Source organism: Nocardia sp. NPDC051321 (genome assembly GCF_044455225.1).
In the GTDB taxonomy this organism is placed as follows: domain Bacteria; phylum Actinomycetota; class Actinomycetes; order Mycobacteriales; family Mycobacteriaceae; genus Nocardia.
The window spans coordinates 1-115,343 of record NZ_JBITEM010000023.1 but is presented as its reverse complement, the minus strand read 5'-3'; the positions used below and the strand labels follow the sequence as shown (position 1 = coordinate 115,343).

General features: G+C 66.8%; 102 protein-coding genes. 52 read left to right on the top strand and 50 right to left on the bottom strand.

Annotated elements, in window-relative coordinates:
- Positions 1-24: 24 nt before the first annotated feature.
- The gene (locus ACIA8C_RS40115; RefSeq protein WP_397144206.1) at positions 25-1,518 is read right to left on the bottom strand and encodes a putative glycoside hydrolase; all 1,494 of its coding nucleotides are present in this window, start codon (positions 1,516-1,518) and stop codon (positions 25-27) included.
- A 218-nt stretch (positions 1,519-1,736) separates the two neighbouring features.
- Here ACIA8C_RS40115 and ACIA8C_RS40110 point away from each other — a divergent pair, with 218 nt between their 5' ends.
- On the top strand, positions 1,737-2,741 hold the full coding sequence (locus tag ACIA8C_RS40110; RefSeq protein WP_397144204.1) for a polysaccharide deacetylase family protein: 1,005 nt from the start codon (positions 1,737-1,739) through the stop codon (positions 2,739-2,741).
- 36 nt (positions 2,742-2,777) lie between these two features.
- Here the strand turns inward: ACIA8C_RS40110 and ACIA8C_RS40105 are convergent, their stop codons facing one another.
- The 3 genes from ACIA8C_RS40105 to ACIA8C_RS40095 all read right to left on the bottom strand — a co-directional run bounded on the left by ACIA8C_RS40105 (position 2,778) and on the right by ACIA8C_RS40095 (position 6,500).
- A complete protein-coding gene (locus ACIA8C_RS40105; protein WP_397144202.1) occupies positions 2,778-4,742 on the bottom strand; it encodes a family 2A encapsulin nanocompartment cargo protein cysteine desulfurase in 1,965 nt (654 codons plus the stop codon).
- Positions 4,714-5,646: a family 2A encapsulin nanocompartment shell protein gene (locus ACIA8C_RS40100; protein WP_397144200.1), complete on the bottom strand. Its 933-nt coding sequence runs from the start codon at positions 5,644-5,646 to the stop codon at positions 4,714-4,716. The genes ACIA8C_RS40105 and ACIA8C_RS40100 overlap by 29 nt, the downstream gene beginning before the upstream one ends.
- Before the next feature lie 134 nt (positions 5,647-5,780).
- Positions 5,781-6,500 (bottom strand): SDR family NAD(P)-dependent oxidoreductase, encoded by a 720-nt coding sequence (locus tag ACIA8C_RS40095; RefSeq protein ID WP_397144198.1) that lies wholly within the window; start codon positions 6,498-6,500, stop codon positions 5,781-5,783.
- Between the two features lie 75 nt (positions 6,501-6,575).
- Between ACIA8C_RS40095 and ACIA8C_RS40090 the strand changes: the two genes are divergently transcribed.
- Positions 6,576-7,115: a MarR family winged helix-turn-helix transcriptional regulator gene (locus ACIA8C_RS40090; RefSeq protein ID WP_397144196.1), complete on the top strand. Its 540-nt coding sequence runs from the start codon at positions 6,576-6,578 to the stop codon at positions 7,113-7,115.
- Positions 7,116-7,134: 19 nt separating this feature from the next.
- Here the strand turns inward: ACIA8C_RS40090 and ACIA8C_RS40085 are convergent, their stop codons facing one another.
- The gene (locus ACIA8C_RS40085; protein ID WP_397144194.1) at positions 7,135-7,641 is read right to left on the bottom strand and encodes a hypothetical protein; all 507 of its coding nucleotides are present in this window, start codon (positions 7,639-7,641) and stop codon (positions 7,135-7,137) included.
- Positions 7,642-7,651: 10 nt separating this feature from the next.
- Here ACIA8C_RS40085 and ACIA8C_RS40080 point away from each other — a divergent pair, with 10 nt between their 5' ends.
- On the top strand, positions 7,652-8,119 hold the full coding sequence (locus ACIA8C_RS40080) for a hypothetical protein (protein WP_397144192.1): 468 nt from the start codon (positions 7,652-7,654) through the stop codon (positions 8,117-8,119).
- Positions 8,120-8,583: 464 nt separating this feature from the next.
- On the opposite strand, the gene ACIA8C_RS40075 is transcribed toward ACIA8C_RS40080, so the two are convergent.
- Positions 8,584-10,089 carry a PucR family transcriptional regulator gene (locus ACIA8C_RS40075; RefSeq protein ID WP_397144190.1) on the bottom strand — a complete coding sequence of 502 codons (1,506 nt, stop codon included), beginning with the start codon at positions 10,087-10,089 and terminating at the stop codon, positions 8,584-8,586.
- 162 nt (positions 10,090-10,251) lie between these two features.
- Between ACIA8C_RS40075 and uraD the strand changes: the two genes are divergently transcribed.
- From uraD to alc, 16 genes are all read left to right on the top strand, one after another.
- Positions 10,252-10,764: a 2-oxo-4-hydroxy-4-carboxy-5-ureidoimidazoline decarboxylase gene (uraD, locus tag ACIA8C_RS40070; protein WP_397144188.1), complete on the top strand. Its 513-nt coding sequence runs from the start codon at positions 10,252-10,254 to the stop codon at positions 10,762-10,764.
- On the top strand, positions 10,761-11,060 hold the full coding sequence (uraH, locus tag ACIA8C_RS40065) for a hydroxyisourate hydrolase (protein ID WP_397144186.1): 300 nt from the start codon (positions 10,761-10,763) through the stop codon (positions 11,058-11,060). The genes uraD and uraH overlap by 4 nt, the downstream gene beginning before the upstream one ends.
- Before the next feature lie 3 nt (positions 11,061-11,063).
- Positions 11,064-11,939: a factor-independent urate hydroxylase gene (gene pucL / locus ACIA8C_RS40060; protein ID WP_397144184.1), complete on the top strand. Its 876-nt coding sequence runs from the start codon at positions 11,064-11,066 to the stop codon at positions 11,937-11,939.
- 2 nt (positions 11,940-11,941) lie between these two features.
- Positions 11,942-12,811 (top strand): FAD binding domain-containing protein, encoded by an 870-nt coding sequence (locus tag ACIA8C_RS40055; protein WP_397144182.1) that lies wholly within the window; start codon positions 11,942-11,944, stop codon positions 12,809-12,811.
- Positions 12,811-13,284, top strand: coding sequence for a (2Fe-2S)-binding protein (locus ACIA8C_RS40050; RefSeq protein WP_396997314.1), 474 nt, complete (start codon positions 12,811-12,813; stop codon positions 13,282-13,284). The genes ACIA8C_RS40055 and ACIA8C_RS40050 overlap by 1 nt, the downstream gene beginning before the upstream one ends.
- Positions 13,281-14,627: an 8-oxoguanine deaminase gene (locus ACIA8C_RS40045; RefSeq protein ID WP_397144180.1), complete on the top strand. Its 1,347-nt coding sequence runs from the start codon at positions 13,281-13,283 to the stop codon at positions 14,625-14,627. The genes ACIA8C_RS40050 and ACIA8C_RS40045 overlap by 4 nt, the downstream gene beginning before the upstream one ends.
- A gap of 46 nt (positions 14,628-14,673) precedes the next feature.
- Positions 14,674-17,007, top strand: a complete 2,334-nt coding sequence (locus ACIA8C_RS40040) for a xanthine dehydrogenase family protein molybdopterin-binding subunit (protein WP_397144178.1) — start codon at positions 14,674-14,676, stop codon at positions 17,005-17,007.
- A gap of 134 nt (positions 17,008-17,141) precedes the next feature.
- A complete protein-coding gene (locus ACIA8C_RS40035) occupies positions 17,142-18,584 on the top strand; it encodes an NCS2 family permease (protein WP_397144176.1) in 1,443 nt (480 codons plus the stop codon).
- Between the two features lie 17 nt (positions 18,585-18,601).
- Positions 18,602-19,669, top strand: coding sequence for an XdhC family protein (locus ACIA8C_RS40030; RefSeq protein ID WP_397144174.1), 1,068 nt, complete (start codon positions 18,602-18,604; stop codon positions 19,667-19,669).
- Positions 19,670-19,797: 128 nt separating this feature from the next.
- Positions 19,798-20,178 (top strand): gamma-glutamylcyclotransferase, encoded by a 381-nt coding sequence (locus ACIA8C_RS40025; RefSeq protein WP_397144172.1) that lies wholly within the window; start codon positions 19,798-19,800, stop codon positions 20,176-20,178.
- Positions 20,175-20,978, top strand: a complete 804-nt coding sequence (locus ACIA8C_RS40020; protein ID WP_397144170.1) for a hydroxypyruvate isomerase family protein — start codon at positions 20,175-20,177, stop codon at positions 20,976-20,978. Before ACIA8C_RS40025 ends, ACIA8C_RS40020 begins: the two co-directional genes overlap by 4 nt.
- Complete coding sequence (locus tag ACIA8C_RS40015; protein ID WP_397144169.1) at positions 20,975-21,850, top strand: NAD(P)-dependent oxidoreductase; 876 nt, start codon at positions 20,975-20,977, stop codon at positions 21,848-21,850. Before ACIA8C_RS40020 ends, ACIA8C_RS40015 begins: the two co-directional genes overlap by 4 nt.
- Before the next feature lie 151 nt (positions 21,851-22,001).
- A complete protein-coding gene (gene gcl / locus ACIA8C_RS40010) occupies positions 22,002-23,807 on the top strand; it encodes a glyoxylate carboligase (RefSeq protein WP_397144167.1) in 1,806 nt (601 codons plus the stop codon).
- A complete protein-coding gene (locus ACIA8C_RS40005; RefSeq protein WP_397144165.1) occupies positions 23,804-24,985 on the top strand; it encodes a glycerate kinase in 1,182 nt (393 codons plus the stop codon). The genes gcl and ACIA8C_RS40005 overlap by 4 nt, the downstream gene beginning before the upstream one ends.
- Positions 24,978-26,303 (top strand): allantoinase AllB, encoded by a 1,326-nt coding sequence (gene allB, locus ACIA8C_RS40000; RefSeq protein WP_397144163.1) that lies wholly within the window; start codon positions 24,978-24,980, stop codon positions 26,301-26,303. The genes ACIA8C_RS40005 and allB overlap by 8 nt, the downstream gene beginning before the upstream one ends.
- Positions 26,296-27,324 carry an allantoicase gene (gene alc / locus ACIA8C_RS39995; protein WP_397144161.1) on the top strand — a complete coding sequence of 343 codons (1,029 nt, stop codon included), beginning with the start codon at positions 26,296-26,298 and terminating at the stop codon, positions 27,322-27,324. The genes allB and alc overlap by 8 nt, the downstream gene beginning before the upstream one ends.
- Here the strand turns inward: alc and ACIA8C_RS39990 are convergent.
- Entirely contained in the window at positions 27,272-28,804 is a 1,533-nt protein-coding gene (locus ACIA8C_RS39990) for a DUF222 domain-containing protein (RefSeq protein ID WP_397144159.1), read from the bottom strand. The genes alc and ACIA8C_RS39990 overlap by 53 nt on opposite strands.
- 219 nt (positions 28,805-29,023) lie before the next feature.
- Here ACIA8C_RS39990 and ACIA8C_RS39985 point away from each other — a divergent pair, with 219 nt between their 5' ends.
- Positions 29,024-29,770 (top strand): class I SAM-dependent methyltransferase, encoded by a 747-nt coding sequence (locus ACIA8C_RS39985; RefSeq protein WP_397144157.1) that lies wholly within the window; start codon positions 29,024-29,026, stop codon positions 29,768-29,770.
- Here the strand turns inward: ACIA8C_RS39985 and ACIA8C_RS39980 are convergent.
- From ACIA8C_RS39980 to ACIA8C_RS39970, 3 genes are read right to left on the bottom strand one after another with little or no spacing between them, the layout of a single operon-like run.
- The gene (locus tag ACIA8C_RS39980; protein WP_397144155.1) at positions 29,716-30,873 is read right to left on the bottom strand and encodes a glycerate kinase; all 1,158 of its coding nucleotides are present in this window, start codon (positions 30,871-30,873) and stop codon (positions 29,716-29,718) included. The genes ACIA8C_RS39985 and ACIA8C_RS39980 overlap by 55 nt on opposite strands.
- Positions 30,870-32,171 carry a 2-hydroxycarboxylate transporter family protein gene (locus ACIA8C_RS39975; protein ID WP_397144153.1) on the bottom strand — a complete coding sequence of 434 codons (1,302 nt, stop codon included), beginning with the start codon at positions 32,169-32,171 and terminating at the stop codon, positions 30,870-30,872. The genes ACIA8C_RS39980 and ACIA8C_RS39975 overlap by 4 nt, the downstream gene beginning before the upstream one ends.
- Positions 32,168-33,265 (bottom strand): tartrate dehydrogenase, encoded by a 1,098-nt coding sequence (locus ACIA8C_RS39970; protein ID WP_397144151.1) that lies wholly within the window; start codon positions 33,263-33,265, stop codon positions 32,168-32,170. The genes ACIA8C_RS39975 and ACIA8C_RS39970 overlap by 4 nt, the downstream gene beginning before the upstream one ends.
- 144 nt (positions 33,266-33,409) lie before the next feature.
- Between ACIA8C_RS39970 and ACIA8C_RS39965 the strand changes: the two genes are divergently transcribed.
- Positions 33,410-34,324, top strand: a complete 915-nt coding sequence (locus tag ACIA8C_RS39965) for a LysR family transcriptional regulator (protein ID WP_397144149.1) — start codon at positions 33,410-33,412, stop codon at positions 34,322-34,324.
- Between the two features lie 20 nt (positions 34,325-34,344).
- Here the strand turns inward: ACIA8C_RS39965 and ACIA8C_RS39960 are convergent, their stop codons facing one another.
- A complete protein-coding gene (locus ACIA8C_RS39960) occupies positions 34,345-34,776 on the bottom strand; it encodes an SRPBCC family protein (protein WP_397144147.1) in 432 nt (143 codons plus the stop codon).
- 646 nt (positions 34,777-35,422) lie between these two features.
- Between ACIA8C_RS39960 and ACIA8C_RS39955 the strand changes: the two genes are divergently transcribed.
- The 6 genes from ACIA8C_RS39955 to ACIA8C_RS39930 are packed head-to-tail and all read left to right on the top strand — an operon-like array spanning position 35,423 to position 40,668.
- Positions 35,423-36,835 (top strand): sensor histidine kinase, encoded by a 1,413-nt coding sequence (locus ACIA8C_RS39955; RefSeq protein WP_397144145.1) that lies wholly within the window; start codon positions 35,423-35,425, stop codon positions 36,833-36,835.
- Complete coding sequence (locus tag ACIA8C_RS39950; RefSeq protein WP_396997278.1) at positions 36,835-37,260, top strand: roadblock/LC7 domain-containing protein; 426 nt, start codon at positions 36,835-36,837, stop codon at positions 37,258-37,260. Before ACIA8C_RS39955 ends, ACIA8C_RS39950 begins: the two co-directional genes overlap by 1 nt.
- Positions 37,257-37,610, top strand: a complete 354-nt coding sequence (locus ACIA8C_RS39945; protein ID WP_396997276.1) for a DUF742 domain-containing protein — start codon at positions 37,257-37,259, stop codon at positions 37,608-37,610. Before ACIA8C_RS39950 ends, ACIA8C_RS39945 begins: the two co-directional genes overlap by 4 nt.
- Complete coding sequence (locus ACIA8C_RS39940; RefSeq protein WP_396997274.1) at positions 37,585-38,190, top strand: GTP-binding protein; 606 nt, start codon at positions 37,585-37,587, stop codon at positions 38,188-38,190. The genes ACIA8C_RS39945 and ACIA8C_RS39940 overlap by 26 nt, the downstream gene beginning before the upstream one ends.
- Complete coding sequence (locus ACIA8C_RS39935) at positions 38,187-39,428, top strand: cytochrome P450 (RefSeq protein WP_397144143.1); 1,242 nt, start codon at positions 38,187-38,189, stop codon at positions 39,426-39,428. The genes ACIA8C_RS39940 and ACIA8C_RS39935 overlap by 4 nt, the downstream gene beginning before the upstream one ends.
- 10 nt (positions 39,429-39,438) lie before the next feature.
- Positions 39,439-40,668, top strand: a complete 1,230-nt coding sequence (locus ACIA8C_RS39930) for a cytochrome P450 (protein WP_397144141.1) — start codon at positions 39,439-39,441, stop codon at positions 40,666-40,668.
- A 53-nt stretch (positions 40,669-40,721) separates the two neighbouring features.
- On the opposite strand, the gene ACIA8C_RS39925 is transcribed toward ACIA8C_RS39930, so the two are convergent.
- The gene (locus ACIA8C_RS39925) at positions 40,722-41,534 is read right to left on the bottom strand and encodes an SAM-dependent methyltransferase (RefSeq protein ID WP_397144139.1); all 813 of its coding nucleotides are present in this window, start codon (positions 41,532-41,534) and stop codon (positions 40,722-40,724) included.
- A gap of 142 nt (positions 41,535-41,676) precedes the next feature.
- Between ACIA8C_RS39925 and ACIA8C_RS39920 the strand changes: the two genes are divergently transcribed.
- Complete coding sequence (locus ACIA8C_RS39920) at positions 41,677-42,042, top strand: VOC family protein (RefSeq protein ID WP_397144137.1); 366 nt, start codon at positions 41,677-41,679, stop codon at positions 42,040-42,042.
- Here ACIA8C_RS39920 and ACIA8C_RS39915 read toward each other — a convergent pair.
- Both ACIA8C_RS39915 and ACIA8C_RS39910 read right to left on the bottom strand, forming a co-directional pair.
- The gene (locus tag ACIA8C_RS39915; RefSeq protein WP_397144135.1) at positions 42,029-43,147 is read right to left on the bottom strand and encodes a glutamate--cysteine ligase; all 1,119 of its coding nucleotides are present in this window, start codon (positions 43,145-43,147) and stop codon (positions 42,029-42,031) included. The two genes, ACIA8C_RS39920 and ACIA8C_RS39915, sit on opposite strands and share 14 nt — an antisense overlap.
- Before the next feature lie 293 nt (positions 43,148-43,440).
- Positions 43,441-44,343, bottom strand: coding sequence for a cupin domain-containing protein (locus tag ACIA8C_RS39910; protein WP_397144133.1), 903 nt, complete (start codon positions 44,341-44,343; stop codon positions 43,441-43,443).
- Positions 44,344-44,473: 130 nt separating this feature from the next.
- On the opposite strand from ACIA8C_RS39910, the gene ACIA8C_RS39905 reads away from it, so the two are divergent.
- A complete protein-coding gene (locus tag ACIA8C_RS39905; protein WP_397144131.1) occupies positions 44,474-45,340 on the top strand; it encodes an alpha/beta fold hydrolase in 867 nt (288 codons plus the stop codon).
- Between the two features lie 87 nt (positions 45,341-45,427).
- Positions 45,428-47,002 carry a Na+/H+ antiporter gene (locus ACIA8C_RS39900; protein WP_397144129.1) on the top strand — a complete coding sequence of 525 codons (1,575 nt, stop codon included), beginning with the start codon at positions 45,428-45,430 and terminating at the stop codon, positions 47,000-47,002.
- Here the strand turns inward: ACIA8C_RS39900 and ACIA8C_RS39895 are convergent.
- A complete protein-coding gene (locus ACIA8C_RS39895) occupies positions 46,999-47,562 on the bottom strand; it encodes a dihydrofolate reductase family protein (RefSeq protein ID WP_397144127.1) in 564 nt (187 codons plus the stop codon). The two genes, ACIA8C_RS39900 and ACIA8C_RS39895, sit on opposite strands and share 4 nt — an antisense overlap.
- Before the next feature lie 177 nt (positions 47,563-47,739).
- On the opposite strand from ACIA8C_RS39895, the gene ACIA8C_RS39890 reads away from it, so the two are divergent.
- The 3 genes from ACIA8C_RS39890 (at position 47,740) to ACIA8C_RS39880 (ending at position 51,003) form a co-directional block, all read left to right on the top strand.
- A complete protein-coding gene (locus ACIA8C_RS39890; RefSeq protein WP_397144125.1) occupies positions 47,740-49,071 on the top strand; it encodes an ABC transporter permease in 1,332 nt (443 codons plus the stop codon).
- 117 nt (positions 49,072-49,188) lie between these two features.
- Positions 49,189-50,316, top strand: coding sequence for an acyl-CoA dehydrogenase family protein (locus ACIA8C_RS39885; protein WP_397144123.1), 1,128 nt, complete (start codon positions 49,189-49,191; stop codon positions 50,314-50,316).
- A gap of 219 nt (positions 50,317-50,535) precedes the next feature.
- The gene (locus ACIA8C_RS39880) at positions 50,536-51,003 is read left to right on the top strand and encodes a hypothetical protein (protein ID WP_397144120.1); all 468 of its coding nucleotides are present in this window, start codon (positions 50,536-50,538) and stop codon (positions 51,001-51,003) included.
- A gap of 27 nt (positions 51,004-51,030) precedes the next feature.
- On the opposite strand, the gene ACIA8C_RS39875 is transcribed toward ACIA8C_RS39880, so the two are convergent.
- Positions 51,031-52,968 carry a glycoside hydrolase gene (locus tag ACIA8C_RS39875; protein ID WP_397144118.1) on the bottom strand — a complete coding sequence of 646 codons (1,938 nt, stop codon included), beginning with the start codon at positions 52,966-52,968 and terminating at the stop codon, positions 51,031-51,033.
- Between the two features lie 89 nt (positions 52,969-53,057).
- On the opposite strand from ACIA8C_RS39875, the gene ACIA8C_RS39870 reads away from it, so the two are divergent.
- From ACIA8C_RS39870 to ACIA8C_RS39855, 4 genes are all read left to right on the top strand, one after another.
- Positions 53,058-53,729, top strand: a complete 672-nt coding sequence (locus ACIA8C_RS39870; RefSeq protein ID WP_397144116.1) for a response regulator transcription factor — start codon at positions 53,058-53,060, stop codon at positions 53,727-53,729.
- The gene (locus tag ACIA8C_RS39865) at positions 53,726-55,114 is read left to right on the top strand and encodes an ATP-binding protein (RefSeq protein ID WP_397144114.1); all 1,389 of its coding nucleotides are present in this window, start codon (positions 53,726-53,728) and stop codon (positions 55,112-55,114) included. The genes ACIA8C_RS39870 and ACIA8C_RS39865 overlap by 4 nt, the downstream gene beginning before the upstream one ends.
- Positions 55,115-55,163: 49 nt before the next feature.
- Positions 55,164-55,661, top strand: coding sequence for a GNAT family N-acetyltransferase (locus ACIA8C_RS39860; protein ID WP_397144112.1), 498 nt, complete (start codon positions 55,164-55,166; stop codon positions 55,659-55,661).
- Between the two features lie 163 nt (positions 55,662-55,824).
- Positions 55,825-56,673, top strand: coding sequence for a hypothetical protein (locus tag ACIA8C_RS39855; RefSeq protein ID WP_397144109.1), 849 nt, complete (start codon positions 55,825-55,827; stop codon positions 56,671-56,673).
- 7 nt (positions 56,674-56,680) lie between these two features.
- Here ACIA8C_RS39855 and ACIA8C_RS39850 read toward each other — a convergent pair whose 3' ends face one another.
- From ACIA8C_RS39850 to ACIA8C_RS39835, 4 genes are all read right to left on the bottom strand, one after another.
- On the bottom strand, positions 56,681-57,091 hold the full coding sequence (locus tag ACIA8C_RS39850; protein WP_397144107.1) for an RNHCP domain-containing protein: 411 nt from the start codon (positions 57,089-57,091) through the stop codon (positions 56,681-56,683).
- Positions 57,092-57,101: 10 nt separating this feature from the next.
- On the bottom strand, positions 57,102-57,476 hold the full coding sequence (locus ACIA8C_RS39845) for an RNHCP domain-containing protein (RefSeq protein ID WP_397144105.1): 375 nt from the start codon (positions 57,474-57,476) through the stop codon (positions 57,102-57,104).
- Positions 57,477-57,727: 251 nt separating this feature from the next.
- Positions 57,728-58,951: an MFS transporter gene (locus tag ACIA8C_RS39840; RefSeq protein ID WP_397144103.1), complete on the bottom strand. Its 1,224-nt coding sequence runs from the start codon at positions 58,949-58,951 to the stop codon at positions 57,728-57,730.
- Complete coding sequence (locus tag ACIA8C_RS39835; protein WP_397144101.1) at positions 58,951-59,592, bottom strand: GntR family transcriptional regulator; 642 nt, start codon at positions 59,590-59,592, stop codon at positions 58,951-58,953. The genes ACIA8C_RS39840 and ACIA8C_RS39835 overlap by 1 nt, the downstream gene beginning before the upstream one ends.
- Before the next feature lie 260 nt (positions 59,593-59,852).
- On the opposite strand from ACIA8C_RS39835, the gene ald reads away from it, so the two are divergent.
- Positions 59,853-60,959: an alanine dehydrogenase gene (ald, locus tag ACIA8C_RS39830; protein WP_397144099.1), complete on the top strand. Its 1,107-nt coding sequence runs from the start codon at positions 59,853-59,855 to the stop codon at positions 60,957-60,959.
- 45 nt (positions 60,960-61,004) lie between these two features.
- Here the strand turns inward: ald and ACIA8C_RS39825 are convergent, their stop codons facing one another.
- The 14 genes from ACIA8C_RS39825 to pruA all read right to left on the bottom strand — a co-directional run bounded on the left by ACIA8C_RS39825 (position 61,005) and on the right by pruA (position 77,285).
- On the bottom strand, positions 61,005-61,529 hold the full coding sequence (locus ACIA8C_RS39825) for an Lrp/AsnC family transcriptional regulator (RefSeq protein ID WP_396997230.1): 525 nt from the start codon (positions 61,527-61,529) through the stop codon (positions 61,005-61,007).
- 78 nt (positions 61,530-61,607) lie between these two features.
- Positions 61,608-62,090 carry a pyridoxamine 5'-phosphate oxidase family protein gene (locus ACIA8C_RS39820; protein WP_397144097.1) on the bottom strand — a complete coding sequence of 161 codons (483 nt, stop codon included), beginning with the start codon at positions 62,088-62,090 and terminating at the stop codon, positions 61,608-61,610.
- A 28-nt stretch (positions 62,091-62,118) separates the two neighbouring features.
- On the bottom strand, positions 62,119-63,513 hold the full coding sequence (locus ACIA8C_RS39815) for an amidase (protein WP_397144095.1): 1,395 nt from the start codon (positions 63,511-63,513) through the stop codon (positions 62,119-62,121).
- Between the two features lie 124 nt (positions 63,514-63,637).
- Positions 63,638-64,918, bottom strand: a complete 1,281-nt coding sequence (locus ACIA8C_RS39810) for a glucarate dehydratase family protein (protein ID WP_397144214.1) — start codon at positions 64,916-64,918, stop codon at positions 63,638-63,640.
- Positions 64,915-66,366 (bottom strand): aldehyde dehydrogenase (NADP(+)), encoded by a 1,452-nt coding sequence (locus ACIA8C_RS39805; protein WP_397144093.1) that lies wholly within the window; start codon positions 66,364-66,366, stop codon positions 64,915-64,917. Before ACIA8C_RS39805 ends, ACIA8C_RS39810 begins: the two co-directional genes overlap by 4 nt.
- Before the next feature lie 15 nt (positions 66,367-66,381).
- Positions 66,382-67,518 carry a mandelate racemase/muconate lactonizing enzyme family protein gene (locus ACIA8C_RS39800; RefSeq protein WP_397144091.1) on the bottom strand — a complete coding sequence of 379 codons (1,137 nt, stop codon included), beginning with the start codon at positions 67,516-67,518 and terminating at the stop codon, positions 66,382-66,384.
- The gene (gene kdgD, locus ACIA8C_RS39795; protein WP_397144089.1) at positions 67,515-68,444 is read right to left on the bottom strand and encodes a 5-dehydro-4-deoxyglucarate dehydratase; all 930 of its coding nucleotides are present in this window, start codon (positions 68,442-68,444) and stop codon (positions 67,515-67,517) included. The genes ACIA8C_RS39800 and kdgD overlap by 4 nt, the downstream gene beginning before the upstream one ends.
- Positions 68,445-68,454: 10 nt before the next feature.
- A complete protein-coding gene (locus ACIA8C_RS39790) occupies positions 68,455-69,420 on the bottom strand; it encodes a LysR substrate-binding domain-containing protein (protein ID WP_397144087.1) in 966 nt (321 codons plus the stop codon).
- Positions 69,417-70,448 carry a lactonase family protein gene (locus ACIA8C_RS39785; protein WP_397144085.1) on the bottom strand — a complete coding sequence of 344 codons (1,032 nt, stop codon included), beginning with the start codon at positions 70,446-70,448 and terminating at the stop codon, positions 69,417-69,419. The genes ACIA8C_RS39790 and ACIA8C_RS39785 overlap by 4 nt, the downstream gene beginning before the upstream one ends.
- On the bottom strand, positions 70,448-71,848 hold the full coding sequence (locus ACIA8C_RS39780; protein ID WP_397144083.1) for a sugar porter family MFS transporter: 1,401 nt from the start codon (positions 71,846-71,848) through the stop codon (positions 70,448-70,450). The genes ACIA8C_RS39785 and ACIA8C_RS39780 overlap by 1 nt, the downstream gene beginning before the upstream one ends.
- A 130-nt stretch (positions 71,849-71,978) precedes the next feature.
- Positions 71,979-72,782, bottom strand: coding sequence for an NAD-dependent epimerase/dehydratase family protein (locus ACIA8C_RS39775; RefSeq protein ID WP_397144080.1), 804 nt, complete (start codon positions 72,780-72,782; stop codon positions 71,979-71,981).
- A 282-nt stretch (positions 72,783-73,064) separates the two neighbouring features.
- Positions 73,065-74,501 (bottom strand): amino acid permease, encoded by a 1,437-nt coding sequence (locus tag ACIA8C_RS39770; RefSeq protein WP_397144078.1) that lies wholly within the window; start codon positions 74,499-74,501, stop codon positions 73,065-73,067.
- Between the two features lie 178 nt (positions 74,502-74,679).
- Entirely contained in the window at positions 74,680-75,648 is a 969-nt protein-coding gene (locus ACIA8C_RS39765) for a proline dehydrogenase family protein (RefSeq protein WP_397144076.1), read from the bottom strand.
- On the bottom strand, positions 75,648-77,285 hold the full coding sequence (pruA, locus tag ACIA8C_RS39760; protein WP_397144074.1) for an L-glutamate gamma-semialdehyde dehydrogenase: 1,638 nt from the start codon (positions 77,283-77,285) through the stop codon (positions 75,648-75,650). Before pruA ends, ACIA8C_RS39765 begins: the two co-directional genes overlap by 1 nt.
- 135 nt (positions 77,286-77,420) lie before the next feature.
- On the opposite strand from pruA, the gene ACIA8C_RS39755 reads away from it, so the two are divergent.
- On the top strand, positions 77,421-78,680 hold the full coding sequence (locus ACIA8C_RS39755; RefSeq protein WP_397144072.1) for a PucR family transcriptional regulator: 1,260 nt from the start codon (positions 77,421-77,423) through the stop codon (positions 78,678-78,680).
- A gap of 78 nt (positions 78,681-78,758) precedes the next feature.
- Here the strand turns inward: ACIA8C_RS39755 and ACIA8C_RS39750 are convergent, their stop codons facing one another.
- Together ACIA8C_RS39750 and ACIA8C_RS39745 are read right to left on the bottom strand one after the other, a co-directional pair.
- Positions 78,759-79,058, bottom strand: coding sequence for a hypothetical protein (locus tag ACIA8C_RS39750; protein ID WP_397144070.1), 300 nt, complete (start codon positions 79,056-79,058; stop codon positions 78,759-78,761).
- Positions 79,059-79,087: 29 nt separating this feature from the next.
- Entirely contained in the window at positions 79,088-79,699 is a 612-nt protein-coding gene (locus tag ACIA8C_RS39745; protein ID WP_397144068.1) for a TetR/AcrR family transcriptional regulator, read from the bottom strand.
- A gap of 315 nt (positions 79,700-80,014) precedes the next feature.
- Here ACIA8C_RS39745 and ACIA8C_RS39740 point away from each other — a divergent pair, with 315 nt between their 5' ends.
- The gene (locus ACIA8C_RS39740; protein WP_397144212.1) at positions 80,015-81,856 is read left to right on the top strand and encodes an alkyl/aryl-sulfatase; all 1,842 of its coding nucleotides are present in this window, start codon (positions 80,015-80,017) and stop codon (positions 81,854-81,856) included.
- Between the two features lie 185 nt (positions 81,857-82,041).
- Here ACIA8C_RS39740 and ACIA8C_RS39735 read toward each other — a convergent pair whose 3' ends face one another.
- Entirely contained in the window at positions 82,042-82,464 is a 423-nt protein-coding gene (locus ACIA8C_RS39735; protein WP_397144066.1) for a hypothetical protein, read from the bottom strand.
- A 39-nt stretch (positions 82,465-82,503) separates the two neighbouring features.
- On the opposite strand from ACIA8C_RS39735, the gene ACIA8C_RS39730 reads away from it, so the two are divergent.
- The gene (locus ACIA8C_RS39730) at positions 82,504-83,121 is read left to right on the top strand and encodes a hypothetical protein (RefSeq protein WP_397144064.1); all 618 of its coding nucleotides are present in this window, start codon (positions 82,504-82,506) and stop codon (positions 83,119-83,121) included.
- Here ACIA8C_RS39730 and ACIA8C_RS39725 read toward each other — a convergent pair.
- Positions 83,079-84,209, bottom strand: coding sequence for a BTAD domain-containing putative transcriptional regulator (locus tag ACIA8C_RS39725; protein WP_397144062.1), 1,131 nt, complete (start codon positions 84,207-84,209; stop codon positions 83,079-83,081). The genes ACIA8C_RS39730 and ACIA8C_RS39725 overlap by 43 nt on opposite strands.
- Positions 84,210-84,551: 342 nt before the next feature.
- Between ACIA8C_RS39725 and ACIA8C_RS39720 the strand changes: the two genes are divergently transcribed.
- From ACIA8C_RS39720 to ACIA8C_RS39685, 8 genes are all read left to right on the top strand, one after another.
- The gene (locus tag ACIA8C_RS39720; RefSeq protein WP_397144060.1) at positions 84,552-85,484 is read left to right on the top strand and encodes a LysR family transcriptional regulator; all 933 of its coding nucleotides are present in this window, start codon (positions 84,552-84,554) and stop codon (positions 85,482-85,484) included.
- 145 nt (positions 85,485-85,629) lie between these two features.
- The gene (locus ACIA8C_RS39715; RefSeq protein ID WP_397144058.1) at positions 85,630-87,297 is read left to right on the top strand and encodes an AMP-dependent synthetase/ligase; all 1,668 of its coding nucleotides are present in this window, start codon (positions 85,630-85,632) and stop codon (positions 87,295-87,297) included.
- A gap of 150 nt (positions 87,298-87,447) precedes the next feature.
- A complete protein-coding gene (locus tag ACIA8C_RS39710; protein ID WP_397144056.1) occupies positions 87,448-88,698 on the top strand; it encodes an NAD(P)/FAD-dependent oxidoreductase in 1,251 nt (416 codons plus the stop codon).
- On the top strand, positions 88,695-89,300 hold the full coding sequence (locus ACIA8C_RS39705; RefSeq protein ID WP_397144054.1) for a GDSL-type esterase/lipase family protein: 606 nt from the start codon (positions 88,695-88,697) through the stop codon (positions 89,298-89,300). The genes ACIA8C_RS39710 and ACIA8C_RS39705 overlap by 4 nt, the downstream gene beginning before the upstream one ends.
- Positions 89,301-89,331: 31 nt before the next feature.
- A complete protein-coding gene (locus ACIA8C_RS39700) occupies positions 89,332-95,676 on the top strand; it encodes an SDR family NAD(P)-dependent oxidoreductase (RefSeq protein ID WP_397144052.1) in 6,345 nt (2,114 codons plus the stop codon).
- Positions 95,673-97,634 carry a beta-hydroxydecanoyl-ACP dehydratase gene (locus ACIA8C_RS39695; protein ID WP_397144050.1) on the top strand — a complete coding sequence of 654 codons (1,962 nt, stop codon included), beginning with the start codon at positions 95,673-95,675 and terminating at the stop codon, positions 97,632-97,634. The genes ACIA8C_RS39700 and ACIA8C_RS39695 overlap by 4 nt, the downstream gene beginning before the upstream one ends.
- The gene (locus ACIA8C_RS39690; RefSeq protein ID WP_397144048.1) at positions 97,631-99,235 is read left to right on the top strand and encodes a PfaD family polyunsaturated fatty acid/polyketide biosynthesis protein; all 1,605 of its coding nucleotides are present in this window, start codon (positions 97,631-97,633) and stop codon (positions 99,233-99,235) included. The genes ACIA8C_RS39695 and ACIA8C_RS39690 overlap by 4 nt, the downstream gene beginning before the upstream one ends.
- A 100-nt stretch (positions 99,236-99,335) precedes the next feature.
- Complete coding sequence (locus ACIA8C_RS39685) at positions 99,336-100,340, top strand: acyl-ACP desaturase (protein ID WP_397144046.1); 1,005 nt, start codon at positions 99,336-99,338, stop codon at positions 100,338-100,340.
- Positions 100,341-100,357: 17 nt separating this feature from the next.
- Here the strand turns inward: ACIA8C_RS39685 and ACIA8C_RS39680 are convergent, their stop codons facing one another.
- The 10 genes from ACIA8C_RS39680 to ACIA8C_RS39635 form a co-directional block, all read right to left on the bottom strand.
- Positions 100,358-101,050: a DUF998 domain-containing protein gene (locus tag ACIA8C_RS39680; RefSeq protein ID WP_397144045.1), complete on the bottom strand. Its 693-nt coding sequence runs from the start codon at positions 101,048-101,050 to the stop codon at positions 100,358-100,360.
- Positions 101,047-102,219 carry a lipase family protein gene (locus ACIA8C_RS39675; RefSeq protein WP_397144043.1) on the bottom strand — a complete coding sequence of 391 codons (1,173 nt, stop codon included), beginning with the start codon at positions 102,217-102,219 and terminating at the stop codon, positions 101,047-101,049. Before ACIA8C_RS39675 ends, ACIA8C_RS39680 begins: the two co-directional genes overlap by 4 nt.
- 216 nt (positions 102,220-102,435) lie before the next feature.
- Positions 102,436-103,248 (bottom strand): carbohydrate ABC transporter permease, encoded by an 813-nt coding sequence (locus tag ACIA8C_RS39670; RefSeq protein WP_397144041.1) that lies wholly within the window; start codon positions 103,246-103,248, stop codon positions 102,436-102,438.
- Positions 103,238-104,200 (bottom strand): carbohydrate ABC transporter permease, encoded by a 963-nt coding sequence (locus ACIA8C_RS39665; protein WP_397144039.1) that lies wholly within the window; start codon positions 104,198-104,200, stop codon positions 103,238-103,240. The genes ACIA8C_RS39670 and ACIA8C_RS39665 overlap by 11 nt, the downstream gene beginning before the upstream one ends.
- Positions 104,201-104,204: 4 nt before the next feature.
- On the bottom strand, positions 104,205-105,065 hold the full coding sequence (locus ACIA8C_RS39660; protein ID WP_397144037.1) for a metallophosphoesterase family protein: 861 nt from the start codon (positions 105,063-105,065) through the stop codon (positions 104,205-104,207).
- Entirely contained in the window at positions 105,062-106,435 is a 1,374-nt protein-coding gene (locus ACIA8C_RS39655) for an ABC transporter substrate-binding protein (protein WP_397144035.1), read from the bottom strand. The genes ACIA8C_RS39660 and ACIA8C_RS39655 overlap by 4 nt, the downstream gene beginning before the upstream one ends.
- Before the next feature lie 47 nt (positions 106,436-106,482).
- Positions 106,483-107,616, bottom strand: coding sequence for an ABC transporter ATP-binding protein (locus ACIA8C_RS39650; protein ID WP_397144033.1), 1,134 nt, complete (start codon positions 107,614-107,616; stop codon positions 106,483-106,485).
- Positions 107,617-107,625: 9 nt separating this feature from the next.
- A complete protein-coding gene (locus tag ACIA8C_RS39645) occupies positions 107,626-108,519 on the bottom strand; it encodes an alpha/beta fold hydrolase (protein WP_397144031.1) in 894 nt (297 codons plus the stop codon).
- The gene (locus tag ACIA8C_RS39640) at positions 108,516-109,040 is read right to left on the bottom strand and encodes a YiiD C-terminal domain-containing protein (RefSeq protein ID WP_397144029.1); all 525 of its coding nucleotides are present in this window, start codon (positions 109,038-109,040) and stop codon (positions 108,516-108,518) included. The genes ACIA8C_RS39645 and ACIA8C_RS39640 overlap by 4 nt, the downstream gene beginning before the upstream one ends.
- A 44-nt stretch (positions 109,041-109,084) precedes the next feature.
- Positions 109,085-110,242: an acyl-CoA dehydrogenase family protein gene (locus ACIA8C_RS39635; protein ID WP_397144027.1), complete on the bottom strand. Its 1,158-nt coding sequence runs from the start codon at positions 110,240-110,242 to the stop codon at positions 109,085-109,087.
- Positions 110,243-110,389: 147 nt separating this feature from the next.
- On the opposite strand from ACIA8C_RS39635, the gene ACIA8C_RS39630 reads away from it, so the two are divergent.
- From ACIA8C_RS39630 to ACIA8C_RS39620, 3 genes are all read left to right on the top strand, one after another.
- On the top strand, positions 110,390-111,322 hold the full coding sequence (locus tag ACIA8C_RS39630) for a PDR/VanB family oxidoreductase (RefSeq protein ID WP_397144025.1): 933 nt from the start codon (positions 110,390-110,392) through the stop codon (positions 111,320-111,322).
- Between the two features lie 110 nt (positions 111,323-111,432).
- A complete protein-coding gene (locus ACIA8C_RS39625) occupies positions 111,433-112,140 on the top strand; it encodes a hypothetical protein (protein ID WP_397144023.1) in 708 nt (235 codons plus the stop codon).
- A 124-nt stretch (positions 112,141-112,264) separates the two neighbouring features.
- Positions 112,265-113,818, top strand: coding sequence for a phytoene desaturase family protein (locus tag ACIA8C_RS39620; protein WP_397144021.1), 1,554 nt, complete (start codon positions 112,265-112,267; stop codon positions 113,816-113,818).
- Positions 113,819-113,822: 4 nt separating this feature from the next.
- Here ACIA8C_RS39620 and ACIA8C_RS39615 read toward each other — a convergent pair whose 3' ends face one another.
- On the bottom strand, positions 113,823-114,806 hold the full coding sequence (locus ACIA8C_RS39615) for a zinc-binding dehydrogenase (protein WP_397144019.1): 984 nt from the start codon (positions 114,804-114,806) through the stop codon (positions 113,823-113,825).
- A 15-nt stretch (positions 114,807-114,821) separates the two neighbouring features.
- Positions 114,822-115,244 carry an organic hydroperoxide resistance protein gene (locus ACIA8C_RS39610; protein WP_397144017.1) on the bottom strand — a complete coding sequence of 141 codons (423 nt, stop codon included), beginning with the start codon at positions 115,242-115,244 and terminating at the stop codon, positions 114,822-114,824.
- Positions 115,245-115,343: the final 99 nt, after the last annotated feature.

Here is a 115,343-nt window from a genome sequence, read left to right as displayed (position 1 = left end):
GATCGCGCGGTGCCGCCGCTCGGATCAGTCAGCGGGCCCAGCGAGGTGGTAACGCACCGTGGGGCTCCACAGGAAGAATCCGTTCACGCCGGCATCGTTCGCGGCGTCGATCTGGGCCCTGACCTCACCGGGGCCGTAGTTGACGCCGAGGCTGAAGTCCTGCAACCAGGGGACGACCTTGGCGGCGGTGCCCTGCGTCTGGGCGCGGAAGTCGTGCAAGGAGCGGAAAATAATGTCATAGGGCTGCGAATTCGGGTTGGCGACACCGTATTCGCCGGCGTTCCAATGCGAGGGATACAGCATCGGCGCGAGGTAATCGACGTACTTGGCCATCAATGGAATGTCCTGGGCGATCTCTTCGGGGCGGGTGGCGGCCACGCCGAATACCGCGGCACTCTGCTCGGCGCCCGCGTCGCGGACGGGATCGCGGCTCTCATGCAGGAATTCGGCGATCGACACGGTCGGCGAGGTCGTCGAGCCGGGGAACTGCATCTGCGACAGCGCGCCGTCCGGGCGCCGGATGTAGTCGTACATGACACCGTCGAAGCCGATTTTGGCCGCCTCGACCGCGAGATCGATATTGTATCTGCGTATTTCGGGGCTCGCGAAATTGGTGAAGGCGATCGGGCCGTACCTGCTGGAATACGGTTGACCAGAAGGTGTTTGGATGACCCAGTCCTGATGGCCTGTCTGCCAAGCCCATTCAGCCATCGTCTTGTCCCGGAACGCGACGATCCGGCCGACCACCCGAATGCCCATGTCGTGCAACTGCCGCAATGCCGCAGGCGGGTCGTAGATCGGCGTGACGGCACCCGATTCGCGGGCAAGCGGCACCTGGGAGTCGTAGCCGACCATGCCGTCCTCGTCCTTGATATCGAGCTGCACCGTATTGATGCGCCCATCGCGCGCCATGTTCAGCACGTCCTCGCGGAGTTCGTCGTCGGCCCATCCGTAGGCGGTCACGTGCACCGCCTTGATCCGCGGCTGCTCGATGGCTGCCGTGATCGGCTGTGCGGCCTCGTTGCCCGCCCCGTCCACGGCGATCACCTGCGCGCCGGTTTGCGCGCGCGGCATCGTGATCTCGAACGATCCGTCGTCGGCTGGTGTCACCGACTGTGTGCCGATCGACACGCGCGCGGCGTCTTTCGCCTTGCCGCGCAAGGTAACCGGTTGGCGGTAAGAAGTCACGCCAGTGGGCTGCGTCAGCTCCAGGGCCGGTGCCTCGTTGTCCACGGTGAAGGTCTTCGACACGCCCGGGCCGGTGCGCAGGAAGCCGAGAAAGCTAGGCGGGATCTCGGCGGTGAACTTGTGCTCGCCATCGGACAGCGGCCCCGGCCGATAGGCGATGGTGCTGCCGTCGACCGTGCCGGTGACCGGCTGGCCGTCGAGTTCGAGCCGCACGGCGCCGGGGTCGTATGCACCCGCGTCTACGCGCAAAGTCATGGCGGACAAGGTCGTCGCACCGACCAGACTGTTCGGGAGACCGGTGACGGTCAATCCACGGGGTTCGGTGCGCACCCAGCTCAGGGTCACAGAAGCGACAAGAATTGATAAGACTGAGATAACCAGGACTGCCGTCAACCGCCGGTGTCCTGTAACGCCTAGTCTTTCTAGCAACGCGCACACCAACTTTCGTCTGAATATCGCTCAACTATCGCGGGTTCGGCCCGCGCCCGTCGCTACTTTGCCCGAGTTCCTTACGCTACGAAATGGTCGCAATCGCGTACTGTTTGCGCGTGGCGAAGAACGCGACTATCGGTGTTCGAGTTGTCCTGTCGGTGCTGGTGTGCACGGCCGCCGCGTCCTGCGCCGCAGACCATGACCCGGCCACCCTGCGGGCGATGGCGACCGCGCCACCGTCGAGTAGCCCCGCGCCCGATCCGGGGGCGATCGGTGCCAACGAACTCGGCGTCGTGCCTGTCCTCATGTACCACCAGCTGGCGTCTGCGCCGGACAGCGAATACGACCAGACGCCAGCGAAATTCCGCGCCGAACTCGATCGACTCCTCGCCGAGAACTACCGTCCGGTGACGACGTCGGCCTACATCTCCGGCGCCTTCGACCTGCCGGCGGGCACCCATCCGGTGGTGCTCACCTTCGACGACTCGACCCTCAGTCAGCTCACGGTCACCGATGACGGCAAGGTCGCGCCCGACACCGCCGTCGGCATCCTCGAACAGTTCCGGATCGAGCATCCGGAGTTCGCGCCCACCGCGACCTTCTACGTCAACAACCAGCCGTTCGGCGACAATCCGCGAGCCCTATCGTGGCTGGCCGCACACGGATACGAGATCGGCGCGCACACCGCGAGCCACGCGAACCTCGCGCAGTTGGACAGCACCGGCGTCCAACGCGAGCTGGCGGACAACGTCCGCGCCATCGTGTCGGCGGCGCCGGGCCAGGTGCGGACGATGGCGTTGCCGCTCGGCATTGCCCCGGCCGACCGCAGCCTGGCCACCGCAGGCAGTTGGGACGGCACGAATTACGCGTTCGAGTCGGTGCTGCTGGTCGGTGCCGAGCCGGCGCCTTCGCAATACGGCGAACTCGATCCCACGGCTGTTCCCCGAATCCGTTCGGGCAGAACGGCGGTCGACTTCGACTCCACCTACTGGCTCGACCGGCTCGCGGCAAACCCGGAGCAGCGCTACACCTCCGATGGCAACCCAAAGCAGATCTCCTTCCCTGCACGCTTATCCGGGACGTTGAACCCACGGTGGTCGGGTCAGGCGAAGTCGTACTGATGCGACCGCTCGATCAGGTTCTGCCGGACGCCGCGTTCACCGCGGCGAACTAGCGGCGAGTTGTTCGAGGACGGCGACCATCCGATCGATCTCCGCGCAGGTGTTGTAGAAGGCGAACGACGGACGCACCGTCGCCTCCAAGCCGAGGCGACGCAGAATCGGCTGGGCACAATGATGCCCGGCGCGAACCGCGATGCCCTTCTCGTTCAACGCCTTTCCGACCTCGATCGGTTCGTAGCCGGCCATGACGAAGGACAGCACACTCGCCTTGTCGGCGGCGGTGCCCACCAGTCGGATACCGCGTACCGCGGCGACCCGAGGTGTCGCGTACTCGAGCAGTTCGTGCTCGTAGCGCGCGATAGCGTCCATGCCGATGCGCTGGACGTATTCGATGGCGGCGCCGAGGCCGACCGCGTCGGCGATATTGCCGGTGCCCGCCTCGAAACGCCCGGGTGGCGGCTGGAACAACGAACGCTCCAGGGTGACATCGCTGATCATGTTGCCGCCGCCCTGCCAGGGCGGAACGTCTTGCAGTATCTCGGATTTCCCGTAGACGACGCCGATTCCGGTGGGCCCGAACAGCTTGTGGCCGGAGAACACGAAGAAGTCGGCGCCGATCGAGCGCACATCGATGGTGGTGTGCGGGACGGATTGCGCGCCGTCGACGAGGGTGACCGCCCCGGCCCGCTGCGCCTCGGCAACGATCTCGCGCACCGGCGTGATGGTGCCGAGGGCGTTCGAAACATGCGCCACCGAAACAAGTTTCGTTCGATCGGAGAGCAGCTTGGTGTATTCGCCCAGCATCAGTTCGCCGCTGTCGTCCACCGGAATGACCTTCAACTGCGCGCCGGTCTCGGCGGCAAGCATCTGCCAGGGGACGATGTTCGCGTGGTGCTCGAGGTGCGAGATAATGATCTCGTCGCCCTCGCGAATGTTCTTGCGGCCCCACGTTTGTGCGATCAGGTTGATGCCCTCGGTGGCGCCGCGGACGAAGATGATCTTCTCCGCCGACGACGCGCCGATGAACCTGGCCACGATGTCGCGGGCCTGCTCGTAGGCGTCGGTGGAGCGCGCCGCTAATTCGTGTGCGGCGCGGTGGATATTGGAGTTCTCGTGCTCGTAGAAATGGGCGATGCGGTCGATCACCGGACGTGGTTTCTGGGTCGTCGCGGCGTTGTCGAACCAGACCAGTGGGTGGCCGTTCACGCGTTCGCGCAGGATCGGGAAGTCGTTGCGCACCGCGTGCACGTCGAAGGGCGGGTGTGCGTCGGGGACGCGGTACGACGCGGCGGGGCCGGTCGACGCGGCATTGCCGGGCGAATCCAGGAAGTAGAAGCTCGGCGACGCAGACGACTGCTGCGGTGCGGCATCCGGAAAACGTTGCGGAGAAAGCACTCCGCGCAGCGACGGCAGCGTTGTGAGGAACGGGTCGTTGTGGATGCCAGCGGTGCCCACCGGCTGGTGTGCAGGTGGGCCCGCCGCATCGGCCATCGGCACGTCGCGTCCCCAGCCGGGCACCGATGGCGCCGGAGTGCTGCCGCCTGGTGGCGTAGTACCCGAAAAACCCTGCGTGCCGGATGGTGCCGGAGATGAGGTCGTACTGCCATCGGAAGGTACGGTGCCATTGACGCCAGGGACCGACGGTGTCGGCGTACTGCCGCCCGGAAGGGTGACACCCGAAACGCCCTGTGCGCCTGATGATGCCGCATCCGGCGTACGTCCACCAGGATGTGTCGCACCGGCAAACCCCGGCGCACCAGCCGCCGTCGCCGCAGGCACCGGTGACGGCACCGGCACATTCGGCGGCGACGTCGGCATATCCGGCTGCGCCACGCTCAGGCCTACCGGTGCGGCGGGCGGACCCGCCGACCCCGACGGCAGCGCCGAGAAGAACGCTCCGGCAAGGCGATTGAGCGTCGCCTCGTCCGGCAGCGGCCACTCGGCACCGCCGTCGTCGCCTGGGCGTGCGATGTCAGCTCCGGTAGGTCGGTGCGTAGTCATGGAACTTGCCCACCTCGGCTCCGTCGAGCACTGCCACCGCATCGTCGGTCAGAATCGCCAGCGAGCAGTACAGCGACACCAGATATGACGCGATCGCGCTGCGATCAATACCCATGAACTTCACCGAGAGGCCCGGTCCCTGTTCGCCGGCCAGACCCGGCTGATACAGCCCGACCACGCCCTGACGGGCTTCGCCGGTGCGGATCAGCACGAACTTGGTCTTCCCGCGTTCCACCGGAACCTTGTCCGACGGAATAATGGGAATCCCACGCCAGGTCAGGAACTGCGACCCGAACATGCTCACGGTCGGCGGCGGCACACCGCGCCGGGTGCATTCCCTGCCGAACGCCGCGATGCCCTGCGGGTGGGTGAGGAAGAAGCCCGGCTCTTTCCAGACCTTGGTGATCAGATTGTCGAGGTCGTCCGGCGTCGGTGGGCCGGCGATCGTCGAGAGCCGTTGCTTCTTCGCGGCATTCGCGATGAGACCGTAGTCCGGGCTGTTGATCAGCTCGCCCTCTTGGTGCTCCTTGATTGCCTCGATGGTCAACCGCAACTGTTGAGCAATCTGATCGTGCGGGCTCGAATACAGATCCGAGACGCGGGTGTGCACGTCGAGAATGGTGTGCACGGCCTTGAGCCGGTACTCGCGCGGGTCTGGCTCGTAGTCGATAAATGTCTCCGGCAGCGGAGACTCGTCGAAGTTGTCGCACTGAATATCGACGGTTTGTTCGTGCGTGACCCGGTTTCGCCGGTAGATACCGGCCTCGACGGGCACCCAGTTCAACAGATGAACCAACCACCGTGGGGTGATCGACTCCATCTGCGGAACGGTCTTCGTTGCATTGGCGAGGGTCCGGGCAGCGTCATCGCCCAGTGCCACCGGCCGTGGAACAGCTTTTGTCATCGAACCACCTTGGGATCGGCAAATCCACCGTTACCAGCTCGCCCATGCTAGCCCCTGGCTCCCGACTTGCCCGGATCGCCCCTATTGCCCGCCTTGCACCGCGTGCCGCGGCGGGTTATCGGTGGCGGATCCGGTTACCGAGTGGTGCGTTCTCCGCCATTGACCGCCAGCACCTGACCGGTGACCTGCCGAGCCGCCGGGGAGGCGAGGTAGTGCACGGCGGCGGCGATATCTTCGGGTACACCGGGGCGGCGGGTGTGGGTCGCCGCGATGAGCGATTCGCGGCGCTGGTCGGTCAACTTGTCGCGGAAGAACTCCGTGTCGGAGATGTAGCCGGGGGCAACGACATTCGCGGTGATGCCGCGCGGTCCGAGTTCTGCGGACAGTTGCGTGTTCCAGGAGGCGAGCCCGGCCTTGGCCGCGCCGTAGGCGCCCGCGCCCTTATCTGCGGCGATCGAGCCGATGTTCACCACCGCGCCGGCGGTGGCCAGTCGGTCGCGCACTGCCGTGGTCATCAATACCGCGCTGATCAAATTGGCGTCCAAGTTGGCCCGCCAGGCGTCGGCCAGGCCTTTCAGGTCGGTCGGCGCCGCCGAGTCGAAGTCGGTGTTACCGCCGGCGTTGTTGACCAGCACGTCGATCTCGCGGGGGAGTTGGTCGAGGAGTGCTTCGATTTGCGCCGGATCGGTGGCGTCACAGACTCGTGCCGTGACGCCGAGCTCCGCGGCTGTCGCGTGTAGCGGCTCGGCCCGACGGCCGGTGATCACCACCGAATCGCCCTCGGCCGCGAAAATGCGCGCGATCGCCCGGCCGATTCCGGTGGCTCCGCCGGTCACTACGATGTTGCGTCCCATGTCGGTCTCCCTCATCGAGTACATTTAGACCTAAACATAGACTTCGTTTAGGTCTAAACGCAACCTAGGAGTGGGATGGACGACAACGATCCGGTCGACGCTATCGCGCTGGCGTGGCTCCGCGAACGGCCGGGCACCCCGGTCGATGGCATCGGCGTCGTGACGCGGATATGGCATCTGGCCAAGGCCTTTGGCGACGATCGGCGCCGGGTGCTCGCCGCCGAGGGTGCCGACGCGGCCACCCTCGATCTGCTCAGCGTGCTGCGCCGCAGCGGTCCGCCATACCGGTTGACCACCCGCGAACTCAAAGAACGCACCATGCTTACCGCGGGAGCGATATCCCAGCGGGTCGCCCGCGCGGAAGCTGAGGGCCTGGTCACCAGGACGACCCTCGACGACGGTTCGCGTGGCGTGGTCGTCGCGCTCACTCCAGCCGGGCACGCGGTGGTTGAACGATTGGTCGACCAGGTGCTCGGCCGCGAGCTCGACCTGCTCTCCAGTCTGACCGCCGAGCAGCAGGCCAACCTGACCGACCTGCTCCGCATCCTGCATCAGGACCTGATGCCGCGCCTCGGCCTTGGCAAGATCATCCAGGTCGGTTCGGCGGATACCTGAGTGTTCGAAAGCGCCATCGTCAGTACCCAGGTGTTGTTCGCACACGATCCGTAGGTGACGGCGGCAGCCACGTAGACGAGAGTCGAATTGCGCTTGGCCTCAGACCAGTTCGCGCCGCAGGCGTAACCAGGGATGTCCATCTGGCAAGCAGCTGGTTGGGCAGGGTCGTGAAGAGCGAGACGGCCACACTCATTCGGTGCAGCACCCGGTGCGCGTCTTGGTTGCCGACGGCAGCCTCGGCGCTGGTGAGCCCGCATTGGGCCAAATCGCCGAGCGCGTTGGTGAATTCGGCGGTGTCAGGCTTGTTCGGGGTGGTCCAGCTTTGATACAGCGTGACAAGGCAGTCGTAGCCCGCCTTGCTGGTCTGAAACGCCGCGACCAGCGCGTCGCCGTCGGCGCCGAGCATGTCGAGGCCGGTAAGGATCGTTTCCAGTTGCAGCGCGGCGGGATCGACGTCGAGGTGTACCTGTGCCGACGCTGTTCCAGGCGGAAAGAGCAGCGTGCCTCTGCCTTTCGGAGTCAGCAAGCCGGGATTGGTGATCGAAGGAATCGTGCAGGGCAACCGCGAGCTGATCGGCGCCCGACAGGGGCTGGATATTGGTGAACTTCCCGGCCGGAGTGGCGGCAACCCGGTAGTACTGGGCGGAGTTCGAGGTGAAGTCGACGGCTATGCCGGCGCCGGTGTCGCGCAGGCACGCGGCGACCACGCCCGGCTTGCTGGGAACCAAGGTGAGTTTGTTCGTGCCGACGGTGATGTCGCTCTTGTCTTTACACGGCGAATCGAGACTGCCTGCCACCGTCTGCCAGGCTTGTCTGGCGGCCCGATCGAGGGCGGCCCCCACGTCGACGAGGTTGACCTGGAAGCTGCTGAGATGATCGGTGGTGGTGGTCAGCGCCTTCGACGCCGTGTCCCAATTCGGCAGCAGCAGATCGGGTTTCGACCTGTCGCCACCCTGCTCGACCGCGATCACCGGACGGACCGAATCGGTGAATTTGCTGTATAGGTCTGGGCTGTCCGACAGATCGAACTTCAGGGTGAGCGGGTTTGCCCGGCTGCGCGCCGTTACCGAGCCCGAACTCGACCGGTGGCGCCGCACCGACCTCGACGTCGGACGCCTTTGCGGAAGGAGGCGGCGCCGCCGACATCACCAGGTGCGTACCGACATCGGCGACATCGGTCGGCGCAGTGGCGGTGACACCGATCGAGCCGACTTTCCCGCTGACCGTCACACCGGAGGCGTTGACCGACCCTCTCGCCACCTGGGATGTAGGCGTAGCGGACACCGCCGAAGAACGCAGGTCAGGTCCGGCGCCGCAGCTCGAAGCAGCCAGCGCGACCGCCGCGAGCACCAGCACCGGTGCCGAAGGGGAGGACCACCATTCCTTGGCCATTGCGCATACCTCGATCGCGAACCGACGCGCCTCGATCACTGGCCATTTGCCCAGCTACCGCCGCATCTCGCCAAGGTCAGCGCAGGGCCAGCGCCAGGAAGAAGTCAACTCGGTCTTCGAGGCGGGACAAGTCGCGGGCGGTGAGTTCTTCGATGCGCTGGATACGGTAGCGCAGGGTGTTGACGTGGACGTGCAGAAGATCGGCGCACTTGGTCCAGGAGCCGGAGACCTCGAGGAAGGTTTCCAGAGTATGCACCAGGTCGGCACGATTGTCCTGGTCGTAGGTGGTGAGGGGATCGAGCAGGCGCAGGCGGAACATGCGGCGGACTTCGTCGGGGACCGAGGCGAGCAGGAGCATGTGGGTGGCGAGTTCGTCGTGGCCGACGACGCTGGCGGGTTGTAGTCGGCCCGCGGCCATCCGGCGGGCGTAGCGGGCTTCTTCGACGGCGCCGCGCAGGCCCTCGCCGTCGACCACACCGCTGACGCCGACCGATAGTCGACTTCCGCGCAGCCCGGGCTCCAAAGCGTTTACCGCACGGTTGATTTCGTCGATCACCGGAGTGTCCGGGCCCGCCGGAATCAGCGCGATAGCCTCGCCGTCCACCACGCCGGCGGCAGGCCTTCTGCCGAACAGGATTTCGCGCAGCAGCACGCGTAACTCACCGGGTCGCAAGGTGTCATCGGCGGCGGCCGCGACGGCAATGTAGGTCTCCGCGGGTCCGAGACCGGTGAGTTCCAGTCGTGAGATGATCTCGGTCGGTTTGGCGTCGGACACGATCAACTCGATGAGTTCCTGGGCGAGCCGCCCCTCTGCGCTCTGCCGGTCGTCCTGCCGCGCGCGTTCCAGCGAGACGACGGCCGCGAGCTCGCCGGCCAGCGCGCGCCGCTCCTCTGGCCATTCGGTGTAGTCGCCCTCGAAGACGAGGAACCAGTCCGCGGCCCGCGATGTCCGATGCTCATCCACCGCGAACAGGGAAAACCGGCTGTCCTCGTGCAGAAACGCGACCGGCAGCCGACGGGCACTGAGAAACGCGGTGGTCACCTCGACCGGTGGCGGCGTGCCGGGCCCGGCCACCGCCCGTCCGGTCGACGACACCACCCAACATCGCATGCCGAGGTCGCGTTCGATGAGCTCGAGTACCGAACCGAGTCCGGCACCCGAGACGAGCTGACGGTGCCGGTCCAGGATCGCCGTCAGATCCGCCGCACGCCCGGTCGACAGGTTGCGGGTGATCTGCTCGGTGACCTGGGCAAACGCGACATTCTCCGGGACCCGAAACAGCGGAATCCGGTGTTTGCGGCAGGCCTCGACCACGTCGGGCGGCGCACCCCCGTACCTGGCGTCACCGGCGGCCATTCCGGCCACCCCGGCCTGAGCCAGCGCTCGAACGAACACCTCGCTGTCGGCGGGATCATGCCGCCACTGCATGCCGGTGAGCACAAGCTCGCCTCCGGACAGGTAGCGACCAGGATCGAGCATGTCCGTGGTCACCACCCAGCGCACGAACCGGTCCAGCTCTTCCTCGCCGGTGACGAGCTCGAGCCCCAGGTCCGCCATGGTCAGCAGTGATCGAAGGCGCACGGTGCGAAGGCTAACAGTCGCACCCCTGGTGAACGCCCTTGGACATTCGCACAAAGAGTTGGGTGTGAACTGTCGCACAGTTCAGATTTCTCGTTTCTAGCTGCGGTGTTCCTCTGCGGGTGTACTTGCGGAACAGATTGGCGAACCCCGACAGGAGGTCAGATGGCAGGCGACATCGGATGGCTCAACGCATTGCCTCCGGACCAGGCCGAGCAGGAACTGCTGAGCTGCTGCGCGTCCAGGCAGTGGGCGCAGAAGGTGGCGGCCTCCCGGCCCTACCCCGATGCCGCGAGTGCCACCGCCGCGGCCGTTGCCGCGGTGTGCGAGCTGAGTTGGCCGGACGTGGCGGAGGCGCTGTCGGCGCATCCGCGCATCGGCGACCGGGCCAAGGCGGAGCTGTCCGAGCGGGAGGCGGCGTGGTCGCGCGGCGAACAGTCCGGTGCCGCGACCGCCGATGCCGCGGTGCGGGCCGAGCTTGCCGCGGGCAACCTGGCCTACGAGGAACGATTCGGCCACGTCTTCCTGATCCGCGCGACCGGTCGCAGCGCCGAGGAGATGCTCACCGAGCAGCGCAAGCGGCTGGCCAATACGGTGCTCGACGAACGCATCAAGGTACAGAGCGAACTCGCCGACATCACCCGCCTGCGCGTGCGAAAGCTGCTGGGGGACAGGTGAGTCTGTCCACTCACGTGTTGAACGCGGTCACCGGCCGCCCCGCCGCTGGGCTGCGGGTGCGGCTGTCGCGGGCCGACGGCACCGTGCTCGCCGAGCGACTCACCGACGACGACGGCCGCATCAAAGACCTGCCCGCACCCGAATCCGGCACGCACCGGCTGACTTTCGACACCGGCGAGATCAGCCCCTTCTACCCCTCGGTCGCCATCGACTTCACCGTCGCCGACCCGGCCGCGCACTACCACGTGCCGCTGCTGCTCAGTCCGTATTCCTACTCCACCTATCGAGGTAGCTGAACAATGTCGATCAAGCTCGGACCGAACCGATATGGCAAAGCGGAGACCCACGTCGTCAGCGTGACGAAAAACGGTGGCGTGCACGAGATCCGGGACCTCAATGTCGGCGTCGCCCTCTCCGGAGACATGGATGACGTGCACCTCACCGGCGACAACGGCGCGGTGCTGACCACCGACACGCAGAAGAACACCGTCTTCGCGTTCGCCAAGGAACACGGCATCACCTCACCCGAGGCGTTCGGTGTGCTGCTGGCTCGGCATTTCGTCGATTCGCAGCCGACCATCCATCACGCACGGGTCAGCGTCGAGGAATACGTCTGGGAGCGCATCGTGCTCGACGCGAGCACCGACCAGCACTCGTTCGTTCGCTCCGGCCAGGAGGTGCGCACCGCGCGAGTGCACTACGACGGCGAAAACGCTTGGGTTGTTGCGGGTTTGGCGGGCCTGGTGGTGCTGAACTCCACCGGTTCGGAGTTCCACGGCTACCTGAAGGACAAGTACACGACGCTGAAGGAAGCCTACGACCGCGTCCTCGCCACCGAGGTCAACGCGGAGTGGCGCTTCGTCGGCGAGCCGAGCGATTGGGACAAGACCTACCGCGAGGTCAAGCGCGCGCTGCTGGAGGCGTTCGCCGAAACCTACAGTTACTCGCTGCAGCAGACCCTGTACGCGATGGGCGAGCGCGTGCTCAACACCTGCCCGGAGGTCGGTGAGGTCCGGTTGTCGCTGCCCAACAAGCACCATTTCGTCGTCGACCTGTCCGCCTTCGGACTGGAGAACGACAACGAGGTGTTCTACGCCGCCGACCGCCCGTACGGCCTGATCGAAGGCACCGTGCTGCGCGAGAACGCGCCCGCAGCCGGGCCTGCGTGGGAGTGACGATGGATTTCCTACGACCCACCTCGTGGGCGGACGCCCTGGAAATCAAGGCAGCACGCCCGGACGCCACCCCCATTCAGGGCGGCACCGACATGATGGTCGAACTCAACTTCGACAAGGGCCGCCCGAGCGCCCTACTCGACCTGAACCCGTGCCGAGAGCTGTTCGACTACAAGGAGACCGACGGCAAGATCCGGATCGGCTCCGGCGTGCCGTACGTCCGGATCATCAACCGGCTCGGCGGGCAGCTGCCCGGTCTGGCCCAGGCCTCCCGCACAGTCGGCTCGCCGCAGATCCGCAACCGCGGCACCGTCGGCGGCAACCTCGGTGGTGCCTCCCCTGCCGGCGACGCGCATCCGGCGCTACTCGCGGGCAACGCGGTGGTCGAGGTCGCGTCGGCGGCCCGCGGCACCAGGATGATTCCGATCGACGACTTCTACATCTGGGTGCGCAAGAACGCGCTCGAGGCGGACGAGCTGATCAGCGCGGTCTGGTTGCCACCTGCCGAAGGGCCGCAGTACTTTTCGAAGGTCGGCACCCGTAACGCCATGGTGATCGCGGTGTGTTCGTTCGCCATCGCGCTCTACCCGAGCAGCGGGACGGCGCGCACGGGCATCGGCTCGTCCGGTCCGACGCCGCTGCGCGCTCAGCCCGCCGAGGAATTCCTGGCCACCCAGCTGCCGTGGCACGACCCGGCGCCGCTCACCGATCGGGTGCTGCGCGAGTTCGGCGCGCTAGTCTCGGCCGCCGCCAAGCCGATCGATGACGTCCGTGGCACCGCGGATTACCGCAAACACGCCCTCTCGGTGCTGGCGCGCCGCACCCTGGGCTGGGCATGGACGGACTACCTAGCAGAAAGGAAGGCAGCCTGATGCGGGTGACCTTCGACGTGAACGGCTCAACGGAGACCGTCGACGATGTGTGGGAGGGCGAGAGCCTGCTCTACATGCTGCGCGAGCGGATGGGGCTCCCCGGCTCCAAGAATGCCTGCGAACAGGGTGAATGTGGTTCCTGCACGGTCTATTTGAACGGCACGCCGGTGTGCTCCTGCCTGGTCGCGGCCGGCCAGGCCGAGGGATGCTCGGTACGGACCGTGGAAGGTCTGGCGCAGGGCACGAAGCTGGATCCGATGCAGCAGGCGTTCGTCGAAGCGGGCGCGGTCCAGTGTGGTTTCTGCACACCGGGTCTCATCGTGCAAGCGCATGACCTGATCGAGCACAACCCCGATCCCTCCGATGTGGAGATCCGCGAGGCCCTGGCCGGAAACCTCTGCCGCTGCACCGGATACGAGAAGATCCTCGACGCAGTGCGGCTGGCGGCGCAGCGGAAGGCGACGGCGCAATGACAAAGACGGTCATCGAAAACGCCTACATCGCACCGGTCGTCGGTCCGGAGATCGCCTCCGGCTATCTGGTGATCGCGAACGGCAGGATCGAATCCCTCGGCGCGGGACCGGCACCCATCGTGCCCGACGCGCAACGCATCGACGGCACCGGTTGCCTGGTCACCCCAGGCATGGTGAACACCCATCACCACCTTTACCAGTGGGCGAGCCAGGGCCTGTTCCAGGACTCGACGCTGTTCGAATGGCTGACCGGGCTCTATCGGCTCTGGGCTGGCATGGACGCCGACGTCGTATACGGCGCGGCCAGTGCGGGATTGGGTTGGTTGGCGCTGACCGGCTGCAGCACGAGCAGCGATCATCACTACGTCTTCCCGAAGGGTCGCGGCGACCTGTTCGACGCCGAGGTACGGGCCGCGCACGAGCTCGGCATCCGGTTCCACCCGTGCCGCGGTTCGATGGATCGCGGCCAGTCCGACGGTGGCCTGCCGCCGGACGAGGTGGTCGAGGATCGCGACGAGATCCTGCTGAACACCTCGGAAACCATCGACAAGTATCACGATCCGTCGTTCGACTCGATGCTGCGGGTCGCCGTCGCACCCTGCTCGCCGTTCTCGGTGAGCGAGGGCCTGATGACCGACGCCGCACTGCTGGCGCGCACCAAGAACGTCCGGCTGCACACCCATCTCGCCGAGACGCTCGACGAGGAAGAGCACTGCCGCGAGCAGATGGGTTGCACCCCGGTCGAATACATGGAGAAGCTCGGCTGGCTCGGCGAGGACGTCTGGTTCGCGCACGCCGTGCACCTGCACGACGCCGACATCCGCCGCTTCGCCGAAACCGGCACCGGCTCGGCGCACTGCCCGAGTTCCAACGCTCGCCTCGGTGCCGGAATCGCCCGCGTCTCCGAGCTTTTGCGGGCCGGTGCGCCGGTCGGTCTCGGTGTCGACGGCGCGGCGTCGAGCGAGTTGACGTCCATGGCGGGGGAGATGCGCCAGGCCATGTTGTTCCAACGGGCTGTGCACGGACCCACCGCACTCACCGCACGTCAGGCGTTGGAGATCGGAACTCTCGGCGGCGCACGCAATCTCGGTCGCCAGCAGGAAATCGGCAGCCTGGAGGTCGGCAAGCTCGCGGATATCGCGATGTGGCGGGTGGACGGATTCCGGGCGGCGGTGGAAGACCCGGTGTGCGCGCTGGTTTTCGGGCCGACGCCGCCACTGGCCAGGCTGCTTGTCGGCGGACGCACTGTTGTCGAGAACGACGAACTGCGCACGGTCGCGCACGACGCGGTCGGCCGGGCGGGCGCCGCGGCTCGCGTACGGCTCATGCGGGGACAGGCATGAGCGCGCCGCGCAGCTGTGCCAGCTCCCGCCGGCGAGAGGAGAAGTGATGACCACCGCACGCACCACGCGATTTCCGGGTGAGGTCGCCGCGCCGGGCAAGGGCGGCATCGGCGAAAGCCCGCTGCGCCCGGACGGCAACCTGAAGGTCAAGGGCGAGTTCGCCTACGCCTCCGACCTGTGGATGGACGGAATGCTGTGGGGCGCCACGCTGCGCAGCCCGCATCCGCGCGCCCGCATCGTCAGCATCGACATCAGCCAGGCGCTCGCGCTGCCCGGCGTGCACGCGGTGCTCACCCACGAGGACGTGCCGGGGCGCAACGTCTTCGGCCTCGACATGACCTGGGACCAGCCGGTACTGGCCATCGGCGAGGTCCGCCACCACGGCGAGCCGATCGCGCTTGTCGCCGCGGACCACCCTGAGATCGCACGCCGCGCGATCGAGGTGATCGCCATCGAATGGGAGGTGTTGACGCCCATCACCGATCCGCTCGCGGTGGTCGCCGACCCCGAAGCCAACAAGGTGCAGGAGCGTGGCGGCATCGCCAGGCATCAGCCCGTCCGGGTCGGCGATATCGCGGTCGGCCGTGCACTGTCCGATGTGGTGGTGACCGGCGACTACGAGGTCGGCATCCAGGACCAGGCGTTCCTCGGGCCTGAGGCGGGCCTGGTCGCGCCGGGCGAGGACGGCGGGCTCGACTTCTACGTCGCCACCCAGTGGATGCACAACGACCTGGAACAGATCGGACCCTGTCTCGGCCTGTCCGAAGACAAGATCCGGATGACCCTGGCCGGCGTCGGCGGCGCGTTCGGCGGCCGCGAGGACCTGTCGATGCAGATCCACGCGGGCATGCTCGCGCTGTACACCGGCAAGCCGATCAAGATGATCTACAACCGCGAGGAATCCTTCTTCGGGCACGTGCACCGGCATCCGGCGAAGATGCGCTACGAGTACGGCGTGACCCGGGCCGGGAAGATCGTCTTCGCCGAGGTGCGGATCGTGCTCGACGGCGGCGCCTACACTTCGGCCACGCTCAATGTCACCGGCAACGCGTCGTCACTCGCGGTGGGCCCGTACGAGATTCCGCACATCAAGATCGACGCGTACGGCGTGTACACCAACAACCCGCCCTGCGGTGCGATGCGCGGATTCGGCGCGGTGCAGGCCTGTTTCGCGCACGAGTCGATGATGGACAAGGTCGCCGAGGCGCTCGACCTCGACCCGGTCCAGGTCCGTCAGATCAACGCGGTCTCGCAGGGATCGAAGCTGGCCACCGGACAGATCGTGCACGCGCCGATGCCGATGGCCGAGATGCTCGGTCAGGCCCGCGAAATGCCGTTGCCCGCAGCGCTGGACGCCACCGATATCCGGAACCTGCCCGGCGGCGTCTCGCAAACCACGCACGGCGAGGGCGTCGTGCGCGGCATCGGCTATGGCGTCGGCATCAAGAACATCTGCTTCTCCGAAGGCTTCGACGACTACTCGACCGCCCGTGTGCGGCTGGAAGTCATCGGCGGCGAACCTGTTGCGCTGGTGCATACCGCCGCAGCCGAGGTCGGCCAGGGACTGGTCACCGTCGAGGCGCAGATCGCGCGCACCGAACTGGGCATCGAGCGGGTCACCATCCACCCGGCCGACAACCAGGTCGGCAGCGCCGGTTCCTCCTCGGCGTCCCGGCAGACCTACATGACCGGCGGTGCGGTGAAAGCCGCGTGCGAGGCGATACGGATGCGCGTCCTCGCCCTCGCCCAAGGACGTTTCGGCGCAACCCGCGGCCTCCAACTGGTCGGCGGCAAGGTGGTCTCGCACGACGGCGAGGTCTATGCCGCGATCGTCGACCTGCTCGGTGACGAAATCATCGAGGAAACAAGGGAATACCACCACAAGCCGACCACCGGAATGGATCCGGTGACCGGCCAGGGCAACAGCCACACCCAGCTCGCCCTGTGCGTGCACCGGGCCGTGGTGGATGTCGACACCGAACTCGGCCTGGTCAAGGTCGTCTCCCTGGACGCCGTCCAGGACGTAGGAAAGATCATGAACCGCTTGTCGCTGGAGGGCCAGATCCACGGCGGCTCCACCCAGGGGCTCGGCCTCGCGGTCATGGAGGAAATTCAAGTCCGCGACGGAAAGGTGCTCAACCCGTCCTTCACCGACTATCTGATCCCCACGATTCTCGATACGCCGCCACAGCGGCTGGAGATTCTCGAAAACGCCGACCCGCACGCCCCATACGGGCTGCGCGGCGCCGGAGAGCCACCCACGCTCTCCTCGACTCCCGCGATCGTCTCGGCCATTCGGGACGCATGCCGATCCGCAGGAGGAACCGTGCACATCAACCGAGTGCCGGTGCGTCCGGAAGACATCATCCGGAGCAGTTGATCAACAGGGGTTGTGCCTTGTGTTCCCACACATCTCCACGACACAGCACAGACCCCACAACAGCAGAACCGAACCACGCGACCCGGCCACAGTGGCCGGTTCGTAGGTCGGCCATGCCCCGAGGAGGGCACGCCATGACCCAAGTCCAGACCCACTCCTCCGTCCCGGAGCCGGTCACCGGAAGGTCCCCGCTCGACCGATACTTCCGGTTGAGTGCACGCAAGACCACCGTCTCCCGCGAAATACGAGGCGGTATCACCACTTTCGTAGCGATGGCCTACGTTATCCTGCTCGTCCCGCTGATCATCGGCGGGGTACAGGATATCGACGGCAACAGCCTGAGCATCGCACAACTCACCACCGCGACCGCGTTCTCGGCCGGGCTCAGCACCATTCTGATGGGTCTCGTCGGCAACGTTCCACTCGCCCTGGCCGCCGGCCTCGGTGTCGTTCCGGTAGTCGCCTTCCAGGCGGCTCCGCACATGACCTGGCCGCAGACCATGGGCCTGGTGGTGCTGATGGGCGTGATCATCGTGATCCTGGCCGCGACCGGCCTGCGAACGATGATCATCAACGCTATCCCACTGTCGCTCAAGAACGCCATCGGCGTCGGGATCGGCATGTTCATCGCGATGATCGGCCTGGTGTCCGCAGGGGTGGTCGGCCACGGTTCGCAGACCGGACCACCGGTCACGCTCGGCGTCGCCGGTCACCTTTCCGGTTGGCCCGTAGTAATTTTCGCCGTCGGACTGCTGCTCATGCTCGCGCTGTTCATCCGCAAGGTGCCCGGCGCCATCCTGATCAGCATCGCCATCGCGACGGTGCTCGCCATCGCGGTCAACTCGCTGGCGAAGATCGATCCGAAGACGTGGGGGCCGGTGGTTCCGGAGACGCCGAAGGGTTTCTTCGCCGCGCCGGACTTCGGGTTGCTGCTGAATGTCGACCTGATCGGCGGATTCGCCAGGGCGGGTGGGCTTGTCGCGGGCGTCGTGCTGTTCACCCTGGTGCTCACCGGCTTCTTCGACGCCATGGGCACCGTGTTCGGGGTATGTGACGAGGCAGGACTGCTCGACGAGCGTGGCACCATGCCCGGCCTCGGCAAGGTGCTGACCATCGACGGTGTCGCACAGGTGATCGGCGGCATCAGCGGCGGCGCGGGCAACACCGTGTACGTCGAATCCGCGACGGGCGTCGGTGAGGGCGCGCGTACCGGACTGGCCAGCGTGATGACCGGTGGATTGTTCTGTCTCGCAGTGCTGTTCACCCCGCTCGCCGCCGTAGTGCCGATCCAGGCGGCCGCACCGGCACTCGTGCTGGTCGGTGCGCTGATGATGACCCAGGCCCGCAAGATCGACTGGGCCGACCTGGAAGTCGCGGTTCCTGCCTTCCTGACGATCGTGTTGATGCCGTTCACCTACTCGATCACCAACGGCGTCGGCGCGGGCGTCATCGCCTTCGTGGTCATCAAGGCGGCGCGCGGCAAGTTCAGTGAAATCCACTGGCTGATGTGGGTTGTCGGCGTCGTATTCGCCGGCTACTTCGGCATCACGGCGATCGAACTACTGCTCGGCGGATAGAACGGCGGAGAAGAACAATGCGTGATCTCGCGGCAGAACTCCTGCAATGGCACACGGCGGGCAAGTCTTACGCCGTCGCCACCGTTATCGGCGTCAGCGGCAGCGCGCCGCGGCCACCGGGCGCCGCGCTGGCGGTGGACACCGAAGGCGTTGTCATCGGAAGTATTTCCGGCGGTTGCGTCGAGGGGGCGGTGTACGAGCTCTGTCGCGAGGCACTGCGTACCGGTCAGCCGGTACGCGAAACCTTCGGCTACAGCGACGACGATGCCTTCGTCGTCGGACTGACCTGCGGGGGCAAGATCGAGGTATTCATCCAGCCGATCACTCCCGCCGAGCACGACACGATCGAGGCGCTGCTCCGCTCGGCCGAGCCGGTGGCGCTCGTCCGAGACCTGAGCACCGGGGCCGCAATGACTTTGGGGCCGTGGTGGACGCTCGGGGCGACCTTCGATCCCGTCGTTGTGGCCGAAGCCAGGGCCATGCTCGAGGTGGCCGCCACCGGTGTGCGGGTGATCGGCTGCGGCGACCGCACGGTCACTATTTTTGTGGAATCGTACGTACCGCCGCCACGCATGATCGTGTTCGGCGCAATAGATTTCGCGGCGGCGGTGACGCGAATCGGCCGGTTTCTCGGCTATCACGTCACCGTCTGCGACGCCCGTCCGGTCTTCGCGACCAAGGTGCGATTCCCCGACGCCCACGAGATCGTCGTCGAGTGGCCTGACCGCTACCTGGACCGCACCGCAGTTGACCCGCGAACCGTGCTGTGCGTGCTGACCCACGATGCGAAGTTCGATATCCCCTTATTGGAGAAGGCATTACGTCTGCCGGTCGCCTATGTCGGCGCGATGGGCTCGCGCCGAACCCACGATGAGCGGATGGCCAGCCTGCGCGCCATTGGTCTCTCGGAATCCGAACTGGCGGTGCTGCGTTCGCCGATCGGGCTCGATCTCGGCGGGCGCACCGCCGAGGAAACCGCAGTCGCCATCGCCGCCGAGATCGTCGCGGTACGCCGCGGCGGCTCGACGCAGCCACTCACTTCCAGCGATGGGCCTATCCATCGGGACTTAGTTCCGACGTGGTGAAGGCATTCGGCTGGAGCATCATACAAATGTGCTTCGGAACAAACGATCAGCTTTGGGTTTATCTCATCTATCCAGATAATGCGTATGCCCTGCATACTTGGTGAAATTCGACACAAAAGGACCCGATAATGCCGTTGATTTTCCTGAACGGTTCCGCCATGCGCGGCGGGCCGCTCAACCATCTGTTGAACGGTGCGCCGTTCGCCGGTGAAGCGAAAACCGCTCCGCGCTATCGCTTCTTCTCGGTGGGCGACCGCTTTCCCGGCCTCGACCCGTCGCCGGACGGCGGCTACTCGATCACGGGCGAACTGTTCGACGTGTCACTCGATGTGCTCCGCGAACACCTGCTACCTGCGGAACCGCCGGAGCTGGAGCTCGGCGCGATCGAGCTGGACGACGGCAGGTCGGTCCTGTCGATGGTGCTGCGGCGACCGCCGACGTCGTACCCGGAGCTGATCGACATCACCCGCATCGGCAGCTGGAAGAAATATCGCGAAGGAGCTGTGTGAAGCATTACGCAGGGGAGTCCGGTCTCCCGAAATTCGACGTCAATTGCTCTATTCTTTTCACCGATCTGCCACTGCTGGAACGGCCGGCCGCCGCCAAGGCTGCCGGGTTCGACGCGGTCGAATTCTGGTGGCCTTTCGGCGACGACCCGACACCGGCAGATAAAGAGATCGATGCATTTGTTCGTGCGATCGATGATGCCGGTGTGCAGTTGGTCGGCCTGAATTTCGTCGATCTGATTCCGGTTGGGCGTGGCCTGGTTTCCGTCCCGGGCGAGATCGCCAGGTTTCGCGACAATATCGAGGTGGCCGTCGGGATCGCCGAACGCACCGGCTGCCGCGCGCTGAATGCTCTCTACGGCAACCGCATCGCCGGTGAAGACCCGGTGAAGCAGGACGAGCTCGCGTTGGAGAACCTCAGGTTGGCTGCCCGGGCTGCCGCTCGGATCGACGCCACCGTTCTGGTCGAAGCGCTGAATGCGCATGAATCGCCGCACTATCCGATCGTCAGCGCCGAGCATGCCGTGCGTGTCATCGAGCGGACCGGCGAGCCGAACGTGCGCTTCCTGTGCGACCTCTACCACCTGGCCCGCATGGACGAGAACCTGATCCAGGTGATCAAGACCTACGCCCAGCACATCGGCCACGTACAGATCGCCGACGATCCTGGTCGCGGCCGGCCTGGCACCGGCGAACTGGACTTCGCGACGCTCTTCGACACTCTCAGCGCCGCTGGCTACGACGGCTGGATCGGCCTCGAATACAAAGACCCCGAGCTTGATTGGAAGTGGATGCAGGCATGAGCAAGATCGGATTTATCGGCCTCGGGATCATGGGTAGTCCGATGGCGGGACATCTTGTGAAGGCCGGACACGAGGTGACCGGTTACGACATCGGCCCCAAGGGGCTGGAAAAGCTCAAGGAAGCAGGCGGTTCCGCCGCCGCCAGCGTCGCCGAGGCGGTCCGGGACAAAGACATCGTCATCACGATGCTGCCGCAGGACGAGCAGATCGAACAGGTCTTCCCCGACATTCTGCAGAACACAGTCCCTGGCACGCTGTACATCGACTTCTCCACGATCACCCCGAAGACTGCCAAGTGGACCGCTGAACAGGGCAAGAAGAACGACCTTCGGGTGCTGGACGCCCCGGTCAGCGGCGGGGAGAACGGCGCGATCAACGCGGCCCTGTCGATCATGGTCGGCGGCTCCGAGGCCGACTTCGCCGCCGCGACACCGATCTTCGAGACGGTCGGCAAGACCTTCGCGCTGGTCGGCGGCAGCGGTGCGGGCCAATGCGTCAAGGCCGCGAACCAGCTCGTCGTCGGAGGCACCTACGCACTGGTCGCCGAAGCGATCCTGCTGATGGAGAACCTGGGCGCGGACGCGGCCAAGGGACTCGACGTGCTGGCAGGTGGACTCGCGGGCAGCAAAATCCTGGAGCTCAAGCGCGAAACCATGCTGGCTCGCAACTTCGTGCCCGGCTTCCGGATCGACCTGCACCACAAGGACATGGGCATCATCCTGCAGGCGGCTCGCGAGGCCGAGGTGGCTATCCCTATGGGTGCGCTCACCGCGCAGCTCATTGCCGCGGCGCGGGCCATGGGCTACGGCTCGCTTGACCACTCCGGCCTGCTGCTGGTTGCCGAGGCGCTGTCGGGCCGGGGCGAGGCGTGAGGAGGCTCGCCGCGACGCAGTCGCTCGCGCACCACGGGGAATGCAGCTCTCGGCTGCCCGTCGGCTGGATTCTTAGCGACAAACCTGCCGACCGTGCGGTGCCGCACGCGATGCAATCTCGCAGCGTGCGCCAGAACAAGGAGCGTTGAACATGGCACGGATGCGTACTGTCGACGCGGCAGTGTTGATTCTCGAAAAGGAAGGCGCGACACAGGCGTTCGGTTTGCCTGGGGCGGCGATCAATCCGTTCTACAGTGCGATGCGCGCGCATGGTGGGATCAAGCATGTGCTGGCCCGCCATGTCGAGGCTGCCTCGCATATGGCTGAGGGTTATACCCGTGCCGTGGCAGGCAATATCGGTGTCTGTATCGGTACGTCGGGTCCTGCGGGCACTGACATGATCACCGGGTTGTATTCGGCCAGTGCGGATTCTATTCCGATTCTGTGTATCACTGGTCAGGCGCCGGTGGCGAAGTTGCACAAGGAGGATTTTCAGGCCGTCGATATTGCCTCGATCGCTGGGCCGGTGGCCAAGTGGGCGGTGACTGTGCTGGAGCCCGCGCAGGTGCCTGGCACGTTCCAGAAGGCGTTCCGGCTGATGCGGGAGGGCAGGCCTGGCCCGGTGCTGATCGATCTGCCGATCGATGTGCAGCTGGCCGAAATCGAGTTCGACATCGAGACATACGAGCCGCTGCAGGTGCACCGTCCCGCCGCGACCCGCGCTCAGGCCGAAAAGGCCATGGCGATGCTGAACGCGGCCGAGCGTCCACTGCTGGTCGCCGGTGGCGGAATCGTGAATGCCGACGCGGATGAGCTGCTCGTCGAATTCGCCGAGCTGACCGGTGTTCCGGTGGTGCCGACGCTGATGGGTTGGGGCACGATCCCCGACGACCACCAGCTGCACGCGGGCATGGTCGGCTTGCAGACCTCGCACCGCTACGGCAACGCGACGATGCTCGAATCCGATTTCGTCCTCGGTATCGGTAATAGGTGGGCCAATCGACACACCGGTGGCGTCGAGACCTACACCAAAGACCGCACTTTCGTGCACGTCGACATCGAGCCGACGCAGATCGGGCGTGTCTTCGCGCCGGACTTCGGTATTACCTCCGACGCGGGTGCCGCGTTGCGCGTGTTCATCGAGGTCGCCCGCGATCTCGCGGCGAAAGGTGAGTTGCGCGACCGATCAGATTGGGCCGGTCAGGTCCGTGCCCGAAAGCAGCTCGGCCAGCGCAAGACTCACTTCGACAATGTCCCGATCAAACCTCAGCGTGTATATGAGGAGATGAACAAAGCGTTCGGACCCGACAACCGCTACGTCAGCACCATCGGCCTCTCCCAGATCCAGGCGTCGCAACTGCTGAACGTCTACAAGCCGCGCCACTGGATCAACGCGGGCCAGGCCGGACCACTCGGCTGGACCCTGCCTGCCGCCTTGGGCGTGGCAACAGCCGTCCCTGACGCGACGATCGTCGCACTGTCCGGCGACTACGACTTCCAGTTCCTCATCGAAGAATTGGCCGTCGGCGCACAGTTCAACATCCCCTACATCCACGTCCTCGTGAACAACTCCTACTTGGGCCTGATCCGTCAGGCGCAACGGAACTTCTCGATGGACTACTACGTCCAGCTCGACTTCGACAACATCAACAGCCCCGAGGTCGGCGGCTACGGCGTGGACCACGTCAAGGTCGCGGAAGGGCTGGGCTGCAAGGCGATCCGCGTCTTTGAACCCGAACACATCGGCCAGGCACTGGAAGACGCCAAGAAGCTGATGGCCGAGCACCGGGTGCCGGTGGTCGTCGAGTGCATCCTCGAACGCGTCACCAACGTATCGATGGGCTTGGAGATCGACAATATTGTCGAATTCGAGGAGCTGGCGCTGTCCGCCGCGGACGCGCCCACCGCCACCGTCGCCATCGAACCGGAGCCGGAACCGGTCGGAGGCGGCAGGTGAGCGGGCCGGACGCTCCGCTCTCGAGAAATGTGCGCGGCGGGTGGCGCGATGGACATTGTGTCGTCGCCCCCGACAAGTTCAAGGGGTCGCTGACCGCGCCTCAGGTCGCCGCGCACATCGCCACCGGACTCCGCCGGGTGCGCCCGGACATCCCCGTCGTCACCATGCCGGTGGCCGACGGGGGCGACGGCACGGTCGACGCCGTCGTGGAGTCGGGCTTCGTCCGCTTCCAGACGAGCGTCGCCGGTCCACTGGGGTTACCGGTGGCTGCCTCGTTCGCGATGAGGGGCGAGGCGGCGGTGATCGAGCTGGCGGAAGCGTCCGGCCTGCGTCGGCTGCCGGTGCGGCCGACTTTCCAAACCGCCATGACGGCAACCAGTTACGGCACCGGCGAGTTGATCCGGGCGGCCGCGCAACGCGGCGCCCGCAGCGTGGTGCTCGGCCTGGGCGGCAGCGCGTGCACGGACGGGGGAGTGGGCATGATGTCGGCGCTCGGTGTCCGGTTTCTCGACGAGCACGGTCTCGAGCTGCCACGCGGCGGTGCGGCGCTGACCAGGTTGGCCCGCATCGATGCCAGCGACATGCTGCAGGTGCCGGTGATCGTGGCCTCCGACGTGGACAACCCGCTGCTCGGACCGCGCGGCGCTGCACAGGTTTACGGCCCGCAGAAGGGTGCGCGGTCCGGTGACATCGACGAATTGGAATGGGGCCTGGCACGTTTGGCTTCGATAGTCGAACGCGATCTCGGTGCCGACGTTGCGGACCGCCCCGGCGCCGGTGCCGCGGGCGGGGTCGGTTACGCAGCGCTCGCTTTCCTGGGCGCGACGGTGCGGCCTGGGATCGAGATCATCTTGGAACTGATGTCCTTCGCCGAGCAGATCGATGGGGCGCGGCTGGTGATCACCGGCGAGGGCTCGCTCGACCCGCAAACCCTGCACGGTAAGGCGCCGGTCGGGGTCGCCCGGGCCGCGGCGAGCGCCGCCGTGCCGGTCGTCGCGGTGGCCGGGCAGCGTTCGCTCACCGACGAGCAGTTGCGTCGTGCCCACATCGAGCAGGCGTATGCGTTGACCGACCTCGAACCCGACCCCGAGGTCTGTATGGCGGAAGCAGGACCCCTGTTGGAACGGCTTGCCGGTGAGATCGCCGGCGCCTGGCTGGGAGCGAGCGCTCATGCATGATCTGGTAATCCGGTCTCGGCGGGTCGCCCTGCCGGAGGGAATCCGTGCGGCCTCGATTGCCGTGCAGGACGGCAGGATCGCCGCGCTGGCGGAGTACGACGCCGTGCTCTCCGCGGCGGCAACCACCGATCTGGCCGACCTCGTCGTGCTGCCCGGGCTGGTGGATTCGCACGTACACGTCAACGAGCCTGGACGCACCGAGTGGGAGGGTTTCGCCACGGCAACCAAGGCCGCTGCGGCGGGCGGGGTGACGACGATCGTCGATATGCCGCTCAACTCGCTGCCACCGACGGTCACCGTGCCGTATCTGGAGACGAAGCAGTCGGTGGCGGACGGGCAGTGCCACGTCGATGTCGCCTTCTGGGGTGGCGCGATTCCCGGCAACCTGGCGTCGCTGCGGCCGCTACACGAGGCGGGCGTGGTCGGCTTCAAATGCTTCCTGTCACCGTCCGGAGTGGATGAATTCCCGCCGCTCGGGCTCGGTGAGGTGGAGCAGGTGATGCGCGAGCTCGCGGATTTCGATGGACTTCTCGTCGTGCACGCAGAAGATCCGGTGCGTCTGCACGATCCGGTAGACGGGTCGTATCGAGCGTTCCTGGATTCGCGTCCGGGGGAGTCGGAAAGGGCTGCGGTGCAGGAGGTTATCGCGCTCGCCGAAGTGACCGGCGTGCGCGCGCATATCCTGCACGTCTCGGCGGCTGCCTGCCTGGAACCGCTCGCCGCGGCGCAGGCGCGTGGTGTGCGGATCACCGCGGAGACCTGCCCGCACTATCTGACTCTCTCGGCTGCCGAGGCGTCGTCCACCGCGTTCAAATGCTGCCCGCCGATCCGTGACGCGGGCAACCAAGACGCGATGTGGCAGGGACTTGCCGATGGGGTGTTGTCATGTGTGGTCTCCGATCATTCGCCGTGTACACCCGACTTGAAAGAGGGCGACTTCGCGACGGCATGGGGCGGCATCTCGTCCCTGCAGATCGGTTTGCCCGCGGTGTGGACAGCGGCAGCCGAGCGCGGCTTCCGGCTGACCGACGTCGTCCGGTGGATGGCCGCCGCGCCCGCCGAGCTGGCCGGTCTGTCGCACAAGGGCCGGATCGCCGTCGGGTGCGACGCCGACCTGGTCGCCTTCGACCCGTGGGCGCCGATCACCGTCGATCCCGGCGCGTTGGCGCACAAGAACCCGATCACCCCCTACGGCGGCCGCGAACTGCGTGGCCTCGTCCATGCCACCTGGCTCCGCGGGCGTGTCGTCGGTAACGGCCACCCGCCCGCAGGCAGCCTTATTTCCTTGCATCACAACCGGATAGGGAACAATGTCTGACTTCACCAACCTGCCCGACTTGGCACTGCGTACTAATCGCGCCGGCGTGATCGCCGCCAGCGACGAGTCGTTCGAGGAACGCGAAAACCTCGTCAACCCTTGGCAACCTCGCTTCGCCGAGCACACCTTCGGCCCCAAGGGGCAGGAGTACGACGGCTGGGAGACCCGCCGCCATCGCGGCCCCGGTCACGACTGGGCCATCATCCGGCTCGGCATGCCCGGCGTGATCCGCGGAGTCGTCATCGATACCGCCTGGTTCAAGGGCAACTACCCACCCTTCACTTCGATCGAAGCGTGCCGTGCTGGCGGCTATCCGTCACCGTCGGAACTGGATTCGGCCGAATGGGTGGAGATCGTGCCGCGCAGTGCCCTTGGCGGCGACGCGAAACACGAACTGCCGGTCTCCGACGACCGAATCTTCACCCACGTCCGCCTGAACATCTACCCGGACGGCGGTGTCGCCCGTTTGCGCGTGCACGGCGAGGTGATACCGGACCCGACCTTACTCACCGGCCTCACCGTCGATCTCGCCGCGCTCGAAAACGGGGCCCGGACCGTGGCCTGCTCCAACATGTTCTACTCGGCCCCCGACAACATGCTCTCGCCAGGCTTAGCTCGCAACCAGGCCGACGGCTGGGAGACCGCTCGCCGCCGCGACAGCGGAAACGACTGGGCTGTCATCGAACTCGCCGCACAGGGCATCCCTGCCCTGATCGAGCTCGACACCACCAACCTGCTGTTCAACGCGCCCGGTGAAACCCGCATCCTCGGTATCGACCATCAAGGGCCGGAACCTCTTCCGCCCGCCGACGACCCCGCCTGGTTCGAACTCCTGCCCAGAACAGCGCTCCAACCGGACACCCCGCACCGCTTCCGCCTGGCACCGGCCGGTCGCGCCACCACTCACGTCCGCGTCGACATCTACCCGGACGGCGGTATCGCCCGCCTGCGAATCCTCGGCGCGCTCACTACGGAGGCCGAACAGGAGTTGAACTCGCGCTGGACGTCGAACAACGGGTGAACGGCCGCTGATCCGGCGCGAGCCTGCGTTTCGTTGGACCCGAAGCGTGTTTCAACGGCTGGTCGCCAGGCTCGTGTTCGAGCGTTTGGTCGAGGAGTTCGCGAGGGTGGTGGCGATGGTTGACGCGCGGGGTCGCGGTCGGATCGATGTGCGGTGGTGCGATCCATCCGGTGCGGCCCGGATACGGCGAGTCCGGGCCGAGGGTAGTGGTTTTCCAACCGCCGGGACCGTCGTGGACCATGGCGTGGCAGCGATCGCAGGCGAGGGTTTCGTTGTCGATGTCGGTAGGTCCGCCGCTATTCCACTCGGTCACATGGTGGGTGGCGCACATACTCGCTGGCGCGTCGCAACCCGGACGCGTGCAGCCGCGCAGGGTGGCGATGAGCGCCAACCTTTGTGCGCCGGAAGCCAACCGTTTGGCACGCCCCAAATGCAGTGGTAGACCGTCGTGGTCGAATACCGCGAGGAACGGCTGGGCTTGCTCGGCCAATCTCAACGCTTCGGCCATGGGGACAGTGCCGCCGGAGGCGGTAGTCGCGACCCCGGCGGCCTTCTCGACATCGGCGACGCTCATGGTCAGGATCGTCGAAACCGGCAGTCCTCGGTGCGACCCCAATTTTTCTGGAACGACGCAGTGCTCCAGCAACGCCTGCATCGCATCATGGGTGCGCTGGGCGGCACTGCGCACATCCCGCACCGCGGCGGCGGCCAGTTCGTCGGGGTCGACGTATTCACCGTCCCCACGGGGGCTTTCGGCATCGTCGGGGTTGTTCATGCCAGGTCGGCCCAGCTTTGCGACGACGGGATCCAGGAGTGCGCGCAGAGTAGGGGTGATGTCCCCGGTGATGGGCGACATCCCATCCGCACGTTGCCGCCCGATGCGAATACCGCGCATGCGGGCGCGGTCGGTGTCGTCCGACAGTGTGCCGTTGGGGTCGAGGTGGGCCAGGATCGCTTCCCCAACTTTGGGTATGTCGTCGGGGGAGCCGGTTCGCGCGAAATCGGCCAGGACCTGTTCGGCGGCTTCGTATTCCGGGTTCGTTATTCCACCGGGAATGCGGTTCATCACCGTGGCCACCCGACGTGCGTGCTCGGATGAGATCTCCCCTTCCGCCTGTCCCGCCGCGGTGTTCGCCAATTCGGGTGGGCGAGTGCCACCGGTGAGATCGCGGCGCATACCGAGTACCCGGGTGGCTGCGACCCGGCTCGCCGCGTCGGCGTGGGACAGGCGCAAGGTTTGCATCAGCAGCTTCTTGACCGTGCCCGCACCGGTGCGCGACGGCAGTCCGCGCTCCGATGCCTCGCTGATCAGCCGGTGGCCGACCGCGGCGAGGATGCGAGTGGCTTTTTCCACATCACGCATCAACTCGAGCAGCCGATCATCGGACAGTGGCATCAAGTCGGTGTCGAGCAGGTCATCGGCAGCCGTGAGCAGCGGGTCGGCGACCCGCTCCGATGGCACCTCGCAGCTCGAACTCATGTTCTAGACCCTAGCGAGATCGACCCCGAAAATCTAGAAGAAACAGCATCTGAACTGCACGTTTTCACAAAAGGCGTGTGAACTGTGTCCACCCCAACGCGGTCACCGCTACTCGTCATTGACCGTCTTCCGCATGCTCCTCTACTGTCCGACCATGTTGATCAGCATCGCCCGAAGCACCGGCGACCGCGCCGTGGCCGGGTACGACCGAACCCGACGATGACCGTCTACGACACGACGGGTCAAACGTATTCGCAGACCCGACAGCCAGATCCGCGCATCGCAGACCAGATCGACGCCGCGCTGCACGGCATGCGTACCGTGGTAAATATCGGCGCGGGCACCGGTTCCTACGAGCCGGGCAATACGGTGCTCGCGATCGAGCCCAGCCAGGTAATGATCGCCCAGCGCCCGGCAGGCGCGGCATCCGCAATTCGCGCGACCGCCGAAAACCTGCCGCTGCGCACCGCCTCGGTGGACGCGGCGCTCGCCGTCCTGACCATCCATCACTGGCCCGATCTCGAGCGTGGCATCGCCGAGATGGTGCGAGTCGCCCGCCGCCGCATCGCGATTCTCACCTGGGATCACACGGTATTCCGGCAGTTCTGGCTGGTTCGCGACTATCTACCGGCAGCGGCGGAGACGGACGCGAAACTAGCCGTCGCGCTGTCCGAACTCACGGCATTGCTGAAAAATCCAGAGATACAGCCGATCCCAGTCCCGCACGATTGCGTGGACGGCTTCGGCGGTGCCTATTGGCGCAGGCCCGAAGCCTACCTCGGGAAGACAGTCCAAGCGGGCATGTCCATGCTGGCCCTCACCCCGAAACCGCTACTGCAAGAAGGATTATCGCGGTTGCGGCAGGATCTGGAGACCGGCGATTGGCACACCCGCTACACCGACCTTCTCGATCAGTCGCACCTGGACCTCGGATACCGGCTCATCACAGCAGACCTGCCGACCTGACTGGATGAAACGACCTGACGGCCGATCCGTACGAGCAAGTCGGCCGTCAGTGCCGGATCGCGGGCCGTATCCCGATCGGTGTAGTCGGTAAGCGCATAAATATCGGTGAAACCTGTTGAACCCCAACGATTGCGAGGAATCTCGTTGCGCCCCATGACGGCGATGACGGGAACGAGTGCAGCGCGCCGGGCGACGACAACGGGCAGCTTGCCATGCGCGCTCTGCGCATCGAGTCTGCCCTCACCGGTGATCACCAGATCCGCAGTCGCACAATGACGATCGAAGTCGAGCAGGTCGAGGAAGAACTCAGCCCCGGATGTCATCCGTGCGCCGAGCAGCATGGCGGCGAAGCCGAGCCCACCAGCGCTGCCCGCACCGGGCGTAGCGGCAAGGACTCCGGCATTAGGAAACCCGTTGCGGGACAACATCTCCACCAGGTGGCGGAGCCCTCGATCAAGTAACCGTACTTCTGCCGCATCGGCCCCCTTCTGCGGCCCGTACACGGCAGCAGCCCCTTCCGGCCCGACCAACGGGTTGGTGACATCGGAGGCAACGACGAGATCGACCGGCGGCAACCGCACAGCCGCTGCGGCCTCGATCGAAGCGATCTCCAGCAACGCCCGCCCACTCGGCGCCAAGACCCGCCCGGCGCCATCGACGAACCGAAACCCGAACGCGGCCAGCAGCCCCATACCGCCATCGGTACTCGCGCTGCCACCGAGTGCCAGCACCACGCGGCGCGGCGACCGTAACAGCGCTTGCCGAACAGCCTGTCCCAGACCCAGACTCGACGCATCGAGCGGCCGCAGTCGACCTCCAGGCAAGGTCGCCAACCCACAGGTGTCAGCGACCTCGACGATAATGGTGTCGCCGCGCACCGCCATCCGCCCGCGCCATGGCGTCCCGATGGCGCCCGCGACGGTGCACCAACGACCGGTGAACCCGGCAGCAACGGCCGCTTCAACACTGCCGTCACCACCATCGGCAAGTGGAAGTTGCGTACTGTCGACACCAGACCCGGCAAGCCCCTGCGCAAGCCACCCCGCGACCTCGGCCGCCGTCAGGCTCCCCTTGAACTTGTCGGGCGCGATCAAGACCCTCATCCTTCGAGCACCCGGATCAGCGCCGCCGCCGAGATAACCGTCGTCACCCCGCCGATCCGAGTCGAAATCTGCGCGAACGGCATAAGATTCATCCGATTCGATGCCGAAAGTATTGCCACATCACCGGTTCCACCGAGCCCGCTGTGACACACCGTCACCAATGCCGCGTCGACCGGATACATCCCGATCGCGCGCCCCACCCAGAATCCGGTGGCGGCCATAGCGATAACGACGGCGATACAAGCCGCCACGTATCCCACCGACATCACCCCCATGATGTTCTTCAACGGCAGATACAGCATGCCGAGCCCGATCATGGTCGGATAGATGAAGTACCGGGCGATGACCGTGTAGATGCCGCGCACACTGTCCTCGACGTCGGCGGGAAAGACGCCGAACAACTTGCAGATCACCGACATGATGATCACCAGCACCGGCGCGGGCAGATGCACGACCCGTTCGAGCAGCGTAGCCAGCACGAACAAGCCACAGATGATCAGAATACCGAGCGCGTGGTTCCGCCCGGGCGTGGTGATGTCGGGCAGGGGAGTGGCCGAAGCGGTGTCCGGTGCCGCCACCTTCACCAAATGACCCCCGCCGTCGAGCTGCGGCCTGCGGTCCCCCAGCCTCCGCAACAGTCCCGCGAGGATGACCGCCACGATATTCCCGATGATCGCCGCCGGAATCAGCTCCGCGACATAACTTCCCGATTCTCCACCCAACGCCGACGCATACGCCGAGGACAGCGGTATGACCCCCTCGCCGATGCCGCCCCCGATGATCGGCACCACGATATAGAACAACGCCCGATGGAACCCGTACCCGAATGCCATCGCGACACCGATCCCCACCGCCACCGCGGCGGCCGTCCCGACCACCAGCGGCGGAAAGATCCGAATCAGCCCGCCCACCATCACCTTCTGGCTCATCCCGAGGATGCTGCCGACTACCAGCGTGCTGATGACGAAGTAGAGAAAGTTCGCCTCCTTCATCAACGCGTTCACCGCGGCCAACGTATTCGTGTTGAACACACCGAAGTACACCAGCACCGACGGCACCATCAGGCAGATCAGCGCGCCGCCACCGATCTTCGAGATGACCGGCAGCCGATTGCCCAACGGCCCGAGCAGCATTCCGAGACCCACGATCACGGCGAGCCCGCCGATCATGTTCTTCGGTATCGAGTCGAAGACGCCTGCGGCGAGCACCCCCGCGGTGAGGATGATCGGCACGATCAAGGGGATACCGTCGAGCGTCGGCAGTGTGAACGACCGCGCGGTCTTCGCCTGCAGACTCATGATCGGGCCATCGATGTCGCGGACTCGAGCTGCGCCCGCACCTGTCCGCCAACGGTTTCCGTCGTCTCGGCCCCGCCCATGTCCGGCGTGAGCGCCGACTGTCCCTGGGCCAGCACCGTTTCGATGGCCGCCATGACAGCATCGGCGCCAGCCTGTTCGCCGAGGTGCTCGAGCATCATGGCTCCGCTCCAGATCTGACCGATCGGATTGGCGATCCCGTTCCCGGCGATATCGGGGGCGGACCCGTGCACCGGCTCGAAAAGACTCGGAAAAAGCCGTTCCGGGTTGATGTTTCCACTCGGCGCGATCCCGATGGTTCCGGTGCACGCGGGCCCGAGATCGGAAAGGATGTCGCCGAACAAATTACTCGCGACAACCACATCGAACCAGTCCGGATGCAGCACGAAATTGGCCGTCAGAATGTCGATGTGATATTTGTCCACCTCGATAGCTGGATAGTCCTTCGCCATCGCCGCGACCCGTTCGTCCCAATAGGGCATCGTGATGGAAATACCATTGCTCTTGGTCGCCGACGTGAGATGCCGCTTCGGCCGCCGCTGCGCGAGTTCGAAGGCGTACTTCAGGATTCGGTCCACGCCGGTCCTGGTCATCACCGTCTCCTGGAGCACCGTCTCCCGTTCGGTGCCCTCGAAGATTTTGCCGCCGATACTCGAATACTCGCCCTCGGTGTTCTCCCTGACCACATAGAAGTCGACCTCACCAGGCTGTCTACCGGCGAGCGGGCTGTTGATGCCGCGCAGCAGCCGGACCGGCCGCAGGCTGACGTACTGATCGAAGTGCCGCCGGAACTGCAGCAGACTGCCCCACAGGGAAACATGGTCCGGCACCACCTCTGGCCAGCCGACCGCGCCGAAGTAGATGGCGTCGAATCCGGCCAGTTCGTCGAACCACCGGTCCGGCAGCATTTGCCCGGTCGCGGTGTAATACTCCGCGCTCGCGAAGTCGAACTCCGTGAAATCGAGGGTGAAGTCGAATGCCGCCGCGGCGGCCGCCAGCACGCGAACTCCCTGCGGCACGACTTCTTTGCCGATACCGTCCCCTGGAATGACGGCAATACGGTGCGTTGAACCCATCGTCGCGTTCTCCGATCTCCTCGATAGCGGCCCCGGAATCCGTTGTTGTGGGGCCGATCACAACGGTAGGCTCGGATATTCTGCGGCAAAAGCACGCAACGGGAAAGAGACTCTTTCCTGGATGGAAAAGACGAGGAGGTCGCCGTGTCCGGTGCAGCCACCGACGATGTCACGTTTTTCGACATCGTCGCCCGTTCGCGGAGCCTGACCGAGGCGGCGCGCGAATTCGGCGTCTCGGTGTCCTCGGTCAGTAAGCGGCTCGCGCAGATGGAGGCCAGGCTCGGCGTGCTACTCGTGCAACGCAGTACGCGCAGGCTGACGTTGACACCGGAGGGGGAGCGCTACGCGGCGGGTGCCGCGGTCATCGCCGCGCAGCTCGAAGAACTGGAGGATTCGGTCGCCGAGCAACGTCACGAACTGCGCGGCCGAGTCCACGTCCGGTCGACCATCGGCCTCGGCCGGGCCCACATCGCGCCGCTGGTCGCCGATTTCGTCGAGCGGAACCCACGGGTGCAGGTGGATCTGGAACTCTCGTCGCTGCCTCTGAATATCGCGGGAACCGGCTTCGACATCGACATCAGGGTTGGCGCACTGCAGGATTCGCGACTGACCGCGACCCGTCTATGGGTCAACCGCCGGGTGCTGTGCGCGTCACCGGAGTACCTGCGGCGCAACGGAACACCCGCGAATCTCAAGGAACTCGAACAGCACGACTGCATCATCTTGCGCGAGAACGAGTCCGACTACGCGCTATGGCGGTTCGACAGCGGCGGCAAGGAGGTCTCGATCCGCGTGGCGGGCAACCTGATCAGCAACGACGGCGACGTCATCACCCAATGGTGCCTAGCCGGAAGAGGTCTGGTGATGCGGTCGCTCTGGCACGTCGAGCCGCTGCTGCGCGACGGCTCACTCATCCAGGTACTGCCCGACATCCCGACGCCAAGCGCCGACATTTCCGCGGTCTACGCCGCGGCCGCCCCGCTACCGCGCCGAACCCGCGCCGTCATCGACCACCTGAAGGCCGGGCTCGGCCGCCGAATTACCGCCGCTGCGCGGTAACGCCTGCGGTACAGCCTGATTCAGGCGTACAGCGCGACGAACTTGTCCAGTGAACGCTCGATGTCGCCCTTCACCGCCCGCGCGACACCGGCGCCGATCGGCCCGAACAGCGGCCTGCCACCGAGCTCGATGTCGACCGTCACCTCCGAGCCGGTGCCCTTCGGCGCCACCAGCAATTCGAGACCGAGCTTGGTGCCGCCCTTGCCCGCACCGGTCAGCAACAGCCGCCGCGGCGGTTCGGCGGCCTTCACCGTCCATGTCACCCGGTTCCGCAACCCCTTCACCGAGGCGACGCCCACCAACTGGGTGCCGACCGTCAGCTCCGCGGGCACCTCACTGCGCCAGGCCTCGTGCATCGTCAGCCACTTGTCCAGGTCGGCCAGATTGGACGTGTGCGACCATGCCTCTTCGGGCGAGATCGGCACATCGACGGAGACCTTCAGCTTTGCCATGGCCGCATAGTATCCGGTACCCGCGGTTCGCTGTAGTTGGTGTCCGAATGTGCGGCTCCGTCCTTCAGCTCGGCTACATGATCGGCGCCGACCCCGCCGACCAGATATGTCTCGGCGACATCTGAGCAATCTTCATCCGGTAGGCCTCGCGACCGCTCCCAATGACTCCACCCGAGAACAAACTGGACGTTCCAGCAAACTTCTGGTCGCGATATCGCTGAATACCCTGTTCTCCCACCCGCTTCGGATAGGCGCGGTTGACACCATGTGCGTGATACGCGGCACCGCCGATAGATCGGATGATGTGTCCTCTATCGCGACACCGGAAACGCCCCTGGTCACCGCGTGGCAAGCGATCGTGATCACCAGTGGCGCAGCATTATTGCGCATCGGGCGGCACCCGTCATCTGTTGTCTGCAAACGCAATCATGTGAGTGGATCTGAAGAGAACTGGTTGCATAGCTGCTAATGTCGCAACGTCGGGTTCTGGTAACTGTTCGGACACAATCTGTTGTTCGGCGGGTAGCCGGTCCTCCGACGTGGACCAGATCCGACCAGGGTGTGCTGGTCGGCGTCGCGAGGAAGGCGAGACGAAGCACATGACGGAGAGTCGATTCCTCGGCGCCAATCGACGACGAAAGAACTGATGAATCAAGATATCGCCGTGGTGCTTTCATGGATCCTCGCCGCTGCTCTCGTGGTAGTGGCAGCGGTCGCGTTGTACGCAGTGCAATACGCGCGACAGCAGCGAGCCAGGGCCGAAGCACTCAGTAGAGAGCAACGAGCCGCGGAGGAAGCCGTCGAGCGCTTCGCGACAACCACGATGCCTGCGGTAGCCGAGGCGATCAGACGCTTCGACAGCCAGGCTCCCACCGTCGAAGTGCCGCCGGGCCTGGAGAATTCGCGCACCGCTCAGGTGTTGCGATGGATCGCCGAGCGCTACGCCGACGACCTGAGCCTGCTGCGGTCCGAGACCAGGGACCAGACCAACCATGAGGCGCAGCAGGCGATGCAGGCCGCCGAGGAAAAGGTGCGCACCGAGGTGTCCGCCGCGTCCAGGCAGGCGACCAGCGCGGCCGTGCGTTCTTTCGGCACCTCGGTGGTCAGTCTCGGCGCCGACGTCAGCCAGGTGGTCAGCTCCGCGTTGCGCGAGCACCGCAAGGACGAGGTGTACGAAACCCTCACCCGCATCGATCACACCGTGCAGCAGATGATCCGGCAGGCGCAGTCCTACGTGATCGTCTGCGGCGGTCTGCCCGGTCGGCGCTGGCCGGCCCAGGCGCTCACCGACGTCGTCGGTGGCGCGGTCGGCCGCGTCCGCGATTACCTGCGGGTGCGCCCCGGCCAGCTGGACCGGGTGGTCATCAGCCGGGCCGTCGAGCCGCTGGTGCACACCTTGGCGACCCTGCTCGATAACGCGTTGCGCTATTCTCCGCCAACGTCTTTCGTGGATGTCAGCTTCCAGGAGGGACACCACGGCGTCACCGTGATCATCGACGACGCGGGCGTCCGGATGAACGCCGAGCAGATGGAGGAGGCCAGGCAGGTGCTCGCGCACGAGCGCTCGGTCGACATCCACCAGCTCGGCCCCGCGCCCAAGGTCGGCTTCCCCGGCATCGCCGCGCTGGCCCGTCGCTACGGCTTCACCGTCTACATCGACGGCCCGAACGTCTACGGCGGCATGCGCGCGATGGTCTACATCCCCGAGGCCCTGCTGATGACCCCGCAGCCCGAGCATCAGGAGGTGGTGCCCGCGCGCGAGGTCGAGATACCCGCCGAACCCGTTCCTGCGGCGGCCACCACCGCTGCGTCGCACCGGGCACCGGAGATCGAAGAGCCTAGTGAGAGTGAGCCGTTCGCCGTGCACGAGATCACCAACGGCGGCTTACCCAAGCGACGCCGCAGGACGGTCGCGCTGGCCCCGGTCGGGCCGCGCACCGAACCCGGCCTCGCCAGGCCCGACGTGGCCGCGGCGTGGCACACCGGTTCCCAGAGCGGCCGCGCCGCAGCCACCGATCAGTCCGATAACTCCGATCACACGGAAGGGATCACACCCTGATGGTTACACCGGTGACCGACAGCAGCAACAAGCTGGGCTGGCTACTCGAAGACCTCAGCGTCCCGGGCGTCAGATTCTCGGTCCTCCTGTCCGAAGACGGCTTACGGATCGCGCACTCGGCGGGTATCGAGCGCGACCAGGCGGAGCGTTTCTCCGCCGCCGCGTCCGGTCTGCGCTCGCTTGGCAAGGCGCTCGGGGAGTTCTGCGGCGACGGCGACAACGGTGTTCGGCAGAACATGACCGAGTACGACCAGGGCATGATCCTGATCACCGCCGCGGGCGACGGCGCGCTGCTCGGCGTCGCGACCACCCCCGAGATCGACGTCGCACTCATCGCGCACCGGATGAACGAACTCGCCGGCCGGGTCGGGCACGAACTGGGGAGCCAGCCGCGCAGGCGTGTTGATGGTGGCGAATTGCCATGACTTCACGGGCCCGGCGTGATCCCGATTTGGTTCGGGCATATGTGCGCACCGGGGGACGCACCCGTCCCACTCGCGAGTTGGACCTGGTCACATTGGTCCGTGCCGCAAAGGACCCGTCGCCGGGTGCCGCGCCCGACGCACGCCGGGTCATCAATCTCTGTAGCCGCCGTGGCACGTTGTCGATCGCCGAGATCGCCGCGTACCTCGATCTGCCACCGTCCGTTGTCAAGATCGTCGCGGCCGATCTGATGGACAACGGTCACCTGGTTACGCCTACCCCGGCCGAAAACCTGCCGGAGATCGCTCTGCTCGAGGAGGTACTTAATGGGCTCCGTGCTCTCGCCGTCTGATCGTCCAGTCGACTATGTGCCGGAGACCGTTACCCGTTCCGTAAAGCTGTTGGTGGCAGGCAATTTCGGTGTCGGAAAGACCACCTTCGTGAGCAGCGTGTCGGAGATCAAGCCGCTGCGCACCGAGGAGACGATCACCGAGGCCAGCGTCGGCGTCGACGACATGGCGGGCTTGCCAGGTAAATCCCAGACGACCGTGGCGATGGACTTCGGCCGCATCACGCTCAACCCACAGCTGGCGCTGTACCTGTTCGGTACGCCGGGCCAGCAGCGGTTCGTCCCGCTGTGGGAGGAGCTGGCCCGCGGCGCGCTCGGCGCGCTGGTGCTGGTCGACACCCGGCGCATCGAGAAGTCCGACGAGGTGCTCTCGGTGCTCGAGGAGCGCGGTGTGCCGTATTCGGTGGCGGTCAACCAATTCGAAGGCTTCAAGAACTTTCCGTTAGGCGAGGTCCGCGACGCGTTGGATCTAGCGCCCGACACACCGCTCACTTCCTTAGACGCGCGTGACCGGGGCACGTGCTTGCGATCCCTGATCACGCTTGTTGAATTCCTGTTCCATCGTCAGGAGTCACGACTTTGACCACGCCCCCGCGTTCCTGCCCGGTTCAGCACGGATCACCGATCGACACCGACGGCCCTCGGGTGTCGCTGTATTCGGAGGAATTCGCCGCCGACCCACACCTCGCCTACCGCGAGATGCGCCGCCAATACGGATCCCTGGTACCGGTGAATCTCGCGCCGGACGTGCCTGCCACGCTGGTGATCGGATATCACACCGCGCTGCGCATCCTCAACGACCCGGAGCATTTCCCGGCCGACCCGCGCACCTGGCAGAAGGGTGTGCCCGGCGAGTGCCCGATCCTGCCGATGCTGGAGTGGCGGCCGAACGCGCTGCGCAGCGCGGGGCTCGACCACGGCAAGTACCGGCAGTCCAACGTGGCCGCCATCGCCGAGGTCGATCTGCACAGCTTGCACGCCACCGTCGAGCGGGTCGCCATCCCGCTGATCAACGCGTTCTGCCAGGACGGCGCCGCGGACCTGATCAGCCAGTACGCCTTTCCGCTCACCTTCGCGGTGCTCAACGCCACCCTCGGCTGTTCGCCGGAGATCGGCCAGCAGGTCGCGACCGGCATGGCCGCGATCTTCGAGGGCGTGAACGCCGACAAGGGCAACGCGATGCTCACCGACGCGCTGTTCGATCTGGTGAACTCCAAACGCAAAGAGCCAGGCGACGACATCACCTCGCGGCTGCTCGCCCATCCCGCCAAGCTCGACGATGTGGAGATGATTCACCAGCTCGTCACGCTGTACGGCGCGGGCATCGAGCCGCAGCAGAACCTGATCGTCAATACGCTGCTGCTGATGCTCACCGACGACCGATTCGCCGGAAACGTTCTGGGCGGTAGTCTTTCGACCCGCGACGCGCTCGACGAGGTGCTGTTCACCGACCCGCCGATGGCGAACTATTGCGTGTCGTATCCGAGGCAGCCGATACTGATCGATGGGGTGTGGCTGCCCGCGCACCAGCCGGTCGTGATCAGCATGTCCGGCTGCAACAACGACCCGTCCATCAGTGTCGGCGAGTACGTGGACAATCGCTCACATCTGGCGTGGAGCGTCGGGCCGCACGCCTGCCCCGCCAGGTCGATGGCCTACCTGATCGTGCAGGACGCCATCGATCAGCTTCTCGATGCGTTGCCCGAGTTGGGTCTTGCCGTGGCCGCAGGTGAATTGTCTTGGCGGCCAGGTCCTTTCCATCGAGCACTGGTCTCCCTCCCGGTAGTCTTCCCTAAGTCACCACCGTTGAACGTGTTTTAAGGAGACCCCGATGGACACTGAGCCACTAGTCCTAGACCCAACGGGCACCGACATTCAAGGAGAATCCGCCCGCCTGCGGGAGCGTGGCCCGGCCACCTTGGTGGAGCTGCCCGGCGGCGTGCGCGCGTGGTCGATTACCGACGCCGATCTGCTCAAGCGACTGCTCGTCGATCCGAAAGTGTCCAAGGATGCCAGGCAGCACTGGCCCGCCTTCGCCAAAGGTGAAGTGCCGCAGGACTGGCCGCTGTTCCTCTGGGTGGCGGTGAACAACATGTTCACCGCGTACGGCGCCGATCACCGGCGACTACGTAAGCTCGTCGCTCCGGCGTTCACCCATCGTCGCACCGAGGCGATGCGGCCGCGAATCGACCGGATCGTCGAGCGGCTCATCGCCGAGCTCGCGGCCCTGCCCAAGGGCGAAGTGGTAGATCTGCGTGAGGGTTTCGCGTATCCGGTGCCGATCGAGGTCATCTCCGAGCTGATGGGCGTGCCGGAATCGTTGAATCCCGGCCTGCGCAAGTGTGTCGACGGCATCTTCGACACCGCGCTCAGCCCGGAGGAGTCGCAGGCCAACTACATGGAGATGTACCGCATTCTCGCGGAGTTGGTGGCCTACCGGCGCGAAAACCCCAGTGACGACATGACCAGCCTGTTGATTTCACACCGCAGTGAGGACGACGGCTCCAAGCTCACCGAGCAGGAGCTCATCGACACGCTGCTGCTCGTCATCAGCGCGGGCCACGAGACCACGGTCAACCTGCTCGATCAGGCGATCTACGCGTTGATCACCCGGCCGGAGCAGCGCGCGCAGGTGCTCGAGGGCAAGGTCGGCTGGTCGGATCTGATCGAGGAGGCGCTGCGCTTCGAGGCGCCGGTCGCGCATCTGCCGCTGCGGTTCGCGGTCGACGACATCGAGATCGAGGGCGTGCGGATCGCCAAGGGCGAGCCGATTCTGCCCGCCTACGCCGCGGCCAACCGAGACCCGAAGGTGCACGGCGACACCGCCGACGATTTCGACGTGACCCGAGTTACCAAGGACCACTTGGCCTTCGGCCACGGTGTGCACCATTGCCTCGGTGCCCCGCTGGCCAGGCTGGAGGCGGCGCTCGCGCTGCCCGCCATCTTCGCGCGTTTCCCGAACATGCGTTTGGCGGCGGATCCGTCGGAGCTGGGCACCGTCGTCAGCTTCATCTCCAACGGCCACGGCAAGCTTCCAGTGATCCTGGAACCTGCTGAGTAGTAACATCATTCGAGCATGGGGTGCCGCAATCGCGTGGCACCCCTTTCGCATGTCTATGCCTTACGTGCCAATCCGGTGACGATAAGCTGCTCCCAAATGGTCAGCGCGCGAACGGGTTCCGTCTCGTCGGCCGCCGTCAGATCCGGCCGCCAGCTCGCGCAGGGCGTGATGCCCGGTTCGAGGATCTCCAGGTCACCGAACAGCGCCTCGATCTCCTTGTCGGTGCGCCACCGGCCACGTCCGAACGTCGACTGGAGTTTCTCCTCGGCGACGGCCGTCTCCCGGTTCTGGCCTGAGCGAAAATGCGAGATGTACACCATGCTCCCGGCCGACAGCTGCTCGGACCAGTAACGCACCACCGCGGCCGGGTCCTCGTCGTCGTTGAGGTGGTGCAGGATGCCGCTGAAGATGACGGCGGCCGGCTGGTCGAAATCGATCATCTCGACGACCTCGCGGTGCTCCCGAATCGTGCGCGGGTCACGCAGATCAGCCTGGAAGACAGTCGTATTGGTGTCGGTGGCCAGCAGCGCGCGGCCGTGCGCGAGCACGAGGGGATCGTTGTCGATGTAGACCACCTTGGCCTCGGGCGCGTGGCGGCGCGCGACCTGATGCACGTTGTCGGCGGTCGGCAGGCCGCTGCCGAGGTCGACGAACTGCCGCACGCCGTCGCGGGCCAGGTCGCGGACGGCGCGGATCAGCGCCTGCCGGTTGCTGGTGGCGATCGCGACCGAGCCGGGCAGATTGTCCTTGAAGTGGTCACCGATCGCCCGGTCGACGGCGAAGTTGTCCTTGCCGCCGAGCAGGTAGTCGTATACCCGGGCGATGCTCGGCTTGGATTGGTCGATCACGGGTGTCAGGTCGCTCATCTGTTCCATCGTAGGAGGCCCAGCGAGGGCGGGGTGCCGACGCCAGCGGCGATTCCCATTTGACCACAACACATTTCAGTGTGATGTTTGGCCGCTGTCGCCGCGGGTAGGCGACCAGGATGCCGATCGAAGGAGACTTCTCATGACATCTGTCGGGCGCCTGCGCAGCGTGGTGCTGGATTGTCCGGAGCCGCGCAAGCTCGCCGAGTTCTATATCGGCCTGCTCGGCCTCGAATTGACCGAGAACGAGGACGACAGCTGGGTTGTCACCGTAGATGGCGAAGGCAGGCGCATCGTCTTCCAGACCGCGCCGCAATATAAGCCGCCGCGTTTCCCGGATCCCGAAGCGTCCCAGCAGATCCACTTCGATGTGCTGGTCGATGACATCGACGAGGCCGAGCCCAAGGCGCTCGCACTCGGCGCAAAACTGGTGCAGCCCAACGATAGCGATCAGTTCCGGGTCTATGCCGATCCGGTGGGGCACATCTTCTGCCTCATGTGGTTGTAGCCGCGCGGCACCCTGCCAAGGTGGCCGCCGTCAACTCTGTCACGACATCGCCGACCTCGCGCCGGGCGCGAAAAGCGTTGAGCTGTCGCATAGCTCCATTGCCGCGAGCGAGCACGGCCGCGAGGGAGTCGGTGACCAGCTGCTGGTCACCGAGCTCTTCGAGCGCCGGACCGACGTAGCCGATCAGTTCGGCGAGCAGGTCGATCACCGGCATGATGCGTCCGTGTACCGGGTCGACGGCGTCGCCGTCGAGTCCGGTGCGTGCCGCCTTCCAGTACGCCGCCCGCAAGATCTCGTCGCTGACCGGCGGCGCGGAGATGTTGCGCGCCAACGAGTGCTGGGCGGTCATCACCGTCGCGCGCACCAGCGTCGCGAGCAGCACCGTCTCCTCCACCGTCGCGGGCACATCGCTGACGCGGATCTCCACCGTCGGAAAGCTCGGCGACGGACGGACATCCCAGTAGACCATCTTCTTGTCCAGGATGCTGCCGCTGGACAGCATCATCGCGACCATCGCGTCGTACTCGGCGGCCGACCCGAAATACGGTGGTGGACCGGCACTCGGCCAGCGCCGCCACAGAATGCTGCGCCAACTGGCGAAGCCGGTGTCGAGGTCGCGATAGATCGCCGAGTTCGCGGTGAGCGCCAGGAACAGCGGCAGCCACGGGCGCAAGAAATTGCTGACCTGCAAGGCGGTTTCTCGATCGGGCACCGCCACGTGCACGTGACAGCCGCACAGTCCCTGCTCCAGCGCGAGCATGCCGAACGCGCTGGCGATGCGCTGATAGCGGGGTGTGGCGGTGACCGGAAACTTGTCCGGCACGGTGGGTGGGATCGCCACCGCTAGCAGCTGGGCGCCGTTCTTCTCCGCGCAGGCGGCGATGCCGCAGCGCAGATCGCGCAATTCCGTCGCCAGCTCGGTGGAATCGGTGTGCACGCGGGTGCTGGTTTCCACCTGGCAGCGGGTGAGTTCGAGTTGGAGATCGATACCGAGTTCGGCCGCGGTCCGGGCGACCTCGACGTTTTTCGCGACAGGCAAACCGGTGTCGGGTTCGACGAGGAGAAATTCCTCCTCGACGCCGACAGTCGCAGTGTCTGCGTCCATGCAGGTAGATTACCCATCCTTTAAGGCCGTACGCGTGGTTTGGCTGTCATACGCGCTGGGCGGGAGCACCGCGAGACCGAACGATTCCGCGGTGCCCCGCGCGCTAGGCCATGCTTGGACCGCCGGGTCAAATGCCGATTAGATCTAGCACTGAACGAACCCAGTGGCTAACCATGCCGATGATCATCGGACTCTCCTTTCACCACTTCAGGGAACTGCGTCGTAAGCACCAGATTGCCGCAGTACGGCGGACCCCAAACGGCGATCGCCCGGACGTCCACCGGACATCTCGTTCACCGCACTGTCAGCTTGCGCCAGCGTTGCGGTGCGTCGCCGTAGCGGCGTTGGAAGGCTCGGCTGAACGCGGCATTGGAGGTGTAGCCGGTGTCGGCGGCGATCCGGGACACCGGGTCGGTGGTCGAGCGCAACAGCTCGGCGGCGTGGTCGAGGCGGCGCTCGGTGACGTAGGCCGCCGGGGCCCGGCCGAGCAGGCGGGTAAAGCGTTCGGCGAACGCGGACCGGGACATCCTGGCGTCCCTGGCCAGCGTGGTCACGGTCCACGGTTTGGTCGGATCCCGGTGGATTGCGGCCAGCACCGGCCCGAGTGCGGGATCCATCGCCGCCGTGAGCCAGCCCGGCTCGGCGTCGTGTCCCGCGAACCAGGCCCGCAGGGTGTGGATGAACAACAGGTCGAGCACCCGCGAAATCATCGCAGCGGCACCGGGATTCGGGCTGGTCACCTCGATGAGTAGCACCGGCAGGATGGCCGCGAGCCACGGCCGGTGGCTCGGGTCCGCCGGAATGTGGATCGCCCGGGGCAGCACCGAAAGCAGCGGTGCCGCGATGGCCTCCTGCACCGCGAACGTGCCGGTGACCCAGCGCGGCGCCTCGGTGTCGAGGCGGAAGGTGTCCGAATCCCGCAGCGGCCGCGCAGCCGCTCCGGCGCCGGCGCTGAGTGAGTGCGCGTCGCCGCAGCCGAGCAACACCAGGTCGCCGGGCCCGAGCAGGATCGGCGGATCGTCACCGACGCGCAGCCGGATGCTGCCGCGTTCGACGACGTGCAGCAGCCGGATGCCGTCCGGAATGGTCACCTCGAACGGAGCGGGCGGGGCGAACCGGGCCACGGTGTCCCCGTGCAGCCGGACGGCCTCCAGGATTTCCGAGAACGCGTCGAGGTCCTCGGTCTGGCTGAACACGATCGATACTCCTGGAGTTTCGGCAAACTATCTCGGCTTCTGAAGCATAGCTATTGCCTGATTGTCCAGATAACTTGGAGCTTGCTCGCCGCGAGAGTCCTGCTGCTCCATCGTTGAAAGGTCAAAAATCATGCGTAACAACACTTCTCGCGACAACGCGGGCCGTACCCGGGCGGCACGTCGCGGCCTGCGCACGGCCGCGCTGACCGTCGCAGCGGTCACGCTTGGCATGACCGTCTCGGCCTGCACCGCGTCCGCTGACGACGAGACGCCCGCGCCTAGCGGCGACAAGCCCGCCGTGCTGCTGGTGCACGGTGCCTTCGCCGACGGGTCGAGCTGGAGCAAAGTGGCCGCGCAACTACAGCGCGACGGCTATCAGGTGACGACGGCGGCGGTGCCGCTGCGCGGGCTCACCTACGACGCCGCCTACATCCGCAGCGTGCTGGACGGGCTGCCGGGCAAGACGATTCTGGTCGGCCACTCCTACGGCGGTGCCGTGATCACCAATGCCGCGACCGGGTCACCCAAGGCGGCGGGACTGGTCTATGTGGCCGCATTTTCTCCGGACGAGGGTGAGCCGGTCGGCGCGCTGGACGCGAAGTTCGGCGGACCGGCCACCAAAATCGGTGTCCCGCACGAGTTCCCACTGCCCGGCGGCGGATCCGGTCAAGAACTGACCATCGCGCCCGACAAGTTCCACGACAACTTCGCGCAGGACCTGCCGGAGAGCGAGACGACCGTGCTCGCCGCCGCGCAGCGCCCGATCGCGGTGGCCTCGTTCACGGAACCGAGCGGTGCGCCTGCCTGGAAGTCGCTGCCGAGCTGGGCCCTGGTCGCCAAGGACGACCACATGATCCCCGCCGATGGACAGCGGGAGATGGCCAAGCGGATGAACGCCACCACCGTCGAAGAGGCGGGCAGCCACGCGGTCGCGCTATCGCAGCCGAAGGCGGTCACCGCGCTCATCGAGAAGGCCGCGGTCAGCGTGCAAGGCTGAGCGAGTATCCGCCGAGCGTCAATACAACAGCGTTTCTCAGGGGAAGCCAGTCGCTTTTCTCAGGCAGCGGCTCAACACTGTGTTGGCGTGAGTCATCTGGAATTGCCGTTTCTCGTGCTGTTCGGCACGATCCTCGCCCAGCCGATCGGGCGGCGGCTCGGCGTGGCCCCGGCCGTCTTGATGACGGTGTTCGGCTGCGTGCTCGCATTGATCCCGGCGGTGCCGGATGTGCGGGTAGCGCCGGATCTTATTCTGCCGCTGCTGCTTCCGCCGCTGCTGTACGCGGCGGCGCGGCGCACCTCGTGGCGGACGTTCGCGCAGAACTGGAGCGCGATCGCGCTGCAGGCGGTCGGGTTGGTCGTCGCCACCGCGGCGGTGGTCGCGGTGGCGGTGCACGTGTGGGAGCCCTCGGTGCCGTTGGCCGTCGCGTTCGTGCTCGGCGCGCTGGTCGCGCCGCCGGACCCGGTGGCCGTCGGCGCGCTGGCCGGTCGGCTCGGACTGCCGCGCAGGCTGGTCGCGGTGCTGGAGGGGGAGGGGCTGTTCAACGACGTCACCGCGATCGTGCTGTACGGGATCGCGGTGCAGGCGGTGGTCACCGGCCAGTTCTCCGCGTGGTCGGCGGCGCTGGATTTCGTGATGTCCGCGGTGGTCGGCGTCGCGGTCGGCCTGGTGTTCGGCTGGGGCGGCAGCTGGCTGATGCGTCGGCTCGACGAGGCCGCCTGGCAGGTGGCGTTGGGGCTCGCGCTGCCGTTCGCGGCCTACCGGCTCGCCGATGCCTGGGGCGGGTCGGCGGTGCTCGCGGTGCTGGTGTGCGCGCTGTATCTGACCGACGCCGCCACCGATTTCGGCGACAGCGACTATCGGCTGATCGGCGACTCGTTCTGGTCGATCATCGAAATGCTCGTCACCGGAATCGCTTTCGGTCTGATCGGGCTGGAACTGGCCACCGTATTGCGTGACGTCGGACCGGATTGGCCGCGTTTCCTCGGTGTCTCCGGCGCGGTGATCGCCGCGGTCGTCGGCGTCCGGCTGGTCTGGTTGATGGCGACCTGGGCGCTGTTCGGTCGGTGGTGGCGGCGTCGCGAAGCCGACGAGCCCTACACCTGGCGCGAGACCATGGTGACCTGGTGGGCGGGGCAGCGCGGCGTGGCCACGGTCGCGCTGGCCCTGGCCGTGCCGCTGACCACCGAGTCGGGTGCCGAGTTCCCGTGGCGCAGCGGAATCCTGTTCACCGCCTTCGCTTTGGTGCTGTTCACCCTGCTGATCCAGGGGCCGACGCTGTCACTCGTGGTACGCGCCACCGGGGTTCGCGTCGACACCGAAGCGGAGCGGAATATGGAGCGGCAGTTATGGACTCGTATTCTGCGCGCGGAACTGAACCGTCTGCAGCAGGTGGCCAACACCGAGAACCTGCCCGACGAGGTCTATGACCGATTGCATGTCGGCATCGAAAGGCGGCTCGCCAGAGCCAATCCCGAGGCCGCCGACGATGCCAAGGCGGCGGCGGAGCGGAGCTTCCGGCTCAACCGCAAGCTCGCCAGGATCAATCAGGAAATACTGACGGCCGGGCGCACCGAAGCGATGTCCGCCCGGCGAGAGCCCGGCGTGCCACCGGATCTGGTCGATCGAGTGATGCGCCGCCTCGACCTGCGCTCGCCTTAGCGGGGCAGTTTGCTCGGCCGGTACCGCACGTTGACGACCGTCGGCAGCTCGTCCGAGCCGATTTCGCGCAGGCGGACCGGCTCGCCACCGGGGTTGTCGTACAACCGGATACCGTCGCCGAGCAAGACCGGCGTGATGTGCAAGTCGATCTCGTCGATCAGTCCTAGCTCGAGCAGTTGGCGGCCGATCGTCGGCGAGAACACCTCGAGGTTCTTGCCGCCCGCCGCAGTCAGCGCGATCCGCACCGCTTCGGCGACGCCGCAGTTCAGGAACGTGACTCGGTCGTCGGGTCGCGCGTCCTCAGGGTGGTGGGTGAGCACGAAGATCGGCCCGTGCCAGGCACCGCCGTACGGGCGGTCCTCACCTGCCTTGTCCCAGCCCTTTCTGCCGCCGAGTACGGCGCCGGTGGTCTCGACATATTCGCCGACCAGTCCCGGGCGGAACGCGAACCCGGTCATCCAGTCGTGCCCGTTGTCCGGCCCCGCGACGAAGCCGTCCAGCGACATCGTGAAGTGCCAGAGCACCTTTGCGTCGGCGGTCTGCGGTTCGGTGTCCTGCATCGTCTTCTCCCGCCATCCGATTGCGTTCTGCAATCGGTAGATTCACCGTAAAGCATCTGGTTGCGTTTCGCAATCAGATGGCCGATCGGCAGTACTGGGCCTACTTCGCATCCTCACAGCAAACAGCCCGGCGAAGCTCCCGAATCCTCGTCAGGTCTGCTGCTACCGTCCGAAACCGTGACTACGGACCGCGGGGAAGCAGCTCGTTCGGACCGCCGCCTCGGGCTGCGCATGTGGCTCTTGCCGGTGGCCCTCCTGGCCGTGTTCATGGCCCTGCTCGGCACCATGTACCTCGACTATGTGGTCGATCCGGAAGAGAACATGCACGATTTCCCGATCGCACTGGTCAATCAGGACGTCGGCGACACCATCGGCGCGCAAGGGCAGGAGCGGCAGGTCAAGTTCGGCGACGAGGTGACCGAGGGCCTGAAGAAGGCGGTGCCCGCGGACAAGATCGACCTTCAGGTGCTCTCCGTGAACGAGGCCTCGCAGCGGATGCAGGACAACAAGGTCTACGGAACCATCCTGATCCCAAGCGACTTCAGCAAACGACTGGGCATCCTCGGCGTCGGCAGTGTGATCCCCGGTGACATCCAGCGCCCGATCATCACGTTGCAGACCAATCCGCGCAGCGGTGCCTTCGTCACCGAGATCGTCACCCAGATCGGCAGTCAGGCGCTGGACCAGGTGAACAAGCAGGTCGGCGCGCAGCTCACCGAACAGGTCAAGGCGCAGCTCACGCCACCACCCGGCGGGTCGCCCGCCGCCGAACTGAGCGGCGCCAGCCGCGTGGCCCTCGCCGCGCCGCTGCAGATCGTCACCGAACCATTCCATCCGCTGCCCAGCGGTACCGGCCAAGGTCTCACGGCCTTCTTCTACGCGCTGCTGCTCCTGCTTGCCGGTCTGGTCGGCTCGATGACCATCCACACGATGATCGACGCGCAACTCGGCTTCGTGCCCACCGAGTACGGGCCGTGGTTCGTGCACTTCCCGCCGACGCCCATCTCGCGGTTCCACACCCTGCTGATCAAGTGGGGCGTGATGGTGGTGACCGCGAATGTCGTTGCGGGCGTGTTTCTTATCGTCGGAAACGCGCTCGGCATGCCGATCGATCACCCGCTCGGGCTGTTCCTCTACAGCGCGCTCGCCATCATCGCCGTCGGCATCACGGGATTGTCGATCCTCGCGGCGGTCGGTTCGGCGGGCCTGCTGCTCAACTTGATCTTGTTCATCATTCTCGGCCTGCCATCCTCGGGCGGTACCGTGCCGATCGAGGCGACGCCGAAATACTTCGGCTGGCTCGCGTCTTTCGAGCCGATGCACCAGGTGTTCCTCGGCGTCCGCTCGATCCTCTACTTCGACGCCAGCGGGCCGGCGGGCCTCAGCCGCGGCGTCTGGATGGCGGCGCTCGGCCTGGCCGTCGGCCTGATCCTCGGCACCGTGATCACCCGGTTCTACGACTACAAAGGCTTGCGCCGCAGCGGAACCGGACGGCCCGCACCCGCATAGCGCGGCGCCGGCCTCGTCCGTTCCTGCCGCAGTCGCGACGCCTCCTGCGTACCCTGAGTCGGCGAGTTGCCCGGCGGCCTTGGCGCCAGCCGATTCCCTTCGACCAGAGAGCGTTTCGTGACTACTGCTCAGTTTCCTTTTCCGGTCCGCGATGTCGAGCGCAAGGTGCTCGATCGAGTCGCCGAGTTGGCGGAGGGATTTCGGGCCGTTGCGGCCGAATACGACGAGCGGGCCGAGATCGCGGTCGGGCATCTGACGGCGCTACACGACGCGGACCTCGATCGGGCGGTGTTACCCGAACGAGTGGGCGGGCTCGGCCTGAGCTACGCGGCATTCGGGCACGTGGTGTGCGTACTCGCCAAGGCGGACCCGTCGACCGCGACGATCTGGACCATGCACGCGGGTGCCGGTGTCGCGCTAGCGGAACTCACCGGCGAAACGCTCGGTTCGTTCTTCGCCGACGAGTTCCTCGCGGGCAAGCGATTCGCCAACGCGCTGTCCGAACCGGCCAGCGGCAACCGCTTTCTCAATCCGCAGCAGGACGCCGTTCCGGCCGCGGGCGGCTGGTCGCTCACCGGGGCGAAGCGCTTCGTCTCCGGCTGCGAGATCGCCGAGTACCTGCTGGTGAACGCGCGGGTCGACAATGCGCCCGCCTTCTTCGGCGTGGTGCCCGACGAGACGGTCTCGACCATCCCGATCTGGGACACCCTCGGTCTGCGGGCAACGCGCAGCCAGCTGCTGTCCTTCGACAACACCGTGCTGCGCGCCGAATATCGCGGTCGCGCACCGGGCTTCGGTGACTTCGCGGTGATTCCCGCCGGCCTGCCCGCGATCTCCCTCGGTATCGCCGACGCCGCGTTGGACGCGCTGGTCGAGCACGCGCGGTCGCGGGTGATCCTCGGCAAGCCGCTGTCGTATCAGCAGTGGGTGCAGTACGAGGTCGCCGACGTGCAGACCAGGCTGGCGGCCGCGCACGCGTTGTACGAGCGCGCGCTGTGGGAGGCCGACAACGGGCTGCCGAGCTTCTTCCCCAACCTGTCGCGGGCCAAGTATCTGGCGAACAAGGTCGCCGTAGCGGTCGCGCAATTGGGTGTGCGGGTCGGTGGCGCCTCGGGTTACCTCAAACAGTCACCCATCCAACGCCATCTACGCGACGCTGAAGCAGGCCAGTTGATGGCGTACTCGACCGAGGTGATCGCGGGCGAGATCGGCAGGCTGGTGCTCGGCGTGCCGGAAGACGAGTAGTTCTTATCGCTACTTTCCGGGGGTGCTCATATCGAAGCCAGCACAACGGAATTGTCTGTAAGCAACGTTCCATTACCGCAAGTGAGTTCTCCCACAATCGAATTGGGTTTCAAGAGTTGTTCCGCGATAACGGAGGTGTGCCGCCCGTCGATGTGGATATCATCGTCGGGGCCGCACGTATTCGGCTGCGGCAGGGAACAATTGGGGAGTGCGGACAATATGAGCAAGACGTGGGGCCGTGGGGTTCTTTTCGGCATGGGCGGGGTCATGGCGCTGCTGGTGGGAGCAGCGGTCGTCGCACCAGCGACGACCGCGGCACCGATCAGGACTGATGATCAGGGACAGGTTTTACCTCCGACGCTGACCGCGACAGCTAACCCGGACAGAGGCGATGGACTTGGCCGGACCATAGATGTGACGGTCGTCAACCCCAACGCGGAGTTCTCGAATATCAATTGCTGGGCGTTCATCGACGACACATTTCCGGTCGCCGGGGACCATAACCCCCTCATCACCTATAGCGACGGCGGTGATCGTGCCTTTCCCGGGCAGACACAGCACGCCACCCTTGCGCGCCTCCGGTCAGGCGAGCGGGTCATAACAGCTAGCTGTCACACAGGTGAAATGCGTCAGAACAAGTATCTGGAAGCGAAAGCTACCCCCATCACCGTGACCGTCGGCGGGTAGCCGACAACGCGACCTCGGCCCCTCATGCTATTTGCCAGGGCAGAGTCGCCTCGGTGTGCTGTCAGTCGCGAGCTTCGCGTCGACGCAGCCTGCCGGTAGGTCGCCGTAGGTCTGGGTGCCGAAGTTGGCTGTGACGGTCAGCTCGCCGTCGCCGAAGGTGGTGCGCTGCACTAGGTGGTCTTCGGTGAGCCACTGGAAGCCGGTCATCTGGGCGGTGCCTGCCGCTTCGTGCAATGGCGCGAAATACTTTTGCAGGAGGGCGATTTCAGGGCCGTGCGTGGCGAGCTGCTCTTGGTCCAGCACCAGGTTCAGTGGGGTGTTGTTCAGGATCGCGGTCAGTGCGCGCATCGTTTGTTGTTGCGGCAGTTTGTAGTACGGGAGTTCCCAGCGGTCCAGATTGATCACCGAGTCGTGCAGGACGGTCTCGTACAGCGGGACACGGTAAGCCGGGTCGAACATGGCCTTGGCTGCGGCGGCGGGTAGTTCGGCGGGCTGGAAGAAGGTACGGGGCGCGCGTGCTGGGGACCAGCCGCCCCAGGTTTCCTTGTCGCGTTCGGCCTTCCACAGCAAATCCGACACCGGAGTCTGAGAGCCGTGGCTGTAAGCGAGCACCGTGCTCGCCCATGCGCCTGCGGACTCGGATCCGAGCGCCTGCTTGCCCGACAGCTTGCGCATGCGTGCCAGGCGATTGCCGCGGTCCTGCTGCTGGTTCATCGGGTGGTCAGGGCTGTAGTCGTCGAAGAGCTCGCCTGCGGCGTCTACGTCGAGAAAGTACGTGTTCGCGCCGTTGGCGGTGATGTTCGCGTACCGGTCGTCGAGCACGCGCGGATCTTGCGCCAGCGCTTGGGAACTGAGGTAGCAGCCGCGATCCCCGAAGCCGGTTTCCGGTTTACCGTCCGCGTCGTGCACGCAGCCGTTCGGCCATAGCTGGCCGGGCCAGCGGGAGCTCGGGTTGTCGGCGGTGGCGGGGTCTTGTGCGTTGGCGTACGAATCGTAGGGTCCGGCAAGGTATCCGGCCCGTTTGGCGGCGTCGATCGCGTCGCGGGTCATCGGGTCGTCACCGGCGTCGTAGCCGAGCCACATTCGGCTCAGACCCAGATCCTGCATTTTGCGGATGGCCTCCGATGTGCGGCCGTCGCCCCAGAGGTAAGCGTGAAATGCGCCGAGTAACTGGGAGATCGGCGGGTTCGTGCGGATTTTGTCGGCCAGTGAACGGAACTGGCCGTGTTGCATCAGCCAGGCGCGGTAGTCCTTGGCGGCGGCGACGGGTGACGCGTCGGTGATGGCGAAAGTGACTGTGTAGTCCCGGGTGTCGGCTCGCGCCGCGAATTCGTGTGCGGCGGTTGCGCGCAGCTTTCCATCGGTGGAGGTGACTGTCAGTGTGGTGCCGATGTCGCTCGGGGCGAGGTAGCTCACACCGCGTTCACCGAGGCGGTAGCCCCAGAACGGCATGGTGAGACCGGAGGTGAGGTCGAGCGGATTGTCGATCAGCGTGGCGCCGGGGGAGCTCCAGAAGGCGTCGCCGACGGGTAGGGACAGTCCCTCGCCGCGAGGAAGTTGCAGGGCTGTCGTGGTCGGATCGGTGCCGGTGACCGGCCAGGCGAGGCGCTCGTCGCGGTCGCTGTGCACGGTGACGCGGAGGCGGCCGTCGGCCGAGTCCGCTGACACGGTCAGTCCCTTGTCGGGGTAGGTCCACGTCGCTAGCTCGCCGGTGATCCGAACCGGGCCTGCCGCGCCGAGGCCGCCCACCGCGCCATCGGAGATCGCGATGCGCGCACCGTCGCCGGTGACGCCGATGATCGACAGCGATGTCGTGTCCACGTCCGCCTGGCCGCCCGCGATCGGCACCAGCACGTGATTGCCGCGCTGCTCTGGTCGTGCGCTTCCATCGTCGCTGTCACAGGCGGTCAGGCCCGCGATCAGTAACACGGTGGTGAGGGTGGCCCCGATGCTCCGACGTCTCATGCCAGGCACGGTTCCGCAGCCGGATGAGAGTTCGATGAGACGACGCCGGGTCCCCGGCCTGCGCCGATCCGATCCGTAGTATCCGAACAATGCGCGTTTTGGTGGTGGATGACGAAGACGCGGTCCGCGAGGCTCTGGTGCGCGCGATGGACAGCGAGGGCTACGAGACCCGCGCGGCAGGCGACGGCGCCGCCGCGCTCGCCGAGATCGAACGGTGGCAGCCGGAGGTGGTGCTGCTGGATGTGCTGATGCCGTTCATGGATGGGCTGACGGCGTGCCGCCGGTTGCGGGCTCGCGGGGACCGCACGCCGATCCTGATGCTCACCGCCCGCGACGCGGTCGCCGACCGGGTCGACGGACTCGACGCTGGCGCCGACGACTACCTGGTCAAACCGTTCGACCTGGATGAGCTGCTCGCCAGGGTTCGCGCTCTGGTCCGGCGCACCTATCCCGACGACGGTGCCGTCCTGTCCTGCGCGGATCTCGTCATGGACACCACCGCGCACGAGGTCCGCCGCGGCACCCGCCTCGTCGAACTCAGCCGCACCGAGTTCGCGCTGCTCGAGGTGCTGCTGCGCAACGAGGGCCAGGCGCTGCCGCGCGAGACACTCATCGAACGCGTCTGGGGGGCAGGACTCGGCTCGACGTCGAACTCGCTCGAGGTCTACATCCGGTACCTGCGCCGCAAGCTCGAAGCCGACGCCGAACCCCGGCTGATCCACACCCTGCGCGGCATCGGCTACCGACTGGCCCCGCCGTGAGGCTGCCTGGTTCGCTGCGCGCCCGCATCGCGCTGTTCTGCGTCGCCGCCATCGCAGTCGCGCTGGCGGGCATGGGCTTGGCCGCCTATGCCGTGGTCGCCCACGAACTCGACAGCTCCCTCGACCTCGGCCTGCGCCGGGAGGCCACCCGTATCAGCCGCACGATCGCCACGGACGCCGACGTCGCCACCGCCTCCGGACCGTGCCGGTATCTGACCGCTCCGAGCTGCGTCCAGGTCGTCGCCGCCGACGGGCACATCGAATCCGAGCACGACCCGAACCAGCCGTTACCCGTCGACTCGGCCACCACGGCAGTCGCGGCAGGCACCCGACCGGCCTACTTCAGCGACATCAGCCTCGACGGCTACCGACTCCGAATGTACACCGCGCCACTACATTCCGGCTCCGCGGTGCAAATAGCCCAACGCTCCGACCCCGTCGAAACCAGCCTGCGCCGCGTCGCCTACGCGCTCCTCGCCGCGGCCGCGATCGGTACCCTGCTCGCCATCGCGGCGGGGCTCCTCGTCGCCCGCCGAGCCGTCGCCCCGGTCACTATCTTGACCACCGCCGCCGAACGCATCGCAGGCACCCGCGACCCCCGCCACCACATCACCGTCACCGGCCCCGACGAACTCCAAAGCCTGGCAAGCAGTTTCAACACCATGCTCGACGAACTAGACCAGGCCTTGACCGCCGAACGCGACTCCCGCGCGGCCCAGCACCGCCTGATCGCCGACGCCTCCCACGAACTCCGCACTCCACTTACCGCCCTGCGCACCAACATCGACCTACTCGGCCGAGCCTCCCGCCTCAGCAGCACGCAACTGGACGAAACAGCGTCCGCCTTACGAACTCAGTCCGACGAGCTCTCCGGCCTGGTCACCGACCTCATCGACCTCGCACGCGCCGACGACCCGTCCGCAGCCTCCGAACCTTTCGAAGACCTACGCTTGGACCTGCTCGTCGCCGACTGCCTTCGTGCAGCCGAACGTCATTGGCCCACTGTGACATTCGAATCCGATCTGCAACCGACCACCATCCTGGGCGCCCCCGCCCGCCTGACCCGCGCCATCACCAACCTCCTCGACAACGCCGCCAATTTCAGCCCACCCCAAGCCACCATCCACGTCGCCCTCCACCACCACGACCTGACCGTCCGCGACCACGGCCCCGGCATCCCACCCCCTGATCTCCCGCACATCTTCGACCGCTTCTACCGCTGCACCGCCGCACGCACCAAACCCGGCCACGGCCTAGGCTTGGCCATCGTCAAACAGGTAGCCGACCTGCACGGCGCCACCCCCACCGCCGAGCCAGCCCCGAACGGCGGCACCGTATTCCACCTGACCTTCCCGCCGCCAACACCTGACCCCCGATCTCAATGAGCACCGAAACTGCTTCGACTCCAACAGGCAATTGCGAGACCATGGCGCAATGCATGATGGATGGCCCGATCGCCTGATAGTGCGTCCCCTGACCCGCGGCGACGCTCGTCAGGTGGCCAGCTGGCAGTACGACGGCCCGTGGCACATCTATAACCTCACTGCGAGCGATGGCCTCCCCGCTGCCGCGGATGGCTACTCGGCCGTGGCAGACAGCGCGACGGACCGAATAGTCGGATTCTTCTGCACCGGACCAGAAGCACGGGTCCCCGGCCTCGACGAGGACCCCGACGTGCTCGATCTCGGTGTCGGCATGGATCCGAGATGGGTCGGCAAAGGCCACGGCATGGCCTTCGGCGGCACCGTACTCGGCCATCTCCGCCGAGACCACCCGGCGACCCCGGTTCGCGCGGCGATCCAAGCGTGGAACCTTCGGAGCCGGCAATTGGTCCGTCGGCTCGGATTCGTTGAGCGCGAACAACATCAGTGCGTCCAGGACGGCCGATCTGTCACCTACGTCGTCGCGATCTTGTCCACCACGGCTCGGTGAACGGGTTCTCGCATGCGCCGCGTCGCCAACGCGTGGCGATCCCCAGATTTGCCGCTGGCGTGCTGCGCTCGGAAGGGGAAATATAGGCGTGCAAACCGCCTGCGGGGCGGCGCAGCGAAGTCGGTCGCCTCCGCCATGTTCGGCCACGAGATGGGAGCCGACTGTGCACGACCTCACCGACACCACTGCGGCGCGGCAGGGCACGTCCGCCGACGAACTCGCCGAGACCTACACCTGGGAGGTCGTTCATGACGGCGCGACCGTCGAGTCCGGCGAGACGCGGCTCGGCGAGGCGCATCCGCTGACCGGCAGCACCGCGGGTCAGCATTACGAGATCGCGTGCGGGGTGTTCGAGCAGGCGTGTGACAGTGCGGTGGAGGAGCACCGCTATGAGGTGATGATGGCGCGGGTGGAGGAGCGAGCCGAACCCCACCCGGTCACCGTCGTCACTGTGAATCTTCGCTACGGCGACGGGAGCATCGCGGTATCGATGACCGCGCATCCGCGGCACCGTCCGATCACCGACACGGACATGGCCGAGTACCGCGACTACCTAGAGTGGGCCGAAGAAGATCACCGTCGTTTTCTCGAGCAGAAGGCGCTGAACGACGAAACCTTCGAACTCCCATGGGAATCCACCGAGGACGACTGGACCCCGGACGAGACGATCGACCAATCCGATCCACGCCTTGCCCGCATCGCGGAACTGGAAGCCGAGGCCGCCGACATCCGTTCGGAGGTCTTCGACCCCGACCACTGCCGTGAACTCCAGTTCCGCGCCGAGCAAAAGCTCCGCGAGGCAACGACCGCCGCGGCGGCGGCCGCGGGCGACGACACAGCGCTGGCCGCGGCCGAACGAGAACTGGCCCACCGCGTCGAACGCGTCACCCGGTGGACCACTCTCCTCGCCGAAACCACCGCCGCATACCTGCAGGCCGCCGCATTGGACGCCGAAGCCGCGCGCGTGCGCCGCGCACTTCAGGCCGACACGCAACCGGCCGAAGGCGGCTAGGCAGCCGTCATAGCGCCAGCAGTGCGCGATGGCCGATGCGCGGATCGGCCAATGGGCGCAACGCTATTCGCATCAACGCGAGCGCGTTGTCGTCGCCGGCTATGCGGTTCGCTTTGAGGCAACCGCAGGCCAGGCATTGGTGCACGAGCTGCCATTCGCCGTTGTCCCGGGTGGACATACTCACCGCCGCCATCCGCCCTCGGCACTGCTCGGCTCGGTCGCCGGGGACGCGCCGGTCCACGTGGCGACTGGTCAAGCAGTGCGGGCAGTGGTTGCGGTGGGCGGTACCCGGCGCGGTGACCGATACGTCCATCCGGCATCCGACGCAGCGGAACGCGTCGCCGGATTCGCCTGCGCGGCCGTGCAATACGTCCTTGGCGCGTTGCGGGCGGCGGCCCGCGGGTTTCCTGCGTGGCATGTCGCACCCCCTACAGATCGCCGAAGACTTCGAGCGGGAACGGTGGCTCGGCGAGCGGGCGAACGGCCATCCGCATCAGGATGAGCTGGTTGTCGTCACCGCACACGGGGTGCAGCGCCAGCTCGTGACAGCGGGTGCAGCGATGCACCACGGCCCATTCGCCGGTGCGCAGCACAGCGATCGACAGCGGCGCCATTCTGGCGCGGCAGTCGGAGGTGCCACCGTCGACGTGGTCGTGGGTGTGCTGTGAGTTCAGGCAACTCGGGCAGTGGTTGCGCCTGCTGTTGTCCGGCGCGAGCGTGGCCACGACGAGACCGCAGCGGACGCAGGTGAAAGTGTCGGTGCGCAGTGCTGCGCTCGGACCGTGAGAGGTGTTGTCTGACACCCGGATCACTCCTTTGCTGAGGGCTGAATAGCGGTAACAGCAGGAGCAGGCCGAGCGCGCCTCGAAGCTTAGGTAGCGGCTGTGGGCTGTGCGGGCGCGGACGAACCGATGCGGCTCGATTCCACGCGATGAGGCGCGCTCGGCGCGGTCCGGGTCATAGACACTCTTTCCTTCTCTCGGGCGCTCTACCAGCGCGGCAGCAACCGTAGCAACGGCGGCTCGCGGGCCGCCACTGATTTTGGCGGGGGAGATCAGGTCCGATAGTTCCGGACCACCAGCACCAGGCTGCCCGCCGCCGCGAGGGTGGCGACCGCGAACATCGCGGGGTAGCCGAAGCCCCATTGCTGATTCAGGAAGGACAGCAGGGCGGGCACGCCGAAGCCGAGGTAGCTCACCGAGTAGAACACCGCGGTCAGCCCGGCCAGATCGGCTGGGCGCGCGATCCGTTCGATTTCTTGCAGACCGGCGACTAATCCGATGCCGTATCCCGCGCCGAGCACAACCGCCGCCGCCAGCGTTGCCCAGAGCGTCAGCGCGCCGGAAGCCCAAGCCGCCGTGACCATTCCGCAGGTGACGAAGCCCAGCGAGGCGACGGCCGCGCGTGCGGTGCCCGCCTTGTCGATCCGCCGCGCCACCGACTGGATCGCGAAACCGCAACTCAGCGTGATGACTCCGACGAGCGCCGAGAACGCGATCGGCGCGCCATGAATGTGCGGCGCCATCAGCGCGGGCATGATCGCGTACGCGGTGCCCGCGGAGGTGAACAACCACAGCGCGACCGGCAGTGCCACGCAACGGAATCGGCGGTGCGCGGCGGCGGGCACCTTCAGATCGTCGATCAGTCGGCCTGGATTCTCCTGGGGGAGTACCGTTTCCGCCGCTCGCGCCACCCAGAATGCGGCGACCAGGCACAGCGTCACATTGATCAGATAGGCGAGGGTGTTCGGCCACGGCGCCCACTGCGCAAGCACCCCTGCGGATCCCGCGCCGACCGCGAAACCGCCGGTGAGACTCATTGCCGACCGCCGCGCCCCGGTGCCGCCGGGCAGCGCGGGCCCGAACGGTGGCTGCGCGAGCTCCTTCAACCAACTGCTACCCACCGCCATCGCCAGCCCGAGCGCGACCCCGCACAGCACCCGTCCGGCGGACAGCACCGGCACCGACGCGGACCCGAACGCCAGCAGCAGCGAGCCCGCCGCACTGATCAGCGGTGCGGGCCGCAGCAACGCGCGACGCCCGAACCGATCCGACAGCGGCCCGCCGATCAACAGCGCGGGCACGATGCCGAGGACGTAGTAGAACAGCAGCAGATCCACCGTGGTGGCGGGCAGCCCGTGGTTCTTGTACATCACCAGCAGCGGGGTGAATTCGTTTCCGCCCCAGGCGATCGCGAACATCGTCGCCGCGACACCCCACCATGCCTTCGCCCTGATCTCGGTGGGCGCGGACCGGACCGCGGTGGTCGGCGTCGCCATCACAGTCCTCGTAGTTCTAGTTGGTGCACGCCGGAGAGGTGCTCGGCCAACGCGGTGGCGAAGCGTTCGACCTCGCCTGCCTCGATCAGCCCGGCCAGGTGGGCGTGCTGTTCGATGATCCGGTCGATGTCGATCGGACCGCGGCGTAGCGCCACGCTGTTCATCCGCCGTTGCCGCTCACGCAGCGAGTCGTAGAAGCTCGCCAGCAGCGGATTGCCCGCCGCGATTACATAGCAGCGATGAAAGTCGGTATCTACCAGAGCGAACTGGTCGAGGTCCCCGGCCGCGGCCAGCTCGCGCTGCCGGTCGAGCGACGATCGGAACAGCGACGTCAGCGCCGTGCGGTCGGTCGAGGCCAGCGCGCGCACCGCGGCCGCCTCGACGACGTAGCGGGCGTACGCGACATGCTCGGCCTCATCGGGCGGAATCGGCACCACCAGCGCACCGCGCTTCGGATAGAGCTTCATCCACCCTTCGGTCTCCAGCCGCAGGAACGCCTCGCGCACCGGCGTCCGCGACGTGCCGAGGTCGGCGGCGATCTCGCCCTCGCTGATCAGCTCGCCGCCGGCCAAGGTGCCGGTGAGGATGCGTTCCTTGACCTCGCGATAGGCCTGCTCAGCTGATGAATACGTCTTAGACACAAGTTGTATCTTAGGTGCGATCGGCAGCTAACCGACTGTGAGGTTTGTTACCGGCGGCGCTGCTGGCCGAACATCTTGCGAGTGAGGCCGCTCACGTTGGCTACAATATGAGGATTCGTCGATAGATCCGGCTGAAATAAGAATTATCTTCATAGATATAGACCTACACACGCATGATATTCATACTTTTAGCAACAACGGTCCATATTATGCGGATCGACTATCGACATCCATGAACATCCAGACATTCAGGAGCGCAGGTGAAGATCGGGGTCCCCCGCGAGGTCAAGAACCACGAGTACCGGGTCGCCATTACCCCGGCCGGTGTACACGAGCTCGTGTCACGCGGGCACGAGGTGTACATCGAGTCCGGTGCCGGTCGCGGCTCGGCGTTCGAGGACGAGGCATACACCGTCGCCGGCGCGCGGGTGCTCGGCACCGCCGACGAGGTCTGGGGCACCGCCGAACTGGTGCTCAAGGTGAAAGAGCCGGTCGTCGAAGAGTATTCACGCATGCGCGAAGGTCAGGTGCTGTTCACCTACCTGCACCTCGCCGCATCCAAGGAATGCACGGACGCGCTGCTGAGCTCCGGCATCACCTCGATCGCCTACGAGACGGTCACCGGCCGCGACGGCTCGCTGCCGCTGCTCGCGCCGATGAGCGAGGTCGCGGGCCGCCTGGCCCCGCAGGCGGGCGCCTACCACCTGATGCGCAACGGCGGCGGCCGTGGCGTGCTGATGGGTGGCGTGCCCGGCACCCCGCCCGCCAACGTGGTCGTGATCGGCGCGGGCGTCGCGGGCGGCAACTCGATCGCCATCGCGCACGGCATGCGCGCCGAGGTGACCGTGCTCGACCTGAACATCGCCCGCCTGCGCGAGATCGACGCGCAGTACAAGGGGCAGGTGCGCACCATCATGTCCAATCGCCTCGAGGTCGAAAAGGCCGTGCGCGAAGCCGATCTGGTGATCGGCGCGGTGCTGGTGCCCGGCGCGAAGGCGCCCACGCTGGTCTCCAATGACCTTGTCGCGCAGATGAAGCCGGGCTCGGTGCTGGTCGACATCGCCATCGACCAGGGCGGCTGCTTCGCCGATTCGCACCCGACCACGCACGCCGACCCGACCTACCGGGTGCACGAGTCGGTGTTCTACTGCGTCGCCAACATGCCCGGCGCGGTGCCTTACACCTCGACTGTCGCGCTCACCAATGCCACGCTGCCGTACGTGGTGTCGCTGGCCGGGCACGGCTGGCGCGAGGCCGTGGCGATGGACAAGGGCCTGGCGAGCGGTCTCAGTACGCATGGTGGTGTGCTGCTGTCCGCTTCCGTCGCGGCCGCGCACGGGTATGTGGCCGAAAGCCTGGCCGCGTAACCTGTTTCGCAAAGGCGGCCGACCCACTGGGTCGGCCGCTTTTGGTTATGCGGTGGGATTCGTCCTCGGCCGCATGTGCTCGAAGATGAGAATCGTCTCGGTTGAGGCGACCGCCGGATGTTCGCTCAAGTTGTTGAGCACGAACCGGCGCAGCTCGTCGGTGTGCGAGGTGGCGACGTGGATCAGGTAGTCGTCGGCGCCCGCGATGAAGTACACGTTGAGCACCTCCTCGAACTCCGACATCTGCTCGCCGAATTCGGCGAGGTGCTGGCGTGCGCTGGCGCGCAACCGCACCGCGATCATGGCCTGCAGGCTCCGGCCGAGCGCGGCCGGATCGATATCGGCGTGGAACCCGCGGATGACGCCGCGTTCCACCAGCGCGCGCACCCGCCCGAGGCAGGTGGACGGCGCGATCCCCGCCGCTGCGGCCAGCGCGTTGTTCGTCATCCGGCCGTCCCGCGCGAGCTGGTCGAGCAGGATCCGGTCGATATCATCGATCGGCACCCCGGCCGGCGGGTGGATCGGCGGCACGGGTGGGGTCGAGCCGCCGGGTGAATCGCTCTTACGCATACCTCGACCGTACAGAATCTTGTTCGTAAATCCGCCTTATTTATGAATGATATTCACAGAACTGGGATCTCGTTGCTGTTATGCACGCCAAGAGGTCGCGCGCACCCCATTGCTGAGGTCTTTACCTGTCAGCACGCGCAATCGCCACGGTCGCAGTCGCAGCACGCTGACGCTCGGCGACTCCGGCCCGGTCCAGCCGGGAATGCCGATGCCTGCGGGGTCGTAGCCGAGCGGTAGCGGTGTGCTCCGGAACAACTCCCACACGGTGGTCTTCGTTTCGAGATCGTCGACCCATTCGGCCGCGCACTCCGCCAGACAGGTGTCATGCGTCGGTGCCCAGTAGTTGCATGCCACGTATGGGCTGTGCGTCAGCTGCGCCAGCTTGGGCGGGGTCTTACCGGTGATGATCCATCCGATCAGCTCCTGCCCGTCCCACTGCCAGATCGGGTGCAGGATGCGGCTGCGCGGCCGTCCCGCCGGATCGGTCGTCGACACGGTGGACCAGACAATGCCGTGCGCCAGCTCCACGAAACGTGGTGCGATATCGCCCAATTCGGTCACATCGGCCACTGTAGCCTCGCGCCCGGTCTCAGACCACCGGCCGGGCATGCGGCCGAGCCTGTTCCAACTGCGCCGCGACGGTGAGGATGGTCGTTTCGCCGTTGCTCGGGCCGATCAGCTGCACCGCGAGCGGCAGCCCGTCCGTGCCGATCCCCGCGGGCAGCGAGGCCGCCGGGTGGCCGGTCACGTTCCACAGCGTCGTGTAGGCCACCAGCGGAATGGACCGGAGCTGGGCGCGCACGGTGCTCGCGCCGTCGAGCGCGCCGATGCGTGGCGGCCGGCCCGCGAGGGTGGGAGTGAGCAGCAGGTCGCAGTCGGCGAAGACCCGATCGACCTTGCGCGCCAAGGCTTCTCCCTGTCGGATCGCCCATTCGACAACAGGGCGCCGGGCCCAGGTGCCCATCGCGATGGTCTGGCGGGTGCGGCGTTCGAGGCGTTCCGGATGCTCGACATGCTCGGCTTCGTCCCGCACGCCGCCGAAGAACTGAGGGAAGAAGGCATGCAGCGTTTCCGTGTAGTGCGGGTCCACCTCGAACACCGAATGTCCCAGGTTGGCAAGCAGTTTCGCGGTGTCGTGCACCGCACGCACGTGCTCTGGATCCGGCTTCGCCAGCGCGTTAGGCGATTTCGTGCTGTAGCCGATCCGCAGGCCGGTGGTGGGCTGCCGTGCGGCCTGCTCGAACGACATCACCGGCTCGGGCGCGGTGAACCGGTCGTCGGGGGTGTTGCCGCGGATCACGTCGTACACGATCGCCGAGTCAAGGACGCCGCGGGTCAACGGCCCGGTCACCCCGAGTGACCACCAGAGATGCTCGAACGGCGCGACCGGCACCCGTCCGCGCTGTGGTTTGAGGCCGAACAGCCCACAGCAGGCCGACGGAATCCGGATCGAGCCGCCGCCGTCGCTACCGATCGCGACCGGGACCAGGCCCGCCGCGACCGCCGCGGCCGAGCCACCGCTGGAGCCGCCGGTTGTCCGGTTCCGATCCCAGGGATTGCGGGTCACCCCGTAGGTGCTCGACTCGGTGAACGGCCACTGCCCGAATTCCGGCATCGTTGTCTTGCCGACGATCACCGCGCCCGCGGCGCGCAATCGGCGTACGACCTCGGAGTCTGCCTTGGCGGGCGTCGAGTTGGCCCGGGTGCCGAAGGTGGTCACCAGACCTTCGACGTCGATCTCGTCCTTGATCGCGATCGGGATGCCGTGCAGCGGTCCGGCGGCGCCCGCGGCGCGCGCTCGGTCGCTCTCGATCGCCTCGGCCCGGGCCTGTTCATGGCGCACCCGGGTGAACGCGTTCAGATCCGCGGCCGCGTCGATGCCGTTCAGCGTGGCGGTGACCAATTCCTGCGAGGACAGGGCTCCCTGCTCCAGCAGCTCTCGCTGCTCGAGCACGCCCGCCGATACGACGTCCTGGAGATCCATCTACCGCTCCTCTCGGCCACACAGCGCTGCGTGACCAGCACGACGGAACCGTCGGGCCGAAGACCCGACAGTAGATAGCCGTATGACCATTTCGCAATCAATACGGATGCGGATCACAAGGAGTTCAGTATTTCGGTGAACTGGGTGGGCGGTAGTCGGGATCGGCGGCGCGCATGGCCGCGACGTCGTCGCGATTACGCATGGCGGGCATGGATTGCCAGCGCTCGTGCAGCCTGGCCACCGCGTCCCGGTCGAGCTCGACGCCGAGGCCGGGGGAGTCGGTGACCTCGACGGCACCGTCGGTGAAGGTGAACGGTGCGGTGATGACGTCTTCGGCCTGCCACGGGTAGTGCGTGTCGCAGGCGTAGTCGAGATGCGCGACGGTGGCGGCGACCTGAGTCATCGCCGCGAGGCTGATGCCGAGGTGGGTGTTGGAGTGCATGGAGATGCCCTTGCCGTAGGCGTGGCAGATGGCGGCCAGGTCGCGGGTGGCGTGCAGGCCGCCCCAGAAGTGGTGGTCGGACAGCACGACCTGGACCGCGTTCGCGTCGAAGGCGGGACGGATTTCATCGAGGGTGGTGACGATCATGTTGGTAGCCAGGGGCATTCCGGTGCGGCGGTGGAGTTCGGCCATGTCGGCGACGCGAGCGGTGGGGTCTTCGAGGTATTCGACTATGCCGGTGAGCTGTTCGGCGACGGTCGTCGCGGTCGCCGGCGACCAGCCGCCGTTGGGGTCGAGGCGCAGTGGATGCTCGGGGAATGCCTTGGCCAGCGCGGTGATAGCCGCGACCTCCTCTTCGGGCGGGAACACGCCGCCCTTCAGCTTGAATGAGCGGAATCCGCCATGGGCGCTGAACTTTTCGGCCAGCCGGACGACGCCGTCCGGGTCGAGCACCTCGCCCCACTCGTCGGTCGGGGTGTTCGGCGTGGGGTGTTCGGCCCACTTGTAGAACAGATAACCGGAGTAGTCGACGCGGTCGCGCACCTTGCCCCCGAGCAGGGCATGCACGGGCAGGCCGAGCTCGCGGCCGTGCGCGTCGAGCGCCGCGGTCTCGAAGGCCGAGATCACGCTGAGGCGGACCTTGTCCGTGGTCAGCGTGCCGCGCAGACCGCCGGCGATCGGATTGTCATCGAGCAGGCGGGTGTCGCCCGCGCCGAGCAGGCGGATCGCATTGCTGGCGGCGACCGGCATGCCGATCAGGTGCCGCGCTAGTTCCGTTGCGCGGGAAAGGTATTGGTGGTCGCCGTAGGTTTCGCCGAGACCGGCAGTGCCGCTGTCGGTTTCGATCTCGACGATCAGTCGTGGCGTGTACGGCTGGTGCACGCCACCGACATTGAGCAGGGGCGCGTCGGCGATGAGGATAGGGGTGAGGCGGACGTCGGTGATGACAGGGGACATGGTCAGTCACGCTTTCCGTCGATGCGGCGCGGTAGGCGCCAGGGGTTGTCCTCGCGGAGAGCGGGCGGGAGCAGGCTGTCGGGGAAACCCTGCCAGGCGACGGGCCGCAGGAACCGGTCGATCGCGGCGGTGCCGACCGAGGTCGTGGTCGGCGCGGTGGTGGCCGGATAGGGGCCGCCGTGTTGCTGGGCCCAGGTGACCGTGACGCCGGTCGGCCAGTCGTTCCAGATCAACCGTCCGGCCAGCGCGGTGAGTGCGGGCAGCAGCGGGCGGACGTCGTCGATCTCGCTGTCCTCCGCGAAAACCGTTGCGGTAAGGCCAGGTTCGAGCTCGCCGAGCAGCGTTTGCAGCTCAGTGGAATTCGCGTACTCGACAATCAGCGCGGCGGGCCCGAAGCATTCCTGTCGGAGCAGTTCGTCTCCGGCAAGGAAGTCGGCGGCGGATACCTGCAACAGCGTCGGTGCGAGCAGGTCGGCGTCGATGTCGGGCCAGGAAAGCGCGGTGACAGCGGGATGTTCGCGCAGGTCCGTGACTCGGGCACGGAAGCCGTCGGCGATACGGTCGTTGAGTAGGCGTTGTCCGGGTGCGTCCCGTACGGCTGTGCGCAGGGCGTCGGTGAGACCATGACCCGTCGGCAGCAGCAGCAGGCCGGGTTTGGTGCAGAACTGTCCGGCACCGAGGGTGAACGAGCCGAGGAAGCCCGCCACGATCTGGCGGCTGCGCGCGCGAACGGCCGCGGGCAGCACCACCACCGGATTGACGCTGCCCAGTTCGCCGTAGAACGGGATCGGCCGGGGACGTGCGGTCGCGATATCGAACAGTGCCCGCCCGCCCGGCACCGAACCGGTGAAGGCCGCCGCGGCGATGGCGGGGTGGCGCAACGCGGCGGTGCCTGCGTCGATGCCGTGAATGACTTCGAAGATTCCGGCGGGTGCGCCGGCCTCGACCAGTGCCTCGCGGACGATCACTCCGGTGCGTGCGGACAATCGCGGATGCCCCGGGTGCGCCTTGAGGACGACCGGGCAGCCCGCGGCCAGCGCGGCGGCGGTGTCGCCGCCCGCGACGCTGAACGCGAACGGGAAGTTGCTCGCGGCGAACACCAGCGTCGGGCCGATCGGGACCACGCTGCGGCGGATATCGGGGCGCGGGCCCATCGGCCACTGTGGGTCGGCGTGGTCGACGGTGGCACGCAGGAACTCGCCGTCGGCCAGCACCTCGGCGAACAAGCGCAGCTGAAAGGTGGTGCGTGCCAATTCACCACGCAGGCGCGGATGCTCCGGGAGATGTGTCTCCTCGGCGGCGAGCGGGACGAGGTCGTCGGCGGCGGTATCCATTGCGTCGGCGGCGTGCGTGAGCCATCGGGCGCGCTCAGCCGGCGTCGATTCGGCGAGCGACGAGACGGCTTCCGCTGCCGCGTCGATGATTCGGGATAGGTCGTTCGGGTCGGTATCCATGATTCCTCCGAAAGGTCAGGCGTGGACCGAATATTCGGCGACGGTCCAGGCGCGGGCTTGGTCGCTGACGGTCACGCCGAGGCCGGGCCGCGCCGACAGGTGCATGCGTCCGTCGGCGATCTCCAGGCGTTCATCGAACAGCGGGTCGAACCATTCGAAGTGCTCGACCCAGGGCTCCCGTGCGTAGGCCGCCGCGAGATGGACGTGCACCTCCATCACGAAATGCGGGGCCAGTTGCAGGTTTTCGCTGTCGGCCAAGGCCAGCACTCGCAGGAACGGGGTGATGCCGCCGATCCGTGGCGCGTCGGGCTGCACGATGCCCGCTCCGCCCGCGCGGATGAGCTGGGCGTGCTCGGCCGCGCTGGTCAGCATCTCGCCCGTCGCGATCGGGGTGTCGAAGGTCGACGCGAGCCGGGCGTGGCCGTCGAAATCGTAGGCGTCCAAGGGTTCTTCGATCCACGCCAGCCCGAATGGCTCGAACGCCCGGCACATGCGGCGTGCGGTCCCCCGATCCCACTGCTGATTGGCGTCGACCATCAAGGGCACCCGGTCGCCGAGCTTTTCCCGCACCGCGGTGACCCGGGCCAGGTCGACGGCGCTGTCCGGATGTCCCACTTTGAGTTTGATGCCGCCGATCCCGGCCGCCAGCGCTTCCGTCGCACGATCGAGCACCGCCTCGGTCGGCGCGTGCAGGAATCCGCCGGAGGTGTTGTAGCAGCGCACCGAATCGCGGTGCGTGCCGAGCAGTTTGGCCAACGGTAGCCCCGCCCGTTTGGCCTTCAGATCCCACAGCGCGACATCGAACGCCGCGATCGCCTGCACCGCGAGCCCGCTGCGGCCGACCGACGCACCCGCCCACATCAGCTTGTCCCAGATCTTGGCGATGTCACTGGGATCCTCGCCGAGCAGCACGGGGCAGAGCTCCCGCGCGTGCGCGAATTGCCCAGGCCCGCCTGCTCGTTTCGAGTAACTGAGGCCGAGGCCGACCAACCCGGACGCGGTGGTGATCTCGGCGAACAGCACCGCCACCTCGGTCATCGGCCGCTGCCTGCCGGTCAGCACCTTGGCGTCGCTGATTCCGGTCGGCAGCGGCAGCGCGACCGAGGAGATCGAGACGGCGGTAATGGTGTCCAGCGTTGCAGAGCCGGTCATGCCGCGTCGGTTCCGGCGACGGTCCGGATCAGCGCGCCGAGTTCGCCGCGTTCGTCGTCGGTGAGGTTGGTCAGCGGCGGCCGCACCGGCCCGGCGGGACGGCCGATCGCGGTCAGCCCCGCCTTGATGATGGATACCGCGTAACCGGGCCGCCGGTCGCGGATATCGAGGTAGGGGATCACGAACTCGCGCAGGTGCCGGTAGACGGTGTCCCGATCCCGCGCCCGCACGGCGCGGTAGAACGCAAGCGCGAATTCCGGCATGAAGTTGAAGATCGCGGAAGAGTAAGTGGTGACGCCCATTTCGGTGTAGGGGAGGGCAAAGGTCTCGGCTGTCGGCAGGCCGCCGATGTAGGTGAGCCGGTCGCCGAGCCGAGCGTAGATCCGGGTCATCGTCTCGATATTGCCGACACCGTCCTTGAAGCCGACCAGGTTCGGGCACCGTTCGGCCATCCGCGCCAACGTCACGTCGTTGCAGGTGGCGTTGGCGCGGCTGTAGAAGATGACGCCGAGCGAGGTGGCCGCGCAGATCGTGGCGACGTGCTCGATCAGACCCTCAGGACCGGCCTCGGTCAGATACGGCGGCAGCAGCAGAATGCCTTCCGCCCCAGCGACTTCCGCCGCGCGGGCCTGTTCGACGGCGGCCGCGGTACCCGCGGTGGCGGGCGCGATGACCGGTATCCGGCCGCCGGTCTCGGAGACGGCGGCCCGCACCACCTGATCGATCTCTGACGGTGTCAGCGAGAAACCCTCGCCGGTGCCGCCCGCGGCGAACAGCCCGGCGACGTCGTACTGCGCGAGCCAGGCAATGTGTTTGCGATACGCGGCCTCGTCGAACGCGAGGTCCGCGTCGAAATGCGTAACCGGGAACGACAACAGTCCCTGGCCCAGCACGGGCCCTAGTTCTTCAGCGGAGAGATGCGACATTCTGTTCCTTTCAATGAGCAGGCGGTAGCGAGTCGAGCAGCCGCACCACCCGGGGCAGTGCCGGGTTCGCGCAGGTACGCCGCCACACCGCGTACAGGACAACCGGATCGTCGACGCCGTCCAGCGGCCGGAACCGCACGCCGTCGGGGTGCAGATGACTGGCCGTCTCCGGCACCAGCGCCAGGCCACGGCCCGCGGCGACCAGCGCCAGCATGGTGTGCACCTGGGTCAGCTCGTGCGTCGACGTATAGGGCACGGCCGCAAGGATTCCCGCGACCAGATCGGCGAAATACCGGGCCGGGCCCGGCGCGTACACCAGCAGCGTCTCACCGCCGAGCTCCTCGACCACGATCGGGCCGTCGGCGGCGAGTGGATGCGCGTCGGGCAGTGCGAGCATGAGCCGTTCGGAATGGACTAGCTCGCAATCGAATTCGGTACGGTCGAACGGCGGCCGGGCCAGCGCCAAGTCCAGCTTCCCGCTGCGCAGGTTCTCGAACTGATCCGAGCTCACCATCTCGCGCAGCACCACCTCGACGCCGGGCAGTCCCTGCTCGATGTGGTTGAGGAACCGGCCGAGGAAGCCGAACCCGGAGGCCGCCGTGAAGCCGATCCGCACCGTTCCCGCGCCGCCCGCCGCGACCAGCCGCGCGGTGCCCGGCGCGCCCTCGGCCAGGGCGAGCAGCCTGCGGGCCTCGATCAAGAACACCTCGCCCGCCGGGGTCAGCTGCGCCTGCCGCTGGCTGCGGTCGAACAGCTCCACCCCGATATCGCGTTCCAGCTTCTGGATCTGCCTGCTCAGCGGCGGCTGGGTCATCCGAAGCCGCTGCGCCGCGCGGCGGAAGCTGCCCTCGTCGGCGACCATCACGAACCCGCGCACCTGCTCCAGTGAGACCATGGCTGCCAGCCTGCCCGCCTCGGGCCGATGATGCGGGTGATCGCGCAGCCACGGGCGCGCGTCGTCGAGGTGGCGGGTCATGCGACGGGCAGATCGATGATCTCGACCCAGTTGGGGTTGCGGCCGACCGGGACGCGCTGCAGTGCCGTGAGCGCGCCGGTGTCGTGGTCGATGGCGTAGCTGGTGATCGCGTTGGACTTCTGGCCAGCGGCGATCAGGAAGCGGCCGTGCGGATCGATGGCGAAACCGCGCGGCTGGGCCTCGGTCGGGGTGTGCCCGAGCAGTTCCAGCGCGCCTGGCATGGCGCCGACACGGAAGCCGACGAGGGTGTCCGAAGTTCGTTCGGACACATAGACGTAGCGGCCGTCGGGCGTGACGTGCACGTCCGAGGTCCATGGGCTGCCGGAAAAGCCCTCTGGCAGAACAGATATAGAGGACATCGGGGTGAGTGTGCCGGTCGGCGGATCGAACAGATAGCTGCCGATCGTGCCGTCGAGCTCGTTGGTCGCGAAAGCGACGCGGCCGCTCGGGTGAAACACGAGATGCCGCGGCCCCGCACCCAGTTCGGTCCCTACCGCCGCTGGGCGATGGGGTGTCAGCCTGCCGGACGTCGCGTCGAACCGATACTGCAGGATGTGGTCACCGCCGAGGACCGCCACGAACACATGGTGATTCGACGGATCGGCGACGATCGAATGCGCGTGCGGCGCGGTGCCGATGACCTCGTCCGGTTGCGCCCCGACCGTGCCATTCCCGGAGATCGGATTGACCGCGATCTTGTCGCCGCTGTAGGAGGCGCTGAACAGGAACCGTCCGGCCCGGTCGGTGGCGAGGTAAGCCATGTTGTCCGGTAGCGGAGTGCTCGACAGGATCATCGGCCGGCCCGATGTCGGGTCGATGGCAAAAGCATTGACGGAGAATGGTTCCGAGCGCAGTCCGGCGTAGAGGAACCGGCGGTCCGGGCTCACCGCCAACGGCATCACCGTTCCGTCCACCGGGACCGACCCCACCGGCGTCAGCGCGCCGGTGGGATCGAGCAGCAGCACCGAGATCTCGCGACTGTCGGCGTTCGACACGTACACGAGGCGGCGCGTCTGCGCAGTGGGCATCACGCCTGCTCCGTGGCGCGCCCGCCGACCCTGGCCCGCAGATCGAGCTCGATCTGCTCCAGGCTGCGCCCGTTGGTCTCCGGCACGAAACGCTGCACCAGCATGAACAACACCACGCTCACGGCACCGAAGCACCAGGCCGACTTGGCAAGGCCGAGATGATCGTTCATCACCGGGAACAGGAAGGTGATGGCGAACGTCGAGCTCCACAGCACCACGCTGCCAACGCCCATGCCGACGCCACGCGCGCGCAGCGGGAAGACCTCCGCCATCATCACCCAGACCACCGCGCCCCAGCCGAGTTCATAACCCGCCAGGTAGACGTTGAGCAGGATCAGTGTGGTCAACCCGGTGACGGTGTGATTGTCCACGGTGAGCACGATGATGCCGAGCAGGAACAGCGACAGTGCCATACAGACGTTGCCGAGCAGCAGCAGCGGTTTGCGACCCCACCGGTCGACCACGAAGATCACCCACGCGGTGAACGCCACCTTGACCACGCCGAGCACGATGGCCGCCAGCAGCGAGGTCGAGTTGCCGAAGCCGAGATCGGTGAACATCGTTGGCGCGTACAGGTTTACCGCGTTCACGCCGGAGAACTGCTGGCCGACGGCCAGAATCAGCGCGACCACAAGCGCGGGCCTGGCCCATGGCGCCCACAGGTCGCGCAGGCGGCCCTTCTGCTGCACGTCCAACTGGTTGACCGTGCGGATGCTGTTGAGCTCGGCGTCGATCTCGTTCGACCGATGGGTGCCCGCCAGCACGGCGCGCGCCTCGTCCTCGCGGCCCGCCTTCACCAGCCAGCGCGGGGTTTCCGGCAGCACCGTCAGGCCGAGGAACAGCACCACCGCAGGAATCGCGGCGACGCCGAACATCAAGCGCCAGTTGCCCGATCCGGACAACGCCCAGTCGACGATGTAGGCGATCAGGATGCCGGACACGATCATCAACTGGTTCAACGTCGACAACGCGCCGCGCGCCCTGGTCGGTGCCAGCTCCGACAAATAGGTGGGCACCGTCGCGGAGGAACAACCGACGGCGATCCCGGTGATGAACCGGGCGATCACCAGCATCGTCACATTCGGTGCCGCCGCGCAGCCGAGCGCGCCGATGCCGAAGACCACCGCGGCGATCATGATGGTGCGCCGCCTGCCGAGCCGGTCGGTGATCCGGCCCGCGATGGCCGCGCCGATGATCGCGCCCGCGGCCAGGCAGCCGCCGATCACGCCCTTGGTCACCGAGGTCAGCTCCCAGGCGTCCTTGATGAACAACAGCACACCGGAGATGACACCGAGGTCGTAGCCGAACAGGATGCCGCCGAGCGCGCCGAAGAAATAGAGGAAATGAACATTGGTGCCGAGGGCCGATTTTCGTGCCTGCACCGTGGATTTGTATTGCATTGTGCTGCGCTTCTTTCGCGGTCGAGCAAGTGCCCTCAGCGTCACACGCTGAGCGGGCTGTATTGACGGAAAGCGTGATGCGAACTCGGTATCGCGTTATGCGTTTCGAGTACCGGTGCTACCGACGAATTCAGAGCGGATTCGGTGTGCCGAGCGGTGTTTCGAGGAATGCCCCGCCGATGCAGGCAGGCCCGGCGCCGTCGGGGATCTCCGCCGCGAATTTCTCGGCGTCGTCCATGCTGTGATAGCCGAGCTCCTCGGCCTCCCGTAGCGACACGACCGCGCGGGTATTGTTCGACACACCCCAAATCACCCGGAAGCCAGGGCTTTCCGCGCTCAGGCACGCCTCGAACAATCGTGCCCCGTCGTCGGGTGACAGCCACATCGACAGTCCGCGAACATCGTTCGGCCGCTCGAAACATGACCCGATCCGAATGCAGATGACGTCCATGCCGAATCGTGAGTGATAAAGGCTGCCCAGCGATTCGATCGCGGCTTTGCTGAACCCGTAATAGGTGTCCGGCCGCGACGGCGCCTCTCCGGCAATGCCATCCGGGCCCGCCTCGCCGACCGCGCGGTATCCCACCGCATGGTTGCTCGACGCCAGTACGACCCGCGAGATCCCCGCCTGTCGCGCGGCCTCCAGAACCGTATGCGTCCCATCGATATTCGCCGCGAGCACGCGCTCCCAGCTGTCCTCGCGACTGATCCCGCCGAGATGGATGATCGCATCCACATCCCGGCACGCGGCCGCCATCGTGTCGGCGTCGGTGAGCGATCCGGTGACGATCTCGACCCGCTCATCCGTGGCGGCGGCGGGGAGTTCGGTCAGATCCAGCAGGCGCAGCACGCGGTCGGGGCGACGTAGTCGCGGCCGCATGAGGGTGCCGATCCCGCCGCCCGCGCCGGTGATCAGAATCCGGTGATAGCTCATGTCGCCTCGGCTCCGCTCCGCCGACAACCGAATAGGTCTGGGGATAGCCAACTTTCGTACATCATTGTCCTCCTGGGTGCACTGGCGAATGTGGGGTGGATCACTCACCGTGCGACTGTCAGAAGGCTAAGGCGCTGGACTGATGCCTGTCCAACACTCTTTCGATATCGACTGATGCCAGTCGAGTATCAGCTCCTGCTCGGAAACAAGGCTGGGTGGGCGGCCATCGGCCAACCCACCCAACCGGCCCGAGAGACTGGCGTCAGTGCCCCTCGGAATTCCTCAGACGACCTTGGCGGTATCCGCCGAACCCGTGCGCTCCAGCTTGGAATGCGTGCGCGAGTAGGTGAAGTACACAACCAACCCGACCACCAGCCACACCAGGAACCGCACCCAGGTCTGCCACGGCAGCGACCAGATCAGGTACAGCGAGAACCCGATACCGATCAGCGGCACCACCGGCATGAACGGCAGCTTGAACTCGCGCGGCTCATCGGGCCTGGTGCGCCGCAACACGATCACGGCCACCGACACCACGATGAAGGCCATCAGGATGCCGATATTGGTCAGCTCGGCGACCACGGTGATATCCAGCAGACCCGCCATCACGGCGGCGCCGATGCCGACGATCCAGGTCACCCTGGTCGGCACCTTGCGCACCGGATGCGTCTTGGCGAACCACTCCGGCAGCAGCCCGTCGCGGCTCATCGCGTACCAGACGCGCGTCACGCCGAGCATGAAGGTGAGCACCACGGTGACGATGCCGACGATCGCGCCGATCGCGATGATGTTCGCGATACCCGGCATGCCGACGGATTCGAACGCCGTGGAGAAGCCACTGGTCGGGCTGATCTCGGTGTACTTCTGCATGCCGGTCAACACCAGCGTGGCCAGCACGTACAGCACCATCGCGATGGCCAGCGAGTAGAGAATGGCCTTCGGCAGATGCTTTTTGCCGTCCGTCGATTCCTCGGCGGCCGTGCTCATCGCGTCGTAGCCGAACACCGCGAAGAACACGGTGGCCGCGCCGGTCCACACCGCACCGGAGCCGAACGGGAAGTACGGCGTGTAGTTCGAGCTGTCGATGTGGAACACGCCGAGCACCACGATCAGCACCACCAGGGCCACCTTGATGCCCACCGCGATGGTCTCGAACCGGCCGACGCTCTTGATGCCGCGCGAGAGCAGCCACGCCGTGCCGAGACAGAACAGCATCGCGAAAACGTCCACCACGTGGCCGTTTCCGGTGCCGTGCGCGCCCATCATCCAGTCCGGCAGCGTGATGTCCACCTGACCGAGCAGGAAGCGGAAGTAGCCGGACACGCCGATCGCGACCACCGCCGCCACCGCGATGTACTCCAGCAGCAGATCCCAGCCGATGAACCAGCCCGCGATCTCACCGAGCGAGACATACCCGTAGGTGTAAGCCGAGCCGGCCTTCGGCACCATCCCGGCGAACTCGGCGTAGCAGAGCGCCGCCGCCGCGCTGGCGACACCGGCGATCAGGAACGAAATGAGCACCGAGGGACCGGTGACGGAGTGCGCGACCGCGCCGGCGAGGGTGAAGATGCCCGCGCCGATGATGCCACCGACGCCGATCGCCGTGAGCTGCCACAGGCCGAGCGACCGGGCCAGCTGTTCATCGGCAGGGCCCTCGTCGTCGACCTGCCCCATGGGTTTGCGGCGCAGCATTTGGCCGCGCAACTCCGCGATGGACATGTTGTTCCTTTCGTCCTCCGCGCCACGCGACAATGCGTAACGCAGATCACACTTCGAGCTGTGGTTACTAAATACGACCACAGCGCGACTGTGATCGGCGAGTTGGCCAAATATTGTTCAGCCTGGTTGGCCAACCGGACGGGCGGCCGCGCGCCTCAGCGCTCGACCGCCCCGCCCGTCACCGCTGACTGCCGGGTTTCAACGAGCGCAGGAAGAACGCGACGTTGGCCGGACGCTCCGCCAGCCTGCGCATGAAGTAGCCGTACCACTGGTCGCCGTAGGGCACGTAGACCCGCAGGTGATTGCGCTCTTCGACCAGCCTGCGCTGTTCGGCGTCGCGGATGCCGTACAGCATCTGGAACTCGAACTCGTCGGGCTTGCGGTGCGTGGTCTCGACACACCGCTGCGCCTCCGTGATCAGCGCCGGATCGTGCGTCGCGACCATCGGGTAGCCGTCGCCGAGCATCAGGACGCGCAGGCACCGCAGGTAGGACGCGTCCACCTCGGCGCGACCCTGGAACGCGACCGAGGCCGGTTCCTTATAGGCGCCCTTGCACAACCGGATGCGTGACCCGTAGCCCGACATGTCCCGGCAGTCGCCCTCGGTGCGCCGCAGGTACGCCTGCAACACGGTGCCGAGGCTGGGGAAGTCGGCGCGCAGTTCGCGCACGATCGCCAGGGTCGAATCGGTCGTCGTGTGGTCCTCGGCGTCGATGTTCACCCAGACGCCCGCTTCCGCCGCCGCCGCGCAGATCCGGTGCGCGTGCTCGAGCGCGATCGCGTGCCCGTCCTTGGGCAGTGACTGGCCAAGCGCCGACAGCTTGAGCGAAACCTCCAGTGGGCGCACCGCTTCCGTCGTCGCCTCGACATTCAGCTGGCTCAACGCGGACAGCATGTGCAGGTAGTGCGTGACGGTGGTACGGGCCTGCTCGATCTCGGTGGTGTCCTCGCCGAGGTAGTCGATGGTGACATACCGGCCGGAGCCGAGCAGCGCCTCGACCGCGGCCACCGCCTGGTCCGCGGAGTCACCGGCGACGAACCGGTCGACCAGCTTCTTGGTCGTCGGCATCTTGGTGATGGTGCGTTCCATCCGCGGCGAGCGGGACGCGGCCAGCATGGCGGGACGCAGCAGAGCGGAGAAGGCCATCACGGCTCCTGGTGCGGGTAGCGGTGATCGGTCGCCGGGACGAACGTCTCCTTGATGGTGCGGGCGGAGGTCCAGCGCAGCAGGTTCTGTGGCGAGCCTGCCTTGTCGTTGGTGCCGGAGGCGCGCGACCCGCCGAACGGCTGCTGGCCGACGACCGCGCCGGTGGGCTTGTCGTTGATGTAGAAGTTGCCCGCGGCGAAGCGAAGGCCCTCGGTGGCCGCGGCGATCGCGGCGCGGTCGTCGGCGATGATCGCGCCGGTCAGCGCGTACGGCGAGCCCTTGTCGACCAGCTCGAGGGTCTGTTCGAAGGAGCCGCGGGCCGAGTCGTCGTAGACGTGCACGGACAGGATCGGGCCGAAGTACTCGGTGCTGAACGCCTCATCGGTGGGGTCCTCGCCGAGCAGCACGGTCGGGTCGACGAAGTAGCCGACCGAGTCGTCGGCGTGCCCGCCCGCGGCGATCGACAGGCCCGGCGTGGCCTTCGCACGGGCAATAGCCTCGGCGTTCTTGTCGAAGGCGCGCTTGTCGATCAGCGCGCCACCGTAGTTGCTGAAGTCGGTGACGTCGCCGTAGCTCAGCGTGGCGACCTTGTCGACGAACTCCCGACCCATCTTGGCCCACACCGACTTCGCGATGAACGCGCGCGAGGCGGCCGAGCACTTCTGGCCCTGGTAGTCGAACGCGCCACGGATCAGCGCGGTGGTCAGCACCTCGGGATCGGCCGAGCTGTGCGCGACGACGAAGTCCTTGCCGCCGGTCTCGCCGACCAGTCGCGGGTAGGAGTTGTAGTCGCTGATGTTCGCCGCCACCGAGCGCCACAGGTGCTGGAACGTCGCGGTGGAGCCGGTGAAGTGGATGCCCGCCAGGCGGCGGTCCGCCAGCGCGACCTCGGAGACCTTAGGGCCGGCACCGTTCACCAGGTTGATGACACCGGGCGGCAGGCCGGCCGCTTCGAGCAGTTTCATCGTCCAGTAAGCCGCGACCGACTGGGTCGTCGCCGGCTTCCACACCACGGTGTTGCCCATCAGTGCGGGCGCGGTCGGCAGGTTGCCCGCGATGGCGGTGAAGTTGAACGGGGTGATCGCGTAGACGAAGCCGTCCAGCGGCCGGTATTCGACCTTGTTCCACACGCCGGGGGAGGAGATCGGCTGGTCGGCCAGTATCTGCCGCGCGAAGTGCACGTTGAACCGCCAGAAGTCGACCAGCTCGCACGGGCTGTCGATCTCGGCCTGGTACGCGGTCTTCGACTGGCCGAGCATGGTTGCGGCGGCGATGGTCTCGCGCCACGGGCCGGCCAGCAGGTCGGCGGCGCGCAGGAACACCGCGGCCCGATCCTCGAACGACAGCGCCCGCCAGGCGGGTGCCGCGGCGGTGGCCGCGGTGATCGCGTTCTGCACATCGCTCGGCTCGGCGGAGGTGAGTGTGCCGAGCACGGCGGCATGCCGGTGCGGCTGCACGACCTCGATCGTCTCGCCCGAACCGCGGCGGTGCTCGCCACCGATAACGTGGTGCACGTCGGTCGGGGTCGCGCCGAGCTCGGCCAGTTTGGCCTGCAACCGTGTACGTTCCGCACTACCGGGGGCGAACGTGCCGACCGGCTCGTTGACCGGCCGCGGGGTGGACACGATGGCGTCCATAGTTCCTCCTGCTGGATGGGGCAAGCGCTCTGTACTGAGGACAGCCGAAGTCAACACCGGAAAAGTGCGCGGGAAATGGGCTAAAAGGACAAAGATGGGATGAGTGTGTTGTCGAGTTGGCCGAAAGGCGTAGTCGTGGCTGTTGATAGTGGGCTTGTTGCCGCGGACATAGACCTGTTCGGTTTGGCGCAGATCGTTGCGCAGAACGCGGGTGGCATGGTGTCGATCGAGGACCCTCAGTCGCATGTGCTGGCCTATTCCGCGTCGGACGAGGCGGCGGACCAGATGCGAGTGATGTCGATCCTGGGCAGGGAGGGGCCGCGCGAGTACCTGGCGGTGCTGCGCAAGTGGGGAGTGTTCGATCGGCTGCGCCGCACCGACGAGGTCATCGATGTGCCGGAGCACAAAGACCTGAACATCAAGCGCAGGCTCGCGGTGAGCGTCCGGCATCCCGCCGACGGTGCCGCGCGGGCGCCGCGGGTGCTCGGCACGATCTGGTTGCAGCAGGGGGATCGGCCGTTCAAGCCCGACGCCGCCGAGATCCTGCGCGGCGCCTCGGCCATTGCGGCCCGGCTCATCTCGCGCAGTCTCGACGCGCCGTCCACCGAGGCGTTGCTGGTGCAGCGGCTGTTCGGTGCTGGTGGTTCCGTCGATGTCGCGTCGGTGGCCGCGGCGCTGAACCTGCCGCTGACCGGTCCGGCCGCCGTGGTCGGCTTCGCGCTCACCGCCACCGAAACCGCCCCTGCCACCGAGCCTTCCGCCTTGGGGAACATGCTTCGGTTGCGCGCCAGCTCATTTCGCAACGACTCGGTGACCGCCACTCTTGGCGACCGCGTTTATGTTCTGCTGCCGAGCTATAAGGCCGCGCACGCCGTGACCGCTTGGACGCGCCAACTGGTCGAGCAGCTCGAATCCAAACGCGCGCTGGCACTTCGAGCGGCCATTGCCTGCCCGGTGCCCGATCTGAGCAGTGTCGCCGACGCGCGGCGCGAGGTCGATCGAGTCCTCGACAGCACCGTCGCCACCTACCCCCGTGGGCGCGTCACCACCCTCGCCGACTCGCGCACCGCGGTGCTGCTCGGTGAAATCCTCGACCTCGTCGGCAACCGCCCCGAACTGCACGATCCTCGGCTGCGCGCACTCTCCGACTACGACCGCAAGCATTCCGCGAGCCTGCGCGAGAGCGTCGACATCTACCTGCGCGAACACGGCGACGTCCGCAACGCCGCCACCGCCCTCCAGGTTCACCCGAATACGTTGCGCTACCGCATCCGCCGGGTCGAAGAGATCCTCCGGATAGACCTCACCGACCCCGGCGACCGCCTGCTCCTGGAAATCCAGCTCGCCCTGCACCGCCGCGCGCACGGTCGCGAGGGCGGACCCACCCCCGACTGACCGCCGCACGCCTCCTGATCTCCCGCACCGAGAATCGCATGCGATTTCAGGTGCGGAGAATCAGAAATGGTGCGTCTGTCAGCACTTCCCCGTGGCGGCGTCGCGAATTCCGGCGATGGTGGACTGCCGGTCCACCTCGCTGAGGGCGGACCATTGAGCCGACTGCGGCAACATCGAAATGGTCTCGTCCGCGGTCTTGTTCGCGGAGTCCTGACTGACGTCCTTCAACTTACTCAACACCGGCAGATAGTTCTGACACGACTTCCCCCGCACCTCCGCGTTCAACGGCGGGCCGGCCGGTGCGTCCGAACCGCCCGACGAACTACAGCCGGAAAGCGCCAACGCAACCCCAATAGCCAGCAAGGCAATGCTTTTCATGGTGATCTCCTCATCAGAATGGGGAGACCCTACCCGGCCCCACCACCCTCGTCCACGCAACTCAGGGCGCCGAGCAGGGCGTGGAGTGCGTGCCGGATTGCGGCGGTGGCGGCGGGTTGGGACAACCCGCGTCGTTCCGTGAGGTGGTGGCGCATCGGCCAGGCGACGGTGGCATCGATGAGGTCGAGTAGGTGATCGTCGGCGCGGGACAGTTCGGGAGCGAATGTTTGCGCCAGGGCTTCGCGAATGCGGCTGTCTGTCAGTCGCATTCGTTGGTCGATGGCCGGGATGCGCTGGGACTCGAGCAGTCCGAGGAGGCGTGGATTGCGCTGGAGGGCGAAGATCGACGCGCCCTGCCGGACTGCCGCGTCGATGCGCTCGTCGAGGGGGAGTTCAGGGGGCGGACGTTGGATGCGGGCCTCGACGTCGGCGGACTGCTGATCTACGGCGGCTATCCGCAGGTCGTCTCGGCCGGGGAAGTGGACGAAGATGCTGCGTTCCGAGACACCCGCTCGGGCGGCGATGTTCTTGGTGGTGGGGTCCATGTCGCCGTCTTTGAGCAGGGACAGCAGGGCGTCGACGATGGCGCGGCGGGTTCGTTCCGGATTGCGTCGCCGTCGGGGGCGGGTCACCTCACTCATAAGGTTCATCCCATCACATCGTGGCACTATTGCAGTCTGACTGCAATAGTGGGTAGGGTCGGTGGCGGCCCGCAGCTGGTGATCCGCTCGGGAGAGTTGACTCGAGAGTGGGAGCGCGGCGTGACTGGTGAGCAGGACAACGGCTCGGTTGGGCGAGTTTCGCGGCGTGGCGTGTTCGGGGTCGGGGCTGCGGCGCTGGCGGTGGCGGGAGTCGGGGTCGGGTTGAGCGGGTGCGGGGAATCGGTGGAGTTGAATCCGTCGGCGACGCCGGTCGAGCCGAGTGGGCACATCGCCGAGGCGAACAAGGGGATCGCGATGCCGTTCGCCGATGTCACCGATTTCGCGGACGCTGATCGTGGGTGGATCGCATCGCTCGAGCCGGGAATCGTCCAAGACTCCACGGGGAAAGTGGTGTGGGACAACGACTCCTATGGTTTTTTGCGGGAACCCTGTCCGCTGTCGGTGAATCCGAGTTTGTGGCGGCAGTCGCAGCTGACGGCCAAACAGGGGCTGTATGAGATCGCGCCGGGGTTCTATCAGGTCCGTGGGCTGGACTTGTCGAATATGACACTGGTCGAAGGCGATACCGGTGTCATCGTCATCGATCCGCTGGTATCGACGGAGACCGCCGCCGCGGGGCTGGCGCTGTATCGCAAGCATCGCGGCGATCGACCGGTGACCGGACTGATCTACAGCCATGCCCATGTCGACCACTTCGGTGGCACCCTCGGCGTCACGACGAAGGAGCAGGTGGCGGCGGGGCACTGCCCGGTGCTGGCGCCGTCCGGATTTCTCGAACACGCTGTGTCGGAAAACATTTACGCGGGGACGGCGATGGCGCGCCGCGCCGCGTACATGTATGGGGCCGCGCTGCCGCGCGGGCCGAAGGGGCAGATCGGGGCGGGCCTGGGGCAGACCACCTCGGTCGGCACGATCACCCTGCTCGAGCCGACGCGCGATATCACCCGCACGGGGCAAGAAGAAACGATCGACGGGGTGCGGATGGTGTTCCAGCTGACGCCGGGCACCGAGGCGCCGTCGGAGATGAACTTCTATTTCCCGGACCGCCGGATCCTGTGCATGGCCGAGAACGCCACGCACACCATGCACAACCTGCTGACCTTGCGCGGTGCGCTGGTGCGCGACCCGCACGTGTGGTCCAAATACCTGACCGAGTCGATCAACCTGTACGCCCGGAACGCGGATCTGGTGTTCTCCTCGCATCATTGGCCGATCTGGGGCACCGGCAAGGTCGTCGAATACCTGTCGGTGCAGCGAGATCTATACGCCTACTTGAACGACCAGACGTTGCGCCTGCTCAACCAGGGGTACGTCGGTAGCGAGATCGCCGAGATGATCCAGCTGCCGCCCGCGATCACCAAATCCTGGTCCACGCACGGGTATTACGGCTCGGTGAGCCACAATGTCAAAGCCATCTACCAGCGCTACATGGGTTGGTTCGACGGCAATCCCGCCCACCTGTGGGAACATCCGCCGGTCGAATCCGCCAAGCGGCACGTCGAGGCGATGGGTGGCGCGAGCGATGTGCTGAACAAGGCGCAAAAAGCCTATGACGCAGGCGATTATCGCTGGGCGACCCAGTTGGCGAACTATGTGATCTTCGCGGACCCGCAGAACAACACCGCGAAACGCCTGCAGGCTGGCATCTTCGAACAACTCGCCTACGGTGCCGAAAACGCCACGTGGCGCAATTTCTACCTCAGCGGTGCCACCGAACTACGCAACGGTCCCTTCGGTACACCGACCTCGGCCTCCGCTGCCGGTCTGCTCGCCGCCCTCACCGTCGATCAAGCCTTCGACGCTATGTCCTTGCGTATCAACGGTCCCCAAGCATGGGACACCACCATCACCTCCGACTGGCGCTTCCGCGACGACAACGACCGCCTGCACCGCGCCGAACTCCGCAACGGCGTGCTCATCCACTACGACCGCAGCCAGCACGACAATCTGCCCGCCGCCGACGCGACGATCACCCTGACCAGGGCAGCATTGGCTCGAACGCTGTTGGCCGGTCAAGACTTTCAAGCCGCCGTGCTGAAGGGCGACATCGCCATCGAGGGCGACATCACGGCACTGAAGAAGCTGAAGGACCTGTTCGACAAGCCGGATCCGAACTTCGCCATCGTCACCCCGTGACGGGCCTGCTCCCCAATCGACTGGGGAGCGCTGGGGGCCGTTCATCGTGCCATGCTTCACACGATGTTCGGAATTCAGGCAGTGCTCGGAGAGTGGTGGCAGGCGGCTCGGACTACGCGGAAATCTGGCCCGATTACTGGATCGTTGGTAGTGGTTGCCGGGTTGCTGATTTCGGGGTCGGCGGCTCAGACCGTAGCGCATCCGAACTCTCCTGAGGACAAGTCGGCGCTGTCGATCAGCTTGCCGGATCCGACGAGCGACCAAACGGCTGATCTTGTTCCGGCGGTGCCGAATACGGCAGACGGCACCCCGCCGGAGGACCCCGGAACGAATGTGCCCGGTGCGGATACGACGCCGATCGAGCCGTTGGATCCTGTGCCGCCGACCGAGCCGCTGGATCCCGCCCCTTCGTCGGAATCGCCGGACACCGCGGCCATTACCGAACCGTTGGACTCTACGCCTGCTACTGACCCGCCGATCACCACCGATCCGCCGATCACGACAGACCCGCCGATCACGACCACAACGGATCTGCCGACACCCACCAACACGACGGACCCGCCGACATCCACATACACGACACCGCCACCGAAGATCGAACTATCCATCGAGGTCACCATCGACATCGGGGGCCGAACGCCGATCCCGTGCTCGATCGTCTGTCCATCGCCATCGCCATCGCCATCGCCATCGCCATCGCCGATCTCGGACCCGTGCGGCACCACACCGGTAACGACCACCAGTCAGCGCCCGACCGTATCGGTGTCGCCGACGACCAGCCCGACCCGAACATCCACCCCGACAACGGTTTCCACGTCGAAGCAACCACCCGCCACCACCCGAGCGACGACATCGCCACCGCGCCCGTCCGTTTCGTGCCGACCGACAACGGTCCAGCCCTACAACCAGCGCTCGACAACATCACCCCCGACCACAGCCTCGACCCCGACCCGCACACCCACCACTCCCACCCGACCAACCCAAACCACGTCAGCGCGCCCAACCCCGACCCGCTGAACACTTGCCCAAGAAAAGAAGAGAGCGCCGAAACCGACCACCCGCCGCGGATTCCCGGCGCGACGGGCAGTGCGCGCCAGGGGCGAGGAACGGGGGTGCAGACCATGTCTGCGGTCTATCAGGGGTTTGACCAGCCGGTCTCGGCTGAGGACAACTCTCGCCGCACCCACCAACGGTCCACTAACGACGAACCAACGGTCGCGTCTCAGCTCGGCGAATCCGGCACCAGCATGAAGGTCAGCTCGTAGTCGCCGATCCGGATTACCGCCCCGTCGATCAGCACGCCGGTATCGACAATGCGCATCCCGTCGACGAAAACCCCGTTCGAGGACAGCAGATCCTTGATCAGATAGGTGAGGCCGTTGTGCAGGATCGCCGCGTGGTGCCTGCTGACTTTGCCGTGTTCGAGCACGATGTCGTTGTCCGACAGCCGCCCGACGCGGGTGACCGTGCCGGTGATGGGGTAGGTCGTGCCGGAGCGTTCCTGCAGCAAAGCCTGTTGGTCGCCGGAGCTCTGCTCGACGATGGTCGTCGCCCCGATCGGGGGTGCGGCGGCTTGCGCGCCGCTGTCCAGGGGATCCTGGCGCAGGATGCGCGCCTCGAGCTGGCGGATGGGCGGGCTCGGATCGATGCCGAGTTCGTTGGCGAGGGTCGCGCGCAGTCGTCGGGTGGCTTCGAGTGCGTCGGACTGGCGGCCGTCCACGTACAGGGCGGTGATCAGCTGTTCCCAGAGCGGTTCGCGCAGCGGGTATTCACCGACGAGCAGCGCGAGTTCGGATACGACGGCATCGGCCCGGCCCTGTGCGATATCGGCCTCGGCGCGCGCCTCGATGGCACCGAGACGGTCGTCGTCGAGCACGGTGGCGTACGCGTCAGCGAAACCGAGCCCGCGCAGATCGGCGAGCACCGGCCCGCGCCACTGGTCGAGCGCGCTGGACAGCAACTCGCTGGCTGCCTGGAATTGGCCCGCGCTGAGTGCCCGCAATCCCGCTTCTTTGCGCACCCGGAATCGTTGGACGTCGCTGGCACCGTCGGCCACCGTGACCCGGTAGCCGGGCCCCACCTGCGCCAGCACCGCCCGCGCATCGATGCCGTTGTCGCGCAGCGGCTTACGCAGGTTCGAGATGATCGTATGCAGGCTGACCCTGATGTCCGGCGGCGGCGCGTCCTCCCAGACCGCCTGCGCCAGCGCCTCAACCGATACCGGCCGATTCGCGTTGATCACCAGATACGCCAGTACCGCCCGCTGCTTCGGCCCGCCGAGAGCCTGCCCGACACCGTCGATCGCCAGCTCCACCGCACCGAGCACGCCGAACTGCGCGCGAACCTCGGTCATAGCCCCTCCTCCCGACGTGACACCTTCCACACGGTACCGAGCGGACGCGGGGGCCGGTGCGCCCGGCCGGTCGCAAACGCGCGTGCCGAAACCGTTTCGTGGGCCGTGTTGTGCCTGGCCCGCAACGTTTTCCGGCGCTGCCCGGTGAGTCGGGGGCTTGCCCTGCGAGGTCCGATCGGGGAAGCTGGATGGTCACGGGATTCGACGTAGCACATTCCGCCGCCGGACTGGGGCCAGTTCACCCGCCCGCAACGGTCCCGGCAACATCCGTGCGATCGCGGTTCATCCGGGGTTACCCGACGCGGCCTACCTTTCGGGGTACGCGGAAAAGGAGCCGGCGGCATGGAGTTCCGACATCTGGTTTCATTCATCACGATTGCCGAAGAGCTGCATTTCGGCCGCGCAGCGCAGCGCTTGCATCTCACGCAGCCCAGTCTCAGTGCCCAGCTACAGAAGCTGGAGAAGTCGCTTGGCGTGCAGCTGGTCGCACGCAACTCGCACGAGGTCAAACTGACCCCGGCGGGACGGGAGTTCGAGGGTCAAGCCCGGATCATCGTGGCCCAGATGGACCGAGCCGCCCAGGTCGCCAAGGCGACCGCGGCGGGGCGGGCAGGCACCCTCAACATCGGTTACAACCTTCCGGCCAGCAGGCATGTGCTGCCGGACGCGTTGACGAAGATGACCGAGCAGCACCCCGACATCGTGGTGTCGCTGTGGGAGAAGCGCACCGGGCCGCAGCTGGCCGCGCTCTCCGACGGCTCGCTCGACCTGGCCATGGTGTACGGCCACCCGAGCACCACGGATTTCCGGTATCGGCGCCTGCTGCACCGGGTTCCGCTGGTGGCGGTGGTCGGCAGGCGGCACCGGTGGGCCGACCGGCCCGGCGTCCCGTTCGCCGAGTTGGAGGGCCAGGACTGCGTGCTGTTCGCCCGCGAACAGTGCCCGGCCATGTACGACTCGATCTTCCGCGCGGCGGCGGATACCAGGATCACCCTGTCGGTCGCGCAGACCGCGGACGATCCCGGCGCGACCGCGCACATGGTGTCGGTGCGGCCACTGGTGGGGTTCGCCTCGCTGCCGCGCGCGATTTCGATGGGTATGGGCGCGCCGGGGAGTAGTTCGGTGGCCGTGAAATTGCTCGATCCGGTGCCGACTTTGGATTTGTACGCGGTGTGGCGTGCGGCGGAGTCGAATCCGGCGGTATCGCTTTTCCTGGAGTGTGTGGATTCACCTGAAGCGGCACGCGTCGATATTGCCCGAGCGGTGTCGGCCTAGTCGCTTCGATAGGCTGTGACATTCGCGCGGTAGGAACCGCGATATCGACCGGGCCGTAATTCGCTGTCGGCGACCAGAATTCGACATTGTGAACACAATGTTTACCCACCCCGCCGGCCGCCGTCCCTCATTGTCTGTCACCGCGGTGTCCAGCACCGAGAATGGAATCGATCTTCCGGACGACGCGAGTTTGTATTCGGTGATTTCCGGAGCGGCCGCCGAACACCCGCAACGGCTTTCGCTGTGCGGCGCGGACGGAACGCAACTCACCTGTGCCGAGGTCGATCGGCAGGCCCGCGCGCTGGCCTCGGCGCTGGCGGCGCGCGGGGTCGCGGCGGGGGACCGGGTCGCGATCCTCGGCCGCACCAGCCTGGACTGGGCGCTGCTGGATTGCGCGCTGCTCGCGCTCGGTGCCGTGGTGGTCCCGGTGTATCCGACCTCCTCCGCGTCGCAGATCGAGCACATCCTGACCGACAGCGGCAGTGCGTATTTCGCCGCCGAGGACGAGGCGGACGTCCAACGTCTGCGGGCGGCAGGCGCCGGCGAAGTGTGGACTTTCGCGCAGCTCGCCACCTGGGCTTGCGGCGAGGTCGACCCCGGTATCGCGGACCACGTCGCGGCGGTGCGCGCCGCGGACCTGGCCATGATCGTCTACACCAGCGGCACCACCGGAATCTCCAAGGGCTGCTTGATCACCCACCGCAACATGTTCGTTTCCGCGGTCAACACGGTGCGCCAGACCGGCACCCTGTTCGACGGGACGACCGTGCTCGCCCTGCCGCTGTCGCACGTGTTCGGCCAGACCATCCTGTTCGCCTGCCTGGCCGGCGGTAGCCGCACCCACCTGCTGCCGGGCATTCCCGATCTGGTGCCGGTGCTGCCGACGCTGCGCCCGACCTTCCTGGCGTTGATTCCGTTCGGGCTGGAAAAGATTCGTAAGCATTGCCGCACCATGCTGTCCGGCGCCGAGGAGTCGGAGGCGGTGGCGCGCGGGCTGGAATTGCTTGGCGCGCAGGCAACTCCGGAACTGTCGGAGCATCCGGTGGCCGCGGCACTCGGCGGCAGGCTGCGCTATGTCATCTCCGGCGGCGCGTCGCTGGACGATTCGACCACCGGCTTCTTCGCGGGTTTCGGTGTGGTGCTGCTGAACTGTTACGGGCTCACCGAGGCGGCGACCGCGGTGACCGTCAGCGCACCGGAGACCAACCGCCTCGGCACGGTCGGCAGGCCGATTCCGGGGACGTCGGTGGCGATCGCGGACAGCGACGGTGAGGTGCTGGTCGGTGGCCCGCACATCTCGCCGGGCTACTGGGGCGCTGCCGCGGATCAGGCGGTCGTAGACGCCAATGGTTGGTTGCGCACCGGCGATATCGGTGAACTCGACGCCGACGGATATCTGCGCATCACCGGCCGCAAGAAAGAGATCCTAGTGACCTCCGGCGGCAAGAATGTCGCGCCAGCGCCGCTGGAGGACCGGGTGCGGCTGCATCCGCTGGTGAGCAACTGCATGGTCATCGGGGACGGCCGCGATTTCGTGACCGCCCTGGTGACCCTGGATCCGATGCAGGTGCTGCGCTGGCGCGACGGCAGCCCCGGCGCGGATCTGTCGGCCGCCATCCAGTCCGCGGTCGACGACGCGAATTCGCTTGTCTCCCGGCCCGAGTCGATTCGGGCATTCCGCATCGTAGACGGTGATTTCACCGTCGAGGACGGATTGTTGACTTCGTCACGGAAATTGCGCAGAGCCGCCATCGAGGCCGCGTATGCCGCGGATATCGACGTTCTCTATCGAGCTCGCCAGCCCGCGCTGTAGGCCCTGCATCGGTCCGGCGCGGCCACTGATCGGACTGCGTAGATAGGCCGTGCCAATCGCCCGATGAATTACGGCTGCGCCTGGTGGTTCCCGGCCGGGCGCGGCCACAGACTCGAATTCAGAATTCGACTACCGGAAAGTGATGCGAACATGTACGACGTCATCGTTGTCGGAACTCGGGTCGCGGGTTCCCCGCTGGCCATGCTGCTCGCCAGGAAGGGCTACCGGGTCCTTGCCGTCGACCGCGCCACCTTCCCCAGTGACACCCCGTCGACCCACTACATCCATCAGGCCGGTCTCGGCCTGCTGCAGTCGTGGGGCCTGCTGGACGAGGTCGTCGCCGCCGGAACCCCGGCGATCCGGCACCTGAACTTCTCCTACACCGACATCGTCATCAAGGGCTTCGCCGATGTGTCGGCCGACGGCATCGACGCCGTCTACTGCCCGCGCCGCACCGTGCTGGACAAGATCCTGGTCGACGCCGCGGGCAACGCCGGCGTCGAGGTGATCAACGGATTCACCGTCAACGAGCTGGTTTTCGACGGCGACACGGTCGTCGGCATTCGCGGCCAGGTCGGCGAGGGCGCCGAGCAGGAGTTTCGCGCCACCCTGGTGATCGGCGCGGACGGCTCGAACTCGACGGTGGCGAAGGCGGTCGGCGCCGAGGTCTACGAGGGGTCCCCGGCGGCCTGCTTCATCTACTACTCGTACTACGACGGCCTCGACTGGGGCATGCAGCACCGCACCGGTTTCGGCGAGCAGCAGTTCGCGTCCTGGCCGACCAACGACGGTCTCGCGCTGGTCGCGGTGATGCGCAAGCGGGATCGGTTCCGCGAGTTCCGCACCGACCCGGATGCCGGTGTGCAGGAGATCGTTTCGCAGATCGACCCGGAACTCGGTGCGAACCTGAAGGATTCGGGCAAGCGAGCGGAGCAGTTCCGGCCGATGCTGTACCCGGACAACTACCGTCGCCGTTCGTTCGGACCCGGCTGGGCGCTGGTCGGCGATGCCGGCTATCACAAGGATCCGTTCACCGGCTGGGGCATCACCGACGCCTTCAAGTACGCGCAGCTGCTCTCGGATCTGGTGCACGAGGGTCTGTCCGGCGCCCGTCCGATGGCCGAGGTGCTCGCCGAGTACGAGCGCGAGCGTGACCTGCAGAGCGCGAGCACTTACGAACTGACGGAAAGCATTTCGGGACTGTCGCTGTCGCCGTACTACGACTCGGTGTTCCGCGCGACCAGCTACGACGCGGAGTACACCAAGGGCTTCTTCGGGCTGATCGCCGGAATCTACTCGCCGGAAAAGTACTTCGGCGAGCAGGAACTGGCGGAGCTGTACGAGAAGGTCGACTTCCCGGCGGCCGCACGGCATGTCACCAAGGCCGGGGTTTCGGCATGAGGATCCCCGGCCTGACGGCATTGGGGGACAGTTTCGTCGAGGGTCGCGGCGATGCCGCGGCCGGCGGCGGGTACCGCGGTTGGGTGCCGAGGCTCGGCGGGCAGCTCGGTCTGCGACCCGCCGCCGTGCGCAACTTCGGTGCGCACGGCGCGACCACGACCGTCGTTGTCGAACAGCAACTGCGCCGTGCGATCTCGGTCCGGGCCGGACTCTTCGGTGTCGTCGTCGGGGTGAACGATCTGGTCAGCGACTTCGACGCGGCGCGTTTCGAGCGTAACCTCGCGACGGTCTTCGGCGCGCTGCGCGACAGTGGCGCAACAGTTTTCACGGCGAGCTACCCGGATATCCCCGCCCGGCTCCCGGTACCGGACAGCTTCCGTAGCTTGCTGCGGGAGCGGTTCGCCTTCGCCAATGCCGCGCTCGCCGAGGTCACCGCCGACACCGGCACGCTGCTGCTCGATATCGCGACCGAGCCGCAATGGGCGCTGCCCGAGGTGTGGACCGCCGACGGCCTGCACCCGAGCTCGCTCGGCCACCACATGTTCGCAACGGGCGCGGCCGAGCTCATCGCGTCGCGCACCGCGACCACCGTCGCCGCCTGATCTTTCTCCATCCGGTTCGAGAGGAACTTTCGTGACAGACGACAGACGCCTGGCGCGCAACCCGATCGCCATCATCGGGATGTCCGGGCTGCTGCCCAACGCGCACAACCATCGTGAGTACTGGCAGAACATCGTCGACGGCGTGGACTGCACCACCGAGGTGCCAACGTCCCGATGGAGCCTCGACGATTACTTCGACGCCGATCAGGACGCCCCCGACAAGACGTACTCGCGGCGCGGCGCCTTCCTGCCCGATATCGAGTTCGACCCGCTCGAATTCGGGCTGCCACCGAACCAGCTCGAGGTCACCAGCACCATGCAGACGCTGAGCCTCGGGGTCGCCCGTGATCTGCTCATCGACGCCGGTGCGGTGGATTCCACCTGGTACGACCCGGGTCGTACCGGCGTGGTGCTCGGCACCACCGGGCCGGTGCCGCTGATGCACCCGCTGGCCGCACGGCTGTCGACGCCGGTGCTGAAGGAGGCGGCGCGTTCGGTCGGGCTGTCCGATAACGACGCCGACGCGATCGCGGACAAGTTCGTTGCCGCGTTCGCGCCGTGGGAGGCGAACTCGTTCCCCGGCCTGCTGGCCAACATCACCGCGGGCCGGGTCGCGAACCGGCTCGGTCTCGGCGGCATCAACTGCACCGTCGACGCGGCCTGCGCGGCCTCGCTCGCCGCATTACGGACGGCGATCGCCGAACTGCAGGACGGCCGGGCCGACATGATGATCACCGGTGGCGTCGACACCGAGAACACCATCTTCATCTATATGTGCTTCAGCAAGGTGGGCGCGCTGTCCTCGAGCGGGCAGATCAGCCCGTTCGCGTCGGACGCCAACGGCACGCTGCTGGGTGAGGGCATCACCATGCTCGCGCTGCGCAGGTTGGAAGACGCACGGCGCGACGGCAATCGGATCTACGCGGTGATCCGCGGACTCGGTTCGTCCAGTGACGGACGGGCCAAGAGCATCTACGCGCCGCGGGCAGGCGGACAGCGGGTGGCGCTCGATCGGGCCTACGCCGACGCGGAGTGCTCGCCCGCCGATGTGGCGCTGATCGAGGCGCACGCCACCGGCACGCCGGTAGGCGACAAGACCGAGCTGACCGCGCTGAAAGGGCTGCTGTCCGAGGCGACTTCGGAGCCGCGGTTCGCGGCACTCGGCAGCGTCAAGTCGCAGATCGGGCACACCAAGGGTGCCGCGGGTACGGCGAGTTTGATGAAACTGGCGTTCGCGCTGCACCAGAAAGTGTTGCCCGGCACCATCAATGTGTCGGCCCCCAATGCCGAGATTGCCCCGGATGACGCGCCGTACTACGTGAATACGCGCACCCGCCCATGGATCCGCGATCCGCAGCGACCGGTGCGCCGGGCCGCGGCGTCGGCATTCGGGTTCGGCGGCACCAACTTTCACGTCGTCTTGGAAGAGGCCGATGCGTCGCGCGACGAGCCGGTCCTGCATCGGACCGCGCGGGCACATCTCTGGCACGCGCCTGATGTCGCCGGTCTGGTGGACGCGGTGCGCAGTGTCGGCCCGGTCGACGGTGGCGACATTCCAGAAGACCACGCGCGCATCGGATTCGTGTCGGTGGACGACGAGAACGCCGAACACCTGCGCGCTCTCGCCGTCGATGAGCTGGTACGCAGGCCGGACGCCGCCGCGTGGGATCACCCGGAGGGCGTGTACTTCCGGGCCGCCGCACTGCCGGACCGGAAGGTCGGCGCGCTGTTCGCCGGACAGGGCAGCCAGTACGTCGACATGGGACTGGATGCGGCACTGAACAATCCGGCGGTCGGTGCGGCATTCGACGCGGCCAACGCCGCGTTCACCGGTGCGCCGGTGCGGGTGTCGTCGGTGGTCTTCCCGCCACCCGCCTTCGATGAGGAGACCGCGCGGAAGCAGGAAACCGCTTTACGCCGTACCGAATTCGCGCAGCCCGCGATCGGCGCGCTGTCGGCGGGACAGTTCCAGGTGCTGAGCGGGTACGGATTCCGGGCCGACGGGTATCTCGGGCACAGCTTCGGCGAACTGACCGCGCTGTGGGCCTCGGGTGCGCTCGGCACCGCGGAGTTCTTCGAACTGGCCAGGGCGCGCGGCGTGGCGATGACGCCGGAGCCTGGCGTTGCGGCGGGCACGATGGTGTCGCTCGGTGCTTCCCGGGAGACGGCCGAGGAACTGGTCGACGGCGTCGACGATGTGTGGATCTGCAACCACAACGCGCCCGACCAGGTCGTCATCGGCGGCGGCACCGAGGGAGTTGCCGCCGTGGTCGCGCGCAGCGCGGAGCGTGGCGTCGCGACTCGGGCACTGCCGGTGTCGGGCGCGTTCCACACGCCGTACGTCGCGCATGCGGTGGCGGCGTTCGCGACAGCGACCGCCACGGTGGCGATCGGGGTGCCGGATGCCCCCGTCTACGCGAACACACCGGACGCGCACTACGGCAGTGACGTCGCGGCCAATCGGGAACTGCTCACCGAACAGCTCAGCAAGCCGGTCGAATTCGCGTCGGCACTGACCGCGATGGCCGAGGCAGGCTGCACGGTATTCGTGGAGTTCGGCCCCAAGCAGGTGCTGACCTCGCTGGTGCGGCGCACCCTAGGCGACGACGTGGTCGCCATTCCCACCGATTCGGGGCCGATCGGCAACAGCGATCTCGCCTTGGCGCGGGCCGCTGTCCGGCTGGCCGTGCTCGGCTTCGGTTTGCGGGAGATTAACCGGCACGCGGCGCCGTCCGCGGTGCGGCACAAGCCGAGTCGCGCGATGACGGTGACGATGTCGGCACCCGAATACGTGCCCGAGAGTCGTCGCGCGGCGTATGCCGCCGTGCTGGAAGACGGATACCAGGTGAGCCTGGCAGCGCCGGCCACCCCCGTGCCTACCCCTGTCGACACCGTGGTCGATCGCCAGCCCGAAATAGCGGCCGTGGCCCCAACTTTCACCGAAGCAACGGAGACCACCGTGTATCAACCCCCGCAGTCCTACGACCCGGGAGCGGACGCGCTGGACAGCGCGCTCGTGCAGCATCTGCAGACGCACCGCCAATTCCTCGACGGACAGCTGGATATGGCCCGCGGGCTGGCCGGTGTGCTCAGTGGCGGGTCGCTCGACGAGGCGATGGTGCGGGCGATCGAGGCCGTCAAGGATCACGGCGTCGCGATCAGCGAGAGCCACTCGCGGGCCAGTGATGTGCTCGCGCAATTGGCCGAGCTGGAAAGCGGATTCGCACCGACGGCGCGCTCTGCGGCTCCGGTCGCTCGTCGAGTGGAGTCGGCGCGGCAGCCTGCGATCGAATCGGCGCCGGAGCGTCGGCCGCTGGTGACCGCGGCCGTGGTGGAGCAGCCGGTAGCGCCCGTGGAAACTGTTGCGGCATCGGTTGTTCCGGAAGTGCAAACCAACGGCAACGGATCGCACTCGCCGGTGGCTGACGCGCAGGACGAGGTCTCGGCCGACGCGCTGCGCCAGGCGCTCCAGGAGGTCGTGGCGGAGAAGACCGGCTACCCGGTCGAGATGGTGGATCCCTCGATGGATCTGGAGGCCGATCTCGGCGTCGACTCGATCAAGCGGGTGCAGGTGATCGGTGCACTGCAGGAACGCTTCCCGCACCTGCCGAACCTCGGTCCGGAGCAACTCGGCACGCTGCGCACGCTCGACCAGATCGCCGAACTGCTAAGTGCGGTTGAGCCGAATGGAACCTCAGCCGCCCTGAACGGAGCGGATGCGGCTCCGAACGGAACTGCCGCGAGCGGTTCCGAACCGGCCGAAGCTGGCGCACCCACCGGTGACATCCTGCGTCGCGCCTTGCAGGAGGTCGTGGCCGAGAAGACCGGTTACCCGGTGGAGATGGTGGATCCGTCCATGGATCTGGAAGCCGATCTCGGCGTCGACTCGATCAAGCGAGTGCAGGTCATCGGCGCACTGCAGGAACGGTTTCCGGACCTACCGAGCCTCGGCCCGGAGCAGTTGGGCACGCTACGCACCCTGGATCAGATCGTCGACGAGCTCGCCACGTCGGTGGGCGGTGATGTCCACCCAAAAGCTGAGGCCGCGGCCGAAACGCCGCGGCACGTCGTCGAACTGATCACCCTGCCTGCGCTGGACCGGGCCGTCGCGCCCTACCGCGCGGACGCGGGGGTTGCGCTCTTGGATCTAACCGGAGAGTCGGAACCGGACTGTGCCGCACTCGAATCCGCGCTCGGCGCGCTCGGGTGGGTGATTCACCGCGTGAGCGGCCCGGCCGAGCTGTCGGAGCTCGACTCGATCGAGGTATGCCTCGTGATCGTGGGGAGCGGTTCGGCAGAATGGGATTCGGCACAGCGGTGGCTCGGCGAGACCATTCTCGCCGCCGGTCAGGCGGTGCCGCTGCTCCAGAAGGCGGACGACAGGGCAAGTTTCGTCACCGTCACCCGACTGGACGGGCAGCTCGGCTTCGCGGGCACCGCTGATCCGGTGATCGCGCTGCTCGGTGGCGTCGGCGGGGCCGTGAAAACGCTTGCCGCCGAACAGCCCTCGCTGTTCTGTCGGGCGTTGGATATCGACCCGGGCATCGCGCCGGAACAGCTGGCCGAGCTCGTGACGGCCGAGCTGTTCGACGCGGCACAGGACACCCTCGAGGTCGGGATCGACGCCGCGGGGGAGCGGTGGACGCTGGTGCCGAGCGGGTACGCGCCTGCCGGTTCGGTCACCATCGTGCGGCCCGGCGCCGAGCAGCAGCCCAGTCTGCTCACGGCAGCGGATGTGCTGCTGGTTACCGGTGGCGCGCGAGGAGTCACGGCCCTCTGCGTCAAAGCTCTGGCCCAGCGCAGTGGGGCGCGGTTCGTCTTGCTCGGTCGATCCGAGCTGACTGCTGAACCCGACTGGGCGGCAGGTGTTTCCGACGCGGAGCTCAAGCCCGCGGCGGTACGCGCGCTGGCGGGTGCTGGAGTCAAGCCACGAGCGATCGAACGCGCGTGTGCCGGTGTGCTCGCGGCCAGGGAGATTCGTGCCACGCTGGTCGAATTGGGTTCACGGGCAGAGTATCTCGCGGTGGACGCGACCGACGAGGCCGCGGTGCGGACCGCGCTCGGGCCGTGGCGCGACAGCATTACCGGTGTCGTACACGGGGCCGGAGTACTGGCCGACTCGATGATCACGGACAAGACGGCCGAATCCATCGGACGCGTCCTCGAGCCCAAGATCGCCGGACTGGCCACGGTGCTTGCCGCGCTCGGCGAACTGCGGCACCTGGTGCTGTTCACCTCGGTGGCGGGTCTGTTCGGCAATGCGGGGCAGGCGGACTACGCGGCCGCGAACGAGGCCCTGTCCCGGTTCGCGGTCAGCTGGCGGCGGCATCATCCCGATTGCCACGTCACCGCGATCGACTGGGGTGCCTGGGACGGCGGCATGGTGACACCCGCGCTCCGTGGCCATTTCCTGGCCCGCGGTATCGCGCTGCTCGACCCTGAGGTCGGCGCGGCGGCGTTCACCGAGCAGTTCACCACGGACCATCGCGCGGACACCGTTGTCCTCATCGGGCCCGCGAACGGACTGTCCGGTGACAGCGGCGTCGAGTCGAGCGCGGTCTGCGCGCGCCGGGTCACGACCGGGCTCATCGACGAGTTGATCATCCAGGCCCATCGCATCGGCGAACATGTCGTGCTGCCTGCCACTTTCAGTCTCGGCGCGATGATCAACCTTGCCGAACGCGGCCTGCCCGGCCGAACCGTGGTTGGTGTCAGCGACTTCCAGGTGCTCAAGGGCATCGTGTTCGACCGTCCGGTGGATGAGCTCGAACTCGAACTGGTCCCTGGGGCGTCTGCCGAGGGCCGCATACTGGTCGAAGCGAACATCCGGAGCGGCAACGTCCTTCACTTCCGGGCCACGCTGCTGCTGGGTACCGGCCCGGACGAACCGCCGAGCAAGCTGATCTCGAGCGGACCGGCCAGTGTCGCCGATATCTACCGTGACGCCATCCAGTTCCACGCGCCTGCCCTGCAGGGTCTGCGCTTGGTGCGGGCCGCCTCCGATGACGCCATCGTCTTCGAATGCTCGCTTCCGGCAACACGAGTGGCCAACGGCGCCTACGCGGGCCGCCTGCACGACCCGGTCCTCGCCGACCTGATCTTGCAGGGCCCACCGGTGCTCGGCTACCGCCTGCTCGGCGGCGCGTGCCTGCCCCTCGGGGTGGGCCGGGCCGACTACTACCGTCCGTTGCCCGCGGACGAGACCTTCCTGCTCACCGTGGACAACCCGCGAACGGGACGCGTCGATGCCCGGATCGACGCCACCGCGACCATGACGGACGGCACAGTGCTGCAACGATTCTCGGACGTCACCGTGGTGACGACACCGGATCTGACAGGGAAGTTCCAGACCTCGGTGCGGCGGTGGATGGCATGACTGTGCTCGAATTCGACGGCATACCGTTCAATCCGGTGGTTGGATCCCCGGTGGTGCCTGCTGCGATATCGGCCGAGCACACGGATGCGGAGACGACAGCTGGTCGGGACACCGTGACGCTGAGCTCCGGCAACGGCGGCACTGTCACCGAGCGCGGCCCTGTAGTAGATGCTTTGCTGCTCAGTGAGATTCGTGCTGGCGTCGTCGCCGCGCATCGTTCGGCGCTGACCGCTCAGGTGGCGTTACAGCGGGCGGCCTGGCAGCGGACGTTACGCACGGCGACGAGCGCCCAAGTGCCAAGCGTCGATCCTGTCGCGGCCGAATCGGCGTTCAAGCCGTTGGCTCGTACCCGGCGCAGCAGCCTGGACCACGCTGCCCTGGTTCGCCTCACCGAGGGCGACGTCGTCAGCGTGTTCGGCGCCGGGCATCAACGCTCCGGCGTCGCATCGGTGGCACGGCTCGCTGCGTCCGGGCCGCTGGTACTCACTGAGATCACCACGATCGAGTTGCGTGGGGGCATCGGACGGGGACGCGTGGTCGCACGGTTCGACGGCGACCCACGTGCGGCAGCGGTGCAGGCCGCAGAGGTGTTCGCGCTCTTCTGCGGCATGCAACTGTGCCTCTCGGGGAGCACGCTGGCCGCGGCGCCGGTCAGTGGCTCGATCCAGAGCGGCACCGGCGGAACCGTGCAGCTCGTTGTCACCGACCTCGACCTGGTGCCTCGGCCGCATGTCACCGCGACGGCGAGTATCGCTGGTGTGCAGGGAGAGTCGCGGGTGACCGTCACGGTCACCGAGCCTGCCGGCACGGGCGTGGGACCAGGCGAGGCAGCACCGGGCTTGCTGCTCAACGAATTCCACATGACGCACCTGGCCCGCGGCGATCAAAGCATCGCCATGGGGCCGGAATTCGCCGAATACACCGGTGTGCGGGCAACCCGGCTGCCCACCGGCGGACTGCTGCTCGTCGACCGGGTCATCGAATTCGACGGCGCGCGTGGCCGATTGGATGGCGCGGCCTACACCACCGAGTACGACTCGCCCGCCGACTCCTGGTACTACGGCGACACCGCCAACGAGTCCATGCCGCATTTCGTGTATATGGAAACCTCGCTGCAGGCCGCGCTGCTGATGGGCTACTACGCCGGGCCGACGCTCACCCAGCCCGGCGTCACGCTCAGCCTGCGCAATCTCGGCGGCACGGCGACGGTGCTGCGCCAGGTCGACCTGCGGGACAAGACGATCGAGCAATCGTCGCGACTGTTGTCGACCACGATCTTGCCGGGTTCGTCATTGCAGACCTTCGACTACACCCTGAGCGTGGACGGTGCACCGTTCTACTCCGGCGAGACCATGTTCGGCTACTTCAGCGACGAGGCACTGGCCAACCAGACCGGCCTCGACGCGGGGCGGCCCGCGCCGACCTGGCTGGACGAGCACGCGGACGCGAACACCAGGACCCTCGACGTCGCCGCTCGGCGCGCCGACCCGAACGCTGAGTTGTGCGCTCGTCGGACCCTGGCTCTGATCGACCACATCGACGTGGTCGACGGCGGCGGGAAATACCAAGCGGGCTACCTGCATTCGCTGCGCCCGATCGACCCGTCGGACTGGTACTTCGACCGCCACTTCCACCTCGACCCGGTGATTCCGGGTTCGCTGGGCGTGGAATCGGTGATCCACGCGGTCCAGGAGTGGATGCTCGACGCCGGATTCGCCGGTCGACTCCGCGATCCGGTCTTCCGCATCCCCGCCGGCCTGCCCTTCAGCTGGCGCTATCGCGGCCAGTTCCTGCCCACCGACGGCACGGTGGAGCTGGAAGCACACATCAAGGAGGTCCGGCGCGGACCGAACGGCGTCACCGTCATCGTGGACGGTTCGCTGTGGAAGCCCGGCCTGCGTATTTACGAACTCATCGACCTCGCGGTCGAGCTCGTCGAGCGAGAGGACCGTCGATGACTACGTCCAGGATGAGCGTCGTCGCGCGGTCAGCCGCCGACATCAGCGCGCTGTTGGCCGATGTGCGGCAGCCGGTCTGGATCGTGCGCCACGACGGCGAGGCGGGCGCCACCTCCGATGAGCGGATCGCCGCCCGATCGGAGGTCCTCACCGCGGTCGCCCCGTTGCCGCCGGAGTCGCTCGGCGACAGACAATTTCACGCTGCCCATGGCGTGCGAGCCGCTTACGCCGCAGGCGCGATGGCCAACGGGATCGCCTCTCCGGCACTGGTTTCGGCGATGGCAAGGGCGGGCTACCTCGCGTCATACGGTGCCGCGGGTGTTACGCCCGCGGCGGTGGATGCGGCGCTGGCCGAACTCAGCGCCACTTTGCGGGGAAAGCCGTTCGCCTGCAACCTGATCCACAGCCCGTCCGAGCCTGCGCTGGAGCGGGCGATCGTCGATTCCTGTCTGCGGCACCGGGTGCGCTGCGTGGAGGCTTCGGCATTCATGAGCCTCACCGCCGAGGTCGTCCGGTACCGGGTCGCCGGGCTAGGGGTGGATCGGCGCGGGCAGCTCGAGGTTCGGAACCGGCTGATCGCGAAGGTCTCCCGCGTCGAGGTCGCCGAGCCGTTCCTGCGACCGGCACCGGCGAATCTGCTGCGTCAGCTGGTCGCGTCGGGCGACGTGACGGCCGAGCAAGCGCGACTGGCGGAGCAGGTGCCGATGGCCGACGACATCACCGCCGAGGCGGACTCCGGCGGCCACACCGACCGCAGGCCGCTGCTGGTGCTACTGCCGGAACTGATCGCCGCGCGCGACCGGACCCCCCTGTCTGCCGCTGCCTCGGTGCGGATCGGTGCCGCTGGTGGCATCGGCACACCCGCTGCCGCCGCCGCCGCGTTCGCGCTGGGTGCCGCCTATGTGGTGACCGGATCGATCAACCAGGCCACGCGTGAGGCCGCCCAGTGCGACACCACCAAACAGCTACTGGCCCAAGCGGACTTCGCCGACTGCACGATGGCCCCGTCCTCCGACATGTTCGAACTCGGCGTACAGGTGCAGGTGCTGCGCCGGGGCACCATGTTCGCCGCCCGCGCGCAACGGCTTTACGACACCTACCGCGCCTACGCCGGAATCGACGACATCCCCGCCGAACTCCGTCGCGACCTCGAAGCCACGCTGTTTCGGCGGCCCATGGACACCGTGTGGCAGGACTGCGTCAGCTACTTCACCGAACGCGATCCCGCACAGTTGGTCGGGGCGGCCGAGGACCCGAAACGCAAGATGGCCCTGGTGTTCCGGTGGTACCTGGGTCTGTCGTCGGGGTGGAGCATTCGCGGCGAGGCGGATCGTGTCGCCGATTACCAGGTGTGGACCGGACCCGCGATGGGTGGCTTCAACAGCTGGGTCGCGGGGACCTACCTGGCCGCGCTCAGCAACCGGCACGTCGCCGATATCGCCGATCAGGTGATGCTCGGTGCCGCGTACCTCACCCGAATCGCCCAGCTGCGCACCGCGGGCGCGCGGCTACCCGCCGACTGCGCCCCCTTCGTTCCACGGCAGAGCGTGCCACGGCAGAGCACTGCCACCAGTTCTGGGGGCAGCAGAACGGCCAGTTGAATTGCCACCTACGGATCCGTAGGCTCGCGGAGGTTGTCGCGCTGGCGGTCGTGTTCGGCCCAGGCGCAAGGTGAGCCAAAACGTCTGAGGGGTAACGCAAATGGGGAGACTTCTGACCCAGCTCGAGCTGCTCACTGAGCTCGAGCCGATTGCGGCGGAGAACGTCAATCGACACTTGTCGATGGCCAAGGCCTGGCACCCGCACGACTATGTGCCGTGGGACGAGGGCCGTAACTTCGCCGCGATGGGCGGTGTCGACTGGGACCCCAGCCAGTCGCAGCTGTCCGATGTCGCCAAGGCGGCGATGATCACGAACCTGCTCACCGAGGACAACCTGCCCTCCTACCACCGGGTGATCGCGGAGAACTTCTCCCAGGACGGCGCGTGGGGCACCTGGGTCGGCCGCTGGACCGCCGAGGAGAACCGGCACGGCATCGTGATGCGCGACTACCTGGTCGTTACCCGCGGCGTCGACCCGGTGGAACTGGAAAACGCCAGGATGATCGCGATGACCACCGGCTTCGATCCGCTGGCCGTCGCCAAGTACGGCACCATCGATCCCAGCGAGGTCCCCGACGCCGGATTCCTGCTCGGCGTGGCCTACGTGACCTTCCAGGAACTCGCCACCCGGCTCAGCCACCGCAACACGGGGCGGGTCTGCAACGACCCGATCGCCGACAAGATGCTGCAGCGCATCGCCGCCGACGAGAACCTGCACATGATCTTCTACCGCAACATGTGCGGCGCCGCCCTCGATCTGGCGCCCGACCAGGCCATCGAAGCGATCGCGTTGACCCTGATGAACTTTCAGATGCCCGGCGCGGAAAACCCCAACTTCCGCCGATACGGCGCACTCATGGCCAAGCACGGCATCTACGACATGCGTCAGCACCTCGAGGACGTGGTGATGCCGGTTTTGCGCATCTGGAAGATCTTCGAGCGCACCGACTTCACCGCCGCCGGCGAGCAGACCCGCGAAAAACTCGGGGATTACCTCGCGAAGTATGAACGCGACATGCTCAAGTTCGAGGAGCGTCGCGACCGCATCGCCGCTCGCCAGGCGACCAAGCGCGACTCGGCCGCGTTGACAACGACGCTGAGTTGATCAGCACGCTGCGTTGATCAGCCGGTGGTCTGGCGCTGGATTCTGGGCAAGGCCAGGAGAAGGGCGACGCCGGTGACGATTCGCCAGACGACGAACGGATCGATGGCGAGGCGTTCGGCGGTGCCTGCGCCGAGGCCGAGGTGGTTCGGGGCGAGGCTGGTGATCATGCCGATGATTGTTATGCCGATCAGGGCGAGAGTTGCCGCGGTGTAAGCGCGGTGGGTTCGGTAGCGGCTGGCGATGATGATCATGATCGCCAGACCGGACAGGAGTTCCAGGTAGGCGCCGGTCGGGTGCAGGACGGCGCGCAGGTGGTTGCCGCCGGGAACCTCACCTGCGCTGCCTGGAAAGATTCCGACCAGGACTATGCCGACACAGTTGATCAAAGCGAGATAGGGAACAGCCCGTCCGGCAACGGTTTTCGGCAGTAGCGGGGTGAGTAGCAGCGCTGCGGCAAGCAGGAGAACCCCGAGCAGGACGAACTCGGCGGACATCCACGCGTGCCACGGCGAGCAGATGTAGCGGGGCGTCGATGCGCCGTATTGCGCCATGTCACCGAAGCATTCGGGGACGCCGAGGTCGCTGATCATGTTGCCGGACCAGCTGTACGGGTGCGCGTCGTACCAGCGGTTGCCGACGATCAGTTCGGCGAGGTAGTAGCTGATCGTCAGGATCAGCAGCGCCGCACCGGTTTTCAGGCGGGCGGTCAACGGCGGCAGGTGGTCGGCGGGACGGGGGCACCGGCGAACCGGTCATTGATCCACGCGGTGACCAGATCGCCGCGAGCACGCCAGGCTTCGTGGCCGCCGGGCAGCACATGGTCGACGAGGTCGATGCCGAGACCGCACATGTCGGCGACGGCCTGGTTTCCCCACGCGGTGTTGACCAGGTCGTCGCTGTCGCCGCGCGAGATGAAGGTCGGGATGTCGGTGCCGACCTTGGGCAGATTGCCGCCGGATTCGTAGTCGTCCAGTGCTTGCCGGGCACCATCGTCGACGAACGCCGCGGCGGCGGGCGTGGCGGCCTGGCCGACGGCGAGGTCTTTCAGCGTCGTCTGCCCGGTGCAGAGTCCTTCGAGCCGGGGCGCCGCCGAGAGCAGCGCGCCGTGCAGGACCTTGTCATAGGAGTAGTCCGGGTGGTCATATCGGACGGCGGCCACCAGGTAGGGCAGCAGCAGGTACTGGCCGACGGTCAGCGTGTTCGTTGCCGCGGCTTTCGCGAGTTCGCTGCGCAGCGCGGGCGAGAGCAGCACATTGCCGAGGATTTTCAGCTCGGGCGCGTAGGTCTTGGCCGTCTCGGCCGCGGATTCCGTGGCCCGTCCGCCCTGGGACAACCCGACGAGGACAACCTCTTTGGTCACCGGCAGCCCGAGTTGCTGCGCCGCCCGAACGGAGTCGAGCACGTCGTAACCTGAGGACTCGGCTTCCAGATACGGTGCCGACCCGGGGCCGTCGAGACCCTGATAGTTGGTCATCACCACGGCTTTGTGCGCGTCGAGCAGATTGGCGACCGTGACGTCGTTGCCGAACAGCTCGGGCGAATTCGTCGGCGCGCAGTCGCTGGCTACCCCGGAGGTGCCGTGCCCGTAGGCGACCAATGGCCAGCCCCCGTCTGGCGCGGCGCCTTTCGGCAGGTACACCGCACCCGACACCTCGATGGGCGATTTGTTCGGAGCGGTAGAGATGTACCGGATGTACGTCGCCGAACCGGCGGCCGCCGCGATCTTGGGACCGCCATTGGTCAGCGGCCGCTGCGAAACAAGCGTGCCCGGCTTTTGCGGCGTCTCGGCGGCGGTGTCCGAGGAAGACCCGCAACTAGCGGCGACCAGCACCGCGGCGGCGGCCAGGGAAACCCACGTCAGTGCCCTCTTCGGACGCACGATCCATTTGCTCCTTCGACTCTGCTGCGCACCGTTTGCGTTCCCCGCGTTGTCCCGATCCCTGCGTCAACGAATCGCTCGGCGCTCCATGGCGCCCGGTCGATCGCAGGCCGTGACGTTCCCAGCAAGATCAGGATGTCGGGTGATCGCGGTCTCCGCACTGCCGAGTGATCGGAATCTCAGTTTGCGTACCGATTCGTAACCGAGCACCTGAAACTACTTAAGTCCCGACCTTACGAAAGCGTTCACGATGTGGCGTTGCAATAACAGGTACATCACCAGGACCGGAAGACAGGCGAGGCTCGCCAGCGCCATCATCGGTCCCCACTGATCACCCTCGGTGCCCATGAAACTGCGCAGCCCGAGTTGGAGCACGCTGTTGGATTGGCGAAGCACCACCGCGGGCCAGAAATATTCGTTCCAGGCATTGATGAACAGCAGGATGCCTAGCGCGGCCAGCGCGGGACGCAGATTGGGCACCACCACGGTCCACAGGATGGACCAGGACGAGCGTCCGTCGATCTTGGCGGCGGCCACGAGCTCCTTGGGGAAGCTCGCCATGTGCTGACGCAACATCAGCACCGCGAGTGCCGAGCACAGTGTCGGCAGCACGACCCCGATCAGCGAGTTGACGAGCCCGAGCTGGGTGAGCAGCACATAGTTCGGCAGCATGGTCACTTGGAACGGCACCAGCCAGGTGCCGACGAACGCCAGATACAGGATCTTCTGGAACGGGAACGTGTACATCGCGAACGCGTAGGACGCCAGCAACGCGACGAGCAACTGTCCTACCGCGGACAGCGCCGCGATGAAGAATGTGTTGCCGATCAGGCCGAGCACGTCGACCTTCGCGGCCGCCTCGGTGTAGTTGGCGAACGAGATCGGCCAGGGGATCGGCGACAGCGAGGTGACGTCTTGCGGCCTGCGCAGCGAGGTCGCGAACAGCCAGTAGATCGGGAAAATACACACCACGGCGGTCACCGCCAGCAGCACGTGGCTGCCTGCGGTGCGTAGACGATCAATCATCATGGAAGGCCACCTTTTCCGATATCCACACCAGAATCCCGGCGATCACACCGAATCCGGCGAACAACAGCACTCCGGCGGCCGCGCTGAGTCCGGCGTCGAAGCTGTGGAAGGCGTAGTCCCATAGCAGGTAATAGATATTCGTGGTGGCCTGTGCGGGACCGCCCTGCGTCATCGAGTCGATGAGCGGGAAAGTCAGTATGGGACTGAGCAATACGGTGGTGAGCACCAGAAACATCACCGTGGGTGACAGCAGCGGCAAGGTGATCCAGCGCCGGATCTGCCCGGGGCTCGCGCCGTCCACCTGGGCCGCCTCGTGGTAATCCCCACTGATACCAGCCAATCCGGCCCACACCACCAGCACCGAGAATCCGAGCAGCTGCCAGCCGGTGATCGCGATGATCACGAGGTGCGCGGTGCTCACGTCGTACACCCAGTTACGGTTCGAGCCGATCAGCTGGTCGGCGAACCCGCTACCCGGATGCAGCAGCCAGCGCCAAACCGCGGCTGCCGCAACGGGAGCGACCAGGAACGGCACGAAGATGAACGCCTGGTAGATCGTCCTGGCCCGGCCGTGCACCCGCTTGCTCGCCAACGCGATGAGTACCGGAAGTAGCACGGTGAACGGCAACATGCCGACGATCAAGGCACCCGTGCGGCCGATCGAATTCCAGAATGCCGGAAGTTCCATCAGCCTTTCGTAATTGCCGGTGCCGACGGGCTTCATCGGTGCGGTCGGCAAGAGATTCCAGGAGTAGGTGGACAGCTCGAACGCCTGCACCAACGGCCGGTAGGTCCACACCACGAGCAGCAACAGCGCGGGCGCCAGATACAGGTACGGCACCACGAACCGCCCCGCCCGGCGGAACCGGGCGAGGCGGTGCGGCGGCGGCACGGGGGAAGTGACCGGCTCGGCGACTTCCTCGGCAGCGCGCGGGGTTTCGATGACGAACATCGACCTACCTGGTCTCCGCCGCGGCCAACGCGGCGAGCTGATCGAGCACGTCCTGTTCCGTTCTGTCGTAGACGGTTTCGGCGGGGGTCGCCTCGATCGCGGTGGCCACCAGCGACGATCCGAGCAGATCGATACGGCTGTAACCGAATCCGACCAGCCCACGGTGCCTGCCGACCGGCGCGATCGGATCGATCCGATACGACATCGCCGGTCCGATCCAGACCGGGATGCCGCCGAGCGCGGCCGCACCGGTCAGGTGGTTGTGCCCGCAGATGATCAGTCGCACATCGGATCCCGAGAGCACCTCCTGGAGCAGCTCGGGCCGTTCGAGTTTCAGGTACTCGGTGGTCGCGATCGGCGACGGGATGGGCGGGTGATGCAACACCAGCAGCGTGCCGTGCGGTGCGGGTCGACGCAGCTCATCGGCCAGCCAGTCGAGCTGTTCTGGTTCCAGCCTGCCGTCGTGACGGCCCGGGGTGGAGCTGTCCAGCGCCATGACCCGCAACCCGGCCACCTCGGTGACACTGTCGTGGGTGACATCGGGATCGAGGGCCGCGGCATCGTTTCCGAGCAACTCGCTGCCGAACGCCGCGCGCTCGTCGTGATTTCCCATCACATACACCGTCTGCGCACCGAGCTCGGCGGCCACCGGCTCGACCGCGTCGCGCAACCGCCGGTACGCCTCGGGCGAGCCGTTGTCGGTCAGGTCTCCCGACAGCACCAGCGCGTCGATCCGCTGCTGCGAGGCCCGAAGCTGTTGCAGCACATGGGTGAGATTCTCGTAGGTATCGACCTTGCCGTGCACCTTCTCGCCTGCGGGCCGGATGTGGGTGTCGGTCAGCTGGACGATCGTCACGCCGTTCATGAGGCGGGCAGCAGTTTGGCGCCCTGCGCGCGTGCTTCGGCCAGGGTGGCCTGCGGATCCTTGCCCTGGAACACGATCGCCTCGACCGCGTCCATCATGCCGTCGCGGATCTGCAGGTAATTGGTGCCCGGCATGGAGATCCACGGCTCCATGTTCGCCAGCTGGGCGACGTTCGGCTGCAGCAGCGGGTTATTAGCCGACCAATCCTTCAGTCCGGCAGGGTCGTCCATCAGCCCGGTGCGCAGCGGCAGGTAGCCGATGCCCTGCGAGATCTTGGTGTAGGCCTCCTCGCTAGTGAGGAATTTGATCAGTTCCCAGGATGCCCGCTGCTTGGCTGGGTCGTTCGACAGAATATGCAGGGACGCACCGGAATTCGTCGGCACCGTCGGCTTGCCCGAGTAACTGGGCATGGGCGCGGAGCGCAGGTCCCACTTGTCCTTGGCGCCGGTGCTGAAGGTGCCCTGGATCGCGCTGGTCTCCAGGATCATGCCGATATCGCCGCGGGCGAACGCCTCGTAGCCCTGCTTCTGGTTGAGCTTGGGCATGCTGCCCGACTCGACGAGTTGCTGTTGCTGCCGCGCTACCTCGACCACTGGCGCGTCGGCGAAGGTCAGTGACTTGCGGTCGTCGGAGATGACCCGGCCGCCATTGGACCGGACCAGCGACTGGAAGCACCAGTCCTTGGCGGTCTTGGTCAGGCAGTCGACGTAGATGCCGCCCTTACCGGTCTTGCTGGTGATCGCGGTGGACGCCGCCGCGACCTGCTGCCAGGTGGTCGGCGGCTTGGCCGGATCGAGCCCGGCCTCGGTGAACAGCGACGCGTTGAAATACAGCACCGGCGTGGAGAAGACGAACGGCACGCCGTAGGTGTGGCCGTCCCAATCGGCCAGGGTGCGGGCCTTCGGCGCGTAGGGGTGCTCGGCGCCGTCGAAGTTGCGCTGCACTTCCTGCTTGGAGACCAGCGTGTCCAGCGGCTTGGCGCCCAACTGATGGACGGTGTAGTCCAGGTCGCTGAAGCCGAGCTGGGCGACGTCCGGCGGGGTCCCCGCGACCGTCTGATTCTGGATGCTGGAGATGGTGTCCGTGGCCGGGTTCGGGCTGTTGCCCTGCGGCTTCTGCGCGGTCACCGTGATGTTCGGGAACTTCTTACGGAAGTCGCCGATGAGCGTGTTGAAGGTGTCGGTCCACGCTCCGGCGAGTCCGTAGTTGTAGGACTCGAACACGATGGCCACGTGCTGATCCGGCGTCAAGTCCGGGATCTGCGCGGTGCTCGAGTTCGAGTCTGTGCTGGTGCTCCCGAGTCCGCCGCAAGCGCTGAGCGCGACGGTGGTTGCGAACACCATGCCCAAGATGGGCGCGGTGCGGTTCACGGTGTTCTCCTCATTGTTCGGGTGATGTCGGACGGCGTTGTCACGAGTCAGGCGACGGCAACGACCTTTTCGGCGCTGTCGCGTAGCGAATCCGGCTGTGCGTCCTGCCATGTCATGCGCAGACCGGATTCGGGGTCGAAAAGGTGGATGTGGGCGGGATCGACGCGCAGCCCGATGCTGTCGTCGGCGTGCACACCGGCGGGGCGCGGTGCGCGGGCGCAGAGCGTGTCGTCGCCGGTGGTGAAGTGGATGAGCTCCTCGCTGCCCAGGTTTTCCACCATGGTCACCTCGCCGCGAATGTCCGCGGCGGTCACGTCGAGGCGAAGCTGTTCGGGGCGGATGCCCGCGATCACGTCGACGGCGGTGCCGAAATCGTCGGCGGCGATGGCCAATTCGACGTCGATGCCGTCGGCGACCAGGAACAGCCTGCCGTCGCGTTCGGTGACAACACCTGGAAACAGGTTCATCGGCGGAGCGCCGAGGAATCCGGCGACGAAGGTGGACCGCGGCCGGTCGTACAGCTCGGTCGGGGTGCCGACCTGCTCCACCTGCCCCTCGTTGAGCAGCGCGATCCGGTCGGCCATGGTCATCGCCTCGACCTGGTCGTGGGTGACGTAGAGGAACGTCGCCCCCAGCCTGCGGTGTAGTGCGATCAGTTCCGCGCGGGTCGCGCTGCGCAGTTTGGCGTCCAGGTTCGACAGCGGCTCGTCCATCAGGAAGGCGCCGGGATCGCGAACCATGGCGCGGGCCAACGCGACTCGCTGCCGCTGGCCGCCCGACAGCGCGGCGGGCTTGCGGCGAAGCAGCTCATCGAGGCAGAGCGCCGCGGCTACCTCGGCAACCCGCTCGGTGATCTTGGTGCGTGGCGTCCGCCTGGCCCGCAGCGGGAAGCCGATGTTCTTGGCCACGGTCAGATGTGGGTAGAGCGCGTAGCTCTGGAACACCATCGCCAGGTCGCGCTGCTGCGGCGCCCGGTGCGTGATGTCGTTGTCGTCCAACAGGATCAGCCCGTCGGTCGGATCCTCCAGGCCCGCGATCATCCGCAGCAGCGTGGACTTGCCACACCCACTCGGCCCGAGTAGCACGAGGAATTCGCCGTCGGCGATGTCCAGGCTCACTTCACGCACCGCGTAGGTCGCGCCGAATTGCTTCGACACCTTGTCAATTCGCAGTCTTGCCACCAGTTCTCCTCAGCCGGGCAGTTCGCCGGCGACAATCCAGGTCGCGACGCGGGCCGCGATCGCCGGGGAATCCTTGACCCAGGTGAAGTGATCGCGATGCTCGACCGGCGAGTTCTCGTCGATGTGCCACTGGGTGACGCGCGCCTTCGGCATCCGGGAGACCAGGAAGTCGACATTGGACTTCGGGCCGAGCACGTCGTCGGACAGCGAGATGACCAGCACCGGCGCTGTCATCCTGCGCAGCAGCGTGTTGTACTGCCGCGCACTGCCTTTGGGGCGGTAGTAGCTGGTCAGCGAGTGCATCGCCCAGTCACGCATGACGCCACCCGGCATTGGTGCCGGGATGAGCACACCACCGGGCCAGTGGCCCTTCCAGCGCGCCACCAGGCCGATCCACTGGATCTGGCTCAGCGCCTCGAACCAGCGGCGCGGGCCGAACGCCCACCAGAACACCGTGCCGGTGCCGATGACGGTGACTCCGGCGACGCTGTCCGGCTCGGCTGCGGCATACAGCAGCGCCACCTGCCCGCCGAGGCTGTGCCCGAACAGGTGGATCGGCGCGTCCGGAAAACGTTGCCGCACCGCGGCGACGATGGCGGGCATGTCGATCTCGAGCATCTCCCGATAACCGAAGTTCCGGTGCAGCCCGAGCTCGGGCTTGGCCTCGCCGTGCGCCCGCAGGTCGCAGGTGGCGACCGAAAGGCCCTGGGCGTTCAGCTCTTTCGCGAGCAGTAGGTAGTTCTTCGCCTTCATCGCCATGGCGGGCAGGAGCAGCACTACCGGCGCGTCTGCCTTCTTACCGGGCAGGAAGCGAACGGTGAAGGTGACGTCGTCGGAGGTCGTGACGTTGGTCGATTCGAGGCTCGCGAATTCCGCGCCCTTCTTGGGTGCCGCGGTGGTCACCGCGCCGACTCCGGGATCGCCACATCGCAGACGTAGTCGAAGGTGAACTTGGCGACAACCACGTCGCCGTCATCGACCAGGGAAGCCTTGCCGGACAACTCGAAACGGTTCGACACGGCGGTGGTCAGCACGTCGGTGAGCTCACGCCGGTCCACGGTGGCGATCGCGCGGATCCGGCCGACCGCGGGCTTACGGTAGGACGCCGTGCCCGCCCGCAGCACCAGGCGCTCGATGGTGGACAGGCGCGGGGCGGCCGCGCCGACGAACGCCGCGGCGCCACCGATATCGGCGGCGGTGAACAGTGCGCCCGCGTGCACGGTGCCCATGTGGTTGCGCACGCCGTCGATGGTGGGGATCTCGACAACGGCCCGCTCCGGGCTGATCTCGGTGATCAGGGTGCCGACGTGGCGGCCGAACGGCACCATGTCCTGCGAGACGGCCCGCAGGTATTCGTAGTCGACGGCGGCACCGTCGAGTTCGGGGTAGGCGGCGGCGAAGCCGGCGATCTCTCGCGTGGTCATGCGGTACTCCCTTCAGCGATTGCGGATGTCAGCGGTTGCGGAGGTCAGCGATTACGCAGCGCGCGCCGCGCGATGGACCAGCGCAAGACCTCGGACGGTCCCTCGTAGATCCGAAAAGCCCTCGCCTCCACCAAGAACCGCGCGACCAGGTAGTCCTCGCAGACGCCGAGCCCGCCGTGCAGCTGGACCGCGCGGTCGAGCACCCGCCAGACCGCCTCGGAGACGAAGGTTTTCGCGATCGACGCGTCGTGCCGCGCCTGAGACGACGTCGGACCCTGCGTGTCGATGGTCTCCGCCGCGGTGCGGATGACGCCTCGGGCGGCGGCGATGTCGATCTCGTTGTCCGCGACCATGCCCTGGGCCAGGCCGTGCTCGGCGATCGGCACGCCGAAAGAGGTTCGGGTGCTGATGTGTTCGATGGCGAGCCGGTGCGCGCGCACCGCGAGCCCGAGCCAGTTCATGCAGAACACCAGCCGGGACGGGGCGAGCCGCACCTGGGCGAGCACCAGTCCCTGGCCGACCTCGCCGAGCACGGCGGAATCGGGAACGACGCAGTCGGCGAAGGTGACCTCGCAGTGTCCGCCGGGGGCGCTGGTGTGGTCGAGGGTCGGCATCCGGCGGCCGACCCGCAGACCCGGGTTGTCCTGGTCCACCAGGAACATCGTCGGTCCGTCGCCGGTGCGGGCCACGCAGATGGTGAACGCCGCGCCTTGCGCGCCGGTGGTGAAATGCTTGGCGCCGTTGATGATCCAGCCGTCGTCGGTCTCCGCGGCCACCGTCTGCAGCATGCCGGGGTCCGAGCCCGCGCCGGGGGCCGGTTCGGTCATGGCGATCGCCGAGCGCACCTCGCCGGCGGCCAGCGGCGCGAGGTAGCGCTCCTGTTGCTCGGCGTTGGCCACGTGGGCGAGCAGATGGATATTGCCGTCGTCGGGTGCCCACGCGTTGACCGCGATGGGGCCGAGCAGGCTGGCGCCGGCGGCCTCCAGCACCTGGGCCTGGGCGCGGGTGTCGAGGCCGAGTCCGCCGTATTTCGGGTCCGACAGCGGGCCGAACACGCCCGCTTCCTTGGCCTTTTTCTGCAGGTCGAGACGCAGCGCGTCGTCCATCACCCGGCCGTCGACGATGACCTCGCGTTCCACCGGAACGACCTGGTCACGAATGAACTGGGTGGTTTTGTCCACCAATTGCCCCACAGTCGTCATGGCGCCAGTTTCGGGGCCGCGGTGCCGTCCGAGTGGGGGCGATAGTCAACGTCGATCGACCGAATCGTCTGCGCTGTTCCTTGGTGCGGTGCCGGGGGAGGTCCGAGACCGTGAGCACGACCGGGCAACCCGAGAAAGAAGGCCGAGATGACTGAGTTTCCGGTACGGGTGTCGGCTCGCCGCGAGGAGGCCGAGGGGGTGTTCTCGCTCGAGCTCTCCGCCGAGGCGGGCGGGGAGTTGCCGAGTTGGACACCGGGCGCGCACATCGATGTCGCGGTGGGTGCCGCGGGTGTCCGTCAGTATTCGCTGTGCGGTGATTCGGCGCAGTCGAGCCACTGGCGCATCGCGGTCTTACACGAGCCCACCGGCCGTGGCGGTTCGCATCATCTGCACACTACCGCTCTTCCCGGTACTGTGCTGCGAGTGTCGATGCCGCGCAACAATTTCGAGCTGGTTGATTGCGATCGGTATGTTTTCCTGGCGGGCGGCATCGGGATCACGCCGATACTGCCGATGCTGGCCGCCGCCGACGCGGTCGGCGCGAGTTGGTCCCTGTATTACGGCGGCCGTACTCGCGCGCACATGGCGTTCGCCGACGATCTGGCGAACAGGTACCCAGCCGCAAAGTTGTTGCCGCAAGACGAATATGGTCTGCTGCCGCTCGCCGACATCCTGGCCGAGCACAGCGATGCCGCGGTGTACTGCTGCGGGCCGGAGCCGTTGCTCGACGCCGCAGCGGCGGAGGGAGCGCGACGGGGACTGCCCGTACATCTGGAGCGATTCGTGCCCCGGACAATGGAATTCGCACCGAACAAGGCATTCGACGTCCGGTTGGCAAACAGCGGTAGGACTTTCCGGGTGGGCGTGCACCAGTCCATCGCCGACGTGCTGGAGCGGGCCGGCGTCGGGGTCGTTACCTCCTGCCGCGAAGGCACGTGCGGCACCTGCGAAACAGCCGTTCTCGCAGGCGATATCGACCACCGCGATTCGCTGCTCACGGCCGACGAGCAGGCGCGGGGCGACACCATGATGTTGTGCGTTTCGCGTGCCGGATCGGATGTGCTCGTGCTGGATCTTTGACTCGGTCCGCACGGTGCGCCGCTGGCCGCCGGGCATTGACTTGTCGGCGCGATCCGCGACCGGCACGCGGCACGCTCGGCGTGCCGAATCTCCACAGGAAGAAGGTATAGATGAGAAAAATCGTTGCGGTGGCCGCGGGAGTGGCCGCCGCAGTCGGCATCGCCGCCGGCACGGCCGCCGCGCAGCCCGGCACTGACGACGCGATCGATTTCACCGCCGACGCGTCCGCGACCCAGACCGTCGTCAAGACCGACGGCGGCTCGATGGTCGTCGAGGATGGTGTCTTCAAGATCAAGGCCGCCAACGGCACGACGCTCACGGGTACGCCGCTGAAGTTCCGGGTCGACGAGTTCGAGTTCCCGATCGCGGCCGACATCGCGGATCACACCGCGACGCTCACCCCGCAGCTCGAGATGGACAAGGCGACCTACAAGCCGGTCGCGTTGCCGTTCGAGGACAAGGCGCCGTGGAAGACGGATTACGACCGTGAGCAGGCGGCCTGGAGCCGGATGACCAGCACCATCTCGATGGGGGCCACCATCGGCACCCTGGTCGGTGGTCTCGGTGGCGCGGCTGTTGGTTGCGTGCTGGGTGGCATCCTCGGTGCCACCGCTGCGGCCGCCACCATCATCGGCATGTTCGGTCCGTTCATCCCGGCCGCGGCCGTCGGCTGCCTCGGCGGCATCATCGCGGTCGGCGCCCTCGGCACCGTCGCGGGCCAGATTCTGGTGACCGCCCCGGTCGCCATCGGTGCGGCGATCCAGTACTTCGCAACCATCGCCCAGCCGCCGATGCCCCCGGCACCCCCGGCCAAGTAGGTAGTGGAGAAGAACCCAGCCGCGTTCGCTGGGGGACACCCGACCCCGCCCGGTCCATCCGACCGGGCGGGGTCTTCACTGTGTTGGGGTGACGATCGGCGGGCATCCGTGCTATCGAGGACAGATGAAGCCGACGCGGTCGTCGTATGACGTGGTGGTTGTTGGTGGTGGTCACAACGGATTGGTGGCCGCCGCGTATCTGGCGCGGGCCGGGCGGTCGGTGGTGGTGATGGAACGGCAGTCCGGCACCGGTGGGGCGGCGGTCTCGGCGCGGGTGTTCGCCGGGGTGGACGCGCGGTTGTCGCGGTACTCGTACCTGGTGAGTTTGCTGCCTAGGCAGATCGTCGATGAGCTGGGGTTGTCGTTCGCGACGCGGCGGCGCCGGATCTCGTCGTATACGCCGGTGGGTGCGGGCGGGCTGCTGGTGGATACCGGATCAGACGAGCGCACGCGGGCAAGTTTCGTTCGGCTGACCGGATCCGATCGGGATTTCGTTGCGTGGCAACGGTTCTACGCGATGACCGGGCGGTTGGCCGAGCGTGTGTTTCCGACGTTGACGCGGCCGCTGCCGTCGCGGGCGGAGTTGCGGAGCATCGTCGACGACGAGGTCGCGTGGGAGGCGCTGTTCGAGCGGCCGCTTGGGGAGATCATCGAGTCGGAGTTCGCCGACGACAGGGTGCGCGGCGTCGTGCTGACCGACGCGTTGATCGGAACCTTCACGCACGCGCACGATTCGACGCTGCGGCAGAATCGGTGCTTTTTGTATCACGTGGTCGGCGGCGGCACGGGGGACTGGGATGTGCCGGTGGGCGGCATGGGTGCGCTCACCGATGCGCTCGCCTCGGCGGCGCGCGCAGCTGGCGCGGAGATCGTCACCGACTGCGCGGTGACCGCGATCGAAACCGACGGTCGCGCAGCCGAAGTGAGTTACCAGGACGGCGTGGTGAGCGCGCGCCACGTGCTGGTGAATGCCGCGCCGCACGAGCTGGCCCGGCTGCTCGGCGAAGTGCCGGAGGCGAAACCCGAAGGCGCGCAACTGAAGATCAACATGTTGTTGAAACGCCTGCCCCGGCTGCGCGACACCTCGGTCGATCCACGCGAAGCGTTCGCCGGGACCTTCCACATCGGCGAATCGTACGCACAGCTTGACCGGGCTTACGGCGAGGCGGCGATCGGCCGGATTCCGTCCGCGCCGCCGTCGGAGATCTACTGCCACACGCTGACCGATCCGTCGATCCTGTCGCCGGAACTGGCCGCGCAGGGCGCGCACACCCTCACGCTGTTCGGTTTGCATACACCGGCAAAGCTTTTCGCCAAGAATCCGCCCGCGGCCAAGGCGGAGCTTGTGAAAGCGACCATCGCCCAACTGGATTCCGTGCTGGCCGAGCCGATCGCGGATTGCCTTGCCATGGACGAGGACGGTGCGGCGTGCTTGGAAGCGAAGACCCCGCTCGACCTCGAGCAAGAAGTGGGCTTACCGGGCGGCCATATCTTCCACCGCGACTTGGCTTTTCCCTATCGAGCGGACGACTCCGAGACCGATCCGGCCGCGCGGTGGGGCGTCTCGACCGGGCACCGCAATGTCTTGCTCTGCGGCGCGGGCGCGGTGCGAGGCGGCGGTGTCAGCGGCATTCCAGGTCACAATGCCGCCATGGCCGTTCTCGAACCGCGCCCGTAGCGCTTCAGACCTTCGGCGCCAGTACGACCTTCGCGCTGCGGCCAGGGCTTTCGGTGGCGACGGCCGCGTCGGCCGCGGCGTCCAGGGGATAGGTGGCTTCGACGTCGAGCTTCAAGACACCCTGTGCCGCCGCGGACACCAGTTCGCCGATCAGCCGCCTGCGATCCTCGGCCGAGGTCTCCTCGATCCGCTTGGAACCCCAGAACCCCTTGACCACAGTCTGTTTGAAGATGAGATCGCTCGGGCTGAGCGACATCGGCTGGCCGGACAGCGCGCCGAACGAGATCAGCTCGCCCTTGGGCGCCAGCAATGCCATCGCGTCGCTGGCCGCGCGTCCGCCGACCTGGTCGACGGCGCGCACGATCGGCGCACCCGCCGTGGCGGCCACCGCCTCGTCGCGCCAGCCCTCGACCTCGGTGTCGAAGACCGGCTCGAAGCCCGCCGCGCGCAGCGCCTCGACCGATTTGGGGCCGCGCACCAGATTGAGCACGTTGACCCCGCGTTGCCGCGCAAGCACATTCACCAGCCTGCCGACCGCGCCGTTGGCCGCGTTGATCGCGATCCAGTCGCCGCTGCCCACCTCGAGGTCTTCGAGCAGCATCAGCGCGCTGAGCGGCATCGCGAGCAACTGGGCGGCGGTCTCGTCGGACACCGCGTCCGGCACCGGCACCGCCTGGGCGGCCTTGGCGACGAAATAGTCGGCCCATACGTTCTGCGCGCCGGAGACGGTAACCCGTTGGCCGACAGTCAGTCCGGTAACGCCGGGGCCGAGCGCGTCGACCCGGCCGACGCCCTCGGTGCCGGGGATCGCGGGCAGCGGCGGCTTGTAGCCGTAGACGCCGCGCACGATGGCGAGGTCGTGATTGTGGATGGGGGCGAGGATCAGTTCGATCCGCACCTCACCCTCGCCGGGTTCGGGCTGCGGACGTTCCGCGGTATTCAGTACGTCCTTCGGTTCGCCGAAATTTTCGATGACTACCGCACGCATGCTCTGCTCCTTCGTTCAGTCTTCGGCGACAACGACGGTGACGTCGATGTTGCCGCGGGTGGCGTTGGAGTACGGGCACACCTGGTGTGCCTTGTCGGCGAGGGCTTGCGCGTCCTCGCGGGACAGGTGGGGCAGCGACACCTCGAGGGTGACCGCGAGTTCGAAGCCGCCAGCGTCGTTCGGGCCGATGCTGACCTTGGCGCCGACCGCGGAATCGTCGACATTCGCCTTGTCCTGCTTGCCGACCAGGCGCAGCGCCGAATGGAAGCAGGCGGAGTAGCCCGCCGCGAAGAGCTGCTCGGGGTTGGTGCCCTCGCCGCTGCCGCCCATTTCCTTGGGGGTGGCGAGGTTGACGTCGACCTTGCCGTCGGTGGTGCGTGCGTGCCCGTTGCGGCCGTCGCCGGTCGCCAATGCCTCCGCGGTGTACAGGATCTTCATGACTGTTCCCTAAGTTTGTAGGTGTCTGGGGTTGGTGCCCTGGATGCCCAGAGCGGTGGGGTGTAGCTGATGATTGTTTGCCTCTGGCGAGGCTCGAGG

What these genes read in the sequence shown, in the direction of transcription:
- ACIA8C_RS40105 (WP_397144202.1), bottom strand. Translation starts at nt 4,742, where the DNA reads ATGACTACGCACCGACCTACCGGAGCTGACATCGCACGCCCAGGCGAC.
- ACIA8C_RS40100 (WP_397144200.1), bottom strand. Translation starts at nt 5,646, where the DNA reads ATGACAAAAGCTGTTCCACGGCCGGTGGCACTGGGCGATGACGCTGCC.
- ACIA8C_RS40095 (WP_397144198.1), bottom strand. Translation starts at nt 6,500, where the DNA reads ATGGGACGCAACATCGTAGTGACCGGCGGAGCCACCGGAATCGGCCGG.
- ACIA8C_RS40090 (WP_397144196.1), top strand. Translation starts at nt 6,576, where the DNA reads ATGGACGACAACGATCCGGTCGACGCTATCGCGCTGGCGTGGCTCCGC.
- uraD (WP_397144188.1), top strand. Translation starts at nt 10,252, where the DNA reads ATGGCAGGCGACATCGGATGGCTCAACGCATTGCCTCCGGACCAGGCC.
- pucL (WP_397144184.1), top strand. Translation starts at nt 11,064, where the DNA reads ATGTCGATCAAGCTCGGACCGAACCGATATGGCAAAGCGGAGACCCAC.
- ACIA8C_RS40055 (WP_397144182.1), top strand. Translation starts at nt 11,942, where the DNA reads ATGGATTTCCTACGACCCACCTCGTGGGCGGACGCCCTGGAAATCAAG.
- ACIA8C_RS40050 (WP_396997314.1), top strand. Translation starts at nt 12,811, where the DNA reads ATGCGGGTGACCTTCGACGTGAACGGCTCAACGGAGACCGTCGACGAT.
- ACIA8C_RS40045 (WP_397144180.1), top strand. Translation starts at nt 13,281, where the DNA reads ATGACAAAGACGGTCATCGAAAACGCCTACATCGCACCGGTCGTCGGT.
- ACIA8C_RS40040 (WP_397144178.1), top strand. Translation starts at nt 14,674, where the DNA reads ATGACCACCGCACGCACCACGCGATTTCCGGGTGAGGTCGCCGCGCCG.
- ACIA8C_RS40035 (WP_397144176.1), top strand. Translation starts at nt 17,142, where the DNA reads ATGACCCAAGTCCAGACCCACTCCTCCGTCCCGGAGCCGGTCACCGGA.
- ACIA8C_RS40030 (WP_397144174.1), top strand. Translation starts at nt 18,602, where the DNA reads ATGCGTGATCTCGCGGCAGAACTCCTGCAATGGCACACGGCGGGCAAG.
- ACIA8C_RS40025 (WP_397144172.1), top strand. Translation starts at nt 19,798, where the DNA reads ATGCCGTTGATTTTCCTGAACGGTTCCGCCATGCGCGGCGGGCCGCTC.
- ACIA8C_RS40015 (WP_397144169.1), top strand. Translation starts at nt 20,975, where the DNA reads ATGAGCAAGATCGGATTTATCGGCCTCGGGATCATGGGTAGTCCGATG.
- gcl (WP_397144167.1), top strand. Translation starts at nt 22,002, where the DNA reads ATGGCACGGATGCGTACTGTCGACGCGGCAGTGTTGATTCTCGAAAAG.
- allB (WP_397144163.1), top strand. Translation starts at nt 24,978, where the DNA reads ATGCATGATCTGGTAATCCGGTCTCGGCGGGTCGCCCTGCCGGAGGGA.
- alc (WP_397144161.1), top strand. Translation starts at nt 26,296, where the DNA reads ATGTCTGACTTCACCAACCTGCCCGACTTGGCACTGCGTACTAATCGC.
- ACIA8C_RS39990 (WP_397144159.1), bottom strand. Translation starts at nt 28,804, where the DNA reads ATGAGTTCGAGCTGCGAGGTGCCATCGGAGCGGGTCGCCGACCCGCTG.
- ACIA8C_RS39985 (WP_397144157.1), top strand. Translation starts at nt 29,024, where the DNA reads ATGACCGTCTACGACACGACGGGTCAAACGTATTCGCAGACCCGACAG.
- ACIA8C_RS39980 (WP_397144155.1), bottom strand. Translation starts at nt 30,873, where the DNA reads ATGAGGGTCTTGATCGCGCCCGACAAGTTCAAGGGGAGCCTGACGGCG.
- ACIA8C_RS39975 (WP_397144153.1), bottom strand. Translation starts at nt 32,171, where the DNA reads ATGAGTCTGCAGGCGAAGACCGCGCGGTCGTTCACACTGCCGACGCTC.
- ACIA8C_RS39970 (WP_397144151.1), bottom strand. Translation starts at nt 33,265, where the DNA reads ATGGGTTCAACGCACCGTATTGCCGTCATTCCAGGGGACGGTATCGGC.
- ACIA8C_RS39960 (WP_397144147.1), bottom strand. Translation starts at nt 34,776, where the DNA reads ATGGCAAAGCTGAAGGTCTCCGTCGATGTGCCGATCTCGCCCGAAGAG.
- ACIA8C_RS39955 (WP_397144145.1), top strand. Translation starts at nt 35,423, where the DNA reads ATGAATCAAGATATCGCCGTGGTGCTTTCATGGATCCTCGCCGCTGCT.
- ACIA8C_RS39950 (WP_396997278.1), top strand. Translation starts at nt 36,835, where the DNA reads ATGGTTACACCGGTGACCGACAGCAGCAACAAGCTGGGCTGGCTACTC.
- ACIA8C_RS39945 (WP_396997276.1), top strand. Translation starts at nt 37,257, where the DNA reads ATGACTTCACGGGCCCGGCGTGATCCCGATTTGGTTCGGGCATATGTG.
- ACIA8C_RS39940 (WP_396997274.1), top strand. Translation starts at nt 37,585, where the DNA reads ATGGGCTCCGTGCTCTCGCCGTCTGATCGTCCAGTCGACTATGTGCCG.
- ACIA8C_RS39930 (WP_397144141.1), top strand. Translation starts at nt 39,439, where the DNA reads ATGGACACTGAGCCACTAGTCCTAGACCCAACGGGCACCGACATTCAA.
- ACIA8C_RS39925 (WP_397144139.1), bottom strand. Translation starts at nt 41,534, where the DNA reads ATGAGCGACCTGACACCCGTGATCGACCAATCCAAGCCGAGCATCGCC.
- ACIA8C_RS39920 (WP_397144137.1), top strand. Translation starts at nt 41,677, where the DNA reads ATGACATCTGTCGGGCGCCTGCGCAGCGTGGTGCTGGATTGTCCGGAG.
- ACIA8C_RS39915 (WP_397144135.1), bottom strand. Translation starts at nt 43,147, where the DNA reads ATGGACGCAGACACTGCGACTGTCGGCGTCGAGGAGGAATTTCTCCTC.
- ACIA8C_RS39905 (WP_397144131.1), top strand. Translation starts at nt 44,474, where the DNA reads ATGCGTAACAACACTTCTCGCGACAACGCGGGCCGTACCCGGGCGGCA.
- ACIA8C_RS39895 (WP_397144127.1), bottom strand. Translation starts at nt 47,562, where the DNA reads ATGCAGGACACCGAACCGCAGACCGCCGACGCAAAGGTGCTCTGGCAC.
- ACIA8C_RS39880 (WP_397144120.1), top strand. Translation starts at nt 50,536, where the DNA reads ATGAGCAAGACGTGGGGCCGTGGGGTTCTTTTCGGCATGGGCGGGGTC.
- ACIA8C_RS39875 (WP_397144118.1), bottom strand. Translation starts at nt 52,968, where the DNA reads ATGAGACGTCGGAGCATCGGGGCCACCCTCACCACCGTGTTACTGATC.
- ACIA8C_RS39870 (WP_397144116.1), top strand. Translation starts at nt 53,058, where the DNA reads ATGCGCGTTTTGGTGGTGGATGACGAAGACGCGGTCCGCGAGGCTCTG.
- ACIA8C_RS39860 (WP_397144112.1), top strand. Translation starts at nt 55,164, where the DNA reads ATGCATGATGGATGGCCCGATCGCCTGATAGTGCGTCCCCTGACCCGC.
- ACIA8C_RS39850 (WP_397144107.1), bottom strand. Translation starts at nt 57,091, where the DNA reads ATGCCACGCAGGAAACCCGCGGGCCGCCGCCCGCAACGCGCCAAGGAC.
- ACIA8C_RS39840 (WP_397144103.1), bottom strand. Translation starts at nt 58,951, where the DNA reads ATGGCGACGCCGACCACCGCGGTCCGGTCCGCGCCCACCGAGATCAGG.
- ACIA8C_RS39825 (WP_396997230.1), bottom strand. Translation starts at nt 61,529, where the DNA reads ATGCGTAAGAGCGATTCACCCGGCGGCTCGACCCCACCCGTGCCGCCG.
- ACIA8C_RS39815 (WP_397144095.1), bottom strand. Translation starts at nt 63,513, where the DNA reads ATGGATCTCCAGGACGTCGTATCGGCGGGCGTGCTCGAGCAGCGAGAG.
- ACIA8C_RS39805 (WP_397144093.1), bottom strand. Translation starts at nt 66,366, where the DNA reads ATGGATACCGACCCGAACGACCTATCCCGAATCATCGACGCGGCAGCG.
- ACIA8C_RS39800 (WP_397144091.1), bottom strand. Translation starts at nt 67,518, where the DNA reads ATGACCGGCTCTGCAACGCTGGACACCATTACCGCCGTCTCGATCTCC.
- kdgD (WP_397144089.1), bottom strand. Translation starts at nt 68,444, where the DNA reads ATGTCGCATCTCTCCGCTGAAGAACTAGGGCCCGTGCTGGGCCAGGGA.
- ACIA8C_RS39790 (WP_397144087.1), bottom strand. Translation starts at nt 69,420, where the DNA reads ATGACCCGCCACCTCGACGACGCGCGCCCGTGGCTGCGCGATCACCCG.
- ACIA8C_RS39785 (WP_397144085.1), bottom strand. Translation starts at nt 70,448, where the DNA reads ATGCCCACTGCGCAGACGCGCCGCCTCGTGTACGTGTCGAACGCCGAC.
- ACIA8C_RS39780 (WP_397144083.1), bottom strand. Translation starts at nt 71,848, where the DNA reads ATGCAATACAAATCCACGGTGCAGGCACGAAAATCGGCCCTCGGCACC.
- ACIA8C_RS39775 (WP_397144080.1), bottom strand. Translation starts at nt 72,782, where the DNA reads ATGAGCTATCACCGGATTCTGATCACCGGCGCGGGCGGCGGGATCGGC.
- ACIA8C_RS39770 (WP_397144078.1), bottom strand. Translation starts at nt 74,501, where the DNA reads ATGTCCATCGCGGAGTTGCGCGGCCAAATGCTGCGCCGCAAACCCATG.
- ACIA8C_RS39765 (WP_397144076.1), bottom strand. Translation starts at nt 75,648, where the DNA reads ATGGCCTTCTCCGCTCTGCTGCGTCCCGCCATGCTGGCCGCGTCCCGC.
- pruA (WP_397144074.1), bottom strand. Translation starts at nt 77,285, where the DNA reads ATGGACGCCATCGTGTCCACCCCGCGGCCGGTCAACGAGCCGGTCGGC.
- ACIA8C_RS39750 (WP_397144070.1), bottom strand. Translation starts at nt 79,058, where the DNA reads ATGAAAAGCATTGCCTTGCTGGCTATTGGGGTTGCGTTGGCGCTTTCC.
- ACIA8C_RS39745 (WP_397144068.1), bottom strand. Translation starts at nt 79,699, where the DNA reads ATGAGTGAGGTGACCCGCCCCCGACGGCGACGCAATCCGGAACGAACC.
- ACIA8C_RS39740 (WP_397144212.1), top strand. Translation starts at nt 80,015, where the DNA reads ATGCCGTTCGCCGATGTCACCGATTTCGCGGACGCTGATCGTGGGTGG.
- ACIA8C_RS39735 (WP_397144066.1), bottom strand. Translation starts at nt 82,464, where the DNA reads ATGGATAGTTCGATCTTCGGTGGCGGTGTCGTGTATGTGGATGTCGGC.
- ACIA8C_RS39725 (WP_397144062.1), bottom strand. Translation starts at nt 84,209, where the DNA reads ATGACCGAGGTTCGCGCGCAGTTCGGCGTGCTCGGTGCGGTGGAGCTG.
- ACIA8C_RS39720 (WP_397144060.1), top strand. Translation starts at nt 84,552, where the DNA reads ATGGAGTTCCGACATCTGGTTTCATTCATCACGATTGCCGAAGAGCTG.
- ACIA8C_RS39710 (WP_397144056.1), top strand. Translation starts at nt 87,448, where the DNA reads ATGTACGACGTCATCGTTGTCGGAACTCGGGTCGCGGGTTCCCCGCTG.
- ACIA8C_RS39705 (WP_397144054.1), top strand. Translation starts at nt 88,695, where the DNA reads ATGAGGATCCCCGGCCTGACGGCATTGGGGGACAGTTTCGTCGAGGGT.
- ACIA8C_RS39695 (WP_397144050.1), top strand. Translation starts at nt 95,673, where the DNA reads ATGACTGTGCTCGAATTCGACGGCATACCGTTCAATCCGGTGGTTGGA.
- ACIA8C_RS39690 (WP_397144048.1), top strand. Translation starts at nt 97,631, where the DNA reads ATGACTACGTCCAGGATGAGCGTCGTCGCGCGGTCAGCCGCCGACATC.
- ACIA8C_RS39685 (WP_397144046.1), top strand. Translation starts at nt 99,336, where the DNA reads ATGGGGAGACTTCTGACCCAGCTCGAGCTGCTCACTGAGCTCGAGCCG.
- ACIA8C_RS39670 (WP_397144041.1), bottom strand. Translation starts at nt 103,248, where the DNA reads ATGATGATTGATCGTCTACGCACCGCAGGCAGCCACGTGCTGCTGGCG.
- ACIA8C_RS39665 (WP_397144039.1), bottom strand. Translation starts at nt 104,200, where the DNA reads ATGTTCGTCATCGAAACCCCGCGCGCTGCCGAGGAAGTCGCCGAGCCG.
- ACIA8C_RS39660 (WP_397144037.1), bottom strand. Translation starts at nt 105,065, where the DNA reads ATGAACGGCGTGACGATCGTCCAGCTGACCGACACCCACATCCGGCCC.
- ACIA8C_RS39640 (WP_397144029.1), bottom strand. Translation starts at nt 109,040, where the DNA reads ATGACCACGCGAGAGATCGCCGGCTTCGCCGCCGCCTACCCCGAACTC.
- ACIA8C_RS39635 (WP_397144027.1), bottom strand. Translation starts at nt 110,242, where the DNA reads ATGACGACTGTGGGGCAATTGGTGGACAAAACCACCCAGTTCATTCGT.
- ACIA8C_RS39630 (WP_397144025.1), top strand. Translation starts at nt 110,390, where the DNA reads ATGACTGAGTTTCCGGTACGGGTGTCGGCTCGCCGCGAGGAGGCCGAG.
- ACIA8C_RS39625 (WP_397144023.1), top strand. Translation starts at nt 111,433, where the DNA reads ATGAGAAAAATCGTTGCGGTGGCCGCGGGAGTGGCCGCCGCAGTCGGC.
- ACIA8C_RS39620 (WP_397144021.1), top strand. Translation starts at nt 112,265, where the DNA reads ATGAAGCCGACGCGGTCGTCGTATGACGTGGTGGTTGTTGGTGGTGGT.
- ACIA8C_RS39615 (WP_397144019.1), bottom strand. Translation starts at nt 114,806, where the DNA reads ATGCGTGCGGTAGTCATCGAAAATTTCGGCGAACCGAAGGACGTACTG.
- ACIA8C_RS39610 (WP_397144017.1), bottom strand. Translation starts at nt 115,244, where the DNA reads ATGAAGATCCTGTACACCGCGGAGGCATTGGCGACCGGCGACGGCCGC.